Below are 115343 nucleotides of genomic sequence, written 5' to 3'. Positions count from 1 at the left end.
GTTCGCGGCCGCAAGGGCGAGTACAGGAAGGAGATCGCCGAGTGGCAACGCTCGGGCTACCAGCGGCTCAAGATCGACGGCCAGTTCTACGCCATCGAGGACGCGCCGACCCTCGACAAGAAGTTCAAGCACGACATCGACATCGTCGTGGACCGGATCGTCACCAAGGCAGGCCTCGAGGGCCGCTACGCTGACTCGATCCAGACCGCGCTCGGCCTCGCCGACGGCATCGCCGTGGCGGAATGGGCCAATGCGGAGGAAGGCCAGGAGCCCCGTCGCATCACCTTCTCCGAGAAGTTCGCCTGCCCCGTCTCGGGCTTCACGATCAGTGAGATCGAGCCCCGGCTGTTCTCGTTCAACAACCCGTTCGGCGCCTGTCCGGTCTGCGACGGCCTGGGCGTCAAACTGGCCTTCGACGCCGATCTGGTGATCCCGGACCGCGACAAGACCCTCCACGCCGGCGCCGTCGCCCCCTGGTCGCGCGGCCCCTCGCCCCTTTACACCCAGACCCTGCAGGCCCTGGCGCTCCACTACGGCTTCTCGATGGACAAGCCCTGGCGCGAACTGCCGGCCAAGGCGCAAGGCGTCATCCTGAACGGCTCGGGCGGCGACAAGATCAAGTTCGTCTATGACGACAACGCCCGGAAGTATGAGACGGTGAAGACCTTTGAGGGGGTCCTGCCCAACCTCGAACGCCGCTGGCGCGAGACCGACAGCGCCTGGGTCCGCGAGGAGCTGGGCCGGTTCCAGTCCGAGACGCCCTGCGACGCCTGCCACGGCAAACGCCTCAAGCCCGAGGCCCTGGCGGTCAAGATCGACGGCTCCGACATCGCCGACATCTCCACCCTGTCGATCAAAAAGGCCTTTGACTGGGTCCAGGCCCTGCCGGAGGCCCTGACCGAAAAGCAGATGGAGATCGGCCGTCGCATCCTGAAGGAGATCGGCGACCGGCTGCGGTTCCTGAACAACGTCGGCCTCGACTATCTGTCGCTCTCGCGCTCCTCGGGCACCCTGTCGGGCGGCGAGAGCCAGCGTATCCGTCTGGCCAGCCAGATCGGCTCGGGCCTGACCGGCGTCCTCTACGTCCTCGACGAGCCGTCCATCGGCCTGCACCAGCGCGACAACACCCGACTGCTGGAAAGCCTCATGGGTCTGCGCGACCTCGGCAACTCGGTCCTCGTCGTCGAGCATGACGAGGAGGCGATCATGACGGCCGACTATGTCATCGACATGGGTCCGGCCGCCGGGGTCCACGGCGGCGAGATCTGCGCCGAGGGGACGCCCGCCGAGGTCATGGCCAATCCCAAGTCCCTGACCGGCAAATACCTGACCGGCGAACGCGAGATCGAACTGCCGCCCGAGGGCCGCCGTCCGGTCAACCGCAAGAAGATGCTCAGGATCTCGGGCGCGACCGGCAACAACCTCAAGGCCGTGACCGGCGAGATCCCCGTCGGCCTGTTCACCTGCGTGACCGGGGTGTCGGGCGGCGGCAAGTCGACCTTCACCATCGAGACCCTCTACAAGGCCGCCGCGCGTCGCCTGCATCAGGCCTCGGACGCCCCCGCCCCCCATGACCGCATCGAGGGGCTGGAGAATTTCGACAAGGTCATCGACATCGACCAGTCGCCGATCGGCCGCACCCCGCGCTCGAACCCGGCGACCTACACCGGCGCCTTCGGCCCCATCCGCGACTGGTACGCCGGCCTGCCGGAGTCCAAGGCGCGCGGCTACGGTCCCGGCCGGTTCAGCTTCAACGTCAAGGGCGGCCGCTGCGAGGCCTGTCAGGGCGACGGCCTGATCAAGATCGAGATGCACTTCCTGCCCGACGTCTACGTCACCTGCGACGTCTGCAAGGGCAAGCGCTACAACCGCGAGACGCTGGAAATCGTCTTCAAGGGCAAGAGCATATCCGACGTTCTGGACATGACGGTTGAAGAGGCCGGCCAGTTCTTCAAGGCCGTGCCGCCGATCCGCGACAAGATGCTGACACTCAGCCGCGTCGGTCTGGACTACGTCAAGGTCGGCCAGTCGGCGACGACCCTCTCGGGCGGTGAGGCCCAGCGGGTCAAGCTGTCCAAGGAGCTGTCGAAGCGGGCCACCGGCAAGACCCTCTACATCCTCGACGAGCCGACCACCGGCCTGCATTTCGAGGACACGAGGAAGCTGCTGGAGGTGCTGCAGGAGCTGGTCGACAACGGTAACACCATCGTGGTCATCGAGCACAATCTGGATGTCATCAAGGTCGCCGACTACCTGCTCGACTTCGGTCCCGAAGGCGGCGACGGCGGCGGCGAGATCGTCGCGGTCGGCACGCCCGAGGAAGTCGCCCGCAACGAGCGCAGCTGGACCGGCAAGTATCTCAAGGAGGTCCTCGACCGCCACGAGACCCGCCGCAAGGCCCGCGTCGCCGCCCTGACGGCGGAGGCCACGGCCAAGCCCGCCAAGGTCCGCAAGACCGCCTGACATTCAACCGACCGGGTTCGCCGAACACGCGTTAAATTCATCACAGGACGAACAATCGTTAACGCCTGTGAAGCTCGACCGTGAACCGCCGCGTAGCTCTCGCGTTGGTCCTGCGAATGCGAGTTTGATGATGTTCAAGGTCCTTGTCCCTGCTGTCGCCGCCCTCGGTCTGGTCGCCTTTGCGGCCAAGACCCAGGACTGGTCGTCCGAAGCCGAACCCGCCGCGGCGGCCGCCATGGCCCAGCCGATCATGGGCTGGCACCTCAGCTATGAGGGTCCGATGGCCAAGCTGGCCTATGGGGTCGAGAACTCCGACCAGCTGGCCATGATGGTCACCTGCGCGCCCGGCGACCGTTCGGCGGCGATCTATGGCGACGTCCTGCCCGCCTCCCCCCGTCTGGCCCAGGCGTCGCTGGGGTCGATGGAGGACGAGGCGCGCCTGCCACTCTCCGACCCGGCTCTGCAGAGCCTGGCCCGCAACGGCGTCATGCCCGTCGTCGGCGAGGCCGGTCCGGCGCGCATCCACGCCAGCGACGCGGAACGCCGTGTCGTCTCGGGCTTTCTGTCCTATTGCGATCAGGCCCGGGCCTGATCATCTGCAAGCCTGACCATTCCAGGGATCACGACATCAGCGGGGGCTGAGCCATGACCACCACCCTGACCGCCCTGACAGCGGCGATGCATCTGGCGTTCGCCCTGCTGTCCGGCTCGACGGCACAGGCCGCCGCCTGGACCTGGACTCTCTATGAGGGCGAAGGGCCCGTAGTGCTGGCCAACGAGGTGCCGGACACGCCGCAACTGAAGGCCACGCTGGAATGCACACCGGGATCCGGCGTCGCCCGGGTCTCGGTCTATGGCGGGCCTCTGACCGCCGGCATCGCCACCGTCACCTCCGGAGGCGGGTCCGGACAGGCCCAGACCGAGGCCCAGGCCGGGCGCGGCGGAAAGCTGAGCCTGGCCCTGCGCACCGACCACCCGGTCTTCGGCCAGTTCGTGGCCTCCGGCGACCTGTCCGTCGCGGTCGGCGACCAGCATCAGGACGTCGACATCGAAGCCGCCCACCTTGCCAAGCTGCGCCGCTTCGCGGACCTTTGCAGCGGATGAGCCTCAAGGATCGCCGCGTGAACCCTGCCCGAGTCGTACTGATCGCCAGCCTCGCTGCCCTGGCCGCCGCCTGTTCGACCACGCGCGAGGGTGCGCCGGTTTCGGGCGCCTCCAGCGGATCGCCCCGGCCGGTGGCGGGGATGGACTGGTTCTATCATCCGGACGCGGGCGAGGCCTCGCTGCTGTATGGCGTCGATGAGAGCGACGACCTGCGCCTCGGCCTCGCCTGCCAGAAGGGCGCGGGTCGGCTCGAGATCACCACCAGCGCGGCGCACGGGGTGCGCGAGATCCACCTGGAGTCGGGCGGCGAGACCGAGCGCTTCCACGCCGAAGGCGAGCCCGCCGTGGTGACCGACGGCGACTTCCTGACCGCCGAGGCCGCGACCTCAGCCCCGGTGTTCCAGCGCTTCCGCCGCGTCGGCTGGCTGGCCCAGTGGCAGGGTTCTCACCGCGAGACCTATGTCCCGCACCCGGCCTCCGCCCCGGACATCGAGCGCTTCTTCACCTTCTGCGGCTGACGCCTACTGGCCTTCCAGACCGCGCCGCTTCTCCTCGGGCGTCTCATCGGGCTCCCCGTCGGCGTCCGCATCGGTGAAGCGGGTCGGGCCGATCCGCCCGGGATTGAAGGCCATGCTGAACAGGACCCCAACCAGGATCAGAATGCCCAGTCCGACGATGAAGGTCTGCATGAGGGCTCTCCGACGCTACCCCTGACCAACGCCGCCCACCCGCAAGGGTTGCCGAACAGCGCTCTCACCAAAGACATGTGGCCCCGGGACCTTGGCCGTAGGAATGTCCGGGTTCGGGCGCCGTTCTGACAAGGATCGGGATCACAGCGCCAGACGCGACTTCCCGCACCGATCGCCGATATCCATGACCGACGCCCCCGACGCCTCGCCCTCCCCTCACGGTCACGGCCATGGCGGCGGTGGGGGCGGCAAGCCGATCTTCCTCGACGCCACGGGGCGGCGCGCGCGGCGGCTGCGCTGGGCGGCCATCGTGGTGGCGGCGGTCGCGGCCGTCGTCCTCGCCAGCTTCGTCGCCAGTCTGGTGATCCTGCCGCGCCTGACCCATCTGGCGGTCTCGAGTCCCGCCTACTCCGGCCATGTGAAGCACGGCGGCCGCCACGCCGGGACCGCCCTTCTGCACCGGATCGCCCTCGACGACCGCCGGAACCGGGCGAAGCCGGTGGCCGCCGCCGGGACCATCGCCGGCGCTTGGTTCGCGCCCTGGGAGGACGGGGCGCTGGACAGCTTCCGCCATCACGCCGCCGACCTGACCCATGTTTACCCGACCTGGCTGGAGCTGAGCCCTGACGGCTCGGGCGTGCTGACGAAGGACTACGACCCCGCCAGGAACCCGACCACCGCCCCTCTGGTTCAGGCGGCGCGGGCCAATGGGGTGCGCATCGTCCCCGTCGTCGGCAACGCCACCGAGGGCCTGTTCGATCCGCACCGCATCGACCGGATGCTGGACGGCCCCAACGCCGAGTCGGTGCTCAACCAACTGGTCGGCTTTGTGGATCAGCACGACTTCGCCGGCCTCCAGATCGACTTTGAACAGCTGACGCCCGAGCAGATCCGCCGCGTCACCCCCTGGCTGAACCGGCTGCACGCCCGCCTGCAGGGCCAGGACAAGGAGCTGTCGATCGCGCTCGAGGTCAGCCTGTCCGACGCCGACATCCGGACCCTGGCCTCGGCCGTCGATTACGCGGCGGTCATGGCCTATGACGAGCACGGCGAGACCAGCGTCCCCGGCCCCATCTCCTCGGCCGGCTTCGTCAACCGGTCGCTGGACCGCTTCACCCGGCTGGTCCCGGCCGGCAAGCTGATCCTCGGCGTCGGGGTCTATGGCTACGACTGGAAGGTCGGGACCGAGGCGGCCGATTCGATCACCAACACCGCCGCCCTGACCACCGCACAAGGCTATCGCCCCGAAGACGCCCCGGGCGACGTCATCGACTTCGACCCTGTCGCCCTGCAGCCGACCTTCAGCTACCGCGACGATCAGGGCCGGATGCACGAGGTCTGGTTCCAGGACGCGGCCTCGGTGGCCAACGCCATGACCATGGCGCACGGACGCGGCCTGCGCGGCGCCTCCCTGTGGGCGCTGGGTGAAGAGGATCCGACCAGCTGGAAGGTGTTCGGCAAGCACGCGGTCCCGGCCCCGCAGGCCGATACGGCTATGCGGACCGTCACCCTGGCCCAGGCCATCGCCTTCACCGGCGAGGGCGAGCTGCTGACCGTCACCCATGAGCCCCGGGCCGGACAGCGGACGCTGGAGCGCGATCCCTCGAGCGGGCTGATCACCGACGAGAGCTGGAGCGCCTGGCCCTCGGCCTGGACCATCCGCCGTCGCGGCGCCCCCGACCACGTCCTGGCCCTGACCTTCGATGACGGTCCCGATCCGGAGTGGACGCCGAAGATCCTCGACATCCTCAAGGCCAAGGGGGCCAAGGCCACCTTCTTCATGATCGGCGACGAGGCCGTGGGCCATCCCGATCTGGTCCGCCGCGTCCAGGCCGAGGGCCATGAGATCGGCAATCACTCCTTCACCCACCCCAACATGGCTCATGTCGGGGACGAGCGGGTGGAGCTGGAGCTGACCGCTGCGGACCGGGCGCTGGAGAGCCTGACCGGCCGCCAGATCACCCTGTTCCGCCCGCCCTACAACGCCGACTCCGAGCCCGACTCCTACGGCGAGATCGCGCCGATCGCCGTGGCCTCGCGCCTCGGCTATTCGACCGCGGGCGAGTCGATCGACCCCAACGACTGGGACCTGACCCGGGCCAATGCAGGCGGCGGGACGCACCGGTTGACGCCGCAGGAGATCGTCGCCTCGGTCCTGTCGCAGGCCGACAAGGGCCACGCCATCCTGCTGCACGACGCCGGGGGCGACCGGTCGGCGACCGTGGCCGCCCTGCCCGCTATCATCGATGGGCTGCGGGCGCGCGGCTACACGCTGACCACCATCGGCGGTCTGGTCGGCCAGACGCCGGACCAGACCATGCCCGCCCTGCCGAAGGACGAGCAGTCGCTGATCGCGGCGGATCAGGCGGCCTTCGGCTTCACCCACCTGCTGGGCGTCATCCTGTTCTGGGGCTTCAGCCTGGCCATCGGCCTCGGCCTGTGCCGGATCGTGCTGATGCTGGGGCTGGCATCGGGCAAGAGGGCGCGGCCCCTGCCCTCGCCCGAGGGTGCGCCCCTGCCGAAGCTCGACGTCATGGTCGCGGCCTATAACGAGGTCGAGGTCATCAACCGCACCATCGACAGTCTGCTGACCAGCCGCGACGTCGACGTTCGGGTGCTGGTCATCGACGACGGCTCGACCGACGGCACCTTCGACGCGGTCAAGGCGGCCTTCGGTCAGGATCCGCGCGTCCTGCTGCGGCGCAAGCCCAACGGCGGCAAGGCCTCGGCCCTGAACGTGGCCCTCGCCGAGGCGACGGCGCCCATCGTGGTAGGGGTCGACGCCGACACCCAGCTGTCGCCCGACGCGCTGGCGAAGCTGGCCGCCTGGTTCGCCGACCCCCGCGTCGGCGCCGTCGCCGGCAACGTCAAGGTCGGCAACCGCCGCAACATCGTCACCCGCTGGCAGGCGCTGGAGTATATCACCAGCCAGAACGTGGACCGCCGCGCCCTGGCCCGTCTGAACGCCGTCACGGTCGTGCCCGGCGCCATCGGCGGCTGGCGGACCGAGGTGCTGCGCGCCGTGGGCGGCTATCGCTCCGACACCCTGGCCGAGGACATGGACCTGACCTGGCGGGTGCGCGAGGCCGGCTGGGTCATCGCCAACGAGCCCGAGGCCCTGGCCTTCACCGAGGCGCCGGACACTCTCCGCGGCCTGCTCAAGCAGCGCTTCCGCTGGAGCTTCGGCACGCTCCAGTGCCTGTGGAAGCACCGCCGGTCGGTCGGCAAGCACGGCTGGTTCGGCGGCCTCGCCCTGCCTAGCCTTTGGCTGTTCCAGATCGCGGGCCAGGTGCTGGCGCCCCTGATCGACCTGCAGCTGCTGATCGCCCTGGTGATCCGCCTGCTGTCGTGGTGGGCCGCCTCGCAGCACGCCGACATCAGCGCCAGCCCGGACACCACCCTGTGGCTGACCCTGACCGTCTATGCCGCCTTCACCGTGCTGGAGCTGGCGGCAAGCTGGATCGCCTATGGCTTCGATCGGGAGAACCGGCGCGACCTGTGGCTGCTGCCGACCCAGCGTCTGGTCTATCGCCAGATCATGTACGTGGTCGTCTGGCGGGCGCTGGAACGGGCCCTGACCGGCCTCGGCCAGGCCTGGGGCAAGCTGCGGCGGACCGGGGACGTGGTGCTGGAGCCTGGGAAATGACACCGCTGGACATCTTGTCGGGCGGGCTGAATTAGTCATACAAATCCTCCCAAGAGATCGGCCCCGGGACGACGCTCCGTCCAACCCGCGGCGTCCCGGAGGAAGACCCATGCTGACCCGTCGTCGGTGGCTGCTGAGCGCGGCCGCCCTGCCCGTCGCCGCCAATCTCGTTCCCACTCTCGCCTTCGCCGAGGGCGCCACCCCTGAGACGGTGAAGGCAGCCATGAGCCGCGCCACCGCCTTCATGACCGACAAGGTCGCGGTCCACGGCGGCTATGTCTGGTCCTATCTGGCTGACGGCTCGCGCCGCTGGGGCGAGATGGAGGCGTATCCGACCATGATCTGGACCCAGGCCCCGGGCACGCCGGAGATGGGCCAGATCTTCCTCGACGCCTACCACGCGACGGGCGACGAGCAGTATTACCGGGCCGCCGAAGCGGCCGCCGACGCCCTGATCGCGGGCCAGCATCCGGCCGGCGGCTGGAACTACATCATCGACTTCGCCGGCGAGGACTCGCTGAAGCGCTGGTACGAGACCATCGGCAAGAACGGGTGGCGGCTTGAAGAATTCCAGCACTACTACGGCAACGCCACCTTCGACGACCACGCCACGGTCGAGTGCGGCCGCTTCCTGCTGCGCCTGCATATGGAGAAGGGCGATCCGAAGTACCGAGCCGCTGTCGACCGGGCGGTCGGCTTCGTCCTGGACAGCCAGTATCCGAACGGCGGCTGGCCGCAGCGCTATCCGCGGATGGGCCAGTTCTCGAACCACGGCCGGCCCGACTACACCGGCTACATCACCCTGAACGACGAGGTGGCGGAGGAGAACATCAGCTTCCTGCTGGTGGTTCTGCAGCAGCTCAAGGACGAGCGGGTGCGCGCGCCCCTGATCAAGGCGATGGAGCTGATCATCGCCCTGCAGCAGCCGCAGCCGACGCCAGGCTGGGCCATGCAGTATACGCCGGACCTCAAGCCCGCCACGGCGCGGACCTATGAGCCCGCCTCGATCACCCCGCACGGCACTGCGGCGGCGGTGGATCAGCTGCTCGACTACTACCGGCTGACCGGAGAGCGGAAGTATCTGGCCCGGGTTCCGGAGGCCATCGACTGGATCGCCAGCGTGGAGCTGCCGCCCGAGAAGCGCGCCGCCGACGGCCGCAACTTCCATCGAAACTACGAACCGGGCACGGGCCGTCTGATCGGCACGCACCGGCGCGGCTCCAACGCCCAGAACGGCGAATACTGGTCGGACTTCGACACCGAACACACCCAGCCCGAGAAGCACATCAACGTCGCGGCCCTGCGCCAGCGCTATGAGCGGGTGGCGGCGATGACGCCCGAACAGGCGACGCGGGATTCGGCCTTGCTGGGACGCGGCCCGTCGCTGCTGCCGCGCTATATGCTCACCCACGACGTCGGCGGCTCGGATCTGAACGTCACCGAGACGCGGCAGGCGGCGGACGACGCCACCCTGCTGGTCGGAGAGCTGAACGCCGAGGGCTACTGGCCGCTGGAGCTGCGCACCACCAGCCATCCGTATCAGGGCGACGGCCCGGCCAGCCCGCCGCCGGGCTTCGTCGACCGCGGCCAGGTCGGCGACGACTGGGACACCTCCCCCTTCACCGAGCCCTCGGGCCCGATGGGCATCTCGACCGGGACCTACATCAACAACATGAGCCGGCTGATCCGCTATCTGGAGACGCACAGGACGGCGGGCTGAGCCGTCAGAACAGGGCGACCACCAGCGCGACCACCAGCAGGATCGCGGTCGCCCTGAAGACGGCCCACAGGGCGATGGCGGCGGCCTTCAGATAGGAGGTCGACAGCTTGTGCCGGAACCAGATGGTCTGGATGACCATGAACCAGGCGGCCCCGGCCAGGGTCGCGATCACGCCGAGCAGGTTGGGGATGTCCGGCCGCTGCAGGATGATGCCGCCGAAGGAAGTGAAGGCCACGCACGGCGCCGCCAGATAGCACTGGGCGTAGAAGGGCGCGCGCAGGCTCTCGCGGCTGAGCTTCTTGCCCTGGCGATGCAGCAGGCTGGCCGCCGAAATCAGTGGGATCAGGCTGAACATCAGGGACCGGAAAAGGATGAGGTTCTGCGCCGAGGCGGTGATGGTCCGCGTCACGTTCGACGTCGCTTCAAGCTCGGGCACATGGGCAGCGACGGCGATCAGATTCCACAGGACGATGGTCGCCAGCAGCACCAGAGGCGGGCTGAGCGTATCGTCATAGCGCCGCTCCTCGGCCTCGGCCTGCTCCCGGTCGGAATAGTCCATGGTGGCCAGCGGTCGCCGGATGATCCGCCACATGGTCAGCGGATAGAAGAGCAGCCAGCTGGCGGCCTCGAAGATGAACTCTTCGAAGCTCCGCAGGATTTTCATGAAGTCCATTCGGGCCTCGCCGTTCCTGTGCAGCCTCAGGTTGGCGAACGTCGGTCGCCTGTTCAACCCGTAACCGCCGGGATAGCCTCGCCTTAACCACGACGGATCGCCGCATGACCCCGACGCCCGCGCCCGCGCGAGACTTTCCCTTCTATCGGGGCGCGCCCGTGGCGATCTCGCCGGGAGGATGGCTGCTGGTCATGGTCGGCTGCGCGACCGGGTTTGCCGCCCTGATCGGTCAGGGCCTGGTCTGGCCCGCCGAGGCGGGGCGCTGGTGCGCGGTCGCCCTGTTCGTGGTCCTGCCGCTGACGGCCCTGCGGATCGCCGCCGGGCGGCGGTGGACGGCCTTCTTCGCCCCGATCCGGCTAAAGGACCTCGCCATCGGGCTCGCCTTCATGCCTCTGACCGTCCTGGTCAGCGCGGCGGTGGCCCTCGTGGTCATGCATGCCGGTCCGACGACGGCCAATCCGATCTTCGACACCTTCCAAAGGATGAGCGACGCGGACTTCGCCCTGTTCGCCGCCAGCACCCTGCCGCAGCTGTTCGGCGAGGAGCTGATCACCCTCCTGCCCTTCCTCGCCCTGCTGACGGCGCTGCAGTCCGGCGCGCGCCTGCCCCGGCGGGTGGCCATCATCGTCGCCTGGATCGTCTCGGCCCTGATCTTCGGCGCCCTGCACCTGCCGACCTACGGCTGGCAGGTCGCACAGGCGCTCGGCGTGATCTTCGCGGCGAGGCTGGTCCTGACCCTGCCCTATCTGCTGACCAAAAACGTCTGGTCCTCGACCGTGACGCATGTGGTCAACGACTGGGCGGGCTTCCTGGTGGTGATCGGGATCACAGCGCTGAAAGGGTGAGGCGGAGGCCGTTTCGACGGGCGCGATCGCGCTTACGGAAACAGGCCCCCATGGTACGTCCTCTCGGGCTCGAACCGAGGACCCTCTGATTAAAAGTCAGATGCTCTAACCAACTGAGCTAAGGACGCGCCGTGGGGTGGGGGGCCTTCTGTTGCATCGCGCCATTCGGGTCAAGCCTTGCGTCACTCCAAGAACGCAGGAATCTGTCCGGCCCTGCCGAATTGGCGCACGGATTCGCCGCCTTAGGGGTGACCGGGGGGCGGATGGGCGGTATGGAACGGGTCTGTCCGGAGCGCGTTTTCGCCGGACGGGGGAGGACGACGATGAAACGACTGATTCTGGCGATCGCCATTTGCAGCGCAGCGGCCCTGGCCGCGTGCGACGACGTCCGTCAGCCCCAGACCGAAACCGCCCCGCCTCCGCCCGAGGCCCCGCCGGTCGCCGAGGCCGCACCGGATCACACCGCGCCCGCTTCGGACACCGTGCCCACGCCCCCGCCGCCGGTCGAAGGCACCCTGCCGCCCGACCAGCGTCCGTCCGAAGAGACGGTGAAGCCCGAAAGCGAAACCCTGTTCTACTGACCCCCGCCACAGGGTCGCCATCAGGGGATGATTTTCGCATCCCCGGGGCGGGCTTCAGGCAGACGAAGGCTCCAGTTTGATTCCACGGCCATTCCAGCCGGCCGCGAGGGGCCAGTTTCGGACTGAAGCCCTGCGGCTCGCCTTGGTCGGCGTCCTTGCCGCCGCCCTCGCCTCCCCGGTTCTGGCCGCCGAGCCCAAGGCCCAGATTCGCGGCGAGATCGACGCGGCCCTGCGCACCCAGCTGGCCCGCGCCGTGGGCGAGGTCGACGACGCCCCGGCCAACCGCTTCGAGGCCCGCCGCCGCGCCCGCTCCTCGGTCGAACTGGCCCAGGCCCTGCTGCGCTCCGAAGGCTATTATCAGGCGACGGTCGAGGATGTGGTCGAGGGCGAGGACAATCCCGTCGCGGCGATCAACGTCATTCCCGGACCGCGCTTCCTGATCAGCCAGCCGGCGATCGACTGGATCGCCCCCGCCCCTGCCCCCCAGGCGCAGACCGCCGTCACGGGCGAGATCGGGCTGAACGTCGGCGATCCGGGCCGCGCCGTGGACGTCATCGCCGCCGAAGGCCGGATCATCGCCGGCCTGACCCGTCGCGGCTATGCCGATGCGAAGACCGAACCCCGGCGGGTGGTGGTGGATCACGCGGCCTTCACGGTGCAGCCGACCTACAAGATCGTCTCGGGCCTGCTGGTCCGGCTGGACGGGGTCAAGCTGGACACCGACGGCTCGACCAACCCGAACTGGGTCGCGGGCCTGGCCCCCTGGAGCGAGGGCGATACGTTCGATCCGGACAAGGTCGCCGAGCTGGAGCGCCGCCTGCTGGACACCGGCGTCTACGACGGCGTCGGCGTGGCCCTGGCGCCAGCGGATCAGACGAATGCCGACGGCAACCGGCCGGTCATCGTCACCCTGAACGACCGGCCGCGCCGCATTCTGGAGGCCGGGGCCAGCTTCTCGACCGCCGAAGGCTCGGGCGTCGACGTCATCTGGACCTGGTTCAACCACTACAACCGGGCCGACACGATCAAATTCCAGGCGCGGGCGGCCAACATCGACAGCCGTCTGGGCGTCGACCTGTCCCTGCCCCACTGGCGCCATCCCGGCCAGACGCTGAAGCTGTCGGTGGCGGCGGTCAACGAGGACACCGACGCCTATACCCGCACCGCCTTCACCACCTCGGCCGACCTGCAGCAGCGCATCGGCCGGACGTCCTATTACAGCTACGGCCTCGGGCTGGACGCCGGGCGCTACTACGAAAACCGGTACGACCCGGTCACCCAGCTACCGCTGAGTTTCGACCGGGACCTGGTCATCCTGACCGGCCGGGGCAGCGCCTATCTGGACCAGTCGAACGACCCGCTGAACCCGACCAAGGGCTATCGCGTGACCCTGAACGTCCAGCCGACAGCGGTGGCGGGCGAGGACACGGTGCTGTTCCTGCGCGCCGAGTCGCAGGGGACGATGTATGTCCCGATCGAGAAGGACGCCCACACCGTCCTGGCCGGCCGCATTCGCATCGGCTCGATCCTCGGCGGGCAGGAGCTGACGGTGCCGTCGGACCGCCTGTTCTACTCGGGCGGGGGCGGCTCGGTGCGCGGCTATGAGTACCAGGGCGTCAACCCGCGCCTGCCCGACAATACGCCCCGCGGCGGCCTGTCCCTGTTCGAGGGCTCCATAGAGGTGCGGCGCGACATCGGCGAGAGCTGGCAGGCCGTGGCCTTCGTCGACGCCGGCGCCATCGGCTTCCAGGAGACGCCGAACCTGACCAATATGCGCTACGGCGCCGGGGTCGGGGCCCGCTTCAAACTGCCGTTCGGCCCGGTGCGCGCCGACCTCGCCTTCCCCCTGTCCCCGCAGCCCGGCGACAGCAATTTCCAGATCTATATCAGCATCGGTCAGGCGTTTTGACCGAAGAGCCGGACATCGTCGAAGCCTTCAAGGCCGAGCCGGACACCCCGGCCAAGAAGGCGGTCAGGAAGCGCACCCGGCTGCAGCTGGCGGCCTTCGTCGCCGGGATCGTCACGGCCTCGCTGGTCGTCATCCTGCTGATCGGCCTGATCGGCGGGCGGATGTATCTGCTGTCGGACTCGGGGCGCGGCCTAGTCACCAGCTTCGTCGCCGGGACCAAGATCAGCCGCTACGGGCGGATCAATGTCGAGGGGCTGAAGGGCGACCTGTTCAACGACTTCACCCTCGACCGGGTCACCATCACCGACAGGAAGGGCGTCTGGCTGGAGGCGCGCAATGTCCGCGTCGACTGGTCGTACCTGCCGCTGCTGACCCGCCGCTTCCACGCCGACGAGATCAGCGCCGACAAGATCACCCTGATCCGCCGCCCCGAGATCGATCCCCCGGACGGCAAGCCGCCCCAGCCCGCTCCGATCAGCGTCGACATCGACCGGTTCGCGGCCAATATCGAACTGCTGGAAGGCTTCTCCAAGGAATACGGCAAGTGGCGGCTGACGGGCGCGGCCGACATTCCGCGCTTCGGGGCCAAGGACGCCGAGATCAACGCCTACAGCCTGAACCGCCAGGGCGACTATCTGCGCATGACCGCGACCTTCGGCGGCAAGCCGGAGGACCTGCGGCTGAACCTGCGCGCCAATGAGGCGCAGGGCGGGCCGATCGCCGGCTCCCTCGGTTATTCGCCCGACCAGCCCTTCTCGGCCGTGGCCATCATCAACGGCGAGATCGTCGACGCGACGGTGAAGACCGGCCAGTTCATCCCGCTGGTGGTCAAGGGCCACTACGGCAAGGCCGGGGCGCGGATCTCGGGCTTCGCCGACTTCAGCGGTTCGGACCTGCTGGAGCCCTTCGTGCGCCGGATCGGCCGCACCGCCCGCTTCGGCTTCGCCGCCGTGCCGGACGCGACCCGCAAGGGCTATCAGGGCGTCGGCTGGCGCTTCATCTCCGAGAATTTCACCTCCAACGCCCGGGGCCTGATCCGGATGTCGGACCGGTCGGCGCCCGACGGGGTCCAGCTGGAGGTCGAGACCGGCTCCCTGACCCGGCTGCTGGGCGTGACCCTGGGCGGACGCACGGCCTGGAGCGGCGTCTTCCGCGGCGAAGCAGCGACCTGGAGCCTGACCGGCCGCGCCACCATGCTGGCCGCCGACATCGCCAGCTACAAGGCGACCCGGATGACCGGCCCCCTGAACGTTCAGGTCAAGAACGGCCGGATGGATATCGACAGCGACCTGATCACCAACGGCGGCTCGACCGAAGGCGTCATCGGCGCCCTGTTCGGCGCGACCCCGCACCTGAAGGTCGAGGCGGCGCGGATGAAGGACGGGGCCATCCTGTTCGAGAAGCTGAATCTGGTCGGCCAGGGCCTGCTGGTCAACGGCACGGGCAACCGCAACCTGACGGGGGGCCTGAGCTTCCGGGGTCAGGCGCGGATCACCGACATCGGCCGGGTGCAGAAGGGCGCCAGCGGCCAGCTGGCCGGGACCATCACCGCCTCCAACCGCTCGGGCCAGCCGTGGCGGCTGGGCTTCGACGGGCGCGGCCAGAAGGTGCTGACCGGCCTGTCCGAACTGGACCGCCTGCTGGGCCCGACCCCGCGCGTCCAGTTCGACGGGCGGATGGAGCACGAGCTGACGGTCGACAAGCTGCTGGTCACCGGGACCATGGGCGAGGCAGCGGCCCGGGGGCTGATGGGCTTCGACGGGTCCCTGAGACTGGCGCTCAACTGGAACGCTCGCGGGCCGTTCGGCGTCGGGCCGATCGCCATCGACGGGGCCATGGTCGGCAATGGCGCCCTGACCGGCACCCTGGCCCAGCCGCGCGTGGATCTGACGGCGGGCTTCGACAAGGTCGACGCCGGTCCGCTGAAGCTGACCCAGACCCAGCTGATCCTGAGCTTCAGAAAGGGCGCGGACGCCTCCGACGGCCGGGTGACCATCACCAGCGCGTCGAACTACGGCCCGGCCGCCGCCTCGGGCAGCTTCTTCCTGGGCGGCAAGGCCGTGCGCCTGACCGACGTCGACGTCGATGCGGGCGGGGTGAAGGCGCAAGGGGCCATCTCCCTGTCGGACAGCATCCCGTCCAGCGCCGACCTGACCTTCAGCGCCCGGCCCGGCGCCTTCATCGCCTCGGGCAGCGCCGAGGGCCGCGTGCGCCTGACGGAAGGGAGCGGCGACGACACCGCCATCCTGGACGTGACGGCCAAGAACGCCCGCCTGACCGGCTCGACCTACACGATCCGCAGTCTGGATCTGGAGGGACACGGAACCCTGTCACGCCTGCCCTTCACCCTGGCGCTGGACGTCGGCGGCGATGTGCCGGTCCAGTTCAACGGCTCGGGTGTCTATGCCCGCCCCAACAACACCGACCAGAGCGTCACCCTGAGGGGCGGCGGCCGGGTGCGGGAGATCAGCTTCACCACCCGCAATCCGGCGGTCATCGCCCTCGCCGGCGACGGCAAGGTGGCGCGCGTCGACCTGAACGTCGGCGGCGGGGTCCTGCTGGGCGAGCTGCGTCAGGACAGCAACGCGGCGGTGATCGAAGCCGACCTCAGCGCGGTGGAACTGGGCTCCCTCGTCTCCGACCTGCGCGGCCAGATCACCGGCAAGGTTTCCCTGCGCGGCGCGGGAGACGATCTGGACGGCACCGCAAATGTCACCCTGAAGCAGATCCGCAGCGTCGACGCCCCGCGCGGTCTGGCCGTCGACGGAACCCTGAACGCGACCCTGAACAATGACGTCCTGCACGTCGTCGCCGCCGCCAATGACGACACCGAGGTGCGGGCCAATGTCGATCTGACCCTGCCGGTCGAGGCCTCGGCCGCGCCGCTCAGGCTGGCCGTGGTGCGGACGCGTCCGATGTCCGGCACGGTGGCGATCCAGGGCCAGATCCAGCCGATCTGGGACCTGTTCCTGGGCGGCGAACGCTCGCTGGCCGGTCAGGTCAACGGCAACGCCACCATCGCCGGCACCATCGCCGAGCCGCGCATCAACGGGCGGCTGGACGTCCGGGAAGGCGCCTTCCGCGACAACGCCACGGGCCTGCGCCTCAACGGCCTGACCATGGCCAGTCGTTTCGACGACACCACCGCCCTGATCGAGACCTTCAGCGCCAACGACGGCGACAAGGGCACGGTCACGGGCGACGGCCGCATCGGCCTGCGCGAAGGTTCGGGTTCGAGCTTCGAACTGGCCCTGGCCAGGTTCAAGATCATCGACAACGACATCGCCGAGGCCCACGCCTCGGGGCCCATCACCGTGGTGCGCGGCGCCGACGGCAACATCACCCTGACCGGCCAGATCGCCGTCGATGACGCGAAGATCGAGGCCAATCCGCCGGGCGTGAACGGCGTGGTCGGCATGGATGTGGTCGAGATCAACCGCCCCGGCGGCGACCCGCCCGAGGCCGACACGGCCAAACAGCGCGGTCCGCAGTTCGGCCTGAACATCCGGCTGACCTCGCCCGGCGGCGACATCCGCGTCGTCGGCCGCGGCCTGAACGTCGAGATGCGCGTCAACGCCCAGGTCACGGGCACCATCGCCCAGCCGGTCCTGACCGGGAACGCCAGCGTGGTGCGTGGAGACTATGAGTTCGCGGGCAAACGGTTCGTGTTCGACGACCGGGGCACGGTGGCCCTGTCGACCGATCCGGCCCTGATCCGGCTGAACCTGTCGGCGACGCGCGACGACCCGACCCTGTCGGCGACCGTCAAGGTTACTGGCACCGCCGCCGCGCCCAAGATCGAACTGACCTCCACCCCTTCCCTGCCGCAGGACGAGATTCTCTCGCAGGTGCTGTTCGGCCGGTCGGCGTCCCAGCTGTCGGCCTTCGAGGCGGCGCAGCTGGCCTCGGGGGTCGCGTCCCTGGCGGGCGGCGGCGGCTTCGACGTGATCGGCAACCTGCGCGAACTGGCCGGGCTGGACCGGCTGTCGTTCGGCGGCGAAGCCTCGGCCCTGACCGTCGCGGGCGGCCGCTACATCACCGACAACGTCTATCTGGAGATCATCGGCGGCGGCGAAGGCGGGGCGGCGGTCAATGTCGAATGGCAAGTCCGCCGCAGCCTGGCCATCAGCTCCAAGGTCGGGGGCACGGGCGACGCCACCCTCTCGATCCGCTGGCGCCGTCAGAGCCGCAACCCGGGCGCCCGGACGGACAGCCGGCCGAACCGGAACTAGGGCGATGAGCCTGCTCGACCGCCTGGACGTTGCGCTGCCGATCTTCCAGGCGCCGATGGCCGGGGTCTCGACACCGGAGATGGCGGCGGCGGTGTCGAACGCCGGAGGACTCGGCGGGATCGCGGTGGGCGCCACGGACGCCACCGGCGCAGCCGCGATGATCGGGGCGGTCCGGGCCCTGACCGGGCGCCCGTTCAATGTGAATGTCTTCGTCCATCAGACGCCGGTTGCGGACCCGGCGCGGGAGGCGGCCTGGCTGGACGCCCTGTCGCCCCTGTTCGCGGCGTTCGGGGCCGAGCCGCCGTCGGCGCTCAGGACCATCTATCGAAGCTTCGCTGACGATGCGGCCATGCAGGCCCTGCTGGTCGAGGCCGCGCCGCCCGTGGTCAGTTTCCACTTCGGCCTGCCCGATGCGGGCGTGATCGCGGCGCTGAAGACGGCGGGCTGCGTCCTGCTGGCGACCGCGACCAGCCTCGAGGAGGCGCGGGCCGTCGAGGCAGCCGGGATCGACGCCGTGGTCGCACAGGGCTGGGAGGCCGGGGGCCATCGCGGCGTCTTCGATCCGGACGCGGCGGACGACCGGCTGGGAACGATGGCCCTGACGCGGTTGCTGGTCGAGCGCACCACCCTCCCCGTCATCGCGGCGGGCGGGATCATGGACGGGCGCGGGATCCGGGCGGCGCTCGATCTCGGCGCCGTCGCGGCCCAACTGGGCACCGCCTTCATCGCCTGTCCGGAAAGCGCGGCGGACGGTTTCTATCGCGCGGCGCTGGAGAGCGAGGCCGCCGGGCGAACGACGATGACGCGGGCCATCTCGGGACGTCCGGCCCGCTGCCTCGCCAACCGCTTCACGGAGTGGGATGACGGGACCCGCCCGTCCGTCCCCGCCTATCCCATCGCCTATAACGCAGGGAAGGCGCTGAACGCCGCCGCCAGGGCCAGGGGCGACGGCGGCTTCGGCGCGCAATGGGCCGGTCAGGGCGCGCCCCTCGCCCGGTCGATGTCGGCGGCGGAGCTCGTGGCGGCCCTCGCTCGGGAGATGACCGAGGCCGGTTGAGGATGTCTGGTGAAGCGCTCGACACATCCCCTCCAGGGGGATAGGAACGGCGAATGACCCCGCTTTCCGAACTGCTGCAACAGGGCGCCGCCCACGCCTGGCTCTTCATCCCCAGCGCCATCCTGCTGGGCGCCCTGCACGGGCTGGAGCCGGGGCATTCCAAGACCATGATGGCGGCCTTCATCATCGCCGTGCGCGGAACGGTGAAACAGGCGGTGCTGCTGGGCCTGTGCGCGACCCTGTCCCACACCGTCATCGTCTGGATTATCGCCCTGGGCGGTCTTTATCTGTGGCGCGGCCTCGCGCCGGAAGCCATCGAGCCCTACCTGCAGCTGGGCTCGGCCGTGATCATCATCGGCATGGGCCTCTGGATGATCTGGCAGGCGCGGCGCGATCAGAGGCTGGCCGCCATGGGCCATCACCACGATCATGGCCACGACCATCACCATGGGCACGATCACAGCCATGACCATGGGCACGGCCATCACCACCACGAGGACGAGGACCGGCTGATCGACACCGGCCACGGCGTTCTGGGCCTGACGATCTTCGAGGACGGGGTTCCCCCGCGCTTCCGCATCTATGCCCAGTCCGGGCGGCTGGACGCGGCCGGCAATGTGCGGATCGAGACGCAGCGGCCCGACGGGACCGGCGAGACCTACAGCTTCACCCTCGCCGACGAATATCTGGAATCGGTCGAGGCGATCCCCGAGCCGCACGACTTCGTCGCCCGGCTGACCCTGGCGCACGGCGACCATTCGCACGCCTATGACCTGGTCTATGCCGAGCATGACCATGCCCATCCGGAGCTGGACGACCTCAGCCTGACCGCCGGCTATCAGGACGCCCACGAGCTGGCCCACGCCAACGACATTCGCCGCCGCTTCGCGGGGCGGAGCGTGACCACCGGCCAGATCGTCATCTTCGGCCTGACCGGCGGGCTGATCCCGTGCCCCGGGGCCATCACCGTCCTGCTGCTGTGCCTGCAGCTCAAGGCCTTCACCCTGGGCGCCGTTCTGGTGCTCTGCTTCAGCATCGGTCTGGCCCTGACCATGGTGACGGCGGGGGTCACCGCGGCCCTGAGCGTGAAGCAGGTCTCCAAACGCTTCAGTGGCTTCGGCGACATCGTTCGCAAGGCGCCCTATGTCTCGGGCGGCGTCATCCTGCTGCTCGGCCTCTATCTGGCCTGGAGCGGCTGGACCCATCTGCCCAACTGAGGAGCGACGTCATGAGCCACGCGCACAACGCCGACCTGATGAACCGCCTGAAGCGGGCGCAGGGCCACCTCGCCACCATCATCCGCATGATCGAGGAGGAACGGGACGGGCTGGAGACAGCCCAGCAACTGCAGGCCGTGGTCAGCGCGCTGGACAAGGCCAAGACCATCCTGGTCACCGACCATATCGAGCATCATCTGGAGGATGTGGTCGGTCCGCTGTCGCGCGAGGCCCGCGAGAAGCTGGGCCGGCTGACCGACCTGGCGAAATACCTCTAGAGGACTTCCAACACCCGCTCGATCGGGCGGCCGATGCGGGCGCCCTTGTTGGTCTCGACGATGGGGCGTTCGACCAGGATCGGCTCGGCGATCATGGCCTTGAGGATGGCGGCGTCGGAGGCGTTCGCGGCGAGGAGGGCCTTGGCGCCCTCCTCCTTGGTCCGCAGCAGGCCCCGCAGACCGCCGCCGGTCTCCGCAGCCAGCCGGTTCAGCGTCGCCGCGTCCCAGCCGGTCTTCAGGTATTCGACGATCAGGGGCTCGACGCCCCGCTCCCGCAGCAGCGCCAGCGCATTGCGCGAGGTGCTGCAGCGGGGATTGTGGAACAGGGTAACGGGCAAATCAGTAGGCCGAGTTGGCCTCGTCCAGCTGGATCTTCTCCAGCTTGCCGATCGCCTTCAGGCCGGTGATGTGCAGCACGAACTGGACCACCAGGATGACCAGCGACAGGATCACCTGCCACATCGGCGTCACGGGAGCGTTCGGCACCATGCCGGACAGCAGCGGCGCCAGGGCGGTCATCACGAAGCCCAGCACGATCAGGATGATGAACAGGATGGCGATCCATTTCGCCGGGCTGCGCCACTGGATGAAGCCGAAGATCGCCTGAACCACGATCAAGGCGTATCCCAGATACAGGCCAAACTGGGCGCCACCGGCGGCCGCAGCGGCGGAATCGGGGTTGGCCGCACTGGCCTGGGCGACGGCCTGTTGGGCGATTTCGGGGTGCATCAGCATCCAGACCGCGCTGATGATTCCCACCACGACGCCGATGAAGATGGAGATGGCGCTGGCCTTCGAAGCCTTGGCGGCCTCGGCTTCGGTGGTCATCGGGGTCGTGGGCAACAGATAGGTCATGGGTGCTCCCTCAAGCTGACAGACGGCAACCCTAGCTTGCCGAACGGCGTAACGAAACCGCCGACCTTCACCTTTTCTCCGTGGAAGCCTAGGGTCCCCCGGATGCGGATTCTCACCCCCGATCAGACCGTGCTCGACCATGTGGCGGCGCGGGAGGCCGCGATCATCGGCCGGGCCGTGGACTGGGCCGCGATCAACTCGGGCAGCCGTAACGCCGCCGGGCTGAACGCCATGCTGGACGTGCTGGAGGCCGAGGCGCGCCGCCTGCCTGCGGAGGTCGTGCGCATCCCGACGCAGGGTTCGACCACCGTCGACGACGACGGCTCGGTCCGGGCCGAGGCCCACGCCGACGCCCTTCAGATCACCGCCCGGCCCGAGGCGCCGGTGCAGGTCGTCCTGACCGGCCATTACGACACCGTCTTCCCCGCCGAGAGCGGGTTCCAGTCCGTGACCACGCGCGCTGACGGCGCCCTGAACGGTCCGGGCGTCGCCGATATGAAGGGCGGCATCTCGGTGATGCTGGCGGCGCTGGAGGCGTTCGAAAGCCATCCCGACCAGGCCAATGTCGGCTGGACCGTTCTGCTGTCGCCGGACGAGGAGATCGGTTCGCCCGCCTCCGCCCCCCTGCTCGCGAAACTGGGCGCGGCCGGGCATGTCGGCATGACCTATGAGCCGGCGCTGGCCGACGGGACCCTGGCCGGGGAGCGCAAGGGCAGCGGGAATTTCCACCTGATCGTCACGGGCAAGGCCGCCCATGCGGGCCGGGCCTTCCACGAAGGCGCCAACGCCGTAGCGGGCGCCGCCATCATCGCCGCCGCCCTGCACGCCCTGAACGGCCGCCGCGAGGGGGTGACGGTCAATGTCGCCAAGATCTCGGGCGGCGGCGCGCTGAACGTCGTCGCCGACAACGCCGTGGTGCGGTTCAACGTCCGTGTCCCGGACGCGCAAAGCGCCGCCTGGGTCACGGATGCGATTCACGAGATCGCCGCGACGCCGCCGTTCGAGGGGCTGACGCTGGACCTGCACGGCGGCATGACACGCGCGCCCAAGCCGATGGACGCCTCACAGACGGCCCTGTTCGAGGCGGTGCGGGAGACCGGGGCCCTGCTGGGTCAGACCATCGCCTGGACGCCCTCGGGCGGTGTCTGCGAGGGCAACAACCTGCACGCCGCGGGCCTGCCCAATATCGACACCCTGGGCGTGTGCGGCGGGGACATCCATTCCGACCGCGAGTTCGCCTGGCCCGACAGCTTCGTCGAACGCGCGCAGCTCTCGGCCCTGATCCTCTGTAAGCTGGCGAGTGGCGAGATCGACGCCCACCGCCTGAAGTCCCTGCGTCTGGAGACGATGTAAACAATGCTCGTCGTCAGACCTGCCCTGCCCGCCGACCTCGACCACCTTCTGGAGCTGGCCATCCTGTCCGGCCCGGGCTTCACCAGCCTGCCCGAGGACCCGGACCAGCTGACCGAGCGTCTGGACCTGAGCCGCGACAGCTTCGCGGGCGCCCTGTCGCCCGAGCAGCGCTGGTACACATTGATGCTCGAGGAGAGCGACACCGGCGACATCGACGGCATCGGCAGCGTCAAGGCGGCGGTGGGGCTGAAGCGGCCCTTCTTCTCCTATCGGGTGGTCAACAACGCCTCCTCCTCGCCGTCGCTGAACATCCGGCTGGAGCACCAGACCCTGGTGCTGGTCAATGAATGCACCGGCTGGACCGAGGTCGGGTCGCTCTTCCTGAAAGCCGACCGACGCAAGGGCGGCGCCGGGCGGCTGCTCAGCCAGTCGCGATACATGCTGATCGGGGCCGAGCCGGAGCTGTTCGCCGACACGGTTCTGGCCGAGCTGCGCGGCGTGTTCACGCCCGACGGCGCCTGCCCCTTCTGGGATCATGTGGCGCACAAGTTCTTCCCCATGCCGTTTGATCAGGCGGACATGATGACGGGCTCGACGGACAAGCAGTTCATCCTCGACCTGGCCCCGCGCCACCCCATCTATGTCGATCTACTGCCCGAGCCCGCGCGGGCGGTGATCGGCAAGGTGCATCCGCAAGGGGTGCCGGCCATGGCCCTGCTGGAAAGCGAGGGCTTCCGCCCCAACGGCCTGATCGACATCTTCGACGCGGGCCCCACCGTCGCCTGCGGCCGCGACAATATCCGCACCGTCCGCGACGCCCGGTCCATGACCGTGGCCATCGCCGCCGAGGTCGAGGCCGAGCTGCCGTCCCTGATCTCGACCGATAGCGTCGGCGCCTTCCGGGCCGTGCGTCAGCGTGTCGCCCTCGACGGCGACGTCGCCACCGTCTCGACTGAAACCGCCGACGCCCTGAAGGTCCGGGCGGGCGACACCGTACGTATCAAGGCCTGAGTGCAATCATGACCGTGTTCCAGTCGACCGACCCCGCCACCGGCGAAACCGTCTGGGAGGGCGAGGCCGCCTCCGCCACTGACGCCGCCGCCGCCGTCGCGGCCGCGCGCGCCGCCTTCCCCGACTGGGCCGACCGCCCGCGTCAGGACCGGATCGACGCGGTGAAGCGCTACCAGACCGCGCTCAAGCGCCGCGCGCCGGAGATGGCCGAAGCCATCAGCTGCGAGACCGGCAAGGCCCTGTGGGAGACCAACACCGAGCTCGCCTCCATGGCCGGCAAGGTGGATATCTCGATCCGCGCCTATGACGAGCGCACCGGCGAGCGGACGACCGAGACCGCCTTTGGCCACGCGACCCTGCGCCACCGTCCGCACGGTGTCGCGGCGGTGCTGGGCCCATTCAACTTCCCTGGCCACCTGCCCAACGGCCATATCGTCCCGGCCCTGCTGGCCGGCGACACGGTCGTCTTCAAGCCGTCGGAGGAGACGCCCCTGACCGGCCAGCTGATGGCCGAATGCCTGGCCGAGGCGGACTTGCCGACCGGGGTGTTCAACCTGATCCAGGGCGGACGCGATACGGGCGCGGCCCTGCTGGATCAGAAGATCGACGCGCTGATGTTCACCGGCTCGGGCGCTGCGGGGGCTTACTTCAGGAAGAAGTTCGCCGACGATCCGCATGTGATCCTGGCGCTGGAGCTGGGCGGCAACAATCCGCTGGTGGTCTGGGACGCGGCCGACGCCGAGGCCATCGCCGGGATCGTGGTCCAGTCGGCCTTCGTCACCACCGGCCAGCGCTGCTCCTGCGCCCGGCGTCTGGTCGTGCCCGAGGGGCCGCAGGGCGACGCCATCGTCGAGGCCGTGGCGGCCCTGTCGGACCGTCTGGTCTTTGCGCCGTGGGATTCGACGCCCGAACCCTATGCCGGGCCGCTGATTTCGGAAAAGGCCGCCAACGCCGCGCTTCAGGCCCTGCAGCAGCGTATCGATCTGGGCGCCAAGGCGATCCGGGCGAGCGGCCCGGTCGACAATCTGCCGGGCGCGTTCGTGAAGCCCGCGATCATCGACGTCACCGGGCTGAAGGTTCTCGACGAGGAGATGTTCGCGCCCTTCCTGCAGGTGATCCGGGTCCCGAGCTTCGAGGCCGCAGTCGCCGCCGCCAACGACACCCGCTATGGCCTCTCGGCCGGTCTGGTCTCGGATGATCCCACGAACTGGGACCGCTTCATCCGCCGCATCCGCGCAGGCGTGGTCAACTTCAACCGCCCGACCACCGGCGCCGCCGGCGACATGCCCTTCGGCGGCCTCGGCGACAGCGGCAACCACCGCCCCTCCGCCTGGTACGCCGCCGACTACTGCGCCTATCCGGTCGCCAGCTTCGAGGCCGGAGCGGTCAAGAACATCGAGGGCGAGATCAAGGGGCTGCGGGGTTGACCCCTGCCGTCGAAGCCAATGCCGATGGTCTGATCGGGCCGACCCACTCCTATGCCGGGCTCTCTCCGGGCAATCTCGCGGCCAGCCTGTCGAAGGGCGAGGCGTCGAATCCGCGGGCGGCGGTGTTGCAGGGTCTCGACAAGATGAAGCGGCTGGCGGACCTGGGTCTGCCGCAGTTCGTCCTGCCGCCGCACGAGCGGCCGGACGTCGGCTTTCTGCGCAGCCTCGGCTTCGGCGGGACGGACGCCCAGGTGCTGGAGCGGGCGTGGAAGGATGCGCCGGCTTACGTGGCCGCCGCGGCCTCGGCCTCGCCGATGTGGGCCGCCAACGCCGCGACGGTGACGCCGAGCGCGGACTCGGCCGACGGCCGCGTCCACTTCACCCCGGCCAATCTGCACACCAATCTGCACCGGTCGCTGGAGCATCGACAGACGAAGCGGGCGCTCGACGCCCTGTTCCCCGATCCGGCCCGGTTCGCAGTCCACGACGCCCTGCCCGCGCACGCCCAGTTCGCCGACGAGGGCGCCGCCAACCACGTCCGCCTGTGCAGCGAGCATGGAGCACCGGGGGTCAATCTGCTGGTCTGGGGCCGCGAGGCGCATGAGCCCTGGGACGGCGCCTTCCCTGCCCGCCAGACCCTGCAAGCGTCCGAAGCCGTCGCGCGGCGCCATCAACTTCTGGGCCATGGCGCCGGCCGTCCCGTCTTCCCGCGTCAGGGCCGGGCCGCCATCGCCGGCGGGACCTTCCACAATGATGTGGTCTGCGTCGGGTCGCTGCAGACCCTGCTCTTCCACGAACTGGCGTTCGAGGACACAGCGGCCACCAAGGTCCTGATCCGCACCGCCGCCGAGCGCCTGTTCGACCCGATCTTCGTCGAGATTTCCGAGGCCGAACTGCCGCTGGCCGACGCCATCACCAGCTACCTGTTCAACTCCATGCTGATCCAGGTTCCGGGCGAGAACCGCCTGACCCTGATCTGCCCGACCGAGACGCGCGACAACGCACGCGCCCATGCCGTGGCGCAGGGGCTGGCGGCGTCAAACGGCCCCATCGGGCGCGTCGAATATGTCGATGTGCGCCAGTCGATGCGCAACGGCGGTGGCCCGGCCTGCCTGAGGCTGCGCGTGGTCCTGACCGATGAGGAACTGGCCGCGGCCAACCCGGATATGCGCCTCAATGACGGGCTGCACGGGGCGCTGAGCGTCTGGGCCGTCAACTGGTACCGCGATCGCCTGGGCCCCGCCGACCTCGCCGACCCGGCCCTGCTGGACGAGAGCCGGGGCGCGCTGGACGAACTGACCGGCATCCTGGGCCTCGGCTCCGACTTCTATCCGTTCCAGAGGGACTGACCTCATGACCGCTGAACCCATGACCCCTGCGCGACGCCTGCGGAACATCATCGGCGGCTCGGCGGGCAATCTGGTGGAGTGGTTCGACTGGTACGCCTATGCGGCCTTCACCCTGTATTTCGCGCCGGTCTTCTTCCCCGACGAGGACCCGACGGCCCAGCTGTTGAGCGCCGCCGCCGTCTTCGCCGTGGGCTTCCTGATGCGGCCGATCGGCGCCTGGATCATGGGGGTCTATGCCGACCACAAGGGGAGGAAGGCCGGTCTGACCCTGTCGGTCAGCCTGATGTGCGCGGGGTCGCTGATCATCGGCTGCGCGCCCGGCTATGCCCAGATCGGCATCGCCGCGCCGATCCTGCTGCTGTTCGCCCGGCTGCTGCAGGGGATCAGCGTCGGCGGGGAATACGGGTCGTCGGCGACCTATCTGTCGGAGATGGCGACGCCGAAGCATCGCGGCTTCTGGTCCAGCTTCCAGTATGTGACCCTGATCTCGGGCCAGCTCCTGGCCCTCCTGCTGCTGATCGTCCTGCAAAGGACGCTGAGCACCGAGGCGCTGGAAAGCTGGGGCTGGCGTATCCCCTTCTTCGTCGGCGCGCTGCTGGCGGTGGTGGTCTTCTGGCTGCGGCGTCGGCTGGATGAGACCGCCGCCTTCAAGGCCGAGGACGTGCGGACCGAGCCCAAATCCAGCGCCCTGCAGCTGTTCGCGAAACATCCGAAGGAGGCGCTGATGGTGCTGGGCCTGACGGCCGGGGGGACGCTGGCCTTCTATACCTACACGACCTACCTGCAGAAGTTTCTGGTCAACACCTCGGGCTTCTCCAAGAACATGGCGACCGAGATCAGCGCGAGCGCCCTGCTGATCTATATGCTGCTCCAGCCCGCCGTCGGGGCCCTGTCGGACCGGATCGGGCGCCGGCCGGTGATGATCGCCTTCGGGGTGCTGGGCGTGCTCTGCACCGTGCCGATCATGTCGACGCTGGCGGTGACCACCAACGCCTTCGCCGCCTTCGCCCTGGCGCTGGCCGCGCTGGTGATCGTGTCCGGCTATACGGCCATCAATGCGGTGGTGAAGGCCGAGCTGTTCCCGGCCCATATCCGGGCGCTCGGCGTCGCCCTGCCCTACGCCATCGCCAACGCCCTGTTCGGCGGCACGGCGGAATACGTCGCCCTGTGGTTCAAGCTGGACGGAAACGAGAGCCGCTATTTCTGGTACGTCACCGTCATGATCGGGGTTTCCCTGCTGGTCTTCGTCTTCATGCGCGACACGAAGCACAAGACCCTGATCACGCACGATGATTGATCGCGCGGCCGAACTGAAGGACCTGCTCGCGGAGTCCCTGACGCCGAAAGGCACGCGGCGATTGCCCTTCGACCAGATGCTGGAGGTTCTTGAAGCGGGACAAGCTGCGGGTCTGGACCTGTTCAGCGTGGACGCGACCAACGCCGAGGGGACGAGTCCTCATCCCGAATGGATGTTCCGCCTCACGGATGCGCAGGCCGCCGTCACTCCGGCCAAGGACGTCATCCCGATGGCGCTGAAATTCTATCGCGATCACGCGTCGGACGGCGCCCTGTCCAACGCCCGCTTTGAGGTCTTCTTCGAAACGATGGACTAGGCCGCGAAGCGTCCGCCCCGCGCCGCATAGGTCTGGGTCCCACGCGTCAGAACGCGGTCGCCCGGCAGGACGGCGTCGACGGCGATGTCCGGCTGGCCCTTCAGGGCGTCATAGACGGGGCCGAAGTCCTTCAGCGTCACCTCTTTCAGCGCCTCGATCGAGGGGATGACGAAATAGACCTGCTGGAAGTCGTCGATCCGGTAGAGGGTGCGCATGACCCGCTCCAGCTCGAAGCCGATCCGGTTGGGCGACGGGTCCTCGAGCGCGAAGACGCTCTCGGTCGCCGAGGAGACGATGCCGGCGCCGTAGATGCGCAGGCCCGCAGGTGATTCCATCAGGCCGAATTCGACCGTGTACCAGTAGAGCTGGGCCAACTGGGGCAGCATGCCAAGCGAGGCGGCGCGCTGACCGCCCTTGCCGTAGGCCTGCATATAGTCGGCGAAGTCGGGGTCGGTCAGCATCGGCACATGGCCGAAGACGTCGTGGAAGATGTCCGGTTCCTGCAGGTAGTCCAGCTGGTCCGGCTTGCGGATAAACTGCCCCGAGACGAAGCGGCGGTTGGCCAGGTGGTCGAAGAAGACGTCGTCGGGCACCAGGCCGGGCACGCACTCCACCGTCCAGCCGGTCAGGGCCTTGAGCTTGGGGTTCAGTACCGCGAAGTCGGGAATGCCGCCGGTGTTCAGGTCCAGGGCCTTCAGACCGTTCATGAAGGCGTCCGAGGCCCGGCCCGGCAGGATCTTCATCTGCCGCTCATACAGGGTGTCCCAGGTGTCGTGCTCGACCTCCGTATAGGCGCGCCAGTTCTGGCTGATGGTCCAGTCAGCGGCCGCGCCCGGGGGCGGGGCGTCAAAGACGTGCTCGAAATCGGACATGGACGCGCTCCACTGGTGGCGTGTCTCGGGGACGCGCTCTTCTTACGCCCTATCTAGGCTGAGCCGAAACGCGCCGCTAGTGGATCGGCTGCCTGGCCGGAGCGTGGTGACCCGCCGCGTCGACGGTGAACCAGTGGGCCTCGTCGTCGGGGCTCAGGGGTTCGATGTCCGGGTCGATCTCCAGCACGCCCTCGGCGGCGTAGACGAGGAAGCCCGAATCGTCGCCGCCCAGACCCTCGCCCATCGCCAGAACGCGATAGAAGGGCTGGTCGCGGTGGTCAGGACCGGGCTGGTTCGCCGGCCCCGCATAGATCGGGTCGACGTCGACGATCAGGCCGCGGAAGGCCTGCTCCCGGTGGCGGACGATCTGGCCGAGGCCGAATTTGGCTGTGTGCTCCTGGGTCATGATCACAAGTTACGTCGCGACGCCTGAGCGGGATCCGTCCACCGCGTTCATGAGGGCGTCATATTCGCTTGGCGCGCGACGAATCCTGAGGCTAGGTTGCCCGTGACGGGCGCCGTCATCGGTTGCGCCCATATGAAAGTTCGGCCCATGCCGGAACCCGACGGCGCGCCTGCGAGGCGCGACGGGTCCCAGCGCCAGAGGTCCGACCGCGCTTCGACCCCGGGCAAGTCCCGCGGCGGCGCACAGGGCCATGGAGCGTCCGGTCGCGATGCGCCGCTGTACGGCGCGCTCGATCTGGGGACCAACAACTGCCGCCTTCTGATCGCCCGCCCGGCGCGGGAAGGCTTTCGCGTGGTCGACAGCTTCAGCCGCATCGTGCGCCTCGGCGAAGGTCTCAGCCACACCGGCCGGCTGGACGAGGCCGCCATGGACCGCGCCTATGACGCCCTCGCCTCCTGCGCCGAGCGGGTGGTGCGCAAGGGTCTGGATTCCGCGCGGCTGACCGCCGTCGCCACCCAGGCCTGCCGCCAGGCCGAGAACGGCGCCGCCTTCATCGAACGCGTCCGCAGCGGCACCGGGCTGAAACTGCGCATCATCGACCCGGCCGAGGAAGCCCGACTGTCGGTCGAGGGCTGCCTGAACCTGTTCGATCCCCGCGCCGAGGCCGTGCTGGTCATCGACGTCGGCGGCGGTTCGACCGAACTGTCCTGGCTGAGGAAACAGGGTCGGGAGATGAAGACCGTGGCCTGGATGTCGGCGCCCTTGGGCGTGGTCACCCTGGCCGAACGGCATCCGGAGCCCGAGGACGTGACCGGCCCGGCCGGCGCGGCCTGGTATGAGGCCATGGTCGCCGACATGGGCGCGGCCATCGCCGCCGGCGGCATCGTCGACGCCGACATGCGCGACCTGTTCGGGCGCGGCCGGGGCCATATGGTCGGGACGTCCGGGGCGATCACCAGCCTGGCCGGCATCCACCTGAACCTGCGCCGCTATCAGCGCGACCGCATCGACGGCCTGTGGATGAGCCGCAAACAATGCGAAGCGGCGGCGGATCGGCTCAAGGCCCTGGGGCCGGACGGTCGCGCGGCCGAGGCCTGCATCGGGCCGGACCGCGCCGATCTGGTGCTGGCGGGCGCCGCCATTCTGGAGGCCGTGCAGCGGGCCTGGCCGTGCGAACGGGTCCGCGTCGCCGACCGGGGTCTGCGCGAGGGCCTGCTGCTGCAGCGAATGCGCGAGGACCGCAAGCCGCGTCGTCGGCGTCGGCGGGGACGCGGCAATGGAGCCGCCGCGGCGGCCGAATAGGCTCTAGCGCGGACCCGCCGCGCCTTCGGTCGGCGCCCCGGCCGGCGCCGCCGCAACCACCGAACCGCCCGCGACCTGCACCGGCAGGACGATGTCGCAGACCGAGAAGTCGGCGCCCTTCGACGCGCGCGTCAGATCGACCAGGGCGCGGAAGCGCGGCGAGGTCGTGTCCAGCACCTGAACGCTGGGCCGATCGGCCTCGGGCAGGTCGGCGGCGATGCGGACGGTGGTCATGCGATCAGGATCGGTGACGATGCCGCTGCCTTCGGCCCCGGTCTTGAGGCTGCGCACCACATCGAGGCCCGACACCACGGCGCCCCAGACGGTGTAGCGCTTGTCCAGCGACGGATAGGGCTGGCGCATCAGGAAGAACTGGCTGTTGGCGCTGTCGGGATTGTCGTCGCGCGCCATCCCCGCCACGCCCGGGCAATAGACGCCCCAGCCATGGACCATGTGATCGGCCGTCGTCGCCATATAGCTGTCGGGCTGGGTCTGGATCGGCAGGGAGTGGATGAAACCCAGCACGGCGCCGGCCGGGGCCGCGACCGGGCTGAACGGCATGTCGGGACCGCGCCGGAAGGTGAACTCGGCCTTCAGGTCGGGATAGGCGCTCTGGCCGTCGCCCGTGCCCAGCGGATCGCCGGTCTGGGCCATGAACAGGTCGATGACCCGGTGCCAGGTCAGATTGTCGAAGAAGCCGTTACGGGCCAGAAGCCGCATCCGCTCAACATGAAGGGGCGCGACCTCGGGGGCCAGCTCGACCAGGATCCGGCCCTTGGTGGTCTCGATGACCATCAGGTTCTCGGGCGGCACGGTGCGCCATTCCGACGGCGGCGCAGCGGTCGGCGCGGGAGGCGGAGGCGGCGGGGCCTCGGCCGCCTCCGCGGCATGAGCCGGGGGATGAGCCGGCGTCTGGGCCATTGCCCCCGAGGCCATGATGAGGGCCAGCATGGCCCCCGCCGTCACGGTTCTGATCATGCCGTCCCCTCCCCCGCTTATCGTCAGCCGCCGGTCACGATCGACGGCGTCTCCACGTCGCAAATGCCGAAATTCAGCCCCAGCCGGTTCCGCGTCGCCTCATAGCGCTGGACGAAAGCCGGGCTGGTCGGCAGCAGCACCTTGACGGTCGGGCGCTGGGCCTCAGGAATGGCCGAGGCTAGCTGGACCCTGGTCATCAGGTCGGGATTGGCGACGGCCCCGTCGCCCGCATCGGTCCCGGCGTTCAGCGCCTTGACCACGTCCAGCCCGCTGACCACCCGGCCGAAGGTCGTGTAGGCGCCGTTCAGATTGGGATTTGAGCCCATCATCAGATAAAACTGGCTGTTGGCGCTGTCCGGATCGCCCGAGCGGGCCATGCCCGCGACGCCCGGACAGAACAGACCGCCGGCGTCCACCTTCATGTCGGCGGTGACGAACATCTGGGCGTCGGGCTGGGTCTGGATCGGCAGGGAGCCCAGGATGGCGCGAACGCCGCCGGTCGAGGAATTGGGCACGATGGCGAAGTCCGGGTTACGGCCCCGACGGAAGGAGAATTCGCCCGGCACGTTCGGCAGATCGCTGCTGCCGGCGCCGGTGCCCAGGGGATCGCCGGTCTGGGCCATGAAGCCCCGGATGACGCGGTGGAACTTCAGCCCGTCATAGAAACCGCGATTGGTCAGGGTGCGGATACGCTCAACGCTCTGCGGCGCGACGCGGGGCTCCAGCTCGACCAGGATGCGGCCCTTGGTGGTGTCGATGACCAGAAGGTTGTCAGGCGAGACCGTGCGCCAGTCCGCCGCGTCGGCGGGCGGCAGAGGCGTAGGAGCCGGGGCTGCGCCCTGGGGTGGGGTCCGGGGCATCAGCTGGGCCTGCGACGGGCCGGCAGAGAGAGCCATGACGCCGGCGACGGCGGCGGCGAGGACGGTGAGCGGACGCGAGTTCATACGTGTTTCTTTACCCTGGCCCGCACGCGCGCGGCGACGGCGGGGCTGACGAAGCTGTCGATATTCCCGTCCAGACGGGCGATCTCCTTGACCAGTCGGGAGGCGATCGCCTGATGGCGCGGATCGGCCATCAGGAACACGGTCTCGATGTCCTGATTGAGGCGCTGATTCATCGCCGTCATCTGGAACTCATATTCGAAGTCGGCGACGGCGCGCAGGCCGCGCACGATGACCCCGGCCTCCAGCTCCTCGGCGAAATGCATGAGCAGGCTGGAGAAGGGTTTGACCACGATGTCGCCGTCGAAACGCGCCACCTCTGCGGCGACCATCTCGACGCGCTCGGCCGTCGAGAACAGCGGGCCCTTGTCGTCGTTCTGGGCCACGCCGATAACCAGCCGATCCACCAGCTTGGTGGCGCGGCCGATGATGTCCATATGACCGTTGGTCACCGGGTCAAAGGTGCCCGGATACAGGCCGATACGCATTTTTCCCGTTGGCATAAGGGGTCGCCCTTCCCGCTTGAGACGGCGGTGTTAGCAGGTGCGGCAGAGGTGGCCTAGAGGCTCAGCTCGCTCACTCGGCCTCGCCCGCGTCCAGCCCCTTCAGATAGGGCCGGGCGGCCAGGATAGCCTGACTGCGGTTGCCCACTCCCAGCTTCTTGAAGATGGCCGACAGGTGCTGTTTCACCGTGCCCTCGGTCAGATTCATGTCGCCGGCGATCTGCTTGTTCAGCCGGCCGTCAGCCAGGGCGACGAGGACGCGCAGCTGGGCCGCCGACAGGGTCGAGATGCGCTGCTGGAAGTCCACGGCCGCCGGGGTGGGCGCCGAGGTCTCCGGGAAGGGCACCTGTTCACCGCGCATGATCGTGCCCACCGCATTGACCAGCGAGGACACCGGCGCGGATTTGGACAGATAGGCCGAGACGCCGAAGGTGCGAGCCAGGGCCACCGTGTGGGCGTCCGCGCGCGATGAGACGATCGCGATCGGAACATTGGGCAACAGCTGCTGCAGCCGGATCAGGGCGCTGAACCCCGTGGCGTCCGGCAGCATCAGATCCAGCAGCACCAGCTTGATGCGGGCGCCATTGGCGCGGGCGTAGGCCTCGGCCTCGGCCGCCGTTGTGACCCGGCCGATTTCAAGATGCGGGTAGGCCGCGCCCACCGACAGTTCGAACGCTTCTCCGACCAGAGGATGGTCGTCGACGATCAGGACAATCCACTGCATGGCGATGAATCAAGGCCTCCTGCCCTATATTCCCCACAACCGGGATGAGAGGCAAACAAGAACGGCAAGGTAAACGAAAGATTATCCAATACTTTCCGGTGCGTCTGTTTGCGTGGTAAACGCAAAGTAACCATACAGTTCATTTGTGTATTGATCGCGTCAAAATCGTATAACCTTGGTGTGTTTTGGCCCTTAATACGGGTTCCGGTTGTAGACATCGACGGTGGCGGCGGCCCATCAGGACGTCATCAGGTTGCAAACGCCCCTCAGGGAAAACGTCATGTCCAACAAACTCTTCTTCGCCGCCGCCGCCGCTCTTGTCGCCGCCGTTGCCAGCCCGGCCTTCGCCCAGTCCTCGGCCTCCACCACCGGTACGGGTTCGGTCACCATCGTCCGTCCGCTGACCATCACCAAGAACGCCGACCTGGCCTTTGGCACGGTCGTCCGCCCGGCGACGGGCTCGGGCACGGCGGTGGTCAGCGCCGCGGGCGCCCGCTCGGTGACCGGCGGCGTCGTCGGCCTGTCCTCGGGCGCCACGCCCGCCGCGGCCCAGTTCACCGTCTCGGGCGAAGGCGGCCAGTCGATCTCGGTCACCATCCCCGCCAGCTTCTCGATGGCCAACGGCTCGGACACCCTGACTGTCACCACTTCGAACAACCTGACCGGCTCGGCCTCGGCCCAGACGCTCAGCAACGCCATGGGCGCCGCCGGAACCCTCGCCTTCAACGTCGGCGGCAGCGTGCCGATCGCCTCGACCACCCCGACCGGCACCTACAGCGGCTCGTTCACCGTTTCGGCGGCCTATAACTAAAGGCGTATCCGGGGCGCCGACAACGCGAGGTTGGGTTAACCTTCCGCCGTTAGTCTGCTGGCCGAAAGCCGCCCCCCGGGTCCAGACCAATGCTCAGATCAGCCGCCCCTATCATTGCCGTAGCGCTCGCCCTCGCCGGCGCGGCAGCCGCCCAGACGCCTGCCGCCCCTGTGGTCACGGCGACGCCGACGGGCGCCGATCTGAACATTTCGCCGCGCCGCGTCACCTTCGATGAGACCGAGCGAGCCGCCTCGGTTTACGTGTTCAACCAGGGGGACGCCCCGGCGACCTACACCGTCGAACTGGTCGATCGGGTCATGTCGTCGGACGGCCAGATTCGCGCCGTCGCTGACGCCCCCGATGCGCCGCGCTCCCCCTCGGCGATCGACTATATCCAGTACACCCCGCGCCGGGTGACGCTGCAGCCCAAGGAAAGCCAGGTCATCCGCGTTCGCGTGCGGCCGCCGGCGACGCCGGGCGAATACCGCACCCACCTGACCGTGACGGCCCTGCCGCCCGAGACCACCGGCTTCACCGCCCAACAGGCCGCCGAGAACACTCCGAACGGGGTGGCGCTGCAGATCACCGCACTCTTTAGCGTCAGCATCCCGCTGATCGTGCGCGACGGCGCCGTCGACGCCCGCGCCGCGGTCGAGAACGCCCGGTTGATGCCCGCGAGCGAGGGCGCGCCGAACGGCGCGGTCAGCCTCGACCTCGTCCGTCTGGGCGCCAACTCCGTCTATGGCGACGTCCAGATCCGCGCCGGAACGGGCGCCGCCGAGCATGTCGTCGGCCTGGTCCGCGGCATCGCCGTTTATCCGGAAATCGAGCGTCGCACAGTGGTCGCCCCCCTCGTCATGCCCCTCGTCGCCGGCGAGCCGGTCCAAATCGTCTATGTCGACGACGACACCAAGGCCGGTTCGGTTCTGGGGACCGCATCCGCCGCTCCCGCAGGCGCGCCCGCACCGCAATGACCTCTGCCCGCCAGGCCACGGCGGTCGCGCTCGCCGTGCTCGCGGCGGGAACCGTCACGCCTGCCATGGCGCAGAACCTGGTGACCAATCTTGTAGTCGCGGCCGAACCCGCGCCGTTCAACGCCGACGACCTGCTGTTCATGGAAGTCCAGGCCGATGGCTATCAGCTGGCCGAGACGATGAACGTCTATGGCTCCCGCGCCGGGGTCTATGTGCCGCTGGGCGAGTTCGCGCGGGTGCTCGATTTCGCCATCGGGGTCTTCCCCGCCCAGCGCCGGGCCGAGGGCTGGATCGGATCGCGCGACCGCAAGCTGACCCTCGACCTCAATACGGGCGTCGCCATCGTCAACGGCAAGGCCATCACCTTCACCCCCGGCCAGGCCGCGATCTTCGACAACGACCTCTATGTCCGCGCCGATCTGGCCGAGCAGCTGTTTCCGGTGAAGCTGCGCGCCGACGTCAACGCCCAGACCCTGACCGTCACCCCGACCGAACCCCTGCCCTTCCAGCAGCGTCTGGCGCGCGAAGCCCGCGCCGCCGGCCTGAACCAGCCCCAGGCGATCCTGCGCGTGCAGGAGGTCCCGGCGCCCTATGAACTTTTCACCCCGCCCGCCTTTGATGTGAACCTGGGCGGACAGGTGGCGCGCGACGGCGTCGACCAGTCGCACAGCTTCGACGTCCGCATGGCCGGTGACCTGCTGTACGCGGGCTTTCAGGGCTTCCTCGGCTCGGACCAGAACGGCGAACCGACCAATGCGCGCGTCCTGTTTGAACGCAAGGACCCGGACGGTCACGCCCTGGGCCGCCTCGGCGCCACCCGCGCGGGCCTCGGCGACGTCTTCAGTCCCTCGATGTCGCTCGGCGCGGGCAGCTATGGCGGCAGGGGCTTCGTCTATTCGACCGCGCCGCTGGAAACCGTCGACCTCGCCACGCCTCTGAACCTGCGCGGCGAGTTGCCCCTCGGCGAGGAGGTCGAGCTCTACGTCAACGAGGTGCTCCAGGCCGCCCGTTCGACCCCGGATCAGGGCCGCTACGAGTTTCTCGACGTACCCCTGACCTTCGGACTGAATACCATCCGTCTGGTCTTCTACGGACCCCAGGGCCAGACCCGGGAAGAGGTCCGGCGGATCAATTTCGGCGCCGGCCAGGTTGAGCCCGGCAAGCTGATCCTGCGTCTGGCCGGGATTCAACAGGACCGGTCGGTGTTCGAGCTCACGCCCGACACCTCCCCGGACGAAAGCCAGGGCGAGGCGCGGCTCGAGGCCCTGTTCGACTACGGCATCAGCACTGCCCTGACCGTCAGCGGCGGTCTGGCCCGATATACGCCTGCGGGCTTTGAAGAGCGTACGCTGGGACTGGCCGGCGTCAGGGCCTCCCTGTTCGGCGTCGCGACACAGATCGACGCCGCCCGCGACAGCGAGGGCGGGACAGCCGCGACCGTGGGGCTGGCCGCTCGTCCGTTCGGCCTCTCCGTCGTCACACGCCACGCCGAGTATCGTGGCGGCTTCGTCGACGAGACGCGTCAGGTCGGCGCCACCCAGGACAGCCTGCTGCGCCGGGCCACCGACTTCCGCGCCGACATGCAGTGGCGGGTGCGGGACACCTTCAGCCTGCCCCTGTCGCTCGACCTGCGCCGCCTCGAAAGGCTGAACGGCACAGGCGAGACCAATGCCGAGTTCCGCACCTCCGCGCCCGTCAACCGCTATTATCTGTCAACCAGTCTGGCCTATGCGGACACCACGACGCTGACGACCCGCGCACGAACCCTCATCGGCGCCTTCGACGTCGCGACACTGGTCGCCGCCCGGGCCCAGTTTCGTGGCGGCGTCAGCTACACCGTCTCTCCGACGACCGAGCTGGACAGCGCCTATCTGACCGCTGACGTCCAGATTTCAGAGCGCCGCACCCTGCGGCTCAGCGCCGTCCAGACCTTGGGCGAACAGGAGGCGACCACGCTCCAGGCCGCTGCCTTCTGGCGCGCAAAACGCTTCGACGTGGCCCTGACCAGTGCATGGGAGACCCGATCCGGCGAGTGGCAGGTGGGAATGCAGTTGGGCTTCGGCTTCGCCTTCGACCCGGCGCTGGGGCGCTACAATGTCGTGCGGCCGGGCGTCTCCGCCGGCGGCTCCATGGCCGTGAACGCCTTTGTCGACGCCAATGGCGACGGCCGCCGCCAGCCCGGCGAACAGGGCGTATCGAAGATCGTGATCCAGACACCCGCCGGCGCCGCCATCACCGACAAGGACGGCCGCATCTTCACCTCGGGCCTCGGGGACGGCGCGGCCGCCTCGATGAGGGTCAATCTGGAAGGCATTGACGATCCCTTCCTGCTGGGTCAGGCCGAGGTCATCCGGACCGTGCCCCGCCCGGGCCACACGACGCGGATAGACATGCCTCTACAGCAATCCGGCGAGGTCGAGATGACGATCATGCTTCATCGGGACGGGGCCGAGGATCGCACGCTCGCCGCGGTCAATATCCAGCTGGTTCCCGAGGCGGGCGGCGCGCCCGTTCTGGCCCGCAGCGACCACGCCGGCGTCGTCTTCATCGAGGACGTGGCGCCCGGCCGCTACCGGATCCAGCTCGACCCTCAACAGGCCTCCGATCTCGGCATGACGATGACGAGTGCTCCCGTGGTCGTGCTCCCCGCCGATGGCGGCTATGTCCGCGTCGGAACCGTCGTGGTTCAAATCGCTCAAGGAGGAACCGCCTGATGCGCCCGCTTTTCCTGAAGACCTGCCTGCTGGCAGGCGTGGCCGCCTTGCTGCTTCCCCCTCCGGCCATGGCCCAGGCAGCCCCCCCGAGCCGCCGCGCCAACGCGACCGGCGCGATCCAGGTCGAGCGGGCCCTGACGCTGAGCAATGTCCAGTCGATGAGCTTCGTGGCCACCCGCCGCAACGTCGATAACGGGACCGGCAACGGCGTTGAGGCGACCAATGCCGACGCCTCCGACGCCCCGGCGGTCATCGACATCACGGGCGACCCGGGTCGCGTCTACCGGATCCAGTTGCCCGCGACGATCGACACCGCACTGTCGCAGGGCGTCATCAACGGCTTCCAGGTCTGGAGCGAGACCGTCGGCGACGTGTCCAGGACCATGACCGGCCGCCTGAACGCCGAAGGTCACGACCGACTGCGAATCTCCGGTGTCCTCACGACCGCGCAGGGGATGATCATCAGCGACGTCCAGGCCGCCGTCCCGGTCAGCATCGACTACGAGTAGGCGCGCGCCCGACCGCCCCACTCGGTTGAAACGTTTTGGCGCGTGGACAGGTCCGGTCGGCTCGCTCATAGGGGGGCCGTGACCACCCTCGCTCCAAGTCCGGTTTCCCGTCCCGCATCGGCCGCCCCGGCGTCCACGCGCCGGCACGATCTGGACTGGCTGCGCATCGCCGCCTTCGCCCTGCTGATCGTCTATCACGTCGGCCTCGCCTACGGCCCCTACGACTGGCACGTCCACAGCGCCCATACGCTCGAGTGGATTCGCGAGGGGGTGCTGATCACCAATCCCTGGCGGCTGACCCTGCTTTTCCTGGTCTCCGGCGCGGCCCTGCGCTTCATGACCCTGAGAAAGACGCCCGCCGAGGTCGCGAAGCTGCGCCTCGCCCGCCTCGGCCCGCCGCTGGTCTTCGGCGTTCTGGTGCTGGTGACGATCCAGTCGTGGATCGAGGCGATGGACAAGTCGCATACGCCGATCAGCTATCCGGCCTGGCTGTGGCACGAGTTCAGCCCCTCGGGCATCGCCGACGGCATCCCCCTGAACCATCTGTGGTTCGTCCTCTACATCACCGTCTACAGCTTCATCGTCGTGGCCCTGCTCAACCGGCCCGGCTGGATCGCCTGGGCCGAGGCGAAGATCGGTCCGGCGCTGAGCGGCTGGCGGCTGCTGGTCTTTCCGGCCCTCTATCTGATGATCGTGCGTTGCATCCTGTTCCCGCATTTCGGCCTGACCAACAACATCGTCTGGGACTGGTACAACCACGCCCAGTCGCTGGCCGCCTTCCTGTTCGGCTTCCTGGCCGTGCGGCAGGAGAGCATCTGGCGCGACTTCCAGCGCTTCCGCTGGATCGGCCTCGGCGTCGCGGCCGTGGCCCTGCCCCTGATGATGCTCCAGGTCGCCCACCCCGGCGGCGGCGCCTTCTGGGGCATCCCGCGCAATCTGGTGGTGGCGCTGGACCAGTGGTCGGTGATCGTCGCCGCCCTCGGCTTCGCCAGCCTCTACCTCCGCACCTCGACCGGCCCGGTCCAGACCTATCTGAACGAGGCGGTCTTCACCCTCTATCTGGCCCACCAGACGGTGCTGGTCTGCGCGATCTGGCTGATCCGGCCCGCCGGTCTGCCGGTCTGGGTCGAGGCCCCGACCTTGATCGCGATCACCATCGGCGGCAGCCTGCTGATCTATGAGATCGTGCGCCGCGTCCCCCTGCTGCGTCCCATCTGGGGTCTCAAGCCCCTGCCCGGCCGTGGCCTGTTCTCGGGTCTGGCCGTGACCCGCTATCGCCGTCGCCGCATCCTGCTGGGCATCGGGGTCTTCGCGCCGCTGCTGGCGCTGGCCGTCGTCGGCATGGCCATCCTCGCCTACCCCGGCTTCGACAATGCGCGGCAGTATCTCAGCGAGTTGGGCGGGGCGTCATCGCCGATGCCGCGCATCTTCAACTGGGGCGTCTTCGTCGCGGGGGTGATGGCCGGCTTCGCGGGCGTCGGCTTCGGCCTGGCCGTGATCGCCATCACCCGGGCCCACATCGCCGGCTGGTTGACCGCCATCGTCTTCGTTCTGGCCGGAACGGGGCTCGCCCTGTCGACCCTGTTCCCGTATCCAGACCCCCGGCACATGTACATCAACATGGGTCTGGGCATTCAGGTCGCGCCCCTCCTGCTGCTCTGGGGCCTGGCCGGCAGCCGCGAGCTGTCGCGGCTGAAAGCCTTCCTGATCGGGGTTTTCGTCGTGATGACAGGCCTGACCGTCATGACCTATCATCTGGTCCTGCCGGGTACGGTGAACCCGTCCAACGTCGGCTGGTGGGAGCGGGTCTATGCGCTCGTCCTGGTCGGATGGGTCGGGATCGCGGCCTGGGCCCTGGGCCGTCGGCTGCGGCATCATGCCGAGAGCCAGTGATTCCGGGCCGGTCGCGAAAAAACACGAGACCATCACAACTCTGTGATTGATTTTCACGAAAATGCGTTCATGCTGCAATGCAGTAGTCCGCGCCTCCTCCGCCTCCCAAGCGCGGATTTTCGGGGAAATCAAAGCCGTCATGAACAGCCTGGCCCTGCGTAGCGAAGACTTCCTGTCCGGAGCCGTGGAATACGGCGCCGATGGATGGCTCCCCGACGAAGCGCCGCTGGACATGCCGCGTCAGGCGTTCGACGTTGAAACCGCGACGGTTTCCGCGACGCTCCCGACCACCCCCGCCAAGGTGAAGGCCCGCCGTCTGGTGCTGCTGGCCGCCACGGTCGTCGTGACCGCCCTGGCCGCCGTCGCCCCCTTCATCCTCTACGCCCGCCACGGCTGGGACGGACTGGAGATGCTGGCGTTCGGCCTGTTCCTGATTCTGATCGCCTCGATCGCCTGCTGGTTCTCCAACTCGGCCATCGGCCTGTGGGTCCTGATGACGGATCGCGAGCAGGACGACCTCGACTTCCGTCCGCATCCGGCCGCGCCGACGACGCGCACCGCCCTGCTTATGCCCCTCTACAACGAGGACGCCTACACCGCCCTCGGCCGTCTGGCCCAGATCGACGCCGGTCTGGCCCGCCTCGGCGTGACCGACGCCTTCGACCTGTTCGTCCTGTCGGACACCAACAAGGAAGAGGCCCTGATGCTGGAACAGGCGGCGTTCGCCGGCTTCCGCATCCGCGCCCACTCGCAGGCCTTCTATCGTCACCGCGAGAAGAACACCGAGGCCAAGTCGGGCAACATCACCGACTGGACCCGTCGCTGGGGCGGCGCCTACGACTTCATGATCGTGCTGGACGCCGACTCGACCATGGCCGGCGAGACCGTCCTGCGTCTGGTCGACGCCATGGAGCGCAATCCGGGCATTGGCCTGATCCAGACCGCCCCGACCATCGTCAAGGCCTCGACCCTGTTCGCCCGCGTCTCGCAGTTCAGCGTCAAGCTGTACGGCCGCGTCGCCGCCGCGGGCCTGGCCTGGTGGACCGGTTCGGAAGGCTCCTACTGGGGTCACAACGCCATCCTGCGCACCCGCGCCTTCGCCGAGGCCGCCGGCCTGCCGGTCCTGCCGGGCAAGAAGCCCTTCGGCGGCCACATCATGAGCCATGACGTCGTCGAGGCCGCCCTGCTGCGCCGCGCGGGCTGGGCCGTCCACGTCACCGCCGCCCTGGACGGTTCGTGCGAAGAGACCCCGCCGACCATCACCGACTTCATCCGTCGTGAGCACCGCTGGTGCCAAGGCAATTTGCAGCACATCGCCTTGCTGGGTTCGCGCGGCCTGAACGGCGCCTCGAAGATGCAGCTGTTCATGGGCGTCCTGGCCTATGTCGCCTCGCCCCTGTGGTTCGCCTCGCTCGTCACCGGTCTGGTGATCCAGCTCTACTATCCGATCGACTGGGCCTCGTTCTTCTACTTCCTGCACCCCGAGTTCTCGCCCTTCATGCTGGCCTCGCTGCTGGCGGGCGTGCTGTTGATCGGACCCAAGATCATGGGCGCGGCCCTGGTCCTGTCGCGTCCGCGCGAGCGTCGCGCCTTCGGCGGCGGCGTGCAGATCATCAAGGGCATGTGCGCCGAGATCTTCCTGTCGGCTCTGCTGGCCCCCATCCTGATGGTCGCCAACACCAAGGCCGTGCTCAAGATCCTGTGCGGTCAGGACGCCGGCTGGCACGCCCAGCAGCGCGACGCCGACGGCATCACCTGGGCCGACGCCTTCCGCTCGATGCGCTGGCAGATGGGCGTGGGCCTGGGCTTCTGCGTCGCCCTCGCCTTCCGTCCGGACCTGGCTACCTTCTTCATCCCGATCGTCGGCCCCCTGCTGCTGGCCGCCCCGATCGCGGTCTGGACCTCGCGCCGCGCCACCGGCGAGGCCCTGGCGGCCAAGGGCTATCTGGTCACGCCCGCCGGCGACGAGCAGAGCGCCACGCCTTCGGTCCTGCACGGCCCGATGCGCCCGAGCCCGCTGCGCGAAGAATCCCGCGTCGCCGCCCTGCGCGCCCTGTCGAACGCCTGAGCGACACACCAAGCCAAAACAAAAGGCCGCGCACGGGCATCGTGCGCGGCCTTTTTCGTTTGCGGATCCGGGCTGGCCTCTAGAGCTGCCCCATCGAGTTGTCATGGTGCACGGCCTGCTGCTTGAGCCAGTCGACAAAGGCCGTGGCGCTGGGCGACGCTGGCCGGTCGCGCGGCAGGACCACATGATAGGCGAAACCCACCGCCTGACTGCCGTCGGCGAAGGGTGCGACCAGACGGCCGGAGTTCAGGTCAGCCTGGGCCAGGGTCCGTTTCGCGAGCGCCACGCCGCGTCCGGCCAGCGCCGCCTCGATGACCATACTGGCCTGGTTGAAGCGCGGCCCCCGGCGCGGGTCGGAATGCTTCACCCGCCGCGCCTTCAGCCACATGGCCCAGTCGGGTCGACCGGGATCGCCGTCCTCGGACATGTCGTGCAGCAGGGTGTGGTGCGCCAGGTCCGCCGGGGTCCGGATCGGATGCTTGCCGTCCATCAGCGAGGGCGCCGCGACCGGCAGCACCGTCTCGGCCATCAGCCGCTCGACGATATGGCCTGGATAGTCGCCGGGACCGTAGCGCACCGCCAGATCGGCGCCGCCCTCCCCCAGGGTCGCCGGCTCCATATCGGCCGAGATCCAGACCTCGATCTCGGGATGGGCGGCGTGGAAGTCGTCCATGCGCGGCATCAGCCATTTCGAGGCGAAGGACGGCGCGACGCTGATCGAGACCTGCTTCCTGCGCGGCGGCTCGCGCAACAGGGACGAGGCGTCCATCAGCCGCTCGAACCCCTCGCGCAGCAAGGGCACGGCGCCCCGCCCCAGATCGGTCAGCTGCAGCCCCTTGGCCTCGCGCTTGAACAGCGGCCCGCCGACGATGTCCTCCAGCAAGCGGATCTGCTGGCTGACCGCGCCCGGGGTCACCGCCAGCTCATCGGCGGCGCGTGAGAAGTTGAGGTTCCGCGCGGCGCTTTCGAAGGCGCGCAGGGCATTGAGGGGGAGCAACGGTCTGGCCATGGCCGTTAGAAATCCTATCACCGCGCCAAAGACAATCTGGTTTGTGCATCGCACCCCATAAGCAGAGGGTCAGATCACGACCCACGGACAGGCTTACCCCTACCGATCGAGGCCGGTGGAGCCTGTCATGAGAGTTTTTCTGGCGTCCATTCCGATGGACGGCGCCCGCATCATCATCGTCGGCAACGGCGACGCCGCCCTGGCCAAGCTGCGCCTGTTCGGCCAGACGCCGGCCGAGGTCGTCTGGTTCGCACCGGCCGGCGCACCGACGGGTCCCGGCGCCCTGCAGGGTGGGCCCTCCCCCATCGAGCGCCTGCCTGAGGCTTCGGACCTCAGCGGCGCCCGTCTGATCTTCATCGCCGTCGAGGACGCGGCGGTCGCCCGCGAACTGGCGGTTCTGGGCCGCGCGGGGGGCGCCCAGGTCAATGTCGTCGACCGTCCGGCGCTGAGCGACTTCCACACCCCGGCCCTGATCGACCGCGACGAGGTCGTCATCGGCGTCGCCACCGGAGGCTCGGCCCCCATCCTCGCCCGCGACCTGCGCAGCCGGATCGAGGCCGTCCTGCCCACCGGTCTGACCCATGTGGCCAAGCTGGCCCGCGACCTGCGCGACACCGTGATCGCCAGCGTCCCCGACTTCATGGCGCGCCGCCGGTTCTGGGAGAAGGCTTTCCGGGGCCCCGCCGCCGACCTCGCCGCCGCCGGCCAGACCGCCGAGGCTCGCCGCGAGATGCTGCGCCTGCTGAACGTCGCGGCGCCGGAGCAAGGGGTCGTCCACATCGTCGGCGCCGGTCCGGGCGATCCGGAACTGCTGACGCTGAAGGCCCTGCGCGTGCTTCAGGACGCCGACGTCATCATCCACGACCGTCTGGTGCCCGAGGCCATTCTGGAGCGCGCCCGTCGTGACGCCCGCCGCCTCTACGTCGGCAAGGCCCGCGCCGAACACTCCGTGCCGCAGGACCAGATCGAGGCCCTGATGGTCGAGGAGGCTCGCGCCGGCCACCGCGTCGTCCGGCTGAAGGGCGGCGATCCCTTCGTCTTCGGGCGTGGCGGCGAGGAGCTGGAGGCCATGCGCCGTGCGGGCGTCCCCGTCTTCGTCGTGCCCGGCATCACGGCCGCGGTCGGCTGCGCGGCCTCGGCCGGCATCCCCCTGACCCACCGCGACCACGCCCAGGCGGTGACCTTCGTCACGGCGCAGGAGAAGCCCGGCGGCATCGCGCCCGACTGGAGCCGTCTGGCCGCGCCCAACCACACCCTCGCCATCTACATGGGCGCCGACCGCGCCGAGCAGACGGCGGCGAACCTGATCGCGGCGGGCCGGTCGCCCGAGACCCCGGTGGCCATCGTCGAGAACGGCAGCCGTCCGGACGAGCGGGTCATCAACGGGGTGCTCGGCGACCTCGGCGGCCTCGTCGCCCGGTCCAGCCTGACCGGCCCGGCCCTGCTCTTCGTCGGCGAATGCGCGGCCTTCTCGGCGGCGGAACTGGATGTGCGCGCGGAGCTGGTCGCATGAAGCTGATCACCGCCAACCGTCTGTCCGATGGCCGCGTCATCTATGTCGGCGAGGACGCCAGCGTCGTCGAGGAAATCGCCTCGGCCGCCCTGTTCGACGGCGACGAGGCCGACGCCGCCCTGATCGCCGCCGCATCCCAGCCCGGCACCTTCGTGAACCCTTATCTGGTCGAGGTGACCGGCCACACTCCGTCCGGTCGCGACCGGCTGAAGGAGACCATCCGTTCGGCGGGTCCCACGGTCGGCAACAGCCTGAAACACCACGAGTCCGCCTGATGTACCGCTATGACGAGTTCGACGCCGCCCTGGTCCGGGAACGGGTTGAGGAATTCCGCGATCAGGTCGCACGCCGCGCGTCCGGCGCCCTGACCGAGGACGAGTTCAAGCCCCTGCGCCTGATGAACGGCGTCTATCTGCAGCTGCACGCCTATATGCTGCGCGTCGCCGTGCCCTATGGGACCATGAACGGCGCCCAGATGCGCAAACTGGCCCACATCGCCCGGACTTACGACAAGGGCTATGGCCATTTCACAACCCGGACCAACATCCAGTTCAACTGGCCGGCCCTGACCGACCTGCCGGCGATCCTCAGCGATCTGGCCGAGGTCGAGATGCACGCCATCCAGACGTCCGGGAACTGCATCCGCAACACCACCACCGACGTCTTCGCCGGCGCCGCCGACGACGAGGTCGAGGATCCGCGCCCCTGGTGCGAGGTCATTCGCCAGTGGTCGACCATCCACCCCGAATTCTCCTTCCTGCCGCGCAAGTTCAAGATCGCCGTGGTGGCGTCCAAGAAGGACCGCGCCGCCATCCGCACCCACGACGTGGGCCTGCAGATCGTGAAGGGCGCCGACGGCGGGACCGCCTTCCGGGTCTTCGTCGGCGGGGGTCAGGGCCGCCTGCCCCATATCGGTCAGGAGATCGCCCCGGCGGTGCCCGGCCATGAGCTGCTCGCCTATCTGACCGCCATCATCCGGGCCTGGAACCTGCTGGGTCGCCGCGACAACATCCACAAGGCCCGGATCAAGATCCTCGTCGCATCGCTGGGCATCGACGCCTTCCGCGAGGAGGTGGACCGCCACTTCGCCACTCTGCGTCAGGAGGCCCTTCAGGTCCCCGCCGAAGAACTGGCCCGCATCCAGGCCTATTTCGCTCCGCCGGCGTTCGCCGACCTGCCGCGCCAGTCGGCCGCCTTCGACCGCGCGGTCCTTGCCGACCCCGACTTCGCCCGCTTCAGCCGCAACAACGTCCGTCGCCACAAACAGTCGGGTTACGCCTCGGTCGTCATCTCGCTGAAGCCCGTCGACGGCGTGCCCGGCGACATCACCGACGCCCAGATGGAGGTCGTCGCCGACCTGGCCGAGCGCTATTCGTTCGACGAGGTCCGCGCGGCCTATGAGCAGAACCTGGTCCTGCCCCACGTCCGGCTGGACGACACCCCGGCCCTGTGGCGCGAGCTGCTGGCGGCGGGTCTGGGCACGCCCAATGCCGATCTCGTCACCGACATCATCGCCTGCCCGGGGCTGGACTATTGCTCCCTGGCCAATGCCCGGTCGATCCCGGTCGCCCAGGCCCTGTCGAAGCGCCTTGCCGATCTGGACTATCAGGAGAAGGTCGGGCCGCTGCGCATCAATATGAGTGGCTGCATCAACGCCTGCGGCCACCACCATGTCGGCCATATCGGCGTCCTCGGCGTCGACCGTAAGGGCGAGGAATACTACCAGATCACCGTCGGCGGCTCGCCTGACGAACAGGCCGCGCTCGGCGAGATCGTCGGCAAGTCCCTGCCTGCCGACGAGGTCGCTCCGGCCATCCAGCGCGCGCTGGACCGCTACCTCGAGGTCCGCACCGAGGGCGAGCGCTTCATCGACACCGTCCGCCGCCTCGGCGCCGATCCCTTCCGCGACGCCATCTATGCATACGAGTTCGCCGATGCCTGATCTGCAACTGCTCGACTCCATCCAGAACGGCCCGCGCCTCAGCGTCACCACGCCGCTTGAGGAGGTCGAGGCCGCGGCCGCCGCGACCGATGTGCTCGTGCTGGAGTTCGACGCCTTCCGCGATGGACGCGGCTTCTCGCTGGCCTCGGTCCTGCGCGAGCGCGGCTATACGGGCCGGCTGATCGCCGCCGGAAAGGTCCTGCCCGATCAGGCCCGCCACCTGCGCCGCACCGGCTTCGACGCGGTCGAGCTGAACCCCGGCGCCGATCAGGCCACCTGGACGCGGATGGATCAGGCATTTAGCGCCGCCTATCAGGACGCCATCGATCCGGCCCCGACCATCTGGGAGCGCCGCGCCACCGCCCGTGCGGCCGCCACGACAGCCCCTACCGAAGCCGAACTGGAGGCTCTCGCGGACCGGCTCAACACCGAACTGGAAGGCGCCGACGCCGCGACCATTCTGAAGGCCGCGCTGGACCCGAGCCTGGGTCTCAAGACCGCGGCCATCTCCTCCTTCGGGGCCGAGAGCGCCGCCCTGCTGCACCTGATCGCCAGGGAGGACGCGGCCCTGCCCGTGGTCTTCCTCGAGACCGGCCAGCACTTCTTCCAGACCCTTCAATACCGCAAGCAGTTGTCGGAAAGCCTTGGCCTTTCCGACGTCCGCCTGGTCACGCCCGACGCGGCCGAGAAGGCCGATCTGGACGCCCGCGACGACCTCTGGAAGACCGACGCCGACGCCTGCTGCGACCTGAGGAAGACCCGCCCCCTCGCCCGCGCCACCGTCGGCTTCACAGCCCTGATCACCGGCCGCAAGCGGCATCAGAACGCCACCCGCGCCGCGCTCAGGCCGTTCGAGGTGCTGGACGGGGTGCTGCGGGTCAATCCGCTGGCCAACTGGGCCGCCGAGGACATCGAGGCGCACCTGACCGCCCACGCCCTGCCACGCCATCCGCTGGTCGAGCAGGGCTACCTCTCGATCGGCTGCCACACCTGCACCCGGCCGGTGCAGGAGGGCGAGGACGCGCGCGCCGGCCGCTGGTCGGGGATGGACAAGACCGAGTGCGGCATCCATCTGGGACGTCGTGAGCCCATCGCGGCCTGACCCACCTCGCCTGCTCCGCCTGCCCTGCTCTACTGAAAGACTTCCCGTGACCGTCACCCGTTCGATCGTTGACCTGATTGGCGACACCCCGCTGGTCCGGCTGAACCGCCTGTCGGAGGCGACCGGCTGCGAGATCCTGGGCAAGGCCGAGTTCATGAACCCCGGCGGCTCGATCAAGGACCGCGCGGCCCTGTCGATCGTCCAGTCGGCCCGAGCCTCGGGCGCGCTCAAGCCCGGCGGGACCATCGTCGAGGGCACGGCGGGCAATACCGGCATCGGCCTGGCCCTCGTCGGCGCGGCGCTCGGCCACCCCGTCGTCATCGTTATCCCCCGCACCCAGTCCGAGGAAAAGAAGCAGGCGATCCGTTCGCTGGGCGCCCGCCTGGTCGAGGTCGACGCCGCCCCCTTCGCCAGCCCCAACCACTTCGTCCACTATTCGGGCCGCCTCGCCGCCGAGCTGAACGAACGCGAGCCCACCGGCGCCATCTGGTCGAACCAGTTCGACAACCTGGCTAACCGCGAGGCTCACTACGCCACCACCGGCCCGGAGATCTGGGCCCAGACCGCGGGCAAGGTCGACGCCTTCGTCAGCGCCGTCGGTTCGGGCGGGACCCTGGTCGGTGTCTCCCAGTATCTGCGCGAACAGAACCCCGACATCCGTATCGGCCTGGCCGACCCGGCGGGCGCGGCCCTGTTCAACTGGTTCACGAAGAACGAGATGACCTCCGAAGGCTCCTCCATCACCGAGGGCATCGGGGTGGCGCGGATTACCGGCAATCTGGAGGGTTTCACGCCCGACTATGCCTATCGCATCGAGGACGCGGACTTCCTGCCAATCCTGTTCGATCTGGTGAAGGACGAAGGCCTGTCGCTGGGCGGCTCGGCGGGCGTCAACCTCGCCGGCGCGGTGCGTCTGGCCAAGGACCTGGGCCCCGGCAAGACCATCGTCACCTGCCTGTGCGACCCCGGCTCGCGCTATGCGTCCAAGCTGTTCAACGCCGACTTCCTGCGCGGCAAGGGCCTGCCGGTCCCGGACTGGGCTTCCGACGCCGCCCCGGCGATCGTCGCGGCCTGAGGCGGGCATCCTGACCCGATCAGACTAAAGTCGGAAGTTGTAGCAAAGACTTCCGAAACCATGACGTGTCACTGATGTCCGGATCATTCCGACGTCAATCAGGGTTCATGACCGTCCGCCTTCTCGTCATCGCCGTGGTGCTCTGGGCTCTGACCGCCCTCGCAGCGCCCGCCCATGCCCAGATCCAGGTCGCCTACAGCCCGACGGGATCGCCGGCGCTCGGCCGGATCGTGCGCGACAGCGGCGCCTCGACCTTCACCATCAGCACCAGCGGCGCGGTCACCCGCACCTCGGGCTCGGCCATTCGCCTGTCCAGCGCCTCGGTGACGCCCCCGACGATCACCATTTCCTGCGGCTTCCTGAACCTGGACGGCCTCTGCGCCCTGCGGCAGGTGCGGGTGACGGTTCAGGCCGTGCCGAACGCCAATGCGAAAATCACCCACTTCTACATCAGCAGCCTGCTGGGCAATCTGCTGTTCGCGGGCACGGCGCCCCCGTCAGGGTCCAGCATGACCTTCGACCTCAAGCCTCTGGGCCTGCTCGGCACGGGAACCTTCACCCTCGGCATGGATGTCTGGATTTCGGGTGGGCTGCCCAGCGGCCAGTACACCTTCGACTATGTGGTCACCGCGACCTTCATCTAGAGCGGCCAGAACAAGAGGATCAGCGGCGGCCCGGCCAGCAGGACCAGCAGGCTCAGCGGCGCGCCCAGCCTCGGATAGTCCGAGAATTTGTACCCGCCCGGCCCCATGACCAGCGTATTGCACTGGTGTCCGATGGGGGTCAGGAAGTCGCACGCCGCCCCGACCGCCACCGCCATCAGGAAGGGATCGGGGTTGAAGCCCAGTTGCCTGGCCAGGGTCGCGCCGATGGGCGCCACGATCAGCACGGTGGCGGCGTTGTTCAGGAAGGGCGTCACGGCCATCGAGGCCAGCATGACCCCGCCGACCGCGATCACCCCCGGCATCCCACCGAAGACGTTCCGCAGCAGGCTGGCGATCAGGTCCGAACCGCCGGTGTTCTGGATGGCGTCCGAGACCGGGATCAGGGCCGCGATCAGGACCAGCAGCGGCCCGTCCAGCGCCGCATAGGCCTCGCGCATCTTCAGCCCGCCCAGCGCCACGATCACCACCGCCGCCCCGAAGAAGGCGATGGCCACCGGCACGACGCCGAAGCCGACCAGGGTCATGGCTATGGCCAGCGTCACCGCCGGCAGGAAGCGTTTGCGCACACTACCAAGCCGCACCTCTCGCTCGGCCAGGGGCAGCAGGTCCAGCGCCTTCAGGGCCGTCGGCAGGCTCTGCTCGGCGCCTTGCAGCAGGACGATGTCGCCGGGCTGGAGCCTGGCCGTCCTCAGATGCTGGGTCAGCTCATAGCCACTGCGCGACACGCCCAGCAGATTGATGCCGTGCTGGCCATAAAGGTCCGACTGGCGCACCGACTGGCCCTGCAGCGGAGAGTTGCGGCCGATGACGGCCTCGACCACGGCGATGTCCTCGCTCGCGCTTTCCATCAGGATTGGGCGGTCATCCCGGATCAGGCTCAGCTTCGAGCGACCGAGGAACTCCTCCAGCGCCTGCTGCTCGCCCTCGACCAGAAGCACGTCGCCGGGATGGATGACGGTGTTGCCGCGCGGGCGGGGTCGGCGCTTGCCGTCGCGGATCAGGGCCATGATCCGCACATCGCCCTCGCCGCAATCGCTGAGCGCCTTGATCGACATCGACCCCGGCGCCCAGTCCTCGGGCGCGCGCACCTCGGTGGCGTAGGCGTTGGCGGCCAGGGCCGCGTTCAGGGTCGCCGCCCCCTGACGGTTCTTCGGCAGCAGCCGATAGCCGAAGGCGAGGAAGGCGAGTGCGATGGCCGTCAGCCCCAGACCGACGGGCGCATAGTCGAACATGGCGAAGGGTTTGCCGAGGATCTCGTGGCGCACCTCGGCGACGATGATGTTGGGCGCGGTCCCGACCAGGGTGACCATCCCCCCCGCCATCGCGCCGAAGGCCATGGGCATGAGCAGCCGCGACGGCGCCGAACCGGTCTTCCTGGCCACCTGCAACGCGACCGGCATCATGATGGCCAGGGCCCCGACATTCTTGGTCGCCATCGATAACAGGGTCACCGCCCCGGTCAGAACCGGGACCTGACTGCGCTCGGTCTTCAGATGCGGCAGCACCCGCCGCATGGCCAGTTCGATGATCCCCGACCGGGCGAAGGCCGCCGAGACGATCAGGGCGCAGGCGATGATGACGGTGACGTCGTTCTTGAACCCGTCGAAGGCCGCATCGGCCGGGATGATCCCGACGGCCAGCCCCGCGACCAGGGCGACCACCGCCACCAGATCATACCGAAACCGCCCCCAGACAAAGGCTCCGATGGTCAGGGCGATCAGTCCGAACGCCAGCCCCTGCTGCAGTGTCACGCGGTCTCAACCCCTTGAAGTCTCGGGCGCTCAACCCGTGGGAAGCTTCGGCGTTCCGCGCGGCTCAGGGGTTCGCCCCATTGAAATCCGGCGGGCGGGATCGACCATGCCGCAGGAACCGCCCTGCTTTCCGGACGCTGACGGACCATGACGCTGAACGATCTGGCGAAGCTCAATGACATCAAGCTGCTGGTGTTCAGCGGCTCGACCCTGACCCTGGGCGGGATCGTGACCGGCGCCCTGATCATCGCCGCCTCGATCATCCTGTCGAAGATCGTCGGCCGGGGCCTGAAGGGGTTGCGCGAACGTTCGCCGCAGAAGTCGACGGCGGCCCTGTACCTGCTGGAGAAGCTGACGACCTATGGGTTGGTCATCCTGGGGGTGATCTCGGGCCTGACCACGGCGGGACTCAACCTGTCATCCATCGCGGTCTTCGCCGGGGCCATCGGCATCGGCATCGGTCTGGGCCTTCAAGGCGTCGTGAAGGAGTTCGTCTCGGGCCTGTTCCTCATCTTCGACCGGATGGTCTCTGTCGGGGACTATGTCGAGCTGGAGAGCGGGGTGCGCGGCGCCATCATGGAGATCGGCCCCCGGGCCACCCGGCTGCGCACCAACGACAACGTCAACATCATCGTCCCCAACTCGACCTTCATCCAGGACCCGGTGACCAACTGGACGCTGAAGGGGGACACGCGGCGCATCCACATCCCCTTCAAGGTCGCCTATGGCGCCGACCGCGGGAAGGTCCGCGACGCCGTGCTGGAGGCCGCCCGCGCCAGTCCCTTCACTCTTGTCGAGACCGAGGCGCGCAAGAGCCAGGTCTGGCTGGTCGGCTTCGGCGAGAACGGCCTGTCGTTCGAACTGGTGGTCTGGCCGACGCGGGCGGCCGTGAAGCGGCCGGCCGGGATGCATGCGGCCTATACCTGGCTGATCGCCGACGCCCTCGACGCGGCCGGGATCGAGATCCCCTTCCCCCAGACCGACATCCGCCTGCGCAGCGTGTTCGGCCAGGAGGGCGAGGCGGCGATGGAAAACCTGGGCTGGGTCAAGCCGAAGACGAAGCGGGATGCGCCGAAGCCGGTCACACCGCCGCCGACCGCCGCGCCCAACGACGCGGCCGACGAGATTCTCAGCCCCCAGACCGACCCGACCGACCCCGACAACGAACCGGACGAAGAGCCCGTCGCGCCCCGGAAACGCTAGACGCCCGAGGTGTCGATCCGCGCCACCACCGACATGCCGGGGGCCAATCGCGTTGTGACCTCCTGATTGGGGTCGATGGCGATCCGCACCGGCACCCGCTGGGCGACCTTGGTGTAGTTGCCGGTGGCGTTGTCGGGCTTGATCACGCTGAACTCCGATCCCGTCGCCGGAGAGATGCGCTCCACATGGCCGCGCAGCTTCGCCCCGCCGAGCGAGTCGACCGTCATCTCGACCGGCTGGCCGATGCGGATGTTCTTGAGCTGGGTCTCTTTCATGTTGGCGTTGACCCAGATGAGGTTGGGCACCAGCGAGGTCAGCTGGGTGCTGCCGGCGACCACCGACTGGCCGAGCCGGACCGAGACCTCGCCCAGACGGCCGTCGGCCGGCGCGACGATGCGGGTGTTGTCCAGGTTGATCTGGGCCAGCCGCACCTGGGCGCGGGCGGCCTCGACGGCGGCCTCCAGCGAGCCTCTGGAGACCACGGCGGAAGAGACGCCGGTCTGGGCCACGCCTTGCAGGGCGTTGGCCTCGGCGACGGCGGCCTGGGCGGCGCGCAGCGAGGCCTGGGTTGTGTCGATCTGGGCCTGGGCGACCCATCCGCCCTCGAACAGCTTGCGGGCGCGGTTCGCATTGGCCTGGGCCTGAACCAGCGCCGCCTGGGCCGAGGCGATGGAGGCGTTCCGCTGGGCCACTGTCCCTTGCGCCGAGGCCTGGGTGTTGGAGGAGTTGGCCAACGCCGCCTCTGCGGCGTGCAGGTTGGCCGTCGCCTGATCCAGCTGCTGGCGATAGATGCGGTCGTCGACCGTGGCCAGAAGCTCCCCCTGCTTGACCACCTGATAGTCCTGCACACGGACCGAGGTGACATAGCCCGAGACCTGCGGGCTGATGATCGTCACCTGACCGCGCACGAAGGCGTTGTCGGTGTGCTGGATCGCCCCCGAGAAGGGCGGCAGCTTCCAGGCGTAGAGCACCAGACTGATCCCCACGAGGGCGACGATGCCCAGGATCACGCCGAACAGGGCGCGCTTTGCAGGGATCGCGGCGGGGGGCGCCTGAGGGGTCGGGGCGGGGGGAGCGGAAGGGGCGGTCGTGTCGGTCATGGCGGGTCTCGGGGGCGATCTCAGTGGGCGGAGGCGGCCGCTTCGGCGGCCTCGCGGGCGGCGGCGCGGCGCGCCTGAATACGGGGACGGAAGTGCACGAACGTCGTCCACAGACAGCCGGCGGCGGCCGCGATGGCGATCAGCAGGAAGACGTCATTGTAGGCCAGCACATGGGCCTGGGTGGTGATCTGCTGGGTCAGCAGGCTGACCCCTTCGCCGGAGCGCAGGATCTGGTCGTTCTGGACCCGGGCATAGGCGCCGCCCAGCTGCTGCAGCCGCAGGATGGTGGCCGGGTCGCCCATATTGACGCTCTCGGCGATCTGGCTGGAATGGAATTTCTCGCGGATCGTCTCGATGGAGCCGACCAGGGCGGTCCCGGCCAGGCTGCCGACGTTCTGGATCACCGAGAAGGTCACGATGAAGCTGACCAGATTCTGCGGCGCCTTCGTCAACACCTGGGTGATGCCGATCATCAGGGCCGGGCCGATGAACAGGGCCGAGGCGAAGGCCAGCAAGGCCTGGCTGAAGTAGAGATTGACCGGCCGCGTCAGGCTGGTCGCGTGGCTGTCGATGAAAGCGCCGACGGCGATCAGGGCCAGGGCGATGGCGATAGGCTTGTAGAGCTTGGCCATGTTCAGGGTCAGGGCGCTGGTCGCCGTCCCCGCCATCATGGCGATCAGGACGACCCAGAACAGGCTCCTCATCTGCTCCAGGCCCAGACCCATCTGCTGCAGGAAGCCGACCGAGCCCGAGGTCTGTTCGGACAGGACCACGCGCAGCAGCAGGATCGCGAGGATCAGCCGGATCAGGTCGGCGCCGCCGAGGAAGCGCAGGTCGATCAGCGGCCGCTTGCGGTAGAATTCGATGATCATGGCCGTGGCCAGAAGCACGATCGAGCCGATCAGGGCCCAGCCGATCCAGCTGGCCTCGGTCCACCAGACATAGCGCCCCAGCCCCAGCACCGCGCTCAGCAGGGCGATCCCCGGGGCGAACAGGGCGAAGGTCAGGAAGTCGAGCGGCTGATAGGCGTCGATGCGTTGCGACGGCGGCAAACGCAGGGCGAACACCCCGGCCAGCGACAGCAGGGCCAGACCCAGTTGCGACAGGTTCAGCCCCTGCCAGTCGCCGATATCCAGCAGATGGGTCGAGACGATCCGGGCGATCGGCACGGCGAAGCTGGACAGGCCGATACCGACGATCAGCCCCTTGAGCCGGTGCGCCGCCGGGAAGGCCTGGATGATGTAGAGGAAGCCGAGCGTCGACATCCCGGCGCCGCAGATGCCCGCGACCGCCCGGGTGACCAGTTCGCTCTCGAAACTGGAGACGAAGACGTTAGCAATCGAAACCGGAACGAAGATTCCTAAAATGATCCTCGTGAACGGCTGAAGCCCGTATTGCTGGCGGAACTTGACGAGGATCAGGTTCATGCAGGCGTTGGTCATGATGAAGACGACCGGCAGCCAGGCCGCCTCGGTCGTCGTCACCCCAAGATGGCCCGCGAGGCTCTGAATGTTGGCCGTGACCACCGCATTGCCGAGGTTGCCCGTGATGGCGACCAGCAGGCCGACGGCACCATAGGCCAGACGCAGCCGCCAGTGGTGATCGGGCGTCGCCGGCGAGCCGATCAGGGTCGGCTTCTCGTGCGGTTGAAGAGTCTTTTCGTACTCTTCCCAGGGCAGGTCGTGCGGGCGGGTGCTCATTACCGAATCCGAAGTCCGTCGAGCAGCAACGCGCGAATGCGCCGGGCGAACATATCACGCTCTTCCGGCGTCGGGCGGCTGGCGCCTGCGCCGAGGATCATGGCGATGGCGCGGATGTCGCTGGGACCCAGGTCGGGGCGGACCAGGCCGGCGGCGCGGGCCCGTTCCAGCGCCCCCTCCCCGGCCTCGACCAGCTTGGTGCGGATCGGCTTGAGCGCGCCCGAGGACTGGGCCTCGCGCAGGGCGGCGTCGAGGCCCGCGTTCTTGCCCAGAACCTCAGCCAGTTGGTCCACGAACCAGAAGAAGCCCTCGGGATCGTCGCCGCGCTCGCGCGTCCGGCGGGCGAGGTCTTCCAACTGGTCTTCGAAGACGGCCAGGGCCAGGGCCGTGCGGTCGGCGAAGTTGCGATACAGGGTCGCCCGGCCGACGCCCGCCTTCTCGGCGATGACATCGAGCGGGACGTTATAGCCCTGATCGGCGAAGGCCTCGGCGGCGGCGGCCAGCAGGGCGTCGCGTCTTTCGACCGCATCTTTTCGAGGGGCTCGGGCCATGAGCGGCTAAGTGGACACCCATGTCCGCTTTGGCAAGCCCATCAGACAGGTCGGCGGTGGAATTTCTGTCGCGGATGCAAAATCATGCACAGTTCGTAGCGTCAGAGCCGCCAGACTTCGGACTTCCGACCCTCATCCCCGAGCGTCCCGGCCACCCAACCGCAGATTTCAGCGGCGGCCTCGTCGGTTCCGGCGGGCGGGTTGACCACCACCATCGTGCAGCCGTTCATCTTCATCGGATTGGCGAGGGGCCGCAGCCGCGCCTCGGCGACTACCGTCGGATGGCCGCTTCCCAGCCGGCGCAGGAAGCCGTCGAAGGTCTCCAGATCCTTGAGCGGGGTCCAGATCGCGACCGTCGCCTCGCGCCGCGCCCTGAGGATCGCCAGGGTGGTGTCGGCGGCGCGCAGATAGTCGTCGGGCCGCTCGAACGGCGGGTCGATCAGGATCAGGTCGGCGGGTCCGGCCTTCGCTTCGGCCAGCACGGCCTCATAGCCGTCGCCGGATCGGCCCGAGGCATTGGGATGGCCGCGCAGGGCCTCGACCAGCAGATCGGCGACGTCAGGATTCAGGTCGAAGCCGCCATAGCGGTCGCCGGGCCGAAGATGGCGCGCGATCAGCAGGGGCGAGCCCGGATAGAAGCGGACGCCGCCGCCCCCCTCCATGGCCGGATTGACCGCCCTCACCTCCGCCGCCAGGGCGGCGATCAGGGGCGGCAAACCTTCCGCCTGCATCAGCCGCGCCACGCCCGCCTCGGCCTCGCGCGAACGAACCGCGTCGCCGGACAAGTCGTAAAGGCCGGCGCCCGCATGGGTGTCGAGGACGGTGACCGTCTGCGCCTTCGCCTGCCGCGCCTTCAGCAGCCAGAGGACGAGGGCGTGCTTGACCAGGTCGGCGAAGTTTCCGGCGTGAAAGCTGTGACGATAGTTCATGCCGGGTCGTCCCCCGCCGGGCCCTTCAGGTCAAGCGCGACCATCCCCGCTTCTGGACGCCAGCCGACACAGGAACCGGCGCACGGCGCGGAACGTTCGCCGCACATGCCCGACGGTTCCACAGGTTTCATCCCCGTTCACGAGGTCCCGACCGGCCTCACCTATTGCAGCGATGAGAACCCCGGGCTGCACCGCAGCCGCAGCGGAACCGGCTTTTCCTATCATGACGCCAAAGGCGTCCTGATCCGCGACCCGGCGGTGATCGACCGCATCAGACACCTGGCTATCCCGCCGGCCTGGACCGACGTCTGGATCTGCCCGCGCGCCACCGGCCATATCCAGGCGACCGGCCGCGACGCCCGGGGCCGCAAGCAGTACCGCTATCACCCCGACTGGAGCACGGCCCGATCGGAGACCAAATTCGACCGCCTGCCCGCCTTCGCCCGCGCCCTGCCGAAGCTACGCAAACAGGTCGACGCCGACCTCGGCAAACGCGGGGCCACCCGGGACAAGGTGCTGGCCACCGCCGTGCGGCTGCTGGAGATCACCCTGATCCGCGTCGGCAACGCCCAGTATGCGAAGCAGAACCGCTCCTACGGCCTGACCACTCTGATGAAGCGGCATCTGGAGGTCGGCGGCGCCGCCCTGACCTTCGAGTTTCGGGGCAAGAGCGGGGTTGACCATAAGGTCAGCGTCCGCGACCGGCGGCTCGCCACCGTTGTCCGCGCCCTGCGTGAGCTGCCGGGCCAGCACCTGTTCAAGTACCGCAATGCGGACGACGATCTGTGCCCCATCACCTCGGACGATGTGAACGCCTATATCCGCGAGGCCATGGGCGACGGCTTCTCGGCCAAGGACTTCCGCACCTGGGCCGGGACAGTCTCGGCGGCGCGGGCCCTCCGCGAGATGGATCCGCCTACCTCGCCGACGGACGCCAAACGCCGGATCAACACCTGCGTGAAGGCGGTGTCGGGCCTGCTCGGCAACACCCCGACCGTCTGCCGGGCCTCCTATATCCACCCGGCGGTGCTGGAGCTCTACGCCGACGGCGAAATCCGCAAGGTTCTGCCCGGCGCGACGACCGCCGGCTTTGAAAAGGCTCTGGTCAAGGTTTTGACCCAAGCATGACGAAAAGCTGAGTTGAGAGCACAACGTTACGCGGGTAACGACGATCCACCATTCCTGAGGGGGAAATCGTCATGCGCCTGTCCAACGCCTTTCTGCGTCTCGCCGTCGTCTTCATCGTGATCGGGGTCAGCCTCGGCTACTATATGGGCGCGACCCAGAACTTCACCGCCTCGCCCGTGCATGCCCACATCAACCTGCTCGGTTGGGTGTCGATGTTCCTCTACGGCCTGTTCTATCGGGCCAATCCGGAGGCGGCGGAGGGCTGGCTGCCCAAGGTCCATTTCGGGTTCGCGGTCATCGGCTTTCTGATCTTCATGCCTGCCCTGCTGATCGAAGTGCTGCAGATCAAATCGGCCCTGCCCGTCGCCCAGATCGGCCTGATCGCCGGCCCGACCCTGGTGGTCATCGGCATGATCCTGTTCGCGATTATCGTCTTCGGCGCCACTGGCGGACGCAAGGCCGCGGTCGCCTGACGGCGTTCTGCTGGGAGGAATGCTGCCAACTCGCGTTAGAAAATCCCCTTTTGTGAGATAGGGATTAACGGTCACGGTTCTCGGGCACAGCCAGGAGGATGACCCGTGCCCGCGACCTTGCCCCAAACCGCCCGCCGCCGAACCCGCGACCTGATTTCCCTGGCGGCGCTGGCGACCTGCGTCGCCGGGCCCACGTTTGCCCAGACCGCCCTTCCGGCCGGAGGCGAAGAAGGCGGAGCGGCGACTGCGACCCAGACCCGCCCCGTCGTGGATCCGTCCTATGCCAGCGTCGGCGACATCGTCGTCACGGCCCGGCGGCGCGACGAGCGGGCCCAGGACGTGCCGATCGCCCTGACGGTGATCAACGAGGAACTGCTCAACCGCACCGGCGCCTACAACGTCGCCCAGGTCACCCAGCTGGCTCCCTCGGTCCAGCTGCTCACCCCCAACGCCCGCAACACCGCCATCACCATCCGGGGTCTGGGCGCCAGCTACGGCCTGGCCAACGACGGCCTGGAGCAAGGCGTCGGCATCTATATCGATCAGGTTTATTACAGCCGCCCCGCGACGGCGACGCTGGACTTCGTCGACATCGACCGGATCGAAATCCTGCGCGGACCGCAGGGGACGCTGTTCGGCAAGAACACCACCGCCGGCGCCCTGAACATCACCACCCGCGCGCCCAGCTTTACGCCCGAGGCGCAAGGGGAGCTGTCGATCGGCGACTACAACTTCGTCCAGGCCAAGGCGACGGTGTCGGGTCCGCTGATCGCCGACACCCTGGCCGCGCGCCTCTCGTTCGTCTCGACCACCCGCGACGGCACGCTCGACAACGCCACCGTCGGCCACGCCCAGAACGCCCAGAAGTCGATCAGCCTGCACGGCCAGTTGCTGTACCAGCCGACCGAGAAGCTGCAGGTCCGCCTCTATGGCGACTATTCCGACCAGACGCCCGACTGCTGCACCCAGCTCTACGTTCGCGTCGGCCAGACCCTGAAGGCCGCCGACGTCCAGTTCGCCGCCCTCGCCGCCGGCCGCGGCTATGTTCCCGCAAGCACCAACCCCTTTGACCGCACCGCCGACGTCGACGGGAAGATCCAGGCCGACCAGATCCAGCGCGGCTTCTCGGCCATCGTCGACTATGACCTCGGTTTCGCCACCCTGACCTCGGTCTCGGCCTGGCGGGCCTGGGACTGGCGTCCGGCCAATGACCGCGACTACACCGCGCTCGACATCACCCGTCAGTCGGCCAATCCGTCGGACCAGGACCAATGGAGCCAGGAACTGCGCCTGTCCTCCAACGGCAAGAACCGCATCGACTGGACCGCCGGCCTCTACGCCTTCCATCAGGCGGTGGAGACCCACGGCATCACCGAATACGGCAATGACGCCACCTATTGGCTGACCGCCCACGACACCGCCTACAACGCCGCCACGGCGACGGACCCGCACGCCCTCGACTCCCTGCTGGCCGGCTACACCGTCTTCAACGACAGCCGGATCGAGACGGACTCGCTGGCCGCCTTCGCCCAGCTGACCTGGAACATCACCGATCGCCTGCACCTGACGCCGGGCCTGCGCTACACCCACGAGGAGAAGGACGGGGCCTATGTCTCGACCACCACGGGCGGGCTGGCGACGACGAATACGGCCCTGCTGAACCGCCGCCTCGGCGTGGCCCGGCCCCAGGCCTATTCGGCCAGCATCTCGGACGGCGACCTGTCGGGTCAGGTGGCCCTGTCCTATGACATCAGCGACAACGTCCTGGCCTACGGCTCCTGGGCGCGGGGCTACAAGTCGGGCGGCATCAATATGGCGGGCATTCCGAACCTGCCGTCGGGCGCTCCGTCCCTGACCAACGCCACGGTCAAGCCGGAGGTGGTCACGACCTGGGAGCTGGGCCTCAAGACCCAGCTGTTCGACAAGCGGCTGACGGCCAACCTCGCGGCCTATCGCACCGACGTCGAGGACTACCAGGCCAATGTCGTCGACACCGGCCCGGGCGCCCTGCGCGGCTATCTGGCCAATGCGAAGAAGGTCGAGATCCAGGGGATCGAACTGGATGCCTTCGCCCGGCCGACGCCTTGGCTGGACGCCTACGCCAACCTGGCCTGGACAGATGCGAAATACGCCGACTTCGCCAACGGCCCCTGCCCGCTGGAGCTGATCGGATCGACCACCGTGGCCTGCGACCTGTCAGGCAAGGACCTGCCCGGCGTCTCGCCCTGGGCCGCGTCGGTCGGCGGCGAACTGCACCGCGACGTGACGGGTCTGGGCTATGCGGGCGAGGCCTATTTCGGCGCCGACGCCAACTACCGCTCGACCTACAACGCCGACGCCTCGGTCTCGAAATACACGGAGATCGACGGCTATACGGTGCTCAACCTGCGGGCCGGCTTCCGCGCGAACAACGGCTGGGAGGCCTTCGTCTGGGTCCGGAACGCGCTGGATGAAGACTATCTGCAGCTTCTGACGGTTCAGGCCGGCAACTCGGGCCTCGTGCTCGGCACGCCCGGCGATCCCCGGACCTTCGGCCTTACGCTGCGGGCGAAATACTGAGGTCAGGCCCACCCGTATCTGACCTTACGAGGTCCTGGAGCGTGCGCCGTTCCAGGACCTCGGCCAGGGCGTCGCGGCCTTCCAGCAGGACGAAGCGGATGCCGCAGGCCTGAACGTCCACGCAGTTCTCGCAGGCCTCGAACCGGGTGCGAGAAGCGCAGGGCGTCAGGGCCAGCGGCCCGTCCATGACACGGATGATGTCGGCGACCGAGATCTCCGTCGCCGGCCGCGCCAGGGCATAGCCGCCCAGACGCCCGCGCGAGCTGACCAGCAGCCCCTCGCGCTTCAACCGCAGCATCACCGCCTCCAGATACTTCCGGGGCGCGGAAATGGCCTCGGCCACCTCCCCGATGGCGGCGGGCGTCGGATGGCGTTCGGCGAGCGTCATCATCGCCCGCATCGCATAGCGGGCCGTGTCAGACAGCATTGACGCCGCCTGAAATCACGCCGCGTCCTGCCAGTTCAGTACAACCTTGCCCGACTGGCCCGACTTCATCGCCTCGAAGCCGTCGCGGTAGTGCGAATAGCCCATGCGGTGGGTGATCAGGGGCTCCAGATCCAGACCGGCCTTCAGCAGGCCCAGCATCTTGCGCCAGGTCGTGAACATCTCTCGGCCGTAGACGCCCTTGATGGTCAGTGCCTTGAGGATGATCGTGCCCCAGTCGGTTTCCATCGGCTTGGACGGAATACCCAGCATGGCCATGCCGCCGCCCATGATCAGGGTGTCGACGCATTGCTTGAAGGCGATGGGCGAGCCGGACATTTCCAGCGCCACGTCGAAGCCGACCTTCAGGCCCAGTTCCTTCATCACGTCACGCAGGTCCTCGCGCGAGGTGTTCACGGTGCGCACGCCCGGGGCGACCTTGTTCCCGAGGTCGAGGCGGTAGTCGTTGATGTCGGTCAGGACCACGGTGCGGGCGCCCGCGTGGCGCGCGACGGCGGCGGCCATGATGCCGATCGGGCCTGCGCCGGTGACCAGCACGTCCTCGCCCAGCAGGTCGAACTGCTGCGCCGTGTGCACGGCGTTGCCGAACGGATCGAGCATCGAGGCGATCTCGTCCGAGACGTCATCCGGCAGCTCGATCACGTTGAAGGCCGGGGCGACCACGAACTCGGCGAAGGCGCCCTGACGGTTCACGCCGATGCCGCGGGTATGGGGGTCGAGGTGGAAGTGGCCCGCGCGGGCGGCCTCCGAGTTCAGGTCGATGACATGGCCTTCGGCAGAGACGCGCTGGCCGATCTTCAGCGGCCGGTTCACGTCCTTGCCGATGGCGACGATCTCGCCGGAGAACTCGTGGCCCGTGATCATTGGGGTCGGGACGTTCTTCTGGGACCACTCGTCCCAGTTCCAGATGTGGATGTCGGTGCCGCAGACGGCGGTGCGGTGGACGCGGATCAGCACGTCCTCGGGCCCGGCTTCGGGGATGGGGGCGTCGATCAGCTCCAGGCCGATCTCGGGCTTCATCTTGGCAAGCGCTTTCATGGTGTCAGTCATCAGATCACTCCCAACTCTTTACCGGCCTGTTTGAAGGCCTCGACCGTCCGGTCGATGTGTTCGAACGTATGCGCCGCCGACATCTGCGTCCGGATCCGGGCCGCGCCGCGCGGCACCACCGGGAAGCTGAAGCCGATGACATAGACGCCCAGCTCCAGCATCCGCGCGGCCAGGGTCTGGGCCAGCTTCGCATCCCCGAGCATGACCGGGATGATCGGATGCTCGCCGGGCAGAAGGTCGAAGCCGGCGTCGGTCATGGCCATGCGATAGCGGTGGGCGTTGGCGCTCAGCCGGGTGCGCAGAGCGTCGCCCTCGGTGCCTTGAGCGATCCGGATGGCCTCCATCGAGGCGCCGCAGACGGCCGGGGCCAGGGCGTTGGAGAAGAGGTAGGGCCGGGCGCGCTGCTTGAGCAGCTGGACCACCGGCGCGCTGGCGCAGATGAAGCCGCCCATGGCGCCGCCCAGGGCCTTGCCGAAGGTGCCGGACAGGAAGTCGATTTTCACCCCGTGATGGGCGAAGGAGCCCCTGCCCTGCGGGCCGAGGAAGCCGGTCGCATGGCAGTCATCGACCATGATCAGGGCGTCGTATTTGTCGGCCAAAACCCGGATCTCATCCAGCTTGGCGATATAGCCGTCCATCGAGAAGGCGCCGTCGGTGGCGATGACGATGTTGCGGGCGCCGGCCTCGCGGGCCTCCTTCAGCCGGCTCTCCAGCTCGTCCATGTCGGAGTTGGCGAAGCGGTAGCGTTTGGCCTTGCACAGCCGCACCCCGTCGATGATCGAGGCGTGGTTCAGGCTGTCGGAGACGATGGCGTCCTCTTCCCCGAACAGGGGCTCGAACAGGCCGCCGTTGGCGTCGAAGGCGGCGGCGAGCAGGATGGCGTCCTCGAAGCCGAGATAGCCCGCGATGGCGCTCTCCAGCTCCTTGTGGATGTCCTGGGTGCCGCAGATGAAGCGCACCGAGGCCGTGCCTGCGCCGCGCTTGTCGGCGGCGGCCTTGGCCGCATCGACGATGCGCTGGTCGCCTGCCAGGCCCAGATAGTTGTTGGCGCAAAAGTTGAGCACCTGACGCCCGCCGACCTCGATGACCGGCCCCTGTCGGGAGGCGATGACCCGCTCGGGCTTGGTCAGCCCCTGGGCGTCGATGTCGGCCAGTTCGGCGGCGATACGGGCGTGAAAGTCAGTGGGCATGGGTCCCCGGAGTACGGCTGGGAAGAGGCCCGCCGGTTACGCCGATTTCGCCACGTTGACCAGCGGGCGCCCCTCAGGTCGTCGCCGCACCCGCGGGCGCCATGTCCTCCTGCGTCGGCCGGATGGGGCTGACGTCGATGCGGCCGCCGCACGGGGTGAAGGCCTGGGCGAAGGTGATGAAGTTGCTGTCGCCCGGCGCGACGAAACGCACGGCGGCGGCGCTGGGGCAGACCCGCTCGCCCGCGCCCTCATTGGGCACCACTGTCCAGGCGATGTCGAAATACCCCTTGGCCTGGGGCGCCAGATTGACCGGCCGCGGGGCCATGCCGCCGCTCAGATAGCTGCCCGGATGCTGATCGATTTTGATCGCCGTCAGACCGCGGCCCCGCCCGTCGAGAAGGGTCACGGTCGGATAGCCGGTCAGGCTGCAGGCCGCGGTCCCGATGTTCTGGACGCCCAGCGTCGCCAGCCGATGGCCCATGCCGGCGTCGCCGCCGTCGGCCGAAAGCTTCAGCTGGTTCGACTTGCACGGCAGGGCCGCTGGCAGGACCCCGCCGGGGGCCGGGATCGCCGGTTGCGTCGGGCCGACCGGGGTGTCGACACCCGAGGCCGGACGGCTGCACCGCTCCAGAATGGCGACGCCCACATCCTGATTGGGGCCGAGGCGGCTGAGGGTCGCGGTCTCCTGACCGTCGCGCGTGGCGGTCCACCATTCGACGCCCGAGCCGGCATAGCGGGCGCCGCTGGCCGCCTGGACCGTGCGCAGGGTGTAGGTCTGGCCGTTGTAGCCGATCTGGGCCGTCGAGGTGTCCGGGTACTGGACCACCACCGTCTTGCCGCTCTCGCAGGCGTATCCGATCGGCGGGGCGGGAGGCGTCTGGACAGGCGTCGGTGCCGGGGCTTGCGGCTGGGCCGGAGGCGCGGCGGCCTCGCGCGAACAGGCCGCCATCAGGGCGGCGACGGCGACGAGAGCGGTAGCGGTCTTGGCGGCGCGTTGGGTCATGACGGTCCTCGGTTCGGCGAGGTTAACGTCGTTCTCCCTCAAAGGCTCCGCTTATTGACGGCGGCGTCGGCGCCGATATGGGCCACGCCCTGGCCGGCGGCGATCTCCACCTGCCGGTGCCGCTCGGCATAGGCGCGGCGTTGCTCTTCGGTGCGGTCCTCATGACAGGCTTCGCAGGACACCCCCTCGACATACAGGGGCGACAGCCGCCCCTCCGGGCTGACCGGCATCCGGCAGCCCCGGCACAGGCTGTGGGTCCCCTGCTCCAGCCCGTGCCCGACCGCGACCCGCTCGTCGAAGACGAAGCATTCGCCGCGCCACAGGCTCTCGGCCTCGGGGATGTCCTCCAGATAGCGCAGGATGCCGCCCTCCAGATGGTGGACGTCTTCGATCCCCTCGGTCTTGAGGAAGGCCGTCGCCTTCTCGCAGCGAATGCCGCCGGTGCAGTACATAGCGACCTTCGGCGGTTGCGGTCCCTCGAACAGCGCCCTGCCCTCGCCCCGGACCCAGTCGGGGAAGTCGCGGAAGCTGCGGGTATTGGGCTGGATCGCCCCCTCGAAGGCGCCGACGGCGACCTCATAGTCGTTGCGGGTGTCGATCACGATGGTCGCCGGATCGGCGATCAGGGCGTTCCAGTCCCGGGCCGACACATAGGTCCCGGCGTCGGTCAGGGGATCGATGTCCGGCTCGCCCATGGTCACGATCTCGGCCTTGATCCGCACCTTCAGCCGGTGGAAAGGCGCCTCGGTCGCCGTCGAATACTTCAGCTCCAGCCGGTCGAAGCCCGGCAGGGCGTGGATGGCGGCGATGACCGCGGCGACGCCCGCCTCAGGCCCCGCGATGGTGCCGTTCAGCCCCTCATGCGCCACCAGCAGGGTGCCGCGCACGCCGTTGGCCGCACAGACCGCCTCCAGCCGATCGCGCACGGCCTCACGATCCGCGATCCGGGCGAAACGATAGAGGGCGGCGACCTGAAACGGGGCGGGCTGGGAAGTCATCGGCGGCTTATAGTCCGCCCCCGCCTTTCGCCAAAACCTCCCGCGGGCCTAACGGCCCGCGATCGGCAGTGAAACTTCGAAGGTCGCGCCTGTGGTCGAGGGCGTCAGCCGGATCGAGGCCCGGCTGGCGGCCAGCAGGGAGACGGCGATGGACAGGCCCAGCCCTGCCCCGCCCTCGCTGCGTTTGGAGGTAAAGAAGGGTTCGAACACCCGGTCGGCGTCGCCCGGCGGCACGCCCGGCCCGTCATCGGTGACGGTCAGGATCAGGCTGCGCTCCTCGCTGCGGGCGGTGATGGCGACCCGCGTCGCTCCCGCCTGACGGCTGTTTTCCAGCAGGGTCGAGACCACCATCTCCAGCGTCGCAGGCGGCACGGCGACCGGGGGCGGATCCTTGAGGTCGACCGCGATCTCCAGATCCCCGGCCCGGGCGTCGACGGCCTTGGACACCGCCGGGACCACATCGACCGCCAGATTGGCGTCCGGCCGCGCCATATCGGCCCGCGCCAGATCCATGAGCCGCGTGACCAGCCCGGCCAGACGGCGGGCATCGGCGGCGATATTGTCGAGGAAGCGTTTGCGCTGGCCCGTCTCCATGGTCTCCCCATGGTCCTGAAGCAGCTCGACCGCGCCCTGGATCCCCGCCAGCGGCGTCTTGAACTCGTGACTGACGGCGGCGGCGAAGTCGCGCAGGTAGCGGGAGCGTCGGTCCACCGCCTCGGCCATCAGGCTGAAGTCCTCATACAGCGTCCGGATCTCCACCGCCGAGGTCGCGGGCGCGGGCGGCAGGGTCCCGCCGCCGGTGGTGACCTCGCGCGCCGCCTCGCTGAGCTTCTCGATCGGTCGGGCGATGCCGCGCGCCACCAGCACCGCCAGCACCGCGATGACGCTGAGGGTGCCGAGGATGCCCAGGGCGATCTTGATCCGGTCCTGATAGACGCCCTTGAACAGGGCGCGCGGCGAGCGTGAGGTCAGGATCACCCCCCTCACCTGCCCGTTCACGACGACGGGGCGGGCGTGATGGATGCGCAGGCCCGAGGCCCGGCTCAGCCATTCCATCGAATAGCGCGGGTGATAGTCGGCGTTGCGGCGCAGCACCGTATACGGCCGCCCCGCCAGAGCGGACCGCACCTCGGGCAGATCGGCCCAGCTTCCGCCCTTCGCATAGCCGTCGACGACCACGCCTCGCCCGTCCAGCAGGATGATCGAGGCCAGGGTCGTGCGCGCCGTCTCCTCGGCGATAGGCTTGAGCCGGGCGTTCAGGGCGACAGCTTGCGGATCGGGCGGCGGCGCCGGCCGCGCCTCGGGCCGGGCGGGCAGAACCGGGGTCGAGCCCAGGTCGATGGTCGCTCCCTCGGGCTGGTAGTACCCCGGCTCGCGCCGCGCCTCGGGCGTCGCCGCGATCAGGACGGCGCCGGGCCACAGGGCCTCCGCCGTCGCCGACAGCGCCGCCGTCTGGGCGATCAGCTCCGACTCCGTCTGGCGGACAAGCGTGTTCTCGTAGACCCGAAGGAAAACACCCACGAGCCCCGGCAGGATGGCCGCGAACATCAGGACCGACAGCAGGATGGTCCGCAGCCTCAGGGCCGGCCAATGCGCCCGGATCCATTGACGCCCCCGCTGGTAGGCCGTCTGGATCACGCCGCTCCGCCCGCGCACGGCCCGATCTGATAGCCGATGCCCGCCCGCGTCTCGATCACATCGCCGCCCCCGACCGCCTCGAACTTGGCGCGCAGGTTGCGGACGTGGCTGTCGATGGTCCGGTCGGTCATGGCGAAGCCCGGTCCGTGCACCCGGTCGATGATGGCGTCGCGGCTGAAGACCATGCGCGGCGCCTCGGCCAGCACCCTCAGGATGGCGAACTCGGTGACCGTCAGCGAGACCTCGGTCCCGTTCCAGGCCGCGCGCCAGCCCTCCCCGTCCAACGTCAGCCGCCCGTGGGCCACGGCGTTCGTCGGCAGCGGCGGCGGCGTCCGCGAGACCCGGCGCAGGATGGCCGCGACCCGGGCCACCACCTCGCGCGGGCTGAAAGGCTTGGTCACATAGTCGTCGGCGCCCAGTTCGATGCCAAGGATGCGGTCGATCTCCTCGTCGCGCGAGGACAGGAACAGCACCGGCAGATCGCCCTCGGCCCGGATGCGGCGGCAGGTCTCGATCCCGTCCATGCGCGGCATGTTGATGTCCAGGATGACCAGATCCGACCGGTGCGCCTGAAGATCGACCAGGGCGGCCTCGCCGTCGGCGGCCTGGCGCGTGGCCAGACCCGCCTTCTGCAGGGCGAAGACCAGAAGATCGCGGATGTGGGGGTCGTCGTCGACCACCAGGACGGTGCGCTGCATGATCCCCATGTTCAGTGTCCCGCGTTCGAGGTCAACGGGGCCGAGGCCGAAGGGGCGGTCTGCGGGGGCGTCGTGGTGATCAGCGGAGGTCCCCGATAGGCGACCTGCGGCGGCGTGAGGACGACCGGAGGCGGAGGCGGCGGGACGGGTTCTCCGTCGCAATCCCTCGGCAGCGAACCGAGGTCCGGCTTCTCCCATCCGACCAGCGACTGGGCTTTCGCCAGACGCCTCGCATCGCGCCAGGTCCAGCCGCGCCAATGCGACTGGCGTTCCATGACCGTCTGCTGGGCGTTCCAGCGCACCGAGGCGATCCGGGCCTTGAACAGCGGCTCCTGCGTCGCCTGCTCCAGCTCGGCCAGGGACACCAGCCCCGCCGGCCCAAGCTTGCGCATATAGCAGAGGTCCAGGTAGGCCCCCTTGCCATCCACCTCGGCCGCATGCCGCACATTCCAGGCCGCGACCGGGGGCCCCAGATTGATCACCCCGATCGCCGCCAGCACGGTCAGGGTCGTCAGCAGATTGGCATTGATCAGCCAGTGCGCGCTCCGGTTCCTCAGCAGTCGCCAGCAGATCAGCAGCAGGCCGACGCCGACCAGCGCCATCCAGATCATCGCTGCCAGCCGAAGCCGGGTCAGGGAGAAGACCTCCACATAATCGACGGTGCGCAGCAGGCTGGAGGCCACCAGCAGCATGTTCTGCGCGACCCAGACCATGACCAGAGCCCGCACCAGCGGCCGGTTCGCCGTTTCCGACCCCGGCCTCAGGGTGATCAGGACGAAGGCGCCGGCCAGCAGGGCCGTGAGGATCAGCGGATAGGCGCCGCGATGGGCGTATTCCGCCAGGGTCACGCCGTCCGGCAGCGGCGCCCCGCTCCACAGGAAGGCGATGTCGAGCCCGTTCTGCAGGGCGAACACCAGGTTGAAGACGATCAGGGACAGGGTCACCGAAGCCGTGCTGACGCCGGGCAAGGCGCGCTCGCCCAGCGTCGGCAACCGCAGCAGCCGACGCCGCCAGCGCGGTCGCAGCGCCGCCCAGGCCGCCACCGCCACCAGGCCGCAGAAGATTGTCCGCAGCACCGTCTCGACCGAAAGAGCCGGCAGCCTCAGCCGGGCCAGGGCGTCGGAGATCAGCGGGTTGGCCGCCGCGAACAGGCCGAGAAAGACCAGACCGCCCAACACGGGCACGGCGATCAAGGCGGCGACCTTGAGGATCGAACCCGTCCGCCCCCCGCCGCGCCGACGCCGCATCGCCAGCCTGCGGATCAGATCGATCAACGGCCCGAAGGCCGCAACCACCATATGGACAAGCAACCTCTGGCCCCAGCGCCAGCCGGGCTCGCCGTGTGCGACCCGCGCCGACAGCGCCGCGATCGTGACGGCCAGGGCGTAGAGCAGCCAGAGCAGCAGGCTGGGCCGGTCGATCATCGTGACGGCCAGCAGGGCCGCCAGCCCCAGGGCGACCGCAGCCCTCGGCTCCCGCAGCAGCCCGGGCCGCGCCAGCCAGACGCCGGCGATCCCGATCAGGCCGAAGACCCCGACCGTCGCCCCGGGCCGGTGGGCGAAGAACAGCTGGTCCGCCAGGATGACGAGGGCTACGGCGATCGCCGCCTTCGTGGCCAGTGTGGCGCGGATGGACGTCATCGAGGGCTCTCCGTGTGAGGAGACCCCATACTGAGCCCCGTCCGTCAGCCGCCGGTGGCGCGGATCCGGAGATGCCAAGGAAGAGCCGTGCAGAAGCGGTGCAGGATGCGGCCGATCACCATCGGGCCAGCGTAGCGATTGCGCCGGAGGCCGTTCGGGGTAATGTCCACCGCCTCAGGAAAAGGACTGTCTGCATATGCGTCTTCGCTCCGTCTCCCTCGCCGCCCTTCTGGCCGTGATCGCGCCCGCCGCGCCCGCCCTGGCCCAGACGTCCATAGCCCCTGCCGCCGCCGCATTGGCGACCGCCGCCCAGGCCCCGGAGCTGCAGGCCGCGCCCGTGTCGGCGCTGGTGTCCGAGGTCAATATCCCGTGGAAGCGCTTCACCCTGGACAACGGCCTGACGGTGATCGTGCATGAAGATCACAAGGCGCCCGTCGTCGCCGTGTCCGTCTGGTACAATGTCGGCTCCAAGGATGAGCCCGCCGGTTCGACGGGCTTCGCCCACCTGTTCGAACACCTGATGTTCGGCGGTTCGGAGAATGCCCCCGGCTCCTACCTGGGCCGGATGCGCAACCTCGGCCCGTCGAACCTGAACGGCACGACCTGGTTCGACCGCACCAACTATTTCGAGACCGTCCCCACGCCGGCGCTGGAACAGGCGCTGTTCCTGGAGAGCGACCGCATGGGCTATCTGCTCGGCGCCCTGGGTCAGGACACCCTCGATCTGCAGCGCGGCGTCGTCCAGAACGAGAAGCGTCAGGGCGACAACCAGCCCTATGGCCTGTTCGAATACGCCCAGCTGGAAGCCCTCTTCCCCGAAGGCCACCCCTATCGCCACTCGACCATCGGCTCGATGGCCGATCTGGACGCCGCCAGCCTTGAGACCGTGCGCAACTGGTTCCGCGACAACTACGGCCCGAACAACGCCATCGTCGTCCTGTCGGGCGACATCGACGAGGCCAAGGCCCGCACCCTGACGCAGCGCTATTTCGGCGCCATCCCGCGCGGCCCGGTCAACACCCCGGCCGAGGCGCCCGTGCCGACCCTGGCCGCGCCGATCGTGGCCACCATGCATGACCGCGTCGCAAACACCCGCCTGACCCGCAGCTGGGCCGTGCCCGGCCTGACCAGCGACGATGCGGTGCCCCTGGCCGTGGCAGCCCAGGTCCTCGGCGGCCTCGCCTCCTCGCGCCTCGACAACCAGCTGGTCCGCGGCGAACAGACGGCGGTGTCGGTCTCGGCCGGCCTGCAGGACTTCCACCGCATCGGCATCTTCGAGATCTCGGTCGATGTGAAGCCGGGTCAGGACGCCGCCGCCGTGGGTCGTCAGCTCGACGCCATCGTCGCCGACTACATCGCCAAGGGCCCGACCGACGAAGAAGTCGCCCGTGTCGCCACCCAATATGTGTCGCGCGTCGTGCAGAGCCTGGAACAGGTCAACGGCAAGGCCAACGTCCTGGCCGAGGGTCAGCTCTATTCGGGCGATCCGGACCACTACAAGAAGGAGCTGGCCGAGTACGCCTCGGTCACCCCGGCCCAGGTGACGGCCGTCATGCAGCACTGGCTGACCCGTCCGGTGTTCGACATGACCATCGCCCCCGGCGAGCGCGAGCCCTATGCCGAGGCCGCCCTGACCAAGCCCGATCCGATCCCGGCCGCCGAGATCCAGCGCGTGGCCCGCGACCCGATGCCGGCCATCGGCCAGGTGCCGGATCTGGTCTTCCCCGCCGTTGAGCGCGCCACCCTCTCGAACGGCGTCAAGGTGGTCTACGCCCACGTCGACACCGTGCCGGCGACCAAGGTCGCGGTGGAGTTCGACGCCGGCTACGCTGCCGACGCCGCCGACCACCTGGGCGCCCAGGCCATGATGCTGGACCTGCTGGACGAGGGCACCACCACCCGTGACGCCAACCAGCTGGCCGAGGAGAAGGAACGGCTGGGCGCGGCCATCAACGTCGGCGCCTCCATGGACCGGACCGCGGCCGAACTGTCGACCGTGACCGCAAATCTGACGCCGTCCCTGACCCTGCTGGCCGATGTCGTCCGCAACCCGGCCTTCGCGCCTGCGGAGATCGAGCGCGTCCGGGCCCAGCGCCTGTCCGCCCTCGCCAGCGAGCGCACCAACCCGGGCGCCATCGCCGCCCGCGCCCTGCCGCCGATCCTCTACGGCGCCGACAGTCCCTATGGCCGCTCCTTCACCGGCACGGGCGATGACAAGACCATCACCGCGCTCAGCCGTGACGATCTGGTCGCCACCCATGACGCCTGGATCCGTCCGGACAATGCGACCATCTTCGTGGTGTCCGACCTGCCTCTGGCCCAGGTCACGCCGCAGCTGGAGGCCGCCTTCGGCGACTGGCGCGCCCCGGCGATCGCCAAGGGGGTTAAGACCTTCTCGAACACCGTCCCGACGCCGTCCAACCGCATCGTCCTGATCGACCGTCCGCAGTCGCCGCAATCGCTGATCTACGGCGGCGCGGTCCTGCCGCTGTCGGGCACCGACGATCTGCTGGCCCTCAACGCCGCCAACGTCACCCTGGGCTCGGACTTCCTGTCGCGGATCAACTCGGACCTGCGCGAGACCAAGGGCTGGTCCTACGGCGTCCGCGGCACGGTCAACCAGCTCGAGCACCGCGTGCCCTACATCGTCAACGCCCCGGTTCAGTCGAACCGCACGGGCGAATCGGTCGCGGCCCTGATCGCCCAGTACGACCGCTTCCTCGAAACCGACGGCGTCACGCCGCAGGAGCTTGAGCGGACCATCAACGGCAACACCCGTCAGCTGGCCGGCAGCTATGAGACCTCGGCCCAGATCCTGGGCGCCCTGCGCTCCAACGCCCTGTACGGCCGTCCGGACGACTATCAGACCACCCTGTCCAGCCGCACCCGCGCCCTGACCGCGGCCCAGCTGGACGCCTCGGCCCGCCAGGTCATCCACCCCGACCAGTTCGTCTGGGTCGTGGTCGGCGACGCCTCGGTCGTGAAGCCCCAACTGGACGCCCTCGGCCTGCCGGTCGAGGTCCGCTCGGCCCAGTAACGGCGAAGCCGCTACCGCCTTGCCGCCGTCGTTTCCGGGTTCGCCCGGGGACGACGGCGAGCCGGCTTCTGCGGTCAGGTCTCAGCGCTGCTTCCGCAGTGAGCGCTCCTCAAACTAGGCCTCAAAGCCGGCCTCGGTCGCCACCCGCACAAGTTCGGCCAAAGTCGACACTTCCAGCCGGCTCATCAGGTGGGCGCGGTGGGTCTCGACCGTGCGTGGGCTTAGGGAAAGATCCTGGGCGATGGTCTTGTTGGTGCCGCCGGCGATCAGCCCCTTTAGGACCTCGCGTTCCCGCGCGGAAAGCTGGGCAAGACGGACCTTGAGGTTGGATCCCTGCGTCGACGCCTCGGGCTGTTTGAGATCGAAGGCGGCCTGGCAGGCCAGAACGATGTCTTCCGTCGTGGGCTGCGACAGCACATTCAGGGCGCCCAGCTTCATCAGACCCACCACATCGTTCAATCGGGCTTCGAAATCCCCGATCGCCATCCATGCGAGGTTGGGCGCGCCCTTCAGCGCCGCGGCTGTCTTCAGGGCGGGACCGGCCTCCGCGCCGACGCTCATGACCACCGCGCCCGGACGGAGATCCCCGCAGAGACGCTCGAAATCCCTGAAGCCGCTGAACACCCGCACCCTGAACCCCCGCGCCTTGAGCGCGTCGGACAAGACCCGGCCGGCATTCTCCGGATCACTCACGAGATAGACGCGGGGATCGTCCTCCCCGCCCAGTTCGACCACCAGGCCGCCGATCTGCTCCCGCTTACCGCCGACGGGGAAGGCAGTCAGCTGACAGGTCCTTGCCGAGCCGACCGCCGACAAGCGCCGGAACCGGATCTGTGTGGACTGACCCGCCGCCGCCTGATCCAGGGCCGCAACGAAGGCGGCCCGGTCGTCGGGGTGAACCGTGTCCGTCCAGTCCTGCCAACGGATCGGGCCTTCGACCGGCAGCCTCCAGGCCGCGCGGACCTCCGGATTGGTGGGCTCCAGTTGACGGGTAGCGACATCGGCGACCCAGAGCATGGTCGCTTCGGCGCCGTGAAAGTCCCGGAGCAGCTGGTCGCGCTGGTCGAGCCCCTCGGCGGCGGCGCGCCAGTCCTCGATATCGGCGGCGGATCCACACCATTCGATCACCACGCCTTGCGGATCGACGACCTGCTGGCCGCGTATGGCGAACCAGCGGTAGCGGCCATCGCCACCCAGAAGCCGTTGCTGAACCTCGAAGGAACGCCCGTCCGTCGCACAGGCGGCATGGGCCTTTTGCGCCTCGGCAATGTCGTCGGGATGAACCCTGTCGTTCCAATGGGCCTCGCCCAGGTTCGCACCGCCCAGATAGTCTTTCAGACGCTGGTTGACCCAGGTGATCCGCCCCTCGGGACAACATCTCCAGAGCAGACCGGACGCGGTGTCCGCGACGGTTCGCAAGGCCGCCTCGCTCGCCCGCAGGGACTCCGCGGACAGATGACGACGGGTGGTGTCGTAGACGATGCCGAGCACGCCCCCGATCTCGCCGTTCCGATTCTGAATGGGCGAATAGGAGAAGGACCACCAGGTCGATCCCAAGGCCCCATCCCGGACCAGGGGCACATGATAGTCCTCAAGGAAGGTGGGACGCCCCGCCATCGCCTTGTCGAAAAGCGGTCCCACCTCGTCCCAGGCCTCCGGAAAGACCTCCTGCATGGGCTGTCCGAGCTCGACGACCTTGCCGGCCAGGACGGGCTCGTAGGCGTCGTTATAGAACAGCCGCAGATCAGGTCCCCAGGTCAGGAACATCGGGAAGCCCGCGTCCAGCATCAGGTTGAGGGCGCTGATCAGAACCGGGTCCCAGCCGGCCATGGGCCCCATCGGGGTCTCCGCCCAGTCGGTTCCGCGAATGCGCGTCGCCATCCGGGCCCGGGCGCGGATCGGAGAGGCGTTGGTCGGCGACGATGGGGCGTTCGGGTCGGACGGCGGGGCCGGAGGGTCTTCCACAGGCGCTCCTGCTCGTGATTCTGGTAAATCACAGACGACCACACCTGAGGTTGCTTCGGAAGTAGTGTCGTGTTTTCAAACCGCTATGTCTGAAACCCAACATAAGCTGTTAGACGCCGGGCTAGTCCTTCAAATCTTCACATATCTTTGGATCACCCTCCCGTTCCGAAGATGGACCGCCGCTTACACTGAAGGTGTTCTTCGTACCGACCCGGAATCGCCGTCAGGCCGCCGAGCGCCAGCTACGGGGCAGATGAAAGGCGCGCAGTTCTCCGCCGAGGTCGGCGTGCAGAATCTCGACGCTCGCTCCCGACGCCATCGCCTCGCGCGCCAGGCCCAGGGCGCATTGCAGCGCCGCGGACCGTGATGAAAAGCGACCGAACTGCCGGCGCTCCGACACCACGCGCCAATCGGCCCCGCAAAGCAGGATGGCGTATCGGACCAGATTTTCCTCGACCGCCCCGGGCTGATCTGCACCGGCCTGACCCGCCCCGGGCACCTCTCGAAGGCCGACGGCCGGCGGCGCGAAGGGCGCGGCGGACGTGTCAGGGTCGCGCGCCTCAGGGTCGCGACTCTGAGCCTTCTCCAGCAGGAGGCGAGTGACGGCCTGACGGTCGACGGCCGGCGAGTAGAAGAAGCCCTGTCCCAGGGTGCAGCCCCATTGCCGGAGCTGATCGACCTGGGCCCGGGTCTCGACCCCTTCGGCGACGACCTTGATCCCGAGCCGGCTCGCGATGGCCAGAACGCCCTCCGTAATGGCCGCGCCGCGGCTGTCGCGCTCCATGTGGGCGACGAAGGACCTGTCGATCTTCAGAATGTCGACAGGCATCGAAAGCAGATGGGTCAGGGAGGCGAAGCCGGTGCCGAAGTCGTCGAGCGCGATCCGCAGTCCGCGCGCGCGAAGATCCTGGATGGCGGCGCTGACCTCCTGGCCTTCCCGTCCCATATAGACGCTCTCGGTGACCTCGAGGATCACGTGGCCGAGGGGCACACCCTGACGCTCGAAGGCTTCGGCGAGCGCCTCGTGCAAGCGGCCGCTCTGCAAGTCCGCGGAGGAGGCGTTGATACCGACATGCTGGAACCAGATGCCCTGATCCAGCCAAGTCCGCACGTCCCGCGCCACGATGTCCAACATGCGCCGGGTCAGCCGCGTCGCGGTATGGACGTCCGTGGTTGCTTCAAAGCAGTCACCCGCCGACAGCACGCCTCCCTCCGTCGTCACGACCCGGAACAGGGCTTCCAGGCCGACGATCTCGTCCGTGTCGATGCGGACGATGGGCTGATAATAGGCGTCGATGCGGTCCTCGTTCAGCGCGGCCTCCACATTGCGGATGGCGCACAGGCGGCGGCTCACGGTGTCGCCCAGAGCGGGCGAATAGATCGCGAAGCCGCCCAGGCGCGCGGTCTTGGCGTGGCACAGTGCGAACTCCGCCTGTTGCCGCAGATCGGCCAGCGTCGCACCGGATCCAGCCAGGGCGCCGCCGATGGTCGCCAGAGGCGTGGTCAGGCTTCCGTCGCAATCGACAGGCTCCGAAAGCCCGTCCAGAATCCGTCCCGCCAGCGCTTCCAGACGCTCGGCGTCGATCTCGGCATCGTCGATCAGGACAGCGAATTCATCCCCGCCCAGGCGGAAGACCCGGAAGGGCGCGGCGCAGTCGTCGACCCGTTTCGCCGTCGCCTGCAGGAGGCGGTCGCCGGCCTTCTGACCGAAGGCGTCGTTGACGGTCTTGAGATTGTCGAGGTCGGCGATCAACACGGCGCCGAGGCCGGCTTCCTCGGTCAACCTCATCGAGACGGCCTCGAAGGCGGCCTTGTTCGGAAGATCGGTCAGGAGGTCGCGATAGATCAGACGGCGCAGATCCGCCGTCCTGCGATCCCGCTCCATGGCGATGGCGCACAGATGAATACTGCCCTGGGCGAGCTCCGCCTCGGCCTCGGTACGGCGTCGCGCCTCGCGATAGTAGACGGAGACGGCGCCCAGCACGACGCCGTCGCCGCCGACGACGGGGGCGGACCAGCAGGCGCGCAGACCACTGTCCAGCGCCAGGAGACCGAGCGCCGACCACCGGGGATCGGTGGCGATGTCTGGCGTCTCAACCACCTGGGCCAGATAGACGGCGCTGCCGCAGGCGGCGACCTGGGGCCCGATCGCCAGTCCGTCGAAGGCCTGGTTGAAGACGTCGGGCAGACTGGGGCCAGCTATGGCCTTCAGCTGCCCCGTTATGTCCAGCTGGACGATGGAACAGGCCGAGCCGGGTAGAAGCGCCTCGACGCGAAGACACAGCGCGCGCGCCGTCGCGTCCAGCGGCCCGCCGCGGGCGATCATTTCCAGGATCTCGTTCTGAAGCAACTGCAAGGCGGTCTCCCCAAGGGCCGGGGCGACGTCGGCTTTCGCGCGCCATGCCCCCTTTTATGGGACACTGAACGGTGATCCGCGAAGGATCATCCGGACGCCTCCTCAGTAGGGACACCGGAGCGGATTCAGCTTCTCTTAACCGAACTGGAGGCCCCGCCCTCGGCCGCGACCTTGACCAGTTCGGCCAGGGTGCTGACGCAAAGCCGGTCCATCAGATGCGCCCGGTGCGTCTCGACAGTTCGAGGGCTGAGATCCAGCGCCTTGGCGATGGTCTTGTTAGTGCCGCCGGCGACGAGGCCGTCCAGAACCTGACGTTCTCGGGGGCTCAGCTGCAGGATCTTCTGGACCGCATCGCTCGGCGCGCGGCTCTCGCCCGCCTTGCCGAAGGCCCGCGCCAGAGCGGCCTGGCTCGCGGCGGCGACGTCATCGGGGCCCGGCATCGCCAGAATGTCGGCCGCGCCGAGCTTCATCAGCTGAACGACGTCCTGCAGGCGGTGCTGCAGGTCGCCGACCGCGATCCAGGGCAGCTGGTTGCCGGACGCCAGTACGGCGGCGGCCTTCAGGGTCTTGTCGATATCACCGCGGACGACCAGGACCGCGCAGCCGGGCGCCAGATCGCCTGCGATCCTCTGGAACTGGGCGGTGTCATCGAAGGCGCGAACGCGGAAGCCCTTGCGGGTCAGGGCGTGATGCATGGCGTTCTGGGACGCCGGGTCGGAATCGACCAGATAGATGCGTGGATCGTCGTTGGACGCCACCTCGACGACGACGCCGCCGATCCGCCGGGCGCCATCGGCGGTCGGAGGGATGACGAAGGCCGTGGCGTGGAAACGGCGCACGGCGCCATCGAAAGACACGCTCCGGAACCGCGCCTGGGCGACCCCGCCGGCCGCGGCCTGGTCGAACATTGCCGACAGCTGGGGCCGGTCGTCCGGGTGGGCGAAGGAGAGCCAGCTCTCCCAGGCGATCGGTCGCCCGTCCTCCGGCAGGCGCCAGGCCGCCCGCTTGTGGGGGTTCAGGGCCTCGATCTCGCGCGTGGCGACCGAGCCGACCCACATCAGGGTGGCGTCGCACCCGTGGAAGCGCCGCAGCAGATCGCTGGAGGCGTTCAGACCGTCGGCGGCGCGCCGCCAGTCGTCGATGTCGGTCGCCGAGCCGCACCGGCCCGACACCTCGCCCGTCTCGTCGAAAATCTCCTGGGAGCGGACGACGAACCAGCGATACCGTCCGTCGGCGCCGCGCAGTCTCTGCTGCTTTTCCGAGGGCTCGCCCGGCTGGTCGGCGGCGCCCGTCCCGCCGTCAGCGGGATGCCGATGGTCGTCCAGCATAACGCCGCCGGGTCGGGTCAGTCCGAAATAGTCCAGCAGCCCCTGGTTCGCCCAGGTTAGCCGCCCGCGGACGTCGCAGCGCCACAGCAGGCTCGGCGTCATATCCGTGGCGGTCAGCAGGGCCGCCTCGCTGCGGCGCAGGGACTCCTCGGCCGCGACCCGGCGCGTGGTCTCGTAGAAGACGCCCAGGGCGCCGCCGACCGAACCGTCCTCGGCCCGCGCCGGCGACCAGGACGCGGACCACCAGGTCGTCGCCAGGGTCGAGTTGCGCAGCAGAGCGATGGGCAGGTCTTCGAGGTAGCTGGACCGTCCCTCCAGCGCTTCGCCGAGATACCTCTGGATCTGGGTCCAGGCCTCGGGGAAGACCGCGCTGATCGGCCTGCCGATGCAGTCGCCCTTGCCCAGAAGAACGGTCTCGAAGGCGTCATTGTAGAATAAATGGTGGTCCCGCCCCCAGGTCAGGAACATCGGGAAGTGGGCTTCCAGGACCAGGTTCAGACTGGAGACGAACTGACTGTCCCAGGTCACGAAGGATCCCAGCGGCGTGACGTCCCAGGGGAAGGCCCTGATGATGTCGGCGCTTCGCCCCTCGGCCCGCAGGGTGTGCCGATCAAACCCCTCGAGGACGGGGGCCCACTGATCAACCGAAGGAAACGCCCGGCCCATACAACCCTCAAGAAGCAACGCAACGCAGCCTACCGTACATACACACCACGGGTTGTAAACCATAGGTCAAGAAAACCGCCGATAAGCGCGATTCCAAGCGATTACGAGAGCTTGGCCTTGAGAATTGGCCTCAGAAGATAGCTCAGAACGCTGCGACTTCCCGACTGAATGTCCACTTCGGCAACCATACCAGGGCGAATCGGCAAGATTTCACGGCCATGCCGAAGGTAGGCGCGGTCGGTGCGAACGAGGACGTTGTAGTAGGCGACCTTGCCCCTCGGGGTCTCCTCCTCGATGGTGTCCTCGCTGATCTGCTCAACCTTTGCAGTAAGATCGCCGTAGACCGAGTAATCGTAAGCCGTGATCTTGACGCGCGCCGTCATTCCCGGACGGATGAAGGCGACGTCGCGCGGCAGAATTCTGGCCTCCACCAACAACTTGTCGTCGATCGGGGTGAGCTGCATGATCGCCTCGCCCGGCTGGATGACACCACCACGGGTTGTGATCAGCACCTCATTGACCCGGGCCCGCACCGGGGCGGTCAACCGGGTGCGGTTCAGCTGATCCTGACGCTGGTTGAAGATCTGGGTCTGGGCGGCCAGCTCGGCCTTCTTGGCCGCCAGCTCGGCATAGGCGTCCTGCATATAGGTGTTGCGGACCTCGGTCTGGCGTCCGCTGAGCTGGGCGATATCCTTTCCGAGCCGCAGGGCCTCGACCTCGCTGACCACACCGCGCGCGGCCAGGGGCTGGACCATGGCCAGCTGACGCCGGGCATAGGCGCTTTCATCGACCAGGGCCTGAACCGTGGCGTTCAGATTGTGCCGGCGGGCCGTGAACAGGGACCGTTCCGACGCAATGACCGGATCGTTGGCGGGGATGCTGGCGGGGAAGTCGATGGTGCTCTTGCCCAGCACCTCGGCCTCCAGCCGGGCGATGGCGGCGGTCAGGGCGATGACCTGGGTCCCGGACTCCAGCGCCGAGGACCGAAAGCGATTGCTGTCCAGCTGCACCAGCGGCTGTCCCGCCTGAACCACATCGCCCTGCTTGACCATCAGGTCCTGCAGGATGCCGCCTTCCAGGCTCTGGATCACCTGCACCCGGCTGGACGGGACCACCCTGCCCTCGCCTCGCGCCGTCTCGGCCACCGGGGCCCAGGCAGCCCAGGCCACGAAGATGACGATCAGGGCGACGCAGACCCAGAGGATGGGCCGCGCCGCGACGTGCGTCTCGCCGTCGTCGCCCTGCGACAGGGCCCGGCGAAGGTCCCGTTCGATACGCGCTGCGTCAGCCATGGGCCGTCCTCACCAGCTTGTGCTCATTGGCGCCCGCCTCGTGCGGGGCATCGCCGACCAGCCGCCCGCCCGCCAGCGCCAGAATGCGATCCGCGACGCCGAGAACGGCGCGCTTGTGGGTCGCCACGATGACCGTCCGCCCTACCGACCAGGTCTTCAGAAACTCGACCACGCGGCCCTCATTGGCCTGGTCGTAGGCGGAAGTCGGTTCGTCCATCAGCACCACCTTCGGGTCCTGCAGGAAGATGCGGGCCAGGGCGATGGCCTGACGCTGACCGCCCGAGACGCTACGCGAGCCGACGATCGGAAGATCCAACCCGGCGGGATGGCCGCGCACGAAACCGCCGAGGCCCACGGCGTCCAGCGCCTCCAGCAGTTCGCCGTCGCCGTGCCGGCCGCCGTCCAGCGCCAGATTGTCCCTGAGAGTCCCGTGGAACAGGGCCGTGTCCTGGGGCAGATAGCCGATGGCCCGGCGCTGATCGGCCGGCTCGATCTGCGACAGGCCCACGCCGTCCAGCAGGATCCGCCCGGCGGTCGGATCGCCGATGCCGGACAGGACCCGCAGCAGGGTCGACTTGCCGGCCCCGTTGCCGCCGATCACCGCGATCCGCTCGCCCGCCGCGATCGACAGTTTCGGGATCAGCAGGATCGGCGCGGCGTCGGGCGCGGGGCGGACCTCCAGCGCCTGCAGCTCGAAGGCGCCGCGGATGTCGGGCATGCGGGTGAACTGGCGGTCGGCGGGACGCTCGACGGGCGCCGCCATCAGCTGATCCAGACCCTCCAGCGCCACCTTGATATGCTGCCAGCGGGCGAGGATGCCGGTGAACTGGGCCGTTGGCGAGATGGCGCGCGACACCAGCAGCGAACAGGCCACCAGGGCGCCGGTCGTCATATGGCCCGCCGCGATCTGATAGACCCCGATGACCAGGGCGCCGATATAGGCCAGTTGCTGCACCGCCGAGGCCGAATAGGTCAGGGTCGAGGAAATGGAACGCGACCGCTGGCCGGATTCGGCCAGCTGGGCCGACAGCAGCTCCCACATGCGCAGGTTCCGCCCCTCGGCCCGTGTCGCCTTCACGGTCTCGAGGTTCTCGACGGTCTCCAGCAGCAGGCCGTGCTTGACGGCGCCCTCGCGCAGATTGTCGCGCGACAGGGCCGCCAGCTTGCGCTGCAGCAGGAAGCCCGGCACCAGCATCAGTACCACGGCCGCCGCCGGCGCCAGGGCCACCGGGCCGCCGATGAAGGCGATGACGCCGAGGAACACCAGCACGAAGGGCGCGTCGGTGATGGCCGCCACGGTCGAGGCGGTAAAGAACTCGCGCACGGACTCGAACTCGCGCACCTGGCTGGAGAAGGCGCCGGTCGATCCGGGCTTGGCCGAAAGCCGGATCGACATGACCTGTTCGAACAGCCGCGACGACAGCTTCAGGTCCAGCTTCTTGCCGGTCACGTCGAGCAGGTGGGCGCGCAGCTGGCGCAGCACGAACTCTGCAAGGATCGCCAGTGTCACGCCGCTGGCCAGGACCCACAGGGTGCCGAAGTTCGAGGTCGGCACGACCCGATCGTAGACCTGCATCGAGAACAGGGAGGTGGCGATGGCCAGAAGACTGGCGAAGGTCGCGGCGACCCCGACCTCGACAAACTCCGGCCAGGCGTCGCCGACCACGCCGCGCAGCCAGTGCCGCGCCTCGCCCTTGGCATAGCCTCCGGCCCGGCTGTCGCCCTCGTACAGGGCGCGGGCGAAGATGATCGTGCCCTCGTGATCGGCGCGGACAGCATCCAGCGGCGCCCGCTCCTCGCCGCCGCCGGTCTCGGGACTGAGCAGGATGGCGGTGTCGCCCTCGCGCCCGACCAGAATGCGGGTCCCGCCGTCGCGCATGACCAGCAGCGCCGGCAGAAGGGACAGGGGGGCCATTTCGACGGGCATGGACACCGCCCGCGCGGACAGGCCCGCTCGGCGCATCGCCCTGGCCACCTGCGACAACGGCAACCGTCCGGCATCGAGCGCCAGTCCATCGCCGAGCTGGGCCACGCTGACGGGCCGTCCCAGCCTTGAGGCCAGCAGGACCAGACCTTCTCGCAACGGGTCGTTCATGGATGTTCCCCCGGGGTCTGCATCTGGTCGCCGGTCATCATGGGCGTCAGCAGGCCCAGCTGGGCGGCGGCCTGGTACTGGAGACGCAGGCGTTCGATGACCAGATCGACCTTGTGACGCTCGGCCTCGAACTGCTCGGTCTGCATGATCACCAGATCCTGGATGTCGCGACGGCCGACCAGGAACTGTTCGCCGTAGAGGTCGCGGACGGCCTCCGCCTGCGCGGCCTGATCGGCCAGGGCGCCAATGCGGGCGGCGGTGGAGGCGTCGGACCGGATCAGGGCTCCGACCGTCCGCTTGAGATCGCGCGCCTCGGCCTCGGCCGCCCAGCGGGCCGCCTCGCGACGCTGACGTTCCAGCTCAGGCCGCTGGAGCGCGCTCAGTCCCTGCTGGGAGGCGAGCCGGAAGCGGACGCCGATCGAACTGTCGTTGACCAGCTGACCGCCGATCTCGCGCCGCTGGACCCCGCCTTCGAGGTTCAGGCGCGGGAAGCGGGCGGCATTGGCCTCGCGCAAGCCCGCGTCCGCCACCCGCACGCCCAAGGCCGCCTTTCGATAGAGGGGCGAGCCGGCGATGGCGGCGTCGAGCGCGCCCTCGTCGGCCACCGATTCCAGAACGGTCGGCGGCGCCGGCGGCAGGCGCAGGCCCTCGGCGGGTTCGTCGACCAGAAGCGCGTAGCGGCCTAACGCTTCTTCGAGGTCGCCCTGCAGGCGGGCGCGTGTGCCCTCGGCGGTGGCGACGGCGAGGTTGACCCGGCCCGCCTCGCTCTGGTCGGCGTAGCGGCCTTCGACGCGTGCTTCGGCCATCGCCGAGACCTCGTCCAGCCGTTTGAGGTGGTCCTCCAGCAACGAGAGCTGGGTCCGGTCGTTGACAATATCCAGCCAGGCCTCGACGATCTGCAGGGCCACATCGTCGCGCACGACCTCCAGATTGGCCTGCTGCTGGGCCAGCAGCGCCTGCTTCTGGTCGATGACGCTGCGGGTCTGGCCCCAGTCATAGAGCGGCTGGGCCACGGTGACGTCATAGGCGACACCGGACGCGACCGGCCCCGACGAGGCGCTGACCACCGGCAGCCGGCCATTGCCCGCCATCTGGAGTTCGATCGTCGCCTGGCTGACCTCGGCCTGGGCGACCTGGATGTCCGGATGCCGCGCCAGCCCGCGCGCGACCGCCTGCTCCAGCGTGCCCGCACAGGCGAGCGACGGGGCAAGCAACGGCGCCGCCGCGATCAGCAGCGCCGTCGTCAGGCTCGCGATATACCCCCCCAACCGATTGATCATGGATGGTGTGCGACGCCTCCGTCTTCGAGGATGGACATCGGGGAGACGTAGAGGTCGTAGCCGCCCACGACGCTCTGGAGGGGCTGGTTCAGCGTGTCGGGCTGGTCGCCGAAGGTCAGGAAGATCTCCGGCTCATCGAGGATGGCGCGGGTCAGGTCGTGAACCACACCCTGATCGCCGCCCGCGGCCTCGGTCCCGACCGACAGGCCCGTGTCGAGACCCTGCCAGCCGATGTCGACGTCGAAGGTCGTCGCCACGACGTCGGCCCCATCGTCCGAGGACCAGGCATGGAGACCTGCGTCCTCGGACGGCACGACGATCATGTCGGAGCCCTCGCCACCGGTGAGGGCCGCATGGGAGGCGACGGCGGCATGGCTGTCGCCCGCCGAGCCACTGTCCGAAACGCTCGCCGTGGAGTCGCTCTCGGCGACCCGCATCAGGCTCTCCACCGACGAACCGGAGACCGGGTCAGGGCCGTCGAGGCTGTTGAGCAGGTTCACATTGACCACCGAGCCGATCACCGCGGAACTGCTGAGCCCCTGCGCGTCGGTGGCGGTGATCGTCATGGCGTTCAGGACGTTCGCGCTGAGCAGGGTGCTGCTGAGCAGGCCGCCGCTGGTGTCCGTCAGATGAACCGTTTCGAGGAAGCGGTTGATCTGCAGGTTGTCGATCACCCCGCCGTTCAGGGCCGTGACCTCGATCCGCGCGGTCGGCGCCACGACGCCGAGCAGGCCCGACGACTGGGTGACCTGAACGCCGAGGCCGTAGCTGGCCGCGAGGGCCGCGTCCCAGGCGAAGGTCAGGGGCGTGAGGTTGAGCGCAACCGTGGGCGCATACTCGACCCGGACATTGCTCAGATTGCCGTTGGCGTCCGCCGCCAGCAGGTCCTGGCCGTTCAGGTTCAGCCCGGCCGCGCCCAGCCCGATCAGGCCGAGCAGGCTCTGGGCGTTGGCCTCGACCACCGGGGCGACATTGCCGGCCAACGGCGGCAGGGGAACGACATTCGCGCTGTTGATCGCGACGCTGGTGGAGGCGGCGTCGCCGTCACCGTCGATCACCGAGGTCCCGATATTCAGGGTGTTGGAGGCGGTGGAGCCGTCCACTGTCAGCGTATCCACCACCAGCTTCCCGCGCGTCAGCAGGTCGGCCAGGATCGCCTGATCCGAGGCGAAGCCGGAGGTCAGGTTGACGTTGGACAGCAGGATGGTCTGATCCCCTGCCCCGCCTGTGGAGGTCGAGGAACCATAGCCGCCGACGAAGCCGCCGGTCGTGCTGAGGTGGATCAGGGTGCCCGAGGCCGTCTGTTCGAAGTGGATGTAGTTCGACAGATTGCCCGGGTTGTTTCCGATCCGGCCCTCGCCGACCAGCAGGCTGGAGAGGTCCAGGACATCGCCGCCCAAGCTCAGGCTGGCCACATTGAAGTCAGTGATCACGTCCGCGGCGGGCTGGGCGATCGTGCCCTGATCGCCGCGCTCCCAACGGAAGACGTCGCCGCCCGCGCCACCGTTGAGGGTGTCGTTTCCGGTTCCTCCGATCAGCAGGTCGTTACCGGCGCCGCCATTCAGTGCATCATTGCCCGAACCGCCCCGCAGGATGTCGTTGCCGAGGCCCGCGTTCAGGGTGTCGTCGCCGGCATAGCCGTAGAGCCGGTTGTCCAGCGCCGCGCCGGTGCCGGTATCGGAGGCCGTGATCACATTGCCGGTCGCCGAGCCCGTCAGGATCTGGGCTGGCTGGGTCGCGGTCAGCAGGCCCGAGACCAGGCTCAGATTCGCCAGATTGCTTTCCGACGCCAGGGTGACATGACCGGCCTGATCGGTGGCTTGGATGCTGATGGTCTGGGCGACGTTCAGGTCCAGCAGGCCCGACAGGCCCCCGCTCATTGTGATCGAGCCGAGGAACTCGTTGAGCTTCAGATTGTCGACCGCACCACCGCCCACAGCCGTGATGACCAGTTGCGACGAGCCGGGCAGCAGGAAGGTGTTGGTCTGGGCGACCGACAGACCGAGCTCGGCCGCGAGGGCGGCGTTGTAGCTGAAGGTCTTCAGGCCCAGACCGACGGCCGCCGAATAGCGCACCGTCACCGCGCTGATGTCGTTGTTGGCGTCCGACGCCGAGAAGAACTGCTGCTGGTCGAGCCTGATCAGTCCGAGGACGTCGGCGTTGATCAGACCCAGCAGACCGCTGTTGCCGCCGAGGGCCACGTCGGGCCGCACCGAGGCCGGCGCCGCCGAGTCCTGACCTGTGACGTGCACGCGATAGTCGCCGCTGGCGAAGTCGAAGCTGATGCTCTCGCCGCGCACCGTGGTCGCTGACAGCACCCCGCCGGAGACGCCGTAGGAGACGAGGGTCGAGGACGATCCCGAGGCCGCCACCGCGCCCGTGGCGGGCGTATAGGTGAAGGTCCGACCGTCGATGGTGACCGAGGTAATGACGCCGCCGTCCGCGCCGAAGCCCTGGACCAGATCGCCGACGATCACGCCGGGCGCGGTCGGGGTCAGGGTGGTCGGGGCGGCCAACACCGGCACGCCGTCGGTGACGCCCAGATTGATGACGCCGCGCGCCGTGCCGTCGCTGTCGGTGACCGAGACACCGATCGGCAGTTGCAGGACGTCCGCCCCCGCCCCGGGGTGATCCAGCGCACCCAGCAGGGTGACGCTGTACTGGCCCGTGGCGTTGATTGTGGCGCGGATAACGGGCTGGCCGCCTGCCGAACCGACCAGGGCGCCGGTCCCGTCCACGGCCCAGGTGATCGTCTGGCCATGGGAGTTGAAGACGCCTGTCGGGGCCTGGAGGCCATAGGTCACGGCGCCGGTCGCGCCGGTGACGGCCACGCTGCCGGTCGCCGCCACGCCGAGCGCGGCTTCAGAGACAGCGGCGGTCGCATTGGCGATGTTGATCGGCACGGCGTCGACCGCGAAGGCCGCCGTCGTCGAGGGCGCCGAGGCGTTGCCAGAGGGATCGCGGATGATCGCCGTCGCCGAATACTGGCCGTCCGACAGACCCGCGCCGATGGCGAAGACCGCCTGGCCCGCCGCCAGGATGGGGGCGGTGACGACCGTGCTGAAGGTCTGGGACACGCCGCCCGTGGTCACCGTCAGGGTCACGGTGTCGCCGACCTGGGTCGCGGGCGTCAGGGTCACCACCGCCGAGACGCCGTCGGCGAACTCCGCCGGGGTGATCAGGCCATCGGCGGCGTCGGCGATGCCGAGCACCGGGGCCTGGGTTCCGGCGGGTCCGCCGGGCCCCAGAATATCGAGCGTATAGGGCCGCGAGCCGCTGATGGTCCCGACATTGCCCGCCGCATCGCTGGCCTGGACCGAGGCGGTCAGGGTCCCGCCCGTCAGGGCCGCGCCCGAAGCCGCGATCGACCAGCGACCGTCGGCGGCGACGGTTCCCGAGAAGGTCTGGCCCCCGGCCGTGACGGTGACAGCATCGCCCGCCCGGAACTCGCCGGTCACCTGGCCGGTGACGATCACCGACCCTTGCGACTCGGTCCGGTTGACGATGTCGTCCCCGGCAATGACGTCGATGCTGATCGCCGTCGTGGCGCCGCTGGGCGGGGTGACGTCGATCGGGGCGATGGTCGTGGCGGCCGAGACGTTTCCGGCGGGGTCGATCGCCGTGACCTGTCCGGAGAAGTTGGGCGGCACCGCGCCGCCCGCAAAGGCTGCCGCCGGGATGGTCCAGGTCCCGCCCGCGCCGACGAAGGCGACGACCGGCTGGCCGGAAGCACCGATCACTGCGGCGCCCGCGCCGTCGCGCAGCTGCACCGTACTGCCGACCTCGCCCGAGCCGCTCAGGCCCGCGACGCCCGCGCCGGTCAGCGCCGGCGCATTGGGGGCGACAAGGTCAACGCCGTACAGCCGCTGCAGCGCGACCGTCGCCGTATTCCCGGCGGCGTCCGTCGTGGTCACCGAGGCCGTCAAACCGGTCGAGGCGGCCAGGTCGCCGCCCGCAAAGGCCACCGACCAGGCTCCGTTCGCGGCCAGGACCGCGCTCTGGCTGACGCCGTTGGACAGGGTGACGACAATCGTGTCCCCGGCGCGGTACTCGCCGGTGGCACCGCCGCTGACGGTCACCGAAGCCGAGCCGGCCTCGGCGATGTTGACCACATTGTCGGCAGTGACGGGATTGACCGCCAGCAGCAGGCGCACCGCACCGTCCACCGGGCCAACCGGGCTGGCCGCCGTATTGCCTGCGGGATCCGCGGCCTGAACCGAGCCCGAGAACCCGTCGAGACTGGCGGACAGGGCCGCCGCCGGCAGGGTCCACTGGCCCGCGCCGTCGGCGACGGTCGAGCCGACGGTCTGACCGCTTGCATTGCGAACCGTGATCGTGGCGCCGGCCTCGGCCGTGCCCGACAGACCGCTGCCGTTGGCGACGGTGATCGCCGGAGCCGCCGTGGTCAGATCGACCGCATAGGGCTGGAGGTCGGTGACGGTGACCATATTGCCCGCGCCGTCAGTAGCGCTGGCCGTGGCGGTGACCGAGGTGGAGGCCTGCAGCTGGGCGCCGGTGAAGGTCGCGCTCCACACGCCGCCCGCGCCGACGGTGGTGTTGACGAAGACCCCGGTCGAGAGCTCGACCCGGATCGCCGCCCCGACCACGATGTCGCCGACCGCATGGCCGGTGACGGCGACGGCCGCCTGGGCCGCCTCGGCGCCGTTCAGGACGTTGTCCGGCGTAACGGAATCGATGACCAGGGTCAGGTCAGCGCCGCCGTCGATCGGCCCGACGCCGGTTGAGGCGGTGTTGCCGACCAGATCGGTGGCCCGGACCGAGCCCGTGAAGCCGTCCAGACCGCCGGGAACCGCCGAGGCCGGGAAGCTCCACGACCCGTCGGCGGCGACCACCGCCTGAATGGGCGCGCCTCCGCCGGTCAGCACCGGGTTTCCGCCCGCATCGAGCAGGGCCACGGTTGCGCCGGCCTCGGCCGTGCCGAACAGGCCCGCGCCATTAGCCGCCGTGACGACCGGCGCCGGGGTCAGGCCGTCGACCGGGCCGACCGCACCGCTGGCGGCATTGCCCGCGACATCGACGGCCCGCGCCGTGCCGGTGAAGCCGTCCAGCCCGCCGGGGATCGATGCGCCGGCGATGGTCCAGACGCCTGAGCCATTGACCACCGCGCTGACCGGGACGCCGCCCGCGTCGAGGATGGGGGCGCCGCCCGCGTTGAACAGGGTCACAGTGGCGCCCGCCTCGGCCGTGCCGGTCAGGGCCGCGCCGTTGGAGGCCGTGACGATCGGTCCGACCGTGGCTCCATCGACCGGACCCAGCGCCGTGGCGCTGAGATTGCCCGCGGCGTCCGCCGCTTGCACCGAACCGGTGAAGCCGTTCAGTCCGCCAGAGACGGAAGCCGCCGGAATCGCCCATTGGCCGTTGGCGGCGACGACGGTCGTGGCGACCACCGCTCCGCCCGCGCCGAGCAGGCTGATCGTCGTTCCCGCCTCGCCCGTGCCGCTGACGCCAGAGCCGTTGGCGATGGCGATAGCCGGCGCCGTGGGAGCGATCAGATCGACCGCGAAGGTCTGGATGTCGGTGACGGTGACGCTGTTGCCGGCGGTGTCGGTGGTCGTGGCGACGACCGTGATCGTGGTGGAGGCCGCGAGATCAGCGCCCGCGAAGGCGACGTTCCAGCTGCCGTCCGCCGCGAGCGTCCCGGTCTGGACCGCCCCGTTCGACAGGGTGACGGCGACCGTCGCCCCGGGGGTGTAGTCCCCGATCGCCTGGCCGGTGACGGCGACGGACGCCGCCGCGCTTTCGGCGATGTTGATGACGTTGTCGGCGGTGACGGCGTCGATGTTCAGCGACAGGGTGATCGAGCCGTCGATCGGCCCGACCACGCTGGCGGCCGCATTGCCTGCGGCGTCCACCGCCCGCACCGAACCCGTGAAGCCGTCCAGCCCACCGGGGATCGCGGTGGCGGGAATGGTCCAGGCGCCGCCGGAGTCGGCGACCACGGTGACCGCGCCGCCGCCCGCGCCCGTCACCGGGCTTCCGTTTACGTCCAGCAGGGTCAGGGTGGCCCCGGCCTCGGCCGTGCCCTGAACCCCCAAGCCGTTCTGGGCCGTGACGACCGGGGCGGGGGTCGACCCGTCCACCGGGCCGACGCCCGCCTGGGCCGCATTACCGGCGGCGTCCGTCGCACGCACCGAACCGCTGAAGCCGTCCAGGCCTCCCGGGACAGCTCCGGCCGGAAGCGACCAGCGTCCGTCGGCGGCTACCGTCGTCGTGACCGGGGCGCCGTTGACGTCCACGACCGGGGTCCCGGCGGCGCTCATCAGGGTCAGGGTCGCGCCCGCCTCGGCCGTGCCGGTCAGGCCCAGGCCGTTCGCCGAGGTCAAGGTCGGCGCCGGGGTCGAACCGTCGATGGCCGGCAGGATCGTGGAGGCCGTGTTGCCCGCCGGATCGGTCGCCCGGACCGAGCCGCCGAAGCCGTCAAGGCCGCCGGGAACCCCGCTGGCCGGGAACCGCCAGGCGCCGTCGAAGCCTGCCGTCACGGTGGCGATCACCGCGCCCGAGCCGCTGACCAGGGCGATCGTATCGCCCGGATCCGCCGTGCCCGAGACCGCCAGTCCATTGGCGTCGGCAATGACGGGCGCCGTGGCGACCAGATCGACGCCATAGGTCTGACTGTCCGAGACGGTCACCGTATTGCCGGCCGTGTCGGTCGTCTGGGTCGCTGCTGTTACCGAGGCTGCGCCTGCCAGATCCGCGCCGCTCGCGGTCGCCGTCCAGCTTCCATCGGCGGCCAGGACGGTGTTCAGCACCACCCCGTTGGACAGGGTCACCACGACCGCCTGCCCGGCGGTGAAGTCGCCGACGGCCTGACCGGTCAGGGCCACCGAGCCCTGGGACTCGGCCAGATTGAGCACATTGTCCGCGGTGATCGGGTCGACCGTGAGCGTCAGGGTGACGGAGCCGTCGATCGGACCGACCGAGACAGCCGAGGCGTTGCCGGCCGGATCGACCGCCTGGACCGAACCGACGAAGCCGTCGAGGCCGCCCGGGATGGCGGAGGCCGGAATGCTCCAGCTCCCGTCGACCGCCACCGTGGTCCGCACGGGCTGGCCATCGGTCCCGATCACCGGCGCGCCGTTGGCGTCCAGCAGGATGACGGCGCCCGGCTCGGCCGTGCCGCTGATGCCGCCGCCGTTGGCGCCCGTGATCACCGGCGCCGGGGTCAGGCCGTCGATGGGACCGACCGCCGCCGTCGCCGTATTGCCGGCGACATCAACGGCCGTGACCGTTCCGGTGAAGCCATCGAACCCGCCCGGAACCATACCCGCGGGCAGGGTCCAGACGCCGTTGGACGCCGTCACCGTGCTGACAGCGGCGCCGCTCGCATCCAGAACGGGCGCGCCGTTCGCATCCGTAAGGGTCACCGTCGCCCCGGCCTCGGCCGTGCCGGTCAGGCCCGCGCCGTTCGCGGTCGTCACCACCGGCGCCGCCGTCGTCCCGTCGATCGGACCCAGCGGCGTTTCGGCGATATTGCCCGCGGGATCGACGCCTTGGGCGGAGCCGACGAAGCCGTCCAGCGAGACCGTGAGATCGGTCGCCGGAATGACCCAGCGGCCGTTGTCGCCGACCATGGCCGTGCCCTGCACATTACCGCCCGCGTCGAGCAGGTTGACGACGGTCCAGGGCTCGCCGGTGCCGCTGACCTCGGTTCCGTTGGCAACGGTGACGATCGGCGCCAGGTGCTCGAGATCGACGACGAAGGCCTGGGTGTCGGCGACCACCACGGGATTGCCCGAGCTGTCAGTAGTGGTGATTTCGGCGGTGACCGATGTCGAGGCGGCCACGTCCGCGCCGGGCATGCCGACGCTCCAGCTGCCGTCAGCCAGCAGGATGGCGAACCTGATGACACCATTGGACAGGGTGACCGTCACCGTGTCTCCGGGATTGAAGTCGCCGATCGCCGTCCCTGCCACATCGACCGAGGCGGACGCGGCCTCATCGCCGTTGACGACGTTGTCGGGCGTGATCGTATCGACATTCAACGAGACGGTGACCGAACCGTCGATGGGACCGACGGGGCTTGCAGCCGCATTGCCCGCCGGGTCGACCGCCCGCACCGAGCCCGAAAAGCCGTCCAGACCACCGGGCACGTCACCGGCCGGAATCGTCCATCCGCCCTGGGCGTCGACCACGACGGAGATGGGGGCGCCGCCGGCGCCGGCAACCGGATTTCCGGCGGCGTCGAGCAGTGTCAGGGTCGCTCCCACCTCCGCCGTACCCTGGATGAGCAGGCCGTTCTGGGCCGTGATCACCGGGGCCGGGGTCGTTCCGTCGATCGGACCGACCGCTGTCTGGGCTGTATTTCCTGCGATATCCGTCGCGCGGACCGATCCGGTGAAGCCGTCCAGGCCGCCGGTCACGGCGGCGCCCGGCAGGGTCCAGGTCCCGTTCGCTGCGACTGTCGCGGTCACCGCAGCGCCATTGGCGCCGATCACTGGCGCCCCGTTCGCACCCAGCAGGGTGACCGTGGCTCCGGCTTCGGCCGTCCCTGACAAAGCCACGCCGTTGGCCGAGGACAGGACCGGCGCTGTCGTGGCCGTATCCACGTTGACGGTCACGGTCGCGAACGGCGCGGAGGCCGCTCCGCGTCCATCATTGATGACCGCCACCACCGAATAGCCGCCGTCCATCAGGGTCGAAGGCAGGGTGACGTCGGCCACGCCCGCGGCGATCTCTCCGGCGACCAGCACGTGTTCGATCGTCAGGGGCGCGCCGCTCGAGGTGACGGTGACCACGACCCGGTCGCCGACCTGTGCGCCCGCTGTCAGGGCGACCCGCGCCTGGATCCCGTCGGCCAGTTCGACGGCGTTCACGCCCAGGGCGGCCTCGCCAATGATGAGAACGGGCGCGTCGGTTCCGTTCGGCCCACCGGGGAAGGTCAGGTCGGGCGCGGTGGCGGTCGCGGTTGGCGATGGGTTCCCGGCCGGGTCGGTCTGGATGACGGTGACGGTCTCGCTGGCGATCAGCGGCGTCGTCAGGGTGACAGTGAAACGCCCGTCCGGCTGGACCGCGCCTGTGCCGATCGTCGCGCCGTCCGGCCCGCGAACGGTCACAGTGGCGCCGGCCTCGCCCGCGCCCGTGACGGCGGCGCCGGTCGCGGTGACCTGAACATCGGTCGCGGCCGCCGGGGCTGTGGTGTCGGGCGCCTGGGCCGTCGCGGGCGTGGAGGGGTTCCCCGCAGTGTCGGTCAGGACCACGCTGACCGTCTGGCCGTTGGTCAGGGGCGTCGGCAGAGGAACCGCGAAAGTCCCGTTACCCGCCACCACGCCCGTGCCGATCACGCCTCCGTCAGGACCGCGCACGGTCACCGTGGCGCCGGCCTCGCCCGTGCCCGTGACGGAGGCGCCGTTGTCCGACACGTCCAGCGCGCCGGCCGGAGCCGGGGCTGTAGTGTCGGGCGCCTGGGCCGTGGCGGGCGTGGACGCATTGCCCGCCGCGTCGGTCAGGACCACGCTGACCGTCTGGCCGTTGGTCAGGGGCGTCTGAAGGGTGACGGTGAAGGTCCCGTCAGCGGCCACGACACCCGTTCCGATCGATGCTCCGTCCGGGCCGCGCACAGTCACGGTCGCGCCCGCCTGGCCGGAGCCGGTGACGGCTGCGCCCGTATCGGTCACATCGACGTTTCCAGCGGGCGCAGGCGCGGTGGTGTCGGGCGCCGTGGCGCTCGCCGGAGTCGAGACATTGCCCGAGGCGTCGGTCAGGGTCACACTGACGCCCTGTCCGTCGAGCAGAGGCTGGGCCAGGGTGACCGAGAAGGTCCCGTTGGCGGCGACGGTTCCCGTACCGATGATCGCCCCGGCGGAATTGCGCACGGTGACGGTCGCGCCCGCCTCGCCGGATCCGGTCAGGGTTGCGCCGGTCGAGGCGAAGGCCAGGTTGGTCGCAGCGGCTGGGGGGGTGGTGTCCTGGGCAGGCCGGATCGGCGCGTCCGATCCGCCGCCGCCACCGCCGCCGCCCGCCAGAGCCGCCAGGCCGCCCGCAGCGGCGAGACCGCTCAACGCCGCCCCGCCCGCGCCCAAACCGCCGACGGCCGCGCCGCCCGCGACCGACGCCGCCTCGGCCGAGGCGGTCAGGCTTTCAAAGGGCGACAGCTGATCGAGGGCGGCGAAATTCAGGCTCAACGGTCCATCGGAAACCGCCGCCGTATTGAACAGAACCGCATGGTGGTCGTCGTTTTCGAGGAACAGCTTGCGATCGACCGCCCCCTGGAAAAAGCCTGCCAGACGGAGCAGTTGCCCCTGAGCATTCTCCAGCACCAGGTCCAGCCCGTCGCGCGCCATAGACGCGACGTCAGACACGTTCAGGTCCAGATAGACGTCACGCGCCGCTCGAACGTCCAGAACACCCGAAGCCTCGATTGTCGGCGCCGAGGCCGGCGGCATCGCGCCGTTGCTCAGCTTGGCTCCAGTGCTCAGCGCATCCTGCGCGGCGACAGCGTTCATGGTCTACCTCCACCTGCGCGCCGTCTGGCGGGCGCGCTTTCATCCCGGCGCCGTTCCGGATGCGCGGGGTGGAGGCTGGCAGGGGGGGTGCATGGACCCCCACCCCGACATGTCATCCGGAACGACCCGGGATTTGTCGCAGAGGGGGCGCCGTCCGTCCTCAGTAGGTCTACTTAGGGTGGATACTTGCCCAAAACTCTTTAGTTATTGAGAAGTTAACGCATGCGACATCCGGTCTTCACCGGACCGGCCGACGCCGAAAAAGTCGAGCCCGAGATCCAGGGCGCCGAGACCGGTTGAACCGTTAACCTCCCCAAACGCTATCGTTGCATGACCAGCTACGCGATCCATCTGCACGATGGGGGACTGAAGCCGCCCCGGTCGACCCATATCTCGGCCATCGGCGACGCCGCCGCCCGCCGCTGGGCGCTCGACTTGCTTCAGGAGCATCCCGGATATCACTACGTCAGCGTCACCGACGGGCTGAGGCATATCGGGAAGTACGAACGCACCGGCGAAACCGTCTGACCCTTGCGACGGCCGGAACCCCTTTTCCCCGGAGCTCGTTGTTGAGCGCTTCCAGAGGGATGACCGAGTGTCCGAAACCGTCCTTGAACCGACCTTCCACCCGCCCCAGGACGCCCTCGCCTTCTATGAGGAAAGCCTGCGGCTGCTCAAGGAAAGCGGCATACCCTTCCTGCTCAGCGGCACCTATGCGGTGACGGCCTATACCGGCATCCGCCGCCCGACCAAGGATCTGGACGTCTTCTGCAAGCCCGGCGACTACCCCCGCATCCTCGCCTTCTTCCAGGCCCGAGGCTATCGGACCGACGTTGAGGACGAGCGATGGATCGCCAAGGTCTGGAAGGACGAGAAGCATTTCTTCGACGTGATCTTCGCCATGTCGAACGGCACTATCGCGGTCAACGACAGCTGGTTCGGCGACGACCGGATCGAGGTCTACGGCCATGAGGTCGCGATCACCCCGCCGACGGCCCTGATCCTGTCCAAGGTCTTCATCCAGGACCGCTATCGCTATGACGGGGCCGATGTGAACCACATCATCCTGAAGCAGTCCGACGCCATCGACTGGAAGGCCTTGCTGGATCAGATGGATCTCTACTGGGAGGTGCTGATGGCCCATCTCCTAAACTTCCGCTTTGCCTATCCGACCGAACGGGACAAGGCGCCGGCCTGGCTGATGCAGGAGCTTACCGAGCGGCTTCAGGCCCAGGTGACCCTGCCATCCCCGCGCGTGAAGGTCTGTCGCGGACGGCTGTTCTCGGCGCGAGACTACGTCCTCGACATCTCGGAATGGGGTTTCGGCGACGTGGTCGGCAAGGGGCTCGACGAGCGGCACGACCCGGTCAACCTCGGTCACTGAAGGCGACGGCATGAGCGATATTTCCCCGACTTCGACTGCTCCCCAGACGCCCCAGCCCGGCATGGACACCGGTCCGAAGAAGAAGCTGCGTGTCGCCGCCGTCGGCGACCTACATGTGGGCGAGAACCACGACCGGCCGCACCGCGCCCTGTTCGAACGCGTTCACGAGGACGCCGACGTCCTTTGCCTGTGCGGCGACCTGACCAATTTCGGCAAGACGCGCGAGGTCGAAATCCTGCTCGAGGACATCCGGTCCTGCAAAATCCCCATGGTCGGCGTGCTGGGCAATCACGAGCACGAATGCGGCCAGCCGGAACATGTGACGAAGATGCTGTGCGACGCCGGGGTCAAGATGCTGACCGGTCAGGCCTATGAGATCGAGGGCGTCGGCTTCGCTGGCGGCAAGGGGTTCGTCGGCGGCTTCGGGCGCTACATGCTGAGTTCCTTCGGCGAAAGCTCGATCAAGACCTTCGTCCAGGAGGCCGTCGAGGACGCCAATCTGATCGAGAACTCGATCCGCACCCTGCGCACCGAACGCTCGGTCGTGCTGCTGCACTATTCCCCTGTTGTCGACACCGTCGTGGGCGAGCCGCCGGAAATCCACGCCTTCCTGGGCTCGTCACGGCTGGCCGAGACGATCGACAGGTACGACAACATCAGCCTGGTCGTGCACGGCCATGCCCACCGCGGCGCGCCGGAGGGCAAGACCCACAAGGGCACACCCGTCTACAACGTCGCCCTGCCCGTGCTGAGAACCCTCGGCGACACCCCGTACCGGGTGTTCGAGGTCTAACTCATGCTCTACCGCCCTTTCTCCGCCGCCCTCTGTGCCGCGACCGCTCTGGTCGCCTTGGCCGCTTGCGGTGAACGCGCCGCTTCCACCGCTCCACAGCCGTCCGAAGAGGCGGCGTTTGAAGCGCCCAGGCCCGTACCCGCGCCTCCCCTGCCCTCCACCGCGCCGATCTCCGGGCCCCCACAGGCTCCCGCTGAGACGGACGGCCCGGCCCTGACTGAACGGGATTGCCTGCTCGTCGTCGACGGCGTGACCCACGTCAGCGGCCGGTGCCTTGTCTATCCCATGGGGGACGGCGGCTTCACACTGAACGTCTGGAGCCGCGGCAAGCCCGCCCGGTCCCACTTCGCTGTCGTCTCCATCAATGGCCGGGGTCCTGCCGATGCCAGCTGGAACAAGGACCCGGACGACAGCCACGCCTGGGACGCGCTCGGAACCGTCACGCCGGAGGCGGGATGCTGGGTCAACGCGCGGGCGAGGATCTGCGCACGGTAACCTCCACAGCAGCAAACGCCCGCAGGAAGTTCTCTATCCGTCGACGGATGATGTCTCGGCGTGGACGTGGCCGCTTTCACAGCCGCAGGCCGATCGCGTCAGGCCCGCGACGTCCTGGATATCGACCCGGCCCCGGCCGACCAGGATGATCTTTCGATCCTGAAGCGCCTGAAGCCCTTCGTTGACCGTGGCACGGCGCTGACCGACCAGTGCGGCCAGTTCCTGTTGCGTGGCGACCAACCTTTTCTCATGGGTTCTTGCGTGGATCGTCGCCAGCAGGTCGGCCAGACGGGCAGCGCCCGAATGGGACATCAGGCAATCCAGACGCGCCTTCAGCAACTCCATGCGCTGCTCGGCGGCCTCGCGCCTGCGCGTCAGGTCGTCGGAGGTGTCCGAAGCGGGCTCGACCTCGCGATATCGCCCGTCTGTCAGCCAGACGCCTTCGCCCTGGATCAGTTCACCGGGCCCCACCAAACAGGCGAGGCGGCCAGCCGGCGTGGTCTCGACGAAGACACCGGTCTCGATCCAGGCAGGCACGGCCGTTGCGGCACGGCGCTGGCCTTTCAGGACGGAGCGCGCGGGCTCGCGGCCAGGCTGAGGATCGGCGGAATCGGGGAAATCGGAAGCCATGATCGCCGATGCGGCGAGGTTCGGCCCCGCGCATTAACATAGGTGAATCCAACGTCGTTTTCAGACGTTGGCCTTCAGGTCGGTTCGCGATGCAGGCGCAGATAGGTCGGGTCGAACTCCGCGATCTCCACCAGCCGGTCCCAGTTCAGGATCGTGACCCGCGCGCCCACCCAGGTGATGACGCCTTCCGCCCGAAGCTCCCCGATCAACCGGTTCACATGGACCGTCGACAGGCCCAGGGCGTCGCCGAGCACAGCCTGGCTGAGCGGCAGATCGAAGACATGATCGGCCGCCTGACTGACGACCTCCAGGCGCAGATACATCTCGCAAATCAGGTGACAGAGGTGGGCCAGGGCACTGCGTCGCCCCATGGCCACCAGCCACTGGCGATGGATGGCCGCGTCGATCACCGTGTCCAGCCACAACAGGCGGGCGAGGTGGCCATGGTCGTCGATCAGCTTGCGCAGGTCGGCGTGACTGGCGTGAACGATTGTGCAGTCGGTCAGGGCGACGATGCCGTGGTCCATCTGCTTCATCAGCAGGCTGTGCAGGTCGATGAAGTCGCCTGTGACATTGATCTCGGTGATCTGCCGACGCCCGCTGGCCAGGGTGGTGTAGCGGGCGGTGAAGCCGCTCAGGATCAGGGTGCTTTGCTCGACGCGAACGTGTTCGTGGACGATGTCGCGCCCCGCAGGGACGCGAATGGCCGGCCCCAGGACACGCGCCAGCGCCGCTTCCTCGTCGGCGCTCAGAACGTCGCGGCGCGCCAGCTTTTCGATCAGTGCGTTGGTCATTCCGCGATCAGGCCCCGCGCCCGTTCGTCATCCGGCAAGGACTTCGACGCCCGAGCAGTCAGGGCGACCACCACTTCGCGCTTCTCATTGGTGGTGATCAGGCTGAAGGCGCCCGTCGGCCAAAAATGCGAGCCGCTGTTCTGCAGCAATTCGCCGAAGACCACGAGCGCTTCATCGCGCGCGGCGTCGTCGTCCGCGAGTTCCTCTCCCAGCTCGTCGCGAACGCATTCGCCATCCAGAGTGTGAAAGAAATATCGGGCCATCGCGCTCTCCGTGGAGATGCACAAATCCCTGGCGGCCTGTGCTGTTCCCACGCCACGGGTGGCCGCTCGAACCGATCCCGGGCGATCCGGGCCAACGGAACGTTCTCAGGCGGGAGGCAGGATGTTGGGCGGCGGAGGCGCGGTCAGGGTGACGGCGAGGCCGGGATGACGGTTTGCGATCTTCAGGGGGGCGCCGTGCAGGGAGGCGATGGCCGAGACCATCGACAGACCGAGCCCCGACCCGACCGTGTGGCGACTGCGGTCCAGCCGGTAGAAGCGGCGGGTCAAATTGGAGAGCTCGGCCTCGGGCGCGCCCGGACCATCGTCCTGAACCGTGACGACCGCTCCGGCGCCGGGACAGTTCCGCACCTCGACCGTGATCGCCCGGCCAGGCGCGCCTTGGGTCAGGGCCCCATGCGTAAGGGAATTGTCGATCAGGCTCGCGACAGCCTGGGCCAGAAGGGCGCTGTCGCCCTCAACCACCGCCTCCGGGTCGGAGACAAGGCTGAGCGTCCAGCCGGCCTCGTCGGCCGCGGGCTGATAGGCTTCGACCACCTCGGCGACGGTCGGGACAAGATCGAAGACCGCGAAGCGGCGGCTGGTCCCACCCTCGATCTGGGCGAGGCGCAGCAAGGCGGCGAAGATCTCCAGCAGACGGTCCGTTTCGCCGACAGCGTCAGCCAGCAGCTCGTCGCGCGCCTCGGCCGGCGCGGCCTGGGCGTCCTCCAGCCGGTTGCGCAGACGGGTCAGGGGCGTGCGCAGGTCGTGGGCGACGTCGGCCGAGACCTGACGGATCGCCTCCATGGCGCTCTCCAGCCGCTCCAGCATGGCGTTCAGGGTGTCGGCGAGGTCGTCGAACTCCCGCCCGATGCCCAGCGACGGCAGGCGCTCGCTGAGGTCGCCGCTCATCACCCGCCCGGCCGCGTCGGTCACGCCCTTGAGTCGGCGCAGCAGCACCGCCCCCGCCGCCGCCCCGCCGATCAGGGCCAGCAGGACCACGACCAGACCGCCGACGATCGCCAGCCGGTGCAGCCACTGGCGCAGCTCCTCCAACGCATAGGTGTCGCGGCCGACGGCGATGAAGGTGCCATCGCGGGCCCGATCGGTCAGGACGATGACCTCAATGGAACCGCTGTCGACCGTCTCGTCCTCCTCGGCGACCATCGGCAGATGGATGCTGGCCTCGCCGCGAATCTGTTCGACCGAGGCCGGGAGGCCCGCCGCCAGCCGCTCGCCCGACGGGGTGACGACCAGATAGCTGAACCGTTCGGGCTGGCCGCCTGCGACATGCTCCCTGAGGGACGCAATCAGGGCCGGGCCGCCCTCGGCATTGGCGTCGGCGACCAGGACCGCGACCTGATCGCGCAGCGCGTCGCGCGCGGTCTCCTCGGCGAAGCGGCCGACGGCGATGTCGAGCACGAGCAGCAGCACGGCCGTGCCCAGGCCGAACACCGCCGCGAAGACGATGGCCATTCGGAAGGTGGTGGTCTGCCAGAGTTTGGCGGGCGGTCTATTCCGGTTCATCGAGCACATATCCCACACCCCGCAGGGTGCGGATAAGTTCGATGTCGAATCCGCGATCAACCTTGGATCTCAGCCGGCTGACATGGGCGTCGACGATGTTGGTGCGTGGATCGAAGTGGAAGCCCCACAGGCTCTCCAGCAGCATGGTGCGGGTGACCGTCTCGCCGACCCGGCGCGCCAGAAACTCCAGTAGCTTGTACTCCTGCGGCGTCAGCTCGATGCGCTTGTCGGCGCGCGTCACCTTGCGGCGGCGGGTGTCGATGGACAGGTCGGCGATGCGGATGACGTCGTTCTGGCTGGTCAGGGGCGGGCGCCGCACCAAGGCGTTCAGCCGGGCCAGCAGTTCGCTGAAGGCAAAGGGCTTGACCAGATAGTCGTCGGCGCCGCCCTCCAGCCCCGAGACCCGGTCCTCGATCGAGCCCAGGGCGGTCAGCACCAGCACGGGAGCGTTGATCCCCTCGGCGCGCAGCAGACCGATGGCCTCCAGTCCCGAACGGCCGGGCAACATCCGGTCCATGACGATGACATCATGGGCGCCGGCCATGCCGATCTGCACGCCCTCGTCGCCGGTCTTCGCCACATCGACGGTGTGACCGGTCTCGACCAGACCCCGCGCGATGAAGGACGCCGTGCGCTCGTCATCCTCGACAACCAGCACCTTCATGCCTGCACCTGAGCCTGTCGTTCGCGCTTCATGGTCGGACATGATCACGAAGCCGGGCTGTCAAGCCAGCCGAAGTCGCTCCGGGCGCGTCGAATTAATCCGACCGTCAGACTATGCGTAAGTGACGAGGCCTAGGCGGTGCGGACGGTTTGATCAGACGAGTCCGCCCCGAGCCCCCCCTGTGAATTTCGGCCCAAGGATCATCGGCTTCGGCGCCCTCCTCGCCGCCGCCAGCGGAGTGTTGGGAGGCTGCGTCAGCTATCAGGCCAGCCCGGTCGATCTCCCGGCGTCCGCAGCGGCGCTCGAGGCGCGGACCGTGCCGACGCCCCCCAGCGGACCCCTCTCGTATCTCGCCGCGCTCGATCTCGCCCTGCAGCGCGCCCCGGCGGTGCTTCAGGCCCGGGCCGCCTATGACAGCGCCGTAGCGGCGGCGCGGACGGCGCGGGTTCGGCCGGCGATGACCCTGACGCTGACCGCCGAATATTCGCATCAGGCCGATCCGAACAAGCCGTGGCTCTATGGCGGGGCTCTGGATGTGCCGCTCGATCGGGGACGCGACGCCCGGATCGACAGCGCCGATCTGGCCATCCTCAAGGCGCGCTACGACCTCATTGAGGCGGTCTGGGCGACCCGCACCGCCCTGCGCCGCGCCCTGTTCGATCAGGCGGTGGCGGAGGAAGAACTGGTCATCGCCGACCGGCAGATCGCCATCCGGGAGCAGCGGCTGGCGGTGTTCGAACGTCGCGTCGTGCTCGGCGAGGACGCCCGGCCGGTCGCCCTGACCGCGGCGACGGAGCTGTCGATGTCGCGTCAGCGCCGGACCTCGGCGGCGGCGGCCCTGACGCAGGCCCGGGCGGCCATCGCGGCTGAGCTCGGCGTGACCGTTGAGGCGCTCGGCAGCCTCCGGATTGAGACCCCGACCGCCACACCGCCCGCTCCAGACGCCGTGCCCGGCCTGCGCCGCGACGCCGCGATCGGTCGCGCCGACGTGTTGAGGGCCGTGGTGGACTATGACATCGCCGAACAGGCCCTGCGCAGCGCCGTGGCGGGCCAGTATCCGCAGGTGACTCTCAGCCCCGGCTACACCTGGGAACGCGGGGTGACCAAGCTGCCGTTCAACCTCGGCCTCGCCCTGCCCCCGGCCGACTTGAACCGCGCCGCCATCAATGAGGCCGAGGTCAAACGCGCAGAGGCCGGGACCGCGCTGGAAGCCGCACAGGCGAAGGTTTTCGCCGAGGTCGACGCCTCCGCCTCCGCCCTCGCCGGCGCCGACCGTCAGGCGGCCCGGATCGAAGCCGGGGATCGCCCCCTGGCGGCCCGCGCCAGAGCCCTGACCGACCGCGCCGTCGCCCTCGGCGAAAACGACCGCGCCGACTCCCTCGCCGCCGAGGCCTCGGCGCTGGATGTCGACCTGTCCGTCATCGACGTACGCCGCCTTCAGGCCACTGCCCTCGCCGACTTCGAAGCCGCGACGCGCGTTCTCGCCGACCCTGCCGAACGCGACCGGCTTGCCGCTGCACTGCCCTCCCCCGCTTTCGGCCCGGAGACCGCCTCATGAACGCCCGCCGTCACGCCCCTCTGCTGGCTGCCATCGCCCTCGGCCTGTGCGGAGCGGCCGCCGAAGCCCCGCCGCCCGCGCAGATGGTCGCCGCGACCCAGCATCGGCTCTCTGTCCAGACCGCGCCGCTGATGGCCGCCAGTCATGCGCCCAGCGTGGCAGGATACGCCCGGGTGATCGACGCCGGGACGCTGGCCCTGCTCGACACCGACCTGTCCGCCGCCCTCGCCGCCGCCGCCGCGTCACAGGCCGAGGCGGCCAGGGCCACCGCCCTGCACGCCGAGGACCAGATGGTCGCCGCCAAGGTCTCGGAGGCCGCTGTGGCCACCGCCCGCGCTGATCAGGCGAAGGTTCGGCTGCTGCGGACCCGCCTCGGCCTCGAATGGGGCCCGGGGCTGACCGCCATGGGCGACGGCGGTCGCGCCCGGCTGATCCGGGATCTCGCCGCCGGGAACGCAGTCCTGCTGCGCATCGACGCCGCAACGCCGTCAGCCGCCGGTGGCGCGGTGACCCTCGATCTCGGGCCGAACGGCACGGCGCGGGCGCGCATCCTCGGCCCCTCGCGCACTGCGGATCCGCGCCTTCAGTCGGCTGGCCAGCTCGCCATCGTCACCGGCCCGCAGGCGCGGCTGCTCGGCGTCGGCCTGGCCGTGCCTGTGCAGATTCCGGCAGGCGGCGGCGTGACCGGTGTCATCGTGCCTGACAGCGCCGTCCTGCGCGCCGAGGGCCAGAGCTGGGTCTATGTGAAGACCGGCGCCGAGGCCTTCGAACGCCACGTGCTGGACCAGCCGGTCGCCACGCCCGACGGCCTGTTCGTCGTGACTGGCGTCAAGGCCGGAGATGTGGTCGCCACGCGCGGCGCTTCGGCCCTCTACGCCGCCGAACAGGCGGGCGGCTGAGCCATGCTGAACGCCGTCGTCCATTGGTCGCTGGAGCGAGCCCGGATCATCGTGGTCCTGGCAGCCCTGCTGCTCGCCTATGGCGGCATGACGCTGAAGACGGCGTCGTACGACGTCTTCCCCGAGTTCGTTCCGGCCCAGGCCGAGGTCCAGACCGAAGCCGCGGGTCTGACCGCTGAACAGGTCGAACAGCTGGTCACCCGGCCGATCGAACAGGCCGTGGCGGGCGCCGCCGGGGTCGAGACGGTGCGATCGGAATCCATCCAGGGCCTGTCGCTGGTCACGGTGACCTTCAAGAGCGGCGCCGATCCCTATCGCTCGCGCCAGATCGTCGCCGAGGCCCTCGGCGAGGCCGCGTCGAACCTGCCCGCCGGCGCCACCGCCCCCAAGGTCGCGCCCCTGACCTCCTCGACCATGGACCTGCTCAAGGTCGGCTTCACCAGCGACCAGCTCAGCCCAATGGAACTGCGCGATCTGGTCGAATGGACTGTGCGGCCGCGCCTGCTGTCGGCGCCCGGCGTCGCCCGCGCCACCGTCTATGGCGGCGAGACCCGACGCATCGAAATCCGCGTCAAACCGGACTCCCTCGCCGCCCATGAACTGAGCTTCAGCGACGTGGTCACGGCCGCGCGCACCGCGACCGGCGTCACCGGCGGCGGATTCATCGACACCTCCGAGCAACGCATCCTGATCGAGACGCAAGGTCAGGCCTCGACCCCGGCCGAAATCGGCGCCGCCCAGATCACCACCGTCGACGGCCTGCCGATCCGGCTAGCGGATGTGGCCGAGGTCGCCGAAGGCTCCGTCCCCCTGAACGGCGACGCCCTGATCATGGGGCGTCCGGGCGTCCTGATCAGCCTGTCGAGCCAGTACGGCGCCAACACCCTGACCGCCACCAAGGCTCTGGAGGCCGCACTTCAGGAGCTGAAGCCGACGCTGGACGCCGCGGGCGTGACGGTGAACACCGGCCTGCACCGCCCGGCCAACTTCATCGAAGCGGCTCTGGGTGGCATCGTCGAGGACCTGCTGATCGGGGCGGCCCTGATCGCGCTGGTGTTGTTCGTCTTCCTCCGGAACTGGCGGGCGGTCGTGATCTCGTTCCTGAGCATCCCGCTGTCGCTGCTGATCGCGGTGATCGCGATGGACCGGATGGGCTGGACCATCAACACCATGACGCTGGGCGGTCTGGCGGTGGCCCTGGGCGTGGTGGTCGATGATGCGGTCATTGACGTGGAGAACATCGTCCGCCGCCTGCGCACCCGCGATGAGGCCGAGCCGCATGCCCTGACCATCCTGCACGCCTCGCTCGAGGTCCGGGCGCCGGTGATCTACGCCACCCTCGTGGTCGCCCTGATCCTGACGCCGGTGCTGTTCCTGCACGGTCTTCAGGGGTCGTTCTTCAGCCCGCTCGCGGCGGCCTTCATCCTCGCCACCCTGGCGTCGCTGGCGGTCGCCGTCGTGGTCACCCCGGCGCTGAGCCTGCTGCTGCTCAGAAAGGCCCATCTGCCTGAGGAACCGAAGCCCTTGCTGACCCTGAAGGAGAAGCATGCCGGCCTGCTGCAGCGGATCTCGGTCCGCCCGCGCACCGCCCTGATCGTCTCGGTCGTCGCCTTCGTGATCACCGGCGCCGGCTTCGCCCTGTTCAACACCGAGTTGCTGCCCGCCTTCCGCGAGAGCCATTTCGTGCTCGGCGTGGCGGCCCGACCGGGCGCCTCCCTGACGGTCATGCGGACCTACGGCAAGGCCATCACCCGCGACCTGCTGGCCGTGCCCGGCATCCAGTCCGTCGAGCAGCAGATCGGCCGCGCCTCGGGCGGCGAGGACACCTGGGGCACCGAACGCAGCGAGTTCCACGTCGAGCTCAAGCCCAAACTCTCGGGCGCCGAACAGGACCGGATCCAGCAGAAGATCCAGGATATCCTGGCCGCCTATCCGGGGCTGGAGACCGAGGTTCTGACCTTCCTCGGCGACCGGATCGGCGAGTCCCTGTCGGGTCAGACCGCCAGTCTGGTGGTCAGCCTCTACGGCGCAGATTCCGATACCCTCGACAAGGCCGCCGCTCAGGTCGACGCCATCCTGAAGACCGTCCCGGGGGCGACCGACGTCCAGCTTGGCACGCCACCCTCGACGCCCGCCGTCCGCATCACCCTCGATCCCGTTGCCGTCGGGCGCTACGGCCTGTCCCCCGCCGAGGTACTGGACGCAGTCCAGACGGCGTATCAGGGCACGGTCGCGGCCCAGATCTACCGCCAGGACCGGGCGCTCGACATCGCCGTGACCACCCCGCCGAACCTGCGCTCCCAGCCGGAGGCCGTCGGCGATCTGTTGATCCGCTCCAGCTCGGGCGCCGTCGTTCCGCTGCGCCAGATCGCCAGGGTCGGGCTGGTCGACGGACGCACTGTCATCGCCCATGACGGCGGCCGCGCGGTCTCGGTCGTCACCGCCAGCCCGGCCCCGCGCGACGTGGCGAAGGTGACCAAGGCCGCGCAGGCGGCCATCGCGAAGGCCCAGCTGCCGCCCGGGGTCTATGCCGAATATTCGGGCTCGGCCGCCGGCGCCGCAAGCGCGCGCAACGACCTGCTGCTCAACGTCGGCGTGGCCTTGGTCGGGGTCGTGATCCTGCTGCTGCTGGCCTTCCGCAGCGGTCGGGCGGTCGGCCTGATCCTCGGCACCGCGCCGGGGGCGCTCGTCGGCGGGGTGGTTGCCGTGGCCCTGACTGGCGGCAGTCTGTCGCTGGGCTCTCTGGTCGGCTTCGTGGCCCTGTTCGGCATCGCCTCGCGCAACGCCATCCTCCTGATCTCCCACACCGAGCATCTGGTCACCCACGAGGGCCATGACTGGTCGCTGGAGACGGTTGTGCTGGCGACGCGCGAACGGCTGACGCCGATCCTGATGACGGCCCTGGTCACCGGCCTCGGCATCCTGCCGCTGGCTCTGCAGACGGGTCAGGCGGGGCGTGAGATCCAGGGACCGATGGCCATCGTCATCCTCGGCGGTCTGGTCACCTCGACCCTGATCAGCCTGCTCGTCCTGCCCGCCCTGATCTGGCGTTACCTGCGCATACCGGAACCCGAAGCACGTGAAGCGCACACCGACCTCGCGGGAGAACCCGCCTGATGTTCGACCTCATCGTTCAGATCATCACGGTCACCGGCGTGCTCGGCGTCGCCTTTCTGATGTTCGCCGAGAACGTCTTCCCGCCCCTGCCATCCGAAGTGATCATGCCGCTGGCCGGATTCGCGGCGGCGCGCGGGGACTTCAGTCTGCTGCTGCTGGTAGCGGCGGGCACGCTTGGTGCGGTGGCCGGCGCCTGGGTCTGGTATGAGGTCGGACGCCGCGTCGGGCTGGCGTGCCTGCGCCGCTGGTCAGAAACCCAGGGCTGGTGGCTGACGCTTGGCCCCGAGGAGATCGACAAGTCCGCGGCGGTGTTCGCGCGCTTCGGCGGTCCGGCGGTCCTTATCGGCCGGCTGGTCCCCACGGTCCGCACCTTCATCTCCATCCCCGCCGGAGTGACCGGCATGGGGCTCCGGCGCTTTCTGGCCTGGACGACGGTCGGGACGGCCGCCTTCACCTTCATCCTGGCCTATGCGGGCTATCGGCTGGAGGCGCACTACGACCGGGTCGAGGCATGGCTCAACCCGGTCACCACCGGCGTGCTGATCGTCGCCGTCGGGGCCTATCTTTATCGACTGGTCGTCTTTCACCGTCGCTCGCGCGGAGGCGACGATGCCTGAGGCCTGCTTCCCGCATGAACACAAACGAGACCGCGAAGCGCGCGGCTTCGCGATCCCGTTCGCGCCTGACGACAAATCTCAGTCGTCGGCGCCCTCGTGGCCTTCGTGTTCCTCGCCCTCGTCCTCATCGTCCGGACCGATTTCCTTGACGGCGCCGGTGCGGGCGTCGATCTCGACGCTGATGTCGCCGGTCGAGGCCACGGTGGTCACGATCCAGGCCGGTCCGCCGTGCTCTTCCTCCAGCGACACCTCCACGGCGCGGCCGTGGCTTTCGGTCTCGGCCGTCGAGATTGCGGTTGCGATCGGCACGGTGGCGCGGGCCAGCAGGGCCGCGTCCTCGCTCTCGGCCGGACGGGCGGTGGCGACGCCGGCCGCCGCGGCTCCGGCGACGCCGAGCGCGGCCAGAGCGATGAGTGGCAGTTTGTTCATTTCGATCTCCCTGCAGACGAAGGGTCTGCGGGATCGTCCTACGCGCCCCCGTCTCTCGCGATCATTGCCCCAACATTACGATCATCCCTCCAGCCCCCTCACCCGACGCTCCCCCCGCGCCGCCTAACCAGAAAGCCCCACCGTGTCAGACGCAAAAAGCAACGCGATCCAACGCATGCAGCTGATCCGCAAGATCGTGCTGTTCATCCTCATCCTGGGTGTGATCGCGCTCTCCGCCTTCACCAAAACCCTGAACGGCGAAACGCCCTTCCATGAAATCCTGGAGACGGTCGGCCTGATCCTGATCGGCGTCGCCATCGTCGGGCGAGGCTGGTGCTCCCTCTATATCGGCGGGCGCAAGAAGGCCGAGATCATCGATCAGGGTCCCTATTCGATCACACGCAACCCTCTCTATGTCTTCAGCTTCATCGGCGCCTTCGGCATCGGCGCCCAGACCGGCAGCATCACCCTGGCCCTGCTGTTCGTCCTGATCGCCGTCATCGTCTTCTGGGCGACGGTGAAACGCGAGGAGGCCTGGCTGCTGGACGCCTTTGGCGAGCCCTATGCCGCCTATCTGAAGCGCACCCCGCGGTTCTGGCCGAACTTCTCGCTGTGGAACGCCTCGGAGACCCTGGAGGTCCGGCCCAGCTATTTCCTGACGACCATCTTCGACGGCCTGACCTTCCTGCTGGCCATTCCGATCTTCGAACTGATCGAACGGGCCCAGCAGGCCGGCTGGATCCACACGATCTTCACCCTGCCCTGAGGATTCAGGGCTTCCGGGTCACCCTGAGGTCAATGCCGCCGGCAAGGTCAAAGCCGGCGGCGGCGATCACCGCCTTGATCCGCTTGGCCAGAGCCTCGTCGACGAAGGTCGTGACCGTCTCCCGCTCGACATCGACGAGGTTGATCAGCGGGATGTCGCGGGCCAGCTGGAAGAAGATGCGGGCCCCCAGCACGGCATTGACCGCCAGATAGCCCTTGTCCTGCAGATCCCGGATGGCGCGATAGACGCTCGACCTCGCGATCGGGTCGTCGGCGCGATTGGCGACCATCCATGCCCGCTCGACATCCATGACCTCGGTCGTGCCTTCGAAGGCGGCGAGGACACGCCTTGCCGTCGCGCTAAGGCGGACGCCAGTCCGTCGAGAGAGATCGAAGGTGTTCAAGCCAGCTCCGTGAACGTCAGGGCGGAAGCATTGCCGGGCGCGACCTTCGTCGAACATGACAACAGGATTACTTCCGGCGCGGCGCGCGCATCCGCCGCACTTCAGAGGCTTGCCAAGATCCAGGGATTTTGCGGTTCAGCCAAACCTTCGCGCAAGATGACGGCAGCGTTACGATGTGCCCGGCAGCGCGCGTTTGCGTTGCAAGGCATTCTCAGTCGCACTACCCACCCCGCAGCGAATGCTTCGCAACAACGCGCGGCGAGCCTGTGTCTCGCTGCTGCCGGGGATTTCAAAAATGACCAAACCGACCAGGGCGCGGGCTGACCGCGCACGCCTTCTGTCCATCCTGCTGGCTTCGACGGCTGTCGCCGCGGCCTCGCCCGTGTTGGCGCAACAGTCCGAGGCCCAGACGACCTCGGTCGCCGATATCGACGTCTATGGCCATCGCGACAACGGCTATCGCGCCAATGCCACCACCACGGCGACGAAGACGCCGACCGCCCTCATCGACACGCCCCAGGCCGTGACCGTCGTCACCCGCGACCAGATCAACGACCAGGCCCTGATCAGCATGAACGACGTCGTGCGCTATGTGCCCGGCGCCTCCTACGCCCAGGGCGAAGGCAACCGCGACACCCTGGTCCTGCGCGGCATCTCGAACACCGCCGACTTCTTCACCGACGGCGTCCGCGACGACACCCAGTACTACCGGGACTTCTACAACGTTGAACGCGTCGAGATCCTGAGCGGCCCGAACGCCATGACCTTCGGTCGCGGCGGTCCCGGCGGCGTGGTCAACCGCGTCACCCGTCAGGCCGGCTGGGGCATCGACAGCCAGCTTCGCGTCGAAGCCGGTTCGGACGGCTTCTATCGCGGCACGGGCGACTACAACCATGTGATCAGCGACCAACTGGCCGTCCGTCTGACCGGCCTGTACGAAAACTCCGACAGCTACCGCGACGGTGTCGAGTTCGAGAAGTTCGGCATCAATCCGACCGCCACCGTCCGTCTGAAGGACGGCACCGTGGTCCAGTTGGGCTATGAACATTTCGAGGACCGTCGTATCGCCGACCGTGGTGTTCCCGCCAACGCCGGCGGCACGCTCGCCAACCCGGCCAAACCGCTGGAAGGCTATACCCACACCTTCTTCGGCGATCCGCGTCAAAGCCCGACCGACACCGACGTCGACGCCTTCTCGGCCATGGTCGAGCACCGGTTCGGCAATGGACTGACCCTGCGCAATCGCACGCGCATCGCCGACTACGACAAATTCTACCAGAACGTCTTCCCCGGCGCGGTCAACGCCGCGGCCCAGACCGTGACGATCAGCGCCTACAACAACGACACCCAGCGGCAGAACCTCTTCAACCAGACCGACCTGATCTACAAACTCCAGGCCGGCGGCATCAGCCACACCCTGCTGGCCGGCGTCGAGTTCGGGCGTCAGGAAACCGAGAACTTCCGCCAGACGGGCTTCTTCACCGGCGGCGCGACGTCGATCCAGGCGCCCCTGTCCAACCCGACCGTCAATGTGCCGATCACCTGGGCGCAGAACGCCACCGACGCCTCCAACAAGGGCACGGCCAAGGTCGCCGCGGCCTATGTGCAGGACCAGATCGAGCTGACCTCGCAGCTGCAGCTGCTGCTCGGCCTGCGCTTCGACAGCTTCAAGGTCGACACCCTGAACCGGCGCACCAACGCCAGCTTCTCCGCAACCGACGACCTGTGGTCGCCGCATGTGGGTCTGGTGTTCAAGCCCGTCGAGACCCTGGCCTTCTACGGCAGCTACTCGAAGAGCTATCTGCCGCGCTCGGGCGAACAGCTATCCTCCCTGTCGGCGAGCAACGCCTCCCTCAAGCCGGAAGAGTTCGACAACTACGAACTGGGCGCCAAGTGGGACGTCAACCCCGCCCTGAGCTTCACCGCCGCCGTCTATCAGCTGGACCGCAAGAATGTGGTCGTGCCCGATCCGTCCAACCCGGCCCTGTCTATCCTGGTCGACGGTCAGCGCTCGAAGGGCATCGAGATCGGCGGCCGCGGCCAGATCACGCCGGAGTGGAGCATCGTCGGGGCCTATACCCACATCGAGGCCGAGATCACCAAGGCCCAGTCCGCCACAGTCCTCGCCGGTAACCGTCTGGCCAACGTCGCCGAGGACAGCGCCTCCCTGTGGAACCGCTACGACTTCACGCCGAAATTCGGCGCCGGTCTGGGCGTGATCTACCAGGGTGAGCGGTTCGCCGCCTCGGACAACACCCAGGTGTTGCCCAGCTTCACCCGCGTCGACGCCGCCCTCTACTACGCGGTCAATGACAAGGTGGACGTCCAGCTGAACGTCGAGAACCTGTTCGACGAGGGCTATTTCGCCTCGGCCAACTCGAACAACAACATCACCCCGGGCTCGCCCCGCGCCTTCCGCGTGGCCCTTACCAGCCGGTTCTGATGGCCCGAGCTTCGGCCCATTTTGAAGCCTGAAGAGGGGCGGGATCGCGCACGCGGTCCCGCCCCTTCGCCTTTCCGGCGCAGAGCCGTGGCGATTCATAATCCGCCCGTCAGCTTCCGCGTAAGTCCTTCGCGACAAGGTCCCTGCACGCCTTCCTGCAAGCTTCGCCGAACCTTTACCTCCCTGTCGTCGCCCCGTGGCCGGCGCGCCATGACGCGCGTCCAGACTGGGCCGGCAACCCGGACTCTCCATGTCGCCAGATCGCGAACCGCCGTCGTCCCGCGTCACTCGAAAGCCCGCGAGGCTGTCGTGGATCAAGCGGGTTTTTGTCGCCGCTCTCGGCCTGACCCTGATCAGCGCCGGGCGTCCTCTTCCACAGGCGGCAGCGGCCGCGGCCGACGCCCTGCGGTCCGGGCCAGACCGATATGACTATGCGGGCCTCATCCACCTGCACACCGGCTATTCCGACGACGCCACCGGAACCTACGACAGCCTGGCCGCCGCCGCCGGGCGGCAGGGCATCCGTTTCCTGATCGTGACCGATCACAACACCCTCCAACCTTTGCGAGACGGGCGTCAGGGCTGGCGCGGCGGCGTCCTGATGCTGACAGGGATCGAGAGCTCGCGACCCGAGGGCCATATGGTGGGCCTGGACATCACCTCTGCCCCAACCGACGGCGAGGCCCCGACCTGGCCTTTCCTGTCGAGTATCGAAGCGGAGGGCGGGTTGGCCGTCATCGCTCATCCCACCCATCGCAAATGGGCGTGGAAGGGTCCAATCGACGACCGCATCATGGGCATGGAGATCCTCGATCTCGCCGACCAGTTCTACGACGCCCCGTCACGCGCGAAGGCCGCAGCGCTGGCCGCCCTGCCCTTCCGCCCGATGGCGGCTTATCTCGAGCTCGGCGGACGTCCGGCCTCGGCGCTGGCGAGGTGGGACCAGATCACCCGGACGCGGCGGTTCGTCGGCCTCTACGCTCCTGATATCCATCAGGCCATTGAACTGTCGGATGACTGGAAAATCCCCTTCCCGCCCGCACACGACATCATGCGCATCGCCCGGGATCATATCGTGACACCGACACCCTTCACCGGGCGACAGGCTGAGGATGCGTCGCTGGTCTATGACGCGCTCAAGGCCGGCCATGTCTACGTCTCTCTTGATGTCCTCGGCGATGGAACCGGCTTCATGTTCACCGGCGAGCGGCCGGGTCAGATCACGTGGATGGGCGATCAGATCGTCTCCGGCCAGCCCACCACCTATCGCGTCCGGCTGCCGGCCTCGGCGGCGCCGCTCAAGCCCGTGATCCATCTGTTGCGCAACGGGGCAGAGGTGACGCGCAGCCAGCCCGGGGACGCCAGCCTCGCCTGGACGAGCGGCGACGACGGCGTCTATCGCGTCGAGGTCACGACCCGGGTCGCGACCCTCGCGGGTCCTTCCCGTGAAATGGTCTGGATCTACTCCAACCCGATCTACGCCCGGGCGGGCGACCTTTCGCCGGAAACGTAATGCGGCCGTCAGGCCGCCGTCATGGCCCGCGCCCTAGGGCTCGGGAAACCCGGAGTCGCCGTCGCGGCCGATCGGGATTTCTCCTCGGGGCCAACCATGATCCTCTCCCGCACCGCCACGCCCCTCGCTCAGGCCATGGCTGCCGCCCTCGCGACCTTGCCCGCCGTCGCCGCGGCCCAGACCTCCTCGCCTCAAACCCGGCCCTCCGATACGACGACCGTCGGCGAGGTGGTCGTCACCGGCCAGCGCCCGGCCGCGACCACCTCGATCGACCGGCGCACCTATCGCGTCGACAGCGACCTGCAGGCCGCCTCCGGTTCCGTCAGCGACGTCCTGAAGAACATCCCCTCCGTCGAGGTCGACGCCCAGGGCGTCGTCAGCCTGCGTGGGACCCCAGCGTCCAGATCCTGATCGACGGCCGCCCCTCGACGACCCTGTCGGCGCTCAACCGGGCCGACACCCTGCAGGGCCTGTCCGCCAGCACGATAGAGACGATCGAGGTCATCACCAACCCGTCGGCGGCCTTCCGTCCCGACGGCACGGCGGGGATCATCAATATCGTCACGAAGAAGACCCGGACGCCCGGCCGGTCGAGCTCGGTCCGCGCCAGCGTCGGGACGGACGGTCGCTACAGCCTCGGCGTCACCGCCACCCAGCGCATCGGCGCCCTGACCCTGAACGGCAATCTGGGCCTGCGTCAGGACGAACGCATCCGTCGCTCCACGGACGACCGGGTCCTGACCGACCCCGTCACCGGTGCGGCCACCGAAACGCGTCAGGTCACGGCCTTCGACACCGGCCGCCTGTCGAAGACCATCGGCGCGGGTCTGGAGTATGACGCGACCGCGCACGACCGGCTCAGCGCCGGCGCCAGCTATACCGAGCGCAGCGGCGACCTCAGCGCCTTCCAGACCAATCAGGTCCTGACGCCGGGCGGCGTCGTGACCCGCGACTACGACCGCTTCGGCGGCGGCGACGAGACCCAGACCTCCGACGAGTTGCTGGCCGGCTGGCGCCACACCTTCTCAGGCGAAGGCCGCACCTTCTCGCTGGATCTGCGTCGCGGGCGAACGGTCGAGCAACAGACGCGCCAGCTGACCAACCGCTATCGCCTGCCCATCGGCCCGGACCAGATCGATCTCGAAACCCCGAGCGAAAGCGAGCTCCAGCGCCAGTTGACCGCCGTCTACGCCACGCCCCTGGCCGGCGGCGATCTGGAGGTCGGCTATGACGTCCTGCGCGAGGACGCCAACTATCGCCATCGCGGCGGAACGGTCGACGCGGGCGGCGTCTATCTGCCCGACGCGAACCGAACCAACCGCTTCCTTTACGACCGGACCATCCACGCCCTCTACGCCACCTGGGAACGGCCGCTGACCGGCAAGCTGTCGGCCATCTTCGGCCTGCGTCTGGAGGAGATGACCGACCACGCCGATCAGGTCGATCTGGGCCTGACGAAACGCCGCGACGCGTTCGACGTCTATCCGACCCTGCACCTGCAGTACGAACTGTCCGACACCCAGACCCTGCGCCTCAGCTACAGCAAGCGGGTGGCGCGGCCCGAGGTCGAGGACCTCAACCCCTACCCGACCTATACCGATCCCCTGAACCTGCGCGCCGGCAACCCGGACCTGAAGCCGCGCGAAACGGACTCCTTCGAGGCCAGCTACCAGTATGCGGCCCACGGCATGTCCTGGGAGGTCACCGGTTATCTGCGCAAGACCGTCAACACCTTCACCGAGGTGACCCGGCTGATCAGCCCGACGGTCGTCCTGACCACGGAGGAGAACCTCGGGCGCAGCGATGCGGCGGGCCTGGTCTTCGCCGGACGCGGCAAGCTGACCGACCGGATCGCCTACCGCGTCAGCGGCGACGTCAACTATACCCGGCTGGATCCCGGCAACCTCGGCTTTGATGTCCGGTCGGGCTGGAACTCCTCGGCCAAGGGGGGTCTGGACTATCAGCTGACCCCGTCGGATCTGCTGCAGGTCAGCCTCGACTATCGTGGCCGCCGCCAGACCGCGCAGGGCTATCGCGAGGGCGTGGCCAGCGCCAACCTCGGCTATCTGCACACCTTCGCCAACGGCGTCAGCGCAGTCGCCACCGTGTCCGACGTCTTCGACAGCCAGATCGAACGGTCGCACATCGACGCCGCAACCCTGCGCCAGAGCACCGAACGCCGCGGCTCGCGCCGTCTGTTCAACTTCGCCGTCACCATTCCCTTCGGCGGCGCCCGCCCGGCCCGGATCGCTCCGGCCGAGTTGACGGACTAGGGCGGCCGACCAGGCGTCAGCTATTCCACCAGCCGCCTGCTCGGCGGCGCCATGCCCGGCAGCCTGTCTCTGGCGCCGGGGGGCGATGACGAGTCACAGGTGCGGGAGGAGCCTCCCCGCGCCTGAGGGCGTTTGCGCTTCGTCGGGTTGGCCAGAACGCAAAACGCCCCCGGGCTTTTGGCCAGGGGGCGTTTTGTTGATGTTTGGGTGCGGGAGC

At 68.8% G+C, this 115343-nt stretch carries 87 protein-coding genes and 1 tRNA gene (1 of these 88 running past the window's edge); 49 read left to right on the top strand and 39 right to left on the bottom strand.

The window, feature by feature from the left end:
- The 4 genes from uvrA to AC1ROD_RS15470 all read left to right on the top strand — a co-directional run.
- Window positions 1-2463 carry the 3' portion of an excinuclease ABC subunit UvrA gene (gene uvrA, locus AC1ROD_RS15485; protein ID WP_492949166.1) on the top strand. 474 nt of this gene lie to the left of the window's left edge, so only the last 2463 of its 2937 coding nucleotides appear in the window; the start codon falls outside the window, past its left edge; the stop codon is at window positions 2461-2463.
- A 130-nt stretch (window positions 2464-2593) separates the two neighbouring features.
- Window positions 2594-3055, top strand: coding sequence for a hypothetical protein (locus tag AC1ROD_RS15480; RefSeq protein ID WP_492949165.1), 462 nt, complete (start codon window positions 2594-2596; stop codon window positions 3053-3055).
- 53 nt (window positions 3056-3108) lie between these two features.
- The gene (locus AC1ROD_RS15475) at window positions 3109-3567 is read left to right on the top strand and encodes a hypothetical protein (RefSeq protein ID WP_492949164.1); all 459 of its coding nucleotides are present in this window, start codon (window positions 3109-3111) and stop codon (window positions 3565-3567) included.
- Window positions 3568-3584: 17 nt separating this feature from the next.
- Window positions 3585-4085: a hypothetical protein gene (locus tag AC1ROD_RS15470; RefSeq protein ID WP_492949163.1), complete on the top strand. Its 501-nt coding sequence runs from the start codon at window positions 3585-3587 to the stop codon at window positions 4083-4085.
- 3 nt (window positions 4086-4088) lie between these two features.
- Here AC1ROD_RS15470 and AC1ROD_RS15465 read toward each other — a convergent pair whose 3' ends face one another.
- Complete coding sequence (locus AC1ROD_RS15465) at window positions 4089-4256, bottom strand: hypothetical protein (RefSeq protein WP_492949162.1); 168 nt, start codon at window positions 4254-4256, stop codon at window positions 4089-4091.
- A 184-nt stretch (window positions 4257-4440) separates the two neighbouring features.
- Between AC1ROD_RS15465 and AC1ROD_RS15460 the strand changes: the two genes are divergently transcribed.
- Window positions 4441-7902, top strand: a complete 3462-nt coding sequence (locus AC1ROD_RS15460) for a trifunctional glycoside hydrolase family 18/polysaccharide deacetylase/glycosyltransferase family 2 protein (RefSeq protein WP_492949161.1) — start codon at window positions 4441-4443, stop codon at window positions 7900-7902.
- Window positions 7903-8011: 109 nt separating this feature from the next.
- Entirely contained in the window at window positions 8012-9622 is a 1611-nt protein-coding gene (locus tag AC1ROD_RS15455; protein ID WP_492949160.1) for a pectate lyase, read from the top strand.
- Window positions 9623-9626: 4 nt separating this feature from the next.
- Here AC1ROD_RS15455 and AC1ROD_RS15450 read toward each other — a convergent pair whose 3' ends face one another.
- Window positions 9627-10286, bottom strand: coding sequence for a hypothetical protein (locus AC1ROD_RS15450; RefSeq protein ID WP_492949159.1), 660 nt, complete (start codon window positions 10284-10286; stop codon window positions 9627-9629).
- Window positions 10287-10399: 113 nt separating this feature from the next.
- Between AC1ROD_RS15450 and AC1ROD_RS15445 the strand changes: the two genes are divergently transcribed.
- On the top strand, window positions 10400-11140 hold the full coding sequence (locus tag AC1ROD_RS15445; protein WP_492949158.1) for a CPBP family glutamic-type intramembrane protease: 741 nt from the start codon (window positions 10400-10402) through the stop codon (window positions 11138-11140).
- A 51-nt stretch (window positions 11141-11191) separates the two neighbouring features.
- Here the strand turns inward: AC1ROD_RS15445 and AC1ROD_RS15440 are convergent.
- A tRNA-Lys gene (locus tag AC1ROD_RS15440) sits at window positions 11192-11268 on the bottom strand.
- Between the two features lie 195 nt (window positions 11269-11463).
- Between AC1ROD_RS15440 and AC1ROD_RS15435 the strand changes: the two genes are divergently transcribed.
- From AC1ROD_RS15435 to AC1ROD_RS15410, 6 genes are all read left to right on the top strand, one after another.
- Entirely contained in the window at window positions 11464-11721 is a 258-nt protein-coding gene (locus AC1ROD_RS15435) for a hypothetical protein (protein ID WP_207871308.1), read from the top strand.
- Window positions 11722-11863: 142 nt separating this feature from the next.
- Window positions 11864-13630 (top strand): autotransporter assembly complex protein TamA, encoded by a 1767-nt coding sequence (locus AC1ROD_RS15430; protein ID WP_492949157.1) that lies wholly within the window; start codon window positions 11864-11866, stop codon window positions 13628-13630.
- Window positions 13627-17862 carry a translocation/assembly module TamB domain-containing protein gene (locus AC1ROD_RS15425; RefSeq protein ID WP_492949156.1) on the top strand — a complete coding sequence of 1412 codons (4236 nt, stop codon included), beginning with the start codon at window positions 13627-13629 and terminating at the stop codon, window positions 17860-17862. Before AC1ROD_RS15430 ends, AC1ROD_RS15425 begins: the two co-directional genes overlap by 4 nt.
- Window positions 17863-17866: 4 nt before the next feature.
- On the top strand, window positions 17867-18919 hold the full coding sequence (locus tag AC1ROD_RS15420; protein ID WP_492949155.1) for an NAD(P)H-dependent flavin oxidoreductase: 1053 nt from the start codon (window positions 17867-17869) through the stop codon (window positions 18917-18919).
- A gap of 53 nt (window positions 18920-18972) precedes the next feature.
- Window positions 18973-20136, top strand: coding sequence for a nickel/cobalt efflux transporter (locus AC1ROD_RS15415; RefSeq protein WP_492949154.1), 1164 nt, complete (start codon window positions 18973-18975; stop codon window positions 20134-20136).
- Between the two features lie 11 nt (window positions 20137-20147).
- On the top strand, window positions 20148-20414 hold the full coding sequence (locus AC1ROD_RS15410; protein WP_492949153.1) for a metal-sensing transcriptional repressor: 267 nt from the start codon (window positions 20148-20150) through the stop codon (window positions 20412-20414).
- Here AC1ROD_RS15410 and arsC read toward each other — a convergent pair.
- Together arsC and AC1ROD_RS15400 are read right to left on the bottom strand one after the other, a co-directional pair.
- Window positions 20411-20752 carry an arsenate reductase (glutaredoxin) gene (gene arsC, locus AC1ROD_RS15405; protein WP_492949152.1) on the bottom strand — a complete coding sequence of 114 codons (342 nt, stop codon included), beginning with the start codon at window positions 20750-20752 and terminating at the stop codon, window positions 20411-20413. The two genes, AC1ROD_RS15410 and arsC, sit on opposite strands and share 4 nt — an antisense overlap.
- Before the next feature lies 1 nt (window position 20753).
- On the bottom strand, window positions 20754-21269 hold the full coding sequence (locus AC1ROD_RS15400) for a hypothetical protein (RefSeq protein ID WP_492949151.1): 516 nt from the start codon (window positions 21267-21269) through the stop codon (window positions 20754-20756).
- Window positions 21270-21371: 102 nt separating this feature from the next.
- On the opposite strand from AC1ROD_RS15400, the gene AC1ROD_RS15395 reads away from it, so the two are divergent.
- Genes AC1ROD_RS15395 through AC1ROD_RS15370 form a run of 6 tightly spaced genes read left to right on the top strand, consistent with a single transcriptional unit; the run spans window position 21372 to window position 28022 of the window.
- Window positions 21372-22622, top strand: a complete 1251-nt coding sequence (locus tag AC1ROD_RS15395; protein ID WP_492949150.1) for a hydrolase — start codon at window positions 21372-21374, stop codon at window positions 22620-22622.
- A gap of 3 nt (window positions 22623-22625) precedes the next feature.
- Window positions 22626-23633, top strand: coding sequence for an arginine N-succinyltransferase (locus tag AC1ROD_RS15390; protein WP_492949149.1), 1008 nt, complete (start codon window positions 22626-22628; stop codon window positions 23631-23633).
- Between the two features lie 8 nt (window positions 23634-23641).
- A complete protein-coding gene (gene astD / locus AC1ROD_RS15385) occupies window positions 23642-25060 on the top strand; it encodes a succinylglutamate-semialdehyde dehydrogenase (protein WP_492949148.1) in 1419 nt (472 codons plus the stop codon).
- Entirely contained in the window at window positions 25057-26409 is a 1353-nt protein-coding gene (gene astB / locus AC1ROD_RS15380) for an N-succinylarginine dihydrolase (RefSeq protein ID WP_492949147.1), read from the top strand. The genes astD and astB overlap by 4 nt, the downstream gene beginning before the upstream one ends.
- 4 nt (window positions 26410-26413) lie before the next feature.
- The gene (locus tag AC1ROD_RS15375) at window positions 26414-27706 is read left to right on the top strand and encodes an MFS transporter (RefSeq protein WP_492949146.1); all 1293 of its coding nucleotides are present in this window, start codon (window positions 26414-26416) and stop codon (window positions 27704-27706) included.
- Window positions 27699-28022, top strand: a complete 324-nt coding sequence (locus AC1ROD_RS15370) for a hypothetical protein (protein WP_492949145.1) — start codon at window positions 27699-27701, stop codon at window positions 28020-28022. The genes AC1ROD_RS15375 and AC1ROD_RS15370 overlap by 8 nt, the downstream gene beginning before the upstream one ends.
- On the opposite strand, the gene phhA is transcribed toward AC1ROD_RS15370, so the two are convergent.
- Window positions 28019-28894 (bottom strand): phenylalanine 4-monooxygenase, encoded by an 876-nt coding sequence (phhA, locus tag AC1ROD_RS15365; RefSeq protein WP_492949144.1) that lies wholly within the window; start codon window positions 28892-28894, stop codon window positions 28019-28021. The genes AC1ROD_RS15370 and phhA overlap by 4 nt on opposite strands.
- Before the next feature lie 76 nt (window positions 28895-28970).
- Window positions 28971-29300: a heat shock protein HspQ gene (gene hspQ / locus AC1ROD_RS15360; RefSeq protein ID WP_492949143.1), complete on the bottom strand. Its 330-nt coding sequence runs from the start codon at window positions 29298-29300 to the stop codon at window positions 28971-28973.
- A gap of 147 nt (window positions 29301-29447) precedes the next feature.
- Here hspQ and AC1ROD_RS15355 point away from each other — a divergent pair, with 147 nt between their 5' ends.
- Window positions 29448-30602 carry a Ppx/GppA phosphatase family protein gene (locus AC1ROD_RS15355; RefSeq protein WP_492949142.1) on the top strand — a complete coding sequence of 385 codons (1155 nt, stop codon included), beginning with the start codon at window positions 29448-29450 and terminating at the stop codon, window positions 30600-30602.
- A 3-nt stretch (window positions 30603-30605) separates the two neighbouring features.
- Here AC1ROD_RS15355 and AC1ROD_RS15350 read toward each other — a convergent pair whose 3' ends face one another.
- From AC1ROD_RS15350 to AC1ROD_RS15335, 4 genes are all read right to left on the bottom strand, one after another.
- On the bottom strand, window positions 30606-31580 hold the full coding sequence (locus AC1ROD_RS15350; RefSeq protein ID WP_492949141.1) for a peptidylprolyl isomerase: 975 nt from the start codon (window positions 31578-31580) through the stop codon (window positions 30606-30608).
- Window positions 31581-31603: 23 nt separating this feature from the next.
- On the bottom strand, window positions 31604-32524 hold the full coding sequence (locus AC1ROD_RS15345) for a peptidylprolyl isomerase (protein WP_492949140.1): 921 nt from the start codon (window positions 32522-32524) through the stop codon (window positions 31604-31606).
- Window positions 32521-33009 (bottom strand): pantetheine-phosphate adenylyltransferase, encoded by a 489-nt coding sequence (gene coaD, locus AC1ROD_RS15340; protein WP_492949139.1) that lies wholly within the window; start codon window positions 33007-33009, stop codon window positions 32521-32523. Before coaD ends, AC1ROD_RS15345 begins: the two co-directional genes overlap by 4 nt.
- Before the next feature lie 88 nt (window positions 33010-33097).
- Window positions 33098-33748 (bottom strand): response regulator, encoded by a 651-nt coding sequence (locus AC1ROD_RS15335; RefSeq protein ID WP_492949138.1) that lies wholly within the window; start codon window positions 33746-33748, stop codon window positions 33098-33100.
- Between the two features lie 280 nt (window positions 33749-34028).
- On the opposite strand from AC1ROD_RS15335, the gene AC1ROD_RS15330 reads away from it, so the two are divergent.
- The 6 genes from AC1ROD_RS15330 (at window position 34029) to mdoH (ending at window position 42717) form a co-directional block, all read left to right on the top strand.
- On the top strand, window positions 34029-34559 hold the full coding sequence (locus AC1ROD_RS15330; RefSeq protein ID WP_492949137.1) for a DUF4402 domain-containing protein: 531 nt from the start codon (window positions 34029-34031) through the stop codon (window positions 34557-34559).
- An 89-nt stretch (window positions 34560-34648) separates the two neighbouring features.
- On the top strand, window positions 34649-35533 hold the full coding sequence (locus AC1ROD_RS15325; protein WP_492949136.1) for a fimbrial biogenesis chaperone: 885 nt from the start codon (window positions 34649-34651) through the stop codon (window positions 35531-35533).
- The gene (locus AC1ROD_RS15320) at window positions 35530-38247 is read left to right on the top strand and encodes a hypothetical protein (RefSeq protein ID WP_492949135.1); all 2718 of its coding nucleotides are present in this window, start codon (window positions 35530-35532) and stop codon (window positions 38245-38247) included. The genes AC1ROD_RS15325 and AC1ROD_RS15320 overlap by 4 nt, the downstream gene beginning before the upstream one ends.
- Window positions 38247-38756, top strand: coding sequence for a hypothetical protein (locus AC1ROD_RS15315; RefSeq protein WP_492949134.1), 510 nt, complete (start codon window positions 38247-38249; stop codon window positions 38754-38756). Before AC1ROD_RS15320 ends, AC1ROD_RS15315 begins: the two co-directional genes overlap by 1 nt.
- A gap of 78 nt (window positions 38757-38834) precedes the next feature.
- Window positions 38835-40649, top strand: coding sequence for an acyltransferase family protein (locus AC1ROD_RS15310; RefSeq protein WP_492949133.1), 1815 nt, complete (start codon window positions 38835-38837; stop codon window positions 40647-40649).
- A gap of 139 nt (window positions 40650-40788) precedes the next feature.
- Window positions 40789-42717, top strand: a complete 1929-nt coding sequence (gene mdoH / locus AC1ROD_RS15305; protein ID WP_492949132.1) for a glucans biosynthesis glucosyltransferase MdoH — start codon at window positions 40789-40791, stop codon at window positions 42715-42717.
- A gap of 79 nt (window positions 42718-42796) precedes the next feature.
- Here mdoH and gcvA read toward each other — a convergent pair whose 3' ends face one another.
- On the bottom strand, window positions 42797-43726 hold the full coding sequence (gcvA, locus tag AC1ROD_RS15300; RefSeq protein WP_492949131.1) for a transcriptional regulator GcvA: 930 nt from the start codon (window positions 43724-43726) through the stop codon (window positions 42797-42799).
- Window positions 43727-43853: 127 nt separating this feature from the next.
- On the opposite strand from gcvA, the gene cysG reads away from it, so the two are divergent.
- From cysG to AC1ROD_RS15270, 6 genes are all read left to right on the top strand, one after another.
- Entirely contained in the window at window positions 43854-45239 is a 1386-nt protein-coding gene (gene cysG, locus AC1ROD_RS15295; RefSeq protein WP_492949130.1) for a siroheme synthase CysG, read from the top strand.
- On the top strand, window positions 45236-45514 hold the full coding sequence (locus AC1ROD_RS15290; protein WP_492949129.1) for a DUF2849 domain-containing protein: 279 nt from the start codon (window positions 45236-45238) through the stop codon (window positions 45512-45514). Before cysG ends, AC1ROD_RS15290 begins: the two co-directional genes overlap by 4 nt.
- A complete protein-coding gene (locus AC1ROD_RS15285) occupies window positions 45514-47181 on the top strand; it encodes a nitrite/sulfite reductase (RefSeq protein ID WP_492949128.1) in 1668 nt (555 codons plus the stop codon). Before AC1ROD_RS15290 ends, AC1ROD_RS15285 begins: the two co-directional genes overlap by 1 nt.
- Complete coding sequence (locus AC1ROD_RS15280) at window positions 47174-48283, top strand: phosphoadenylyl-sulfate reductase (protein ID WP_492949127.1); 1110 nt, start codon at window positions 47174-47176, stop codon at window positions 48281-48283. The genes AC1ROD_RS15285 and AC1ROD_RS15280 overlap by 8 nt, the downstream gene beginning before the upstream one ends.
- A 46-nt stretch (window positions 48284-48329) precedes the next feature.
- Entirely contained in the window at window positions 48330-49358 is a 1029-nt protein-coding gene (locus AC1ROD_RS15275; protein WP_492949126.1) for a cysteine synthase A, read from the top strand.
- A gap of 107 nt (window positions 49359-49465) precedes the next feature.
- Window positions 49466-50002 (top strand): hypothetical protein, encoded by a 537-nt coding sequence (locus AC1ROD_RS15270; protein WP_492949125.1) that lies wholly within the window; start codon window positions 49466-49468, stop codon window positions 50000-50002.
- Here AC1ROD_RS15270 and AC1ROD_RS15265 read toward each other — a convergent pair.
- Complete coding sequence (locus AC1ROD_RS15265; RefSeq protein ID WP_492949124.1) at window positions 49999-51774, bottom strand: SLC13 family permease; 1776 nt, start codon at window positions 51772-51774, stop codon at window positions 49999-50001. The genes AC1ROD_RS15270 and AC1ROD_RS15265 overlap by 4 nt on opposite strands.
- Before the next feature lie 147 nt (window positions 51775-51921).
- On the opposite strand from AC1ROD_RS15265, the gene AC1ROD_RS15260 reads away from it, so the two are divergent.
- Window positions 51922-52977, top strand: coding sequence for a mechanosensitive ion channel family protein (locus tag AC1ROD_RS15260; protein ID WP_492949123.1), 1056 nt, complete (start codon window positions 51922-51924; stop codon window positions 52975-52977).
- Here the strand turns inward: AC1ROD_RS15260 and AC1ROD_RS15255 are convergent.
- The 4 genes from AC1ROD_RS15255 to rlmJ all read right to left on the bottom strand — a co-directional run bounded on the left by AC1ROD_RS15255 (window position 52974) and on the right by rlmJ (window position 57257).
- Complete coding sequence (locus tag AC1ROD_RS15255) at window positions 52974-54077, bottom strand: HlyD family secretion protein (RefSeq protein WP_492949122.1); 1104 nt, start codon at window positions 54075-54077, stop codon at window positions 52974-52976. The two genes, AC1ROD_RS15260 and AC1ROD_RS15255, sit on opposite strands and share 4 nt — an antisense overlap.
- 20 nt (window positions 54078-54097) lie before the next feature.
- On the bottom strand, window positions 54098-55777 hold the full coding sequence (locus tag AC1ROD_RS15250; protein WP_492949121.1) for an MFS transporter: 1680 nt from the start codon (window positions 55775-55777) through the stop codon (window positions 54098-54100).
- Window positions 55777-56328: a TetR/AcrR family transcriptional regulator gene (locus AC1ROD_RS15245; protein ID WP_492949120.1), complete on the bottom strand. Its 552-nt coding sequence runs from the start codon at window positions 56326-56328 to the stop codon at window positions 55777-55779. Before AC1ROD_RS15245 ends, AC1ROD_RS15250 begins: the two co-directional genes overlap by 1 nt.
- Before the next feature lie 101 nt (window positions 56329-56429).
- Window positions 56430-57257 carry a 23S rRNA (adenine(2030)-N(6))-methyltransferase RlmJ gene (gene rlmJ, locus AC1ROD_RS15240; RefSeq protein ID WP_492949119.1) on the bottom strand — a complete coding sequence of 276 codons (828 nt, stop codon included), beginning with the start codon at window positions 57255-57257 and terminating at the stop codon, window positions 56430-56432.
- A 105-nt stretch (window positions 57258-57362) separates the two neighbouring features.
- Here rlmJ and AC1ROD_RS15235 point away from each other — a divergent pair, with 105 nt between their 5' ends.
- The 3 genes from AC1ROD_RS15235 (at window position 57363) to AC1ROD_RS15225 (ending at window position 61417) form a co-directional block, all read left to right on the top strand.
- Entirely contained in the window at window positions 57363-58385 is a 1023-nt protein-coding gene (locus AC1ROD_RS15235; protein WP_492949118.1) for a DNA topoisomerase IB, read from the top strand.
- Between the two features lie 71 nt (window positions 58386-58456).
- The gene (locus tag AC1ROD_RS15230; RefSeq protein ID WP_492949117.1) at window positions 58457-58858 is read left to right on the top strand and encodes a hypothetical protein; all 402 of its coding nucleotides are present in this window, start codon (window positions 58457-58459) and stop codon (window positions 58856-58858) included.
- Between the two features lie 105 nt (window positions 58859-58963).
- On the top strand, window positions 58964-61417 hold the full coding sequence (locus AC1ROD_RS15225) for a TonB-dependent receptor (RefSeq protein WP_492949116.1): 2454 nt from the start codon (window positions 58964-58966) through the stop codon (window positions 61415-61417).
- Here AC1ROD_RS15225 and AC1ROD_RS15220 read toward each other — a convergent pair.
- The 8 genes from AC1ROD_RS15220 to AC1ROD_RS15185 all read right to left on the bottom strand — a co-directional run bounded on the left by AC1ROD_RS15220 (window position 61395) and on the right by AC1ROD_RS15185 (window position 70079).
- A complete protein-coding gene (locus AC1ROD_RS15220; protein ID WP_492949115.1) occupies window positions 61395-61844 on the bottom strand; it encodes an RrF2 family transcriptional regulator in 450 nt (149 codons plus the stop codon). The two genes, AC1ROD_RS15225 and AC1ROD_RS15220, sit on opposite strands and share 23 nt — an antisense overlap.
- A 15-nt stretch (window positions 61845-61859) precedes the next feature.
- The gene (tdh, locus tag AC1ROD_RS15215; protein WP_492949114.1) at window positions 61860-62912 is read right to left on the bottom strand and encodes an L-threonine 3-dehydrogenase; all 1053 of its coding nucleotides are present in this window, start codon (window positions 62910-62912) and stop codon (window positions 61860-61862) included.
- On the bottom strand, window positions 62912-64102 hold the full coding sequence (locus tag AC1ROD_RS15210; protein WP_492949113.1) for a glycine C-acetyltransferase: 1191 nt from the start codon (window positions 64100-64102) through the stop codon (window positions 62912-62914). The genes tdh and AC1ROD_RS15210 overlap by 1 nt, the downstream gene beginning before the upstream one ends.
- A 73-nt stretch (window positions 64103-64175) precedes the next feature.
- Entirely contained in the window at window positions 64176-65105 is a 930-nt protein-coding gene (locus AC1ROD_RS15205) for a DUF4232 domain-containing protein (RefSeq protein WP_492949112.1), read from the bottom strand.
- A 38-nt stretch (window positions 65106-65143) separates the two neighbouring features.
- Window positions 65144-66103 (bottom strand): oxygen-dependent tRNA uridine(34) hydroxylase TrhO, encoded by a 960-nt coding sequence (gene trhO / locus AC1ROD_RS15200; RefSeq protein ID WP_492949111.1) that lies wholly within the window; start codon window positions 66101-66103, stop codon window positions 65144-65146.
- A 48-nt stretch (window positions 66104-66151) separates the two neighbouring features.
- Window positions 66152-67741, bottom strand: coding sequence for a sensor histidine kinase (locus AC1ROD_RS15195; RefSeq protein ID WP_492949110.1), 1590 nt, complete (start codon window positions 67739-67741; stop codon window positions 66152-66154).
- Window positions 67738-68439, bottom strand: coding sequence for a response regulator (locus tag AC1ROD_RS15190; RefSeq protein ID WP_492949109.1), 702 nt, complete (start codon window positions 68437-68439; stop codon window positions 67738-67740). Before AC1ROD_RS15190 ends, AC1ROD_RS15195 begins: the two co-directional genes overlap by 4 nt.
- 11 nt (window positions 68440-68450) lie before the next feature.
- Entirely contained in the window at window positions 68451-70079 is a 1629-nt protein-coding gene (locus tag AC1ROD_RS15185; protein ID WP_492949108.1) for a DUF4153 domain-containing protein, read from the bottom strand.
- A gap of 196 nt (window positions 70080-70275) precedes the next feature.
- Between AC1ROD_RS15185 and AC1ROD_RS15180 the strand changes: the two genes are divergently transcribed.
- On the top strand, window positions 70276-73116 hold the full coding sequence (locus AC1ROD_RS15180) for a M16 family metallopeptidase (RefSeq protein WP_492949107.1): 2841 nt from the start codon (window positions 70276-70278) through the stop codon (window positions 73114-73116).
- A 114-nt stretch (window positions 73117-73230) separates the two neighbouring features.
- Here the strand turns inward: AC1ROD_RS15180 and AC1ROD_RS15175 are convergent, their stop codons facing one another.
- The 7 genes from AC1ROD_RS15175 to AC1ROD_RS15145 form a co-directional block, all read right to left on the bottom strand.
- Window positions 73231-75081, bottom strand: coding sequence for a PAS domain-containing protein (locus AC1ROD_RS15175; RefSeq protein ID WP_492949106.1), 1851 nt, complete (start codon window positions 75079-75081; stop codon window positions 73231-73233).
- A 223-nt stretch (window positions 75082-75304) separates the two neighbouring features.
- The gene (locus AC1ROD_RS15170) at window positions 75305-77437 is read right to left on the bottom strand and encodes a putative bifunctional diguanylate cyclase/phosphodiesterase (protein ID WP_492949105.1); all 2133 of its coding nucleotides are present in this window, start codon (window positions 77435-77437) and stop codon (window positions 75305-75307) included.
- 125 nt (window positions 77438-77562) lie between these two features.
- Window positions 77563-79431 carry a LuxR C-terminal-related transcriptional regulator gene (locus AC1ROD_RS15165; protein ID WP_492949104.1) on the bottom strand — a complete coding sequence of 623 codons (1869 nt, stop codon included), beginning with the start codon at window positions 79429-79431 and terminating at the stop codon, window positions 77563-77565.
- Window positions 79432-79532: 101 nt separating this feature from the next.
- Window positions 79533-80723 (bottom strand): beta-barrel domain-containing protein, encoded by a 1191-nt coding sequence (locus AC1ROD_RS15160; protein ID WP_492949103.1) that lies wholly within the window; start codon window positions 80721-80723, stop codon window positions 79533-79535.
- Window positions 80716-82818, bottom strand: a complete 2103-nt coding sequence (locus AC1ROD_RS15155; protein WP_492949102.1) for a type I secretion system permease/ATPase — start codon at window positions 82816-82818, stop codon at window positions 80716-80718. Before AC1ROD_RS15155 ends, AC1ROD_RS15160 begins: the two co-directional genes overlap by 8 nt.
- Window positions 82815-84086, bottom strand: a complete 1272-nt coding sequence (locus AC1ROD_RS15150) for a TolC family protein (RefSeq protein ID WP_492949101.1) — start codon at window positions 84084-84086, stop codon at window positions 82815-82817. Before AC1ROD_RS15150 ends, AC1ROD_RS15155 begins: the two co-directional genes overlap by 4 nt.
- 8 nt (window positions 84087-84094) lie before the next feature.
- Window positions 84095-94561: an Ig-like domain-containing protein gene (locus tag AC1ROD_RS15145; RefSeq protein WP_492949100.1), complete on the bottom strand. Its 10467-nt coding sequence runs from the start codon at window positions 94559-94561 to the stop codon at window positions 84095-84097.
- Between the two features lie 330 nt (window positions 94562-94891).
- Here AC1ROD_RS15145 and AC1ROD_RS15140 point away from each other — a divergent pair, with 330 nt between their 5' ends.
- The 4 genes from AC1ROD_RS15140 to AC1ROD_RS15125 all read left to right on the top strand — a co-directional run bounded on the left by AC1ROD_RS15140 (window position 94892) and on the right by AC1ROD_RS15125 (window position 97233).
- Entirely contained in the window at window positions 94892-95089 is a 198-nt protein-coding gene (locus AC1ROD_RS15140) for a hypothetical protein (RefSeq protein ID WP_492949099.1), read from the top strand.
- A gap of 67 nt (window positions 95090-95156) precedes the next feature.
- Window positions 95157-95945 (top strand): nucleotidyltransferase family protein, encoded by a 789-nt coding sequence (locus AC1ROD_RS15135; RefSeq protein ID WP_492949098.1) that lies wholly within the window; start codon window positions 95157-95159, stop codon window positions 95943-95945.
- A gap of 10 nt (window positions 95946-95955) precedes the next feature.
- A complete protein-coding gene (locus tag AC1ROD_RS15130) occupies window positions 95956-96738 on the top strand; it encodes a metallophosphoesterase family protein (protein ID WP_492949097.1) in 783 nt (260 codons plus the stop codon).
- Window positions 96739-96741: 3 nt separating this feature from the next.
- A complete protein-coding gene (locus AC1ROD_RS15125) occupies window positions 96742-97233 on the top strand; it encodes a hypothetical protein (RefSeq protein ID WP_492949096.1) in 492 nt (163 codons plus the stop codon).
- A 33-nt stretch (window positions 97234-97266) separates the two neighbouring features.
- Here the strand turns inward: AC1ROD_RS15125 and AC1ROD_RS15120 are convergent, their stop codons facing one another.
- The 5 genes from AC1ROD_RS15120 to AC1ROD_RS15100 all read right to left on the bottom strand — a co-directional run bounded on the left by AC1ROD_RS15120 (window position 97267) and on the right by AC1ROD_RS15100 (window position 101108).
- A complete protein-coding gene (locus AC1ROD_RS15120) occupies window positions 97267-97863 on the bottom strand; it encodes a Crp/Fnr family transcriptional regulator (protein WP_492949095.1) in 597 nt (198 codons plus the stop codon).
- A 74-nt stretch (window positions 97864-97937) separates the two neighbouring features.
- On the bottom strand, window positions 97938-98657 hold the full coding sequence (locus tag AC1ROD_RS15115; protein ID WP_492949094.1) for a Crp/Fnr family transcriptional regulator: 720 nt from the start codon (window positions 98655-98657) through the stop codon (window positions 97938-97940).
- Entirely contained in the window at window positions 98654-98920 is a 267-nt protein-coding gene (locus tag AC1ROD_RS15110) for a DUF6894 family protein (protein ID WP_492949093.1), read from the bottom strand. The genes AC1ROD_RS15115 and AC1ROD_RS15110 overlap by 4 nt, the downstream gene beginning before the upstream one ends.
- A gap of 105 nt (window positions 98921-99025) precedes the next feature.
- Window positions 99026-100444 (bottom strand): sensor histidine kinase, encoded by a 1419-nt coding sequence (locus tag AC1ROD_RS15105; protein WP_492949092.1) that lies wholly within the window; start codon window positions 100442-100444, stop codon window positions 99026-99028.
- Complete coding sequence (locus tag AC1ROD_RS15100; protein ID WP_492949091.1) at window positions 100431-101108, bottom strand: winged helix-turn-helix domain-containing protein; 678 nt, start codon at window positions 101106-101108, stop codon at window positions 100431-100433. Before AC1ROD_RS15100 ends, AC1ROD_RS15105 begins: the two co-directional genes overlap by 14 nt.
- 181 nt (window positions 101109-101289) lie before the next feature.
- Between AC1ROD_RS15100 and AC1ROD_RS15095 the strand changes: the two genes are divergently transcribed.
- The 4 genes from AC1ROD_RS15095 to AC1ROD_RS15080 are packed head-to-tail and all read left to right on the top strand — an operon-like array spanning window position 101290 to window position 107299.
- The gene (locus AC1ROD_RS15095; RefSeq protein ID WP_492949090.1) at window positions 101290-102666 is read left to right on the top strand and encodes a TolC family protein; all 1377 of its coding nucleotides are present in this window, start codon (window positions 101290-101292) and stop codon (window positions 102664-102666) included.
- Entirely contained in the window at window positions 102663-103565 is a 903-nt protein-coding gene (locus tag AC1ROD_RS15090; RefSeq protein ID WP_492949089.1) for an efflux RND transporter periplasmic adaptor subunit, read from the top strand. Before AC1ROD_RS15095 ends, AC1ROD_RS15090 begins: the two co-directional genes overlap by 4 nt.
- A gap of 3 nt (window positions 103566-103568) precedes the next feature.
- The gene (locus tag AC1ROD_RS15085; protein ID WP_492949088.1) at window positions 103569-106682 is read left to right on the top strand and encodes an efflux RND transporter permease subunit; all 3114 of its coding nucleotides are present in this window, start codon (window positions 103569-103571) and stop codon (window positions 106680-106682) included.
- Window positions 106682-107299 carry a DedA family protein gene (locus AC1ROD_RS15080; RefSeq protein WP_492949087.1) on the top strand — a complete coding sequence of 206 codons (618 nt, stop codon included), beginning with the start codon at window positions 106682-106684 and terminating at the stop codon, window positions 107297-107299. The genes AC1ROD_RS15085 and AC1ROD_RS15080 overlap by 1 nt, the downstream gene beginning before the upstream one ends.
- A 78-nt stretch (window positions 107300-107377) precedes the next feature.
- On the opposite strand, the gene AC1ROD_RS15075 is transcribed toward AC1ROD_RS15080, so the two are convergent.
- Window positions 107378-107728 (bottom strand): PepSY domain-containing protein, encoded by a 351-nt coding sequence (locus tag AC1ROD_RS15075; RefSeq protein WP_492949086.1) that lies wholly within the window; start codon window positions 107726-107728, stop codon window positions 107378-107380.
- A 175-nt stretch (window positions 107729-107903) separates the two neighbouring features.
- On the opposite strand from AC1ROD_RS15075, the gene AC1ROD_RS15070 reads away from it, so the two are divergent.
- Window positions 107904-108494 carry a methyltransferase family protein gene (locus tag AC1ROD_RS15070; RefSeq protein WP_492949085.1) on the top strand — a complete coding sequence of 197 codons (591 nt, stop codon included), beginning with the start codon at window positions 107904-107906 and terminating at the stop codon, window positions 108492-108494.
- A 4-nt stretch (window positions 108495-108498) separates the two neighbouring features.
- Here the strand turns inward: AC1ROD_RS15070 and AC1ROD_RS15065 are convergent, their stop codons facing one another.
- Window positions 108499-108897 carry a transcriptional repressor gene (locus tag AC1ROD_RS15065; RefSeq protein WP_492949084.1) on the bottom strand — a complete coding sequence of 133 codons (399 nt, stop codon included), beginning with the start codon at window positions 108895-108897 and terminating at the stop codon, window positions 108499-108501.
- 295 nt (window positions 108898-109192) lie between these two features.
- On the opposite strand from AC1ROD_RS15065, the gene AC1ROD_RS15060 reads away from it, so the two are divergent.
- The 3 genes from AC1ROD_RS15060 to AC1ROD_RS15050 all read left to right on the top strand — a co-directional run bounded on the left by AC1ROD_RS15060 (window position 109193) and on the right by AC1ROD_RS15050 (window position 115126).
- A complete protein-coding gene (locus tag AC1ROD_RS15060) occupies window positions 109193-111340 on the top strand; it encodes a TonB-dependent receptor (RefSeq protein ID WP_492949083.1) in 2148 nt (715 codons plus the stop codon).
- 250 nt (window positions 111341-111590) lie between these two features.
- Complete coding sequence (locus tag AC1ROD_RS15055; RefSeq protein ID WP_492949082.1) at window positions 111591-112853, top strand: CehA/McbA family metallohydrolase domain-containing protein; 1263 nt, start codon at window positions 111591-111593, stop codon at window positions 112851-112853.
- Window positions 112853-115126, top strand: coding sequence for a TonB-dependent receptor domain-containing protein (locus AC1ROD_RS15050; RefSeq protein WP_492949081.1), 2274 nt, complete (start codon window positions 112853-112855; stop codon window positions 115124-115126). The genes AC1ROD_RS15055 and AC1ROD_RS15050 overlap by 1 nt, the downstream gene beginning before the upstream one ends.
- Window positions 115127-115343: the final 217 nt, after the last annotated feature.

The sequence above is a fragment of the Brevundimonas sp. GW821-FHT12E07 genome, assembly GCF_058807035.1.
The sequence above is the reverse complement of the archived record's forward strand: the minus strand, read 5'-3'. Positions and strand labels throughout refer to the sequence as shown.

Coding starts and splice junctions, on each gene's coding strand:
- AC1ROD_RS15480 (WP_492949165.1), top strand. CDS start 2,594: ATGTTCAAGGTCCTTGTCCCTGCTGTCGCCGCCCTCGGTCTGGTCGCC.
- AC1ROD_RS15475 (WP_492949164.1), top strand. CDS start 3,109: ATGACCACCACCCTGACCGCCCTGACAGCGGCGATGCATCTGGCGTTC.
- AC1ROD_RS15465 (WP_492949162.1), bottom strand. CDS start 4,256: ATGCAGACCTTCATCGTCGGACTGGGCATTCTGATCCTGGTTGGGGTC.
- AC1ROD_RS15460 (WP_492949161.1), top strand. CDS start 4,441: ATGACCGACGCCCCCGACGCCTCGCCCTCCCCTCACGGTCACGGCCAT.
- AC1ROD_RS15455 (WP_492949160.1), top strand. CDS start 8,012: ATGCTGACCCGTCGTCGGTGGCTGCTGAGCGCGGCCGCCCTGCCCGTC.
- AC1ROD_RS15450 (WP_492949159.1), bottom strand. CDS start 10,286: ATGAAAATCCTGCGGAGCTTCGAAGAGTTCATCTTCGAGGCCGCCAGC.
- AC1ROD_RS15445 (WP_492949158.1), top strand. CDS start 10,400: ATGACCCCGACGCCCGCGCCCGCGCGAGACTTTCCCTTCTATCGGGGC.
- AC1ROD_RS15435 (WP_207871308.1), top strand. CDS start 11,464: ATGAAACGACTGATTCTGGCGATCGCCATTTGCAGCGCAGCGGCCCTG.
- AC1ROD_RS15420 (WP_492949155.1), top strand. CDS start 17,867: ATGAGCCTGCTCGACCGCCTGGACGTTGCGCTGCCGATCTTCCAGGCG.
- AC1ROD_RS15415 (WP_492949154.1), top strand. CDS start 18,973: ATGACCCCGCTTTCCGAACTGCTGCAACAGGGCGCCGCCCACGCCTGG.
- AC1ROD_RS15410 (WP_492949153.1), top strand. CDS start 20,148: ATGAGCCACGCGCACAACGCCGACCTGATGAACCGCCTGAAGCGGGCG.
- AC1ROD_RS15400 (WP_492949151.1), bottom strand. CDS start 21,269: ATGACCTATCTGTTGCCCACGACCCCGATGACCACCGAAGCCGAGGCC.
- AC1ROD_RS15395 (WP_492949150.1), top strand. CDS start 21,372: ATGCGGATTCTCACCCCCGATCAGACCGTGCTCGACCATGTGGCGGCG.
- AC1ROD_RS15390 (WP_492949149.1), top strand. CDS start 22,626: ATGCTCGTCGTCAGACCTGCCCTGCCCGCCGACCTCGACCACCTTCTG.
- astD (WP_492949148.1), top strand. CDS start 23,642: ATGACCGTGTTCCAGTCGACCGACCCCGCCACCGGCGAAACCGTCTGG.
- AC1ROD_RS15375 (WP_492949146.1), top strand. CDS start 26,414: ATGACCGCTGAACCCATGACCCCTGCGCGACGCCTGCGGAACATCATC.
- AC1ROD_RS15370 (WP_492949145.1), top strand. CDS start 27,699: ATGATTGATCGCGCGGCCGAACTGAAGGACCTGCTCGCGGAGTCCCTG.
- phhA (WP_492949144.1), bottom strand. CDS start 28,894: ATGTCCGATTTCGAGCACGTCTTTGACGCCCCGCCCCCGGGCGCGGCC.
- hspQ (WP_492949143.1), bottom strand. CDS start 29,300: ATGACCCAGGAGCACACAGCCAAATTCGGCCTCGGCCAGATCGTCCGC.
- AC1ROD_RS15355 (WP_492949142.1), top strand. CDS start 29,448: ATGCCGGAACCCGACGGCGCGCCTGCGAGGCGCGACGGGTCCCAGCGC.
- AC1ROD_RS15350 (WP_492949141.1), bottom strand. CDS start 31,580: ATGATCAGAACCGTGACGGCGGGGGCCATGCTGGCCCTCATCATGGCC.
- AC1ROD_RS15345 (WP_492949140.1), bottom strand. CDS start 32,524: ATGAACTCGCGTCCGCTCACCGTCCTCGCCGCCGCCGTCGCCGGCGTC.
- coaD (WP_492949139.1), bottom strand. CDS start 33,009: ATGCGTATCGGCCTGTATCCGGGCACCTTTGACCCGGTGACCAACGGT.
- AC1ROD_RS15335 (WP_492949138.1), bottom strand. CDS start 33,748: ATGCAGTGGATTGTCCTGATCGTCGACGACCATCCTCTGGTCGGAGAA.
- AC1ROD_RS15330 (WP_492949137.1), top strand. CDS start 34,029: ATGTCCAACAAACTCTTCTTCGCCGCCGCCGCCGCTCTTGTCGCCGCC.
- AC1ROD_RS15325 (WP_492949136.1), top strand. CDS start 34,649: ATGCTCAGATCAGCCGCCCCTATCATTGCCGTAGCGCTCGCCCTCGCC.
- AC1ROD_RS15320 (WP_492949135.1), top strand. CDS start 35,530: ATGACCTCTGCCCGCCAGGCCACGGCGGTCGCGCTCGCCGTGCTCGCG.
- AC1ROD_RS15315 (WP_492949134.1), top strand. CDS start 38,247: ATGCGCCCGCTTTTCCTGAAGACCTGCCTGCTGGCAGGCGTGGCCGCC.
- mdoH (WP_492949132.1), top strand. CDS start 40,789: ATGAACAGCCTGGCCCTGCGTAGCGAAGACTTCCTGTCCGGAGCCGTG.
- gcvA (WP_492949131.1), bottom strand. CDS start 43,726: ATGGCCAGACCGTTGCTCCCCCTCAATGCCCTGCGCGCCTTCGAAAGC.
- cysG (WP_492949130.1), top strand. CDS start 43,854: ATGAGAGTTTTTCTGGCGTCCATTCCGATGGACGGCGCCCGCATCATC.
- AC1ROD_RS15290 (WP_492949129.1), top strand. CDS start 45,236: ATGAAGCTGATCACCGCCAACCGTCTGTCCGATGGCCGCGTCATCTAT.
- AC1ROD_RS15285 (WP_492949128.1), top strand. CDS start 45,514: ATGTACCGCTATGACGAGTTCGACGCCGCCCTGGTCCGGGAACGGGTT.
- AC1ROD_RS15280 (WP_492949127.1), top strand. CDS start 47,174: ATGCCTGATCTGCAACTGCTCGACTCCATCCAGAACGGCCCGCGCCTC.
- AC1ROD_RS15270 (WP_492949125.1), top strand. CDS start 49,466: ATGACCGTCCGCCTTCTCGTCATCGCCGTGGTGCTCTGGGCTCTGACC.
- AC1ROD_RS15260 (WP_492949123.1), top strand. CDS start 51,922: ATGACGCTGAACGATCTGGCGAAGCTCAATGACATCAAGCTGCTGGTG.
- AC1ROD_RS15255 (WP_492949122.1), bottom strand. CDS start 54,077: ATGACCGACACGACCGCCCCTTCCGCTCCCCCCGCCCCGACCCCTCAG.
- AC1ROD_RS15250 (WP_492949121.1), bottom strand. CDS start 55,777: ATGAGCACCCGCCCGCACGACCTGCCCTGGGAAGAGTACGAAAAGACT.
- AC1ROD_RS15245 (WP_492949120.1), bottom strand. CDS start 56,328: ATGGCCCGAGCCCCTCGAAAAGATGCGGTCGAAAGACGCGACGCCCTG.
- rlmJ (WP_492949119.1), bottom strand. CDS start 57,257: ATGAACTATCGTCACAGCTTTCACGCCGGAAACTTCGCCGACCTGGTC.
- AC1ROD_RS15235 (WP_492949118.1), top strand. CDS start 57,363: ATGCCCGACGGTTCCACAGGTTTCATCCCCGTTCACGAGGTCCCGACC.
- AC1ROD_RS15230 (WP_492949117.1), top strand. CDS start 58,457: ATGCGCCTGTCCAACGCCTTTCTGCGTCTCGCCGTCGTCTTCATCGTG.
- AC1ROD_RS15220 (WP_492949115.1), bottom strand. CDS start 61,844: ATGCTGTCTGACACGGCCCGCTATGCGATGCGGGCGATGATGACGCTC.
- tdh (WP_492949114.1), bottom strand. CDS start 62,912: ATGACTGACACCATGAAAGCGCTTGCCAAGATGAAGCCCGAGATCGGC.
- AC1ROD_RS15210 (WP_492949113.1), bottom strand. CDS start 64,102: ATGCCCACTGACTTTCACGCCCGTATCGCCGCCGAACTGGCCGACATC.
- AC1ROD_RS15205 (WP_492949112.1), bottom strand. CDS start 65,105: ATGACCCAACGCGCCGCCAAGACCGCTACCGCTCTCGTCGCCGTCGCC.
- trhO (WP_492949111.1), bottom strand. CDS start 66,103: ATGACTTCCCAGCCCGCCCCGTTTCAGGTCGCCGCCCTCTATCGTTTC.
- AC1ROD_RS15190 (WP_492949109.1), bottom strand. CDS start 68,439: ATGCAGCGCACCGTCCTGGTGGTCGACGACGACCCCCACATCCGCGAT.
- AC1ROD_RS15185 (WP_492949108.1), bottom strand. CDS start 70,079: ATGACGTCCATCCGCGCCACACTGGCCACGAAGGCGGCGATCGCCGTA.
- AC1ROD_RS15180 (WP_492949107.1), top strand. CDS start 70,276: ATGCGTCTTCGCTCCGTCTCCCTCGCCGCCCTTCTGGCCGTGATCGCG.
- AC1ROD_RS15165 (WP_492949104.1), bottom strand. CDS start 79,431: ATGGGCCGGGCGTTTCCTTCGGTTGATCAGTGGGCCCCCGTCCTCGAG.
- AC1ROD_RS15160 (WP_492949103.1), bottom strand. CDS start 80,723: ATGGCTGACGCAGCGCGTATCGAACGGGACCTTCGCCGGGCCCTGTCG.
- AC1ROD_RS15155 (WP_492949102.1), bottom strand. CDS start 82,818: ATGAACGACCCGTTGCGAGAAGGTCTGGTCCTGCTGGCCTCAAGGCTG.
- AC1ROD_RS15145 (WP_492949100.1), bottom strand. CDS start 94,561: ATGAACGCTGTCGCCGCGCAGGATGCGCTGAGCACTGGAGCCAAGCTG.
- AC1ROD_RS15140 (WP_492949099.1), top strand. CDS start 94,892: ATGACCAGCTACGCGATCCATCTGCACGATGGGGGACTGAAGCCGCCC.
- AC1ROD_RS15130 (WP_492949097.1), top strand. CDS start 95,956: ATGAGCGATATTTCCCCGACTTCGACTGCTCCCCAGACGCCCCAGCCC.
- AC1ROD_RS15125 (WP_492949096.1), top strand. CDS start 96,742: ATGCTCTACCGCCCTTTCTCCGCCGCCCTCTGTGCCGCGACCGCTCTG.
- AC1ROD_RS15120 (WP_492949095.1), bottom strand. CDS start 97,863: ATGGCTTCCGATTTCCCCGATTCCGCCGATCCTCAGCCTGGCCGCGAG.
- AC1ROD_RS15115 (WP_492949094.1), bottom strand. CDS start 98,657: ATGACCAACGCACTGATCGAAAAGCTGGCGCGCCGCGACGTTCTGAGC.
- AC1ROD_RS15110 (WP_492949093.1), bottom strand. CDS start 98,920: ATGGCCCGATATTTCTTTCACACTCTGGATGGCGAATGCGTTCGCGAC.
- AC1ROD_RS15105 (WP_492949092.1), bottom strand. CDS start 100,444: ATGAACCGGAATAGACCGCCCGCCAAACTCTGGCAGACCACCACCTTC.
- AC1ROD_RS15100 (WP_492949091.1), bottom strand. CDS start 101,108: ATGAAGGTGCTGGTTGTCGAGGATGACGAGCGCACGGCGTCCTTCATC.
- AC1ROD_RS15090 (WP_492949089.1), top strand. CDS start 102,663: ATGAACGCCCGCCGTCACGCCCCTCTGCTGGCTGCCATCGCCCTCGGC.
- AC1ROD_RS15085 (WP_492949088.1), top strand. CDS start 103,569: ATGCTGAACGCCGTCGTCCATTGGTCGCTGGAGCGAGCCCGGATCATC.
- AC1ROD_RS15080 (WP_492949087.1), top strand. CDS start 106,682: ATGTTCGACCTCATCGTTCAGATCATCACGGTCACCGGCGTGCTCGGC.
- AC1ROD_RS15075 (WP_492949086.1), bottom strand. CDS start 107,728: ATGAACAAACTGCCACTCATCGCTCTGGCCGCGCTCGGCGTCGCCGGA.
- AC1ROD_RS15070 (WP_492949085.1), top strand. CDS start 107,904: ATGCAGCTGATCCGCAAGATCGTGCTGTTCATCCTCATCCTGGGTGTG.
- AC1ROD_RS15060 (WP_492949083.1), top strand. CDS start 109,193: ATGACCAAACCGACCAGGGCGCGGGCTGACCGCGCACGCCTTCTGTCC.
- AC1ROD_RS15055 (WP_492949082.1), top strand. CDS start 111,591: ATGTCGCCAGATCGCGAACCGCCGTCGTCCCGCGTCACTCGAAAGCCC.
- AC1ROD_RS15050 (WP_492949081.1), top strand. CDS start 112,853: ATGCGGCCGTCAGGCCGCCGTCATGGCCCGCGCCCTAGGGCTCGGGAA.